At 60.1% G+C, this 115343-nt stretch carries 87 protein-coding genes, 1 tRNA gene and 1 other RNA gene (2 of these 89 only partly in view); 39 read left to right on the top strand and 50 right to left on the bottom strand.

Going from position 1 to position 115343, the window contains the following annotated elements; genetic code table 11:
* From FTO74_RS08080 to FTO74_RS08070, 3 genes are all read left to right on the top strand, one after another.
* Positions 1-647: the 3' portion of a substrate-binding domain-containing protein gene (locus tag FTO74_RS08080; RefSeq protein WP_345934178.1), read on the top strand. It extends 520 nt beyond the left edge of the window; the window shows 647 of its 1167 coding nt (coding positions 521-1167); its start codon lies off the left edge, out of view; its stop codon occupies positions 645-647.
* A 122-nt stretch (positions 648-769) separates the two neighbouring features.
* Complete coding sequence (locus FTO74_RS08075; protein ID WP_162537680.1) at positions 770-2971, top strand: bifunctional rhamnulose-1-phosphate aldolase/short-chain dehydrogenase; 2202 nt, start codon at positions 770-772, stop codon at positions 2969-2971.
* The gene (locus tag FTO74_RS08070) at positions 2968-4431 is read left to right on the top strand and encodes an FGGY-family carbohydrate kinase (protein ID WP_162537679.1); all 1464 of its coding nucleotides are present in this window, start codon (positions 2968-2970) and stop codon (positions 4429-4431) included. Before FTO74_RS08075 ends, FTO74_RS08070 begins: the two co-directional genes overlap by 4 nt.
* A gap of 295 nt (positions 4432-4726) precedes the next feature.
* On the opposite strand, the gene FTO74_RS08065 is transcribed toward FTO74_RS08070, so the two are convergent.
* From FTO74_RS08065 to FTO74_RS08050, 4 genes are read right to left on the bottom strand one after another with little or no spacing between them, the layout of a single operon-like run.
* Positions 4727-5992 carry a divalent metal cation transporter gene (locus tag FTO74_RS08065; RefSeq protein WP_162537678.1) on the bottom strand — a complete coding sequence of 422 codons (1266 nt, stop codon included), beginning with the start codon at positions 5990-5992 and terminating at the stop codon, positions 4727-4729.
* Positions 5993-6024: 32 nt separating this feature from the next.
* A complete protein-coding gene (locus FTO74_RS08060; RefSeq protein WP_162537677.1) occupies positions 6025-8433 on the bottom strand; it encodes a phosphoketolase family protein in 2409 nt (802 codons plus the stop codon).
* A gap of 59 nt (positions 8434-8492) precedes the next feature.
* Positions 8493-9677 carry an acetate/propionate family kinase gene (locus tag FTO74_RS08055; RefSeq protein WP_255462572.1) on the bottom strand — a complete coding sequence of 395 codons (1185 nt, stop codon included), beginning with the start codon at positions 9675-9677 and terminating at the stop codon, positions 8493-8495.
* A 42-nt stretch (positions 9678-9719) separates the two neighbouring features.
* Positions 9720-10928 (bottom strand): hypothetical protein, encoded by a 1209-nt coding sequence (locus FTO74_RS08050; protein ID WP_174242219.1) that lies wholly within the window; start codon positions 10926-10928, stop codon positions 9720-9722.
* Between the two features lie 281 nt (positions 10929-11209).
* Here FTO74_RS08050 and FTO74_RS08045 point away from each other — a divergent pair, with 281 nt between their 5' ends.
* Positions 11210-11677, top strand: coding sequence for a hypothetical protein (locus FTO74_RS08045; protein ID WP_162537676.1), 468 nt, complete (start codon positions 11210-11212; stop codon positions 11675-11677).
* Here FTO74_RS08045 and FTO74_RS08040 read toward each other — a convergent pair.
* A complete protein-coding gene (locus FTO74_RS08040) occupies positions 11672-12217 on the bottom strand; it encodes a hypothetical protein (RefSeq protein ID WP_162537675.1) in 546 nt (181 codons plus the stop codon). The two genes, FTO74_RS08045 and FTO74_RS08040, sit on opposite strands and share 6 nt — an antisense overlap.
* Positions 12218-12302: 85 nt before the next feature.
* Entirely contained in the window at positions 12303-13229 is a 927-nt protein-coding gene (locus FTO74_RS08035; RefSeq protein WP_220399106.1) for a hypothetical protein, read from the bottom strand.
* Between the two features lie 196 nt (positions 13230-13425).
* Here FTO74_RS08035 and FTO74_RS08030 point away from each other — a divergent pair, with 196 nt between their 5' ends.
* Complete coding sequence (locus FTO74_RS08030) at positions 13426-13881, top strand: SET domain-containing protein-lysine N-methyltransferase (RefSeq protein WP_255462571.1); 456 nt, start codon at positions 13426-13428, stop codon at positions 13879-13881.
* Positions 13882-13887: 6 nt separating this feature from the next.
* Here the strand turns inward: FTO74_RS08030 and FTO74_RS08025 are convergent, their stop codons facing one another.
* Positions 13888-15852 carry a CCA tRNA nucleotidyltransferase gene (locus FTO74_RS08025; RefSeq protein ID WP_162537672.1) on the bottom strand — a complete coding sequence of 655 codons (1965 nt, stop codon included), beginning with the start codon at positions 15850-15852 and terminating at the stop codon, positions 13888-13890.
* 252 nt (positions 15853-16104) lie between these two features.
* Between FTO74_RS08025 and FTO74_RS08020 the strand changes: the two genes are divergently transcribed.
* The 7 genes from FTO74_RS08020 (at position 16105) to FTO74_RS07995 (ending at position 21519) form a co-directional block, all read left to right on the top strand.
* Positions 16105-16620, top strand: coding sequence for a hypothetical protein (locus FTO74_RS08020; protein WP_162537671.1), 516 nt, complete (start codon positions 16105-16107; stop codon positions 16618-16620).
* Positions 16621-16721: 101 nt separating this feature from the next.
* Positions 16722-17051: an LpxD N-terminal domain-containing protein gene (locus FTO74_RS19960; RefSeq protein WP_345934175.1), complete on the top strand. Its 330-nt coding sequence runs from the start codon at positions 16722-16724 to the stop codon at positions 17049-17051.
* Positions 17021-17722 carry a UDP-3-O-(3-hydroxymyristoyl)glucosamine N-acyltransferase gene (lpxD, locus tag FTO74_RS08015; protein WP_345934174.1) on the top strand — a complete coding sequence of 234 codons (702 nt, stop codon included), beginning with the start codon at positions 17021-17023 and terminating at the stop codon, positions 17720-17722. The genes FTO74_RS19960 and lpxD overlap by 31 nt, the downstream gene beginning before the upstream one ends.
* 26 nt (positions 17723-17748) lie before the next feature.
* Entirely contained in the window at positions 17749-18099 is a 351-nt protein-coding gene (locus FTO74_RS08010; protein ID WP_162537670.1) for a hypothetical protein, read from the top strand.
* A 175-nt stretch (positions 18100-18274) separates the two neighbouring features.
* Complete coding sequence (tmk, locus tag FTO74_RS08005) at positions 18275-18940, top strand: dTMP kinase (RefSeq protein WP_162537669.1); 666 nt, start codon at positions 18275-18277, stop codon at positions 18938-18940.
* A 1-nt stretch (position 18941) separates the two neighbouring features.
* Positions 18942-20351: a cytochrome P450 gene (locus FTO74_RS08000; protein ID WP_162537668.1), complete on the top strand. Its 1410-nt coding sequence runs from the start codon at positions 18942-18944 to the stop codon at positions 20349-20351.
* Between the two features lie 43 nt (positions 20352-20394).
* Positions 20395-21519 (top strand): DNA polymerase III subunit delta', encoded by a 1125-nt coding sequence (locus FTO74_RS07995; protein ID WP_162537667.1) that lies wholly within the window; start codon positions 20395-20397, stop codon positions 21517-21519.
* A gap of 90 nt (positions 21520-21609) precedes the next feature.
* Here FTO74_RS07995 and FTO74_RS07990 read toward each other — a convergent pair whose 3' ends face one another.
* Positions 21610-22338: an SDR family oxidoreductase gene (locus tag FTO74_RS07990; RefSeq protein ID WP_162537666.1), complete on the bottom strand. Its 729-nt coding sequence runs from the start codon at positions 22336-22338 to the stop codon at positions 21610-21612.
* A gap of 73 nt (positions 22339-22411) precedes the next feature.
* Positions 22412-22915 (bottom strand): carboxypeptidase-like regulatory domain-containing protein, encoded by a 504-nt coding sequence (locus FTO74_RS07985; RefSeq protein WP_162537665.1) that lies wholly within the window; start codon positions 22913-22915, stop codon positions 22412-22414.
* Between the two features lie 198 nt (positions 22916-23113).
* On the opposite strand from FTO74_RS07985, the gene FTO74_RS07980 reads away from it, so the two are divergent.
* Together FTO74_RS07980 and groL are read left to right on the top strand one after the other, a co-directional pair.
* Positions 23114-23413, top strand: coding sequence for a co-chaperone GroES (locus FTO74_RS07980; RefSeq protein ID WP_162537664.1), 300 nt, complete (start codon positions 23114-23116; stop codon positions 23411-23413).
* A gap of 90 nt (positions 23414-23503) precedes the next feature.
* The gene (gene groL / locus FTO74_RS07975) at positions 23504-25177 is read left to right on the top strand and encodes a chaperonin GroEL (protein ID WP_220399124.1); all 1674 of its coding nucleotides are present in this window, start codon (positions 23504-23506) and stop codon (positions 25175-25177) included.
* 72 nt (positions 25178-25249) lie between these two features.
* Here groL and FTO74_RS07970 read toward each other — a convergent pair whose 3' ends face one another.
* From FTO74_RS07970 to FTO74_RS07960, 3 genes are all read right to left on the bottom strand, one after another.
* Positions 25250-25891: a YukJ family protein gene (locus FTO74_RS07970; protein ID WP_162537662.1), complete on the bottom strand. Its 642-nt coding sequence runs from the start codon at positions 25889-25891 to the stop codon at positions 25250-25252.
* Positions 25892-25977: 86 nt separating this feature from the next.
* Positions 25978-26673 carry a LamG domain-containing protein gene (locus tag FTO74_RS07965; protein ID WP_162537661.1) on the bottom strand — a complete coding sequence of 232 codons (696 nt, stop codon included), beginning with the start codon at positions 26671-26673 and terminating at the stop codon, positions 25978-25980.
* Between the two features lie 45 nt (positions 26674-26718).
* Positions 26719-27984, bottom strand: coding sequence for an MFS transporter (locus FTO74_RS07960; protein WP_162537660.1), 1266 nt, complete (start codon positions 27982-27984; stop codon positions 26719-26721).
* A 168-nt stretch (positions 27985-28152) separates the two neighbouring features.
* Here FTO74_RS07960 and FTO74_RS07955 point away from each other — a divergent pair, with 168 nt between their 5' ends.
* A complete protein-coding gene (locus FTO74_RS07955) occupies positions 28153-28734 on the top strand; it encodes a YceI family protein (RefSeq protein WP_174242218.1) in 582 nt (193 codons plus the stop codon).
* Positions 28735-28883: 149 nt separating this feature from the next.
* Here the strand turns inward: FTO74_RS07955 and FTO74_RS07950 are convergent, their stop codons facing one another.
* The 8 genes from FTO74_RS07950 to FTO74_RS07915 form a co-directional block, all read right to left on the bottom strand.
* Positions 28884-29678 carry a response regulator transcription factor gene (locus tag FTO74_RS07950; RefSeq protein ID WP_255462570.1) on the bottom strand — a complete coding sequence of 265 codons (795 nt, stop codon included), beginning with the start codon at positions 29676-29678 and terminating at the stop codon, positions 28884-28886.
* Between the two features lie 8 nt (positions 29679-29686).
* Positions 29687-30046, bottom strand: coding sequence for a PilZ domain-containing protein (locus tag FTO74_RS07945; protein WP_162537659.1), 360 nt, complete (start codon positions 30044-30046; stop codon positions 29687-29689).
* 76 nt (positions 30047-30122) lie between these two features.
* Complete coding sequence (locus tag FTO74_RS07940; protein ID WP_162537658.1) at positions 30123-31364, bottom strand: hypothetical protein; 1242 nt, start codon at positions 31362-31364, stop codon at positions 30123-30125.
* A gap of 138 nt (positions 31365-31502) precedes the next feature.
* Positions 31503-32453: an aldo/keto reductase gene (locus tag FTO74_RS07935; protein ID WP_162537657.1), complete on the bottom strand. Its 951-nt coding sequence runs from the start codon at positions 32451-32453 to the stop codon at positions 31503-31505.
* Positions 32454-32555: 102 nt separating this feature from the next.
* Positions 32556-33608 (bottom strand): aminopeptidase, encoded by a 1053-nt coding sequence (locus FTO74_RS07930; protein ID WP_162539769.1) that lies wholly within the window; start codon positions 33606-33608, stop codon positions 32556-32558.
* 330 nt (positions 33609-33938) lie between these two features.
* Positions 33939-36257, bottom strand: a complete 2319-nt coding sequence (locus FTO74_RS07925) for an MMPL family transporter (RefSeq protein ID WP_162537656.1) — start codon at positions 36255-36257, stop codon at positions 33939-33941.
* Positions 36258-36351: 94 nt separating this feature from the next.
* The gene (locus FTO74_RS07920; protein ID WP_255462627.1) at positions 36352-39033 is read right to left on the bottom strand and encodes a TonB-dependent receptor; all 2682 of its coding nucleotides are present in this window, start codon (positions 39031-39033) and stop codon (positions 36352-36354) included.
* Between the two features lie 84 nt (positions 39034-39117).
* Complete coding sequence (locus tag FTO74_RS07915; RefSeq protein WP_162537655.1) at positions 39118-39438, bottom strand: hypothetical protein; 321 nt, start codon at positions 39436-39438, stop codon at positions 39118-39120.
* Positions 39439-39641: 203 nt separating this feature from the next.
* Here FTO74_RS07915 and FTO74_RS07910 point away from each other — a divergent pair, with 203 nt between their 5' ends.
* From FTO74_RS07910 to FTO74_RS07890, 5 genes are all read left to right on the top strand, one after another.
* Positions 39642-40448: a ZIP family metal transporter gene (locus FTO74_RS07910; RefSeq protein WP_162537654.1), complete on the top strand. Its 807-nt coding sequence runs from the start codon at positions 39642-39644 to the stop codon at positions 40446-40448.
* Positions 40449-40466: 18 nt separating this feature from the next.
* Positions 40467-40844: a transcriptional repressor gene (locus FTO74_RS07905; protein ID WP_162537653.1), complete on the top strand. Its 378-nt coding sequence runs from the start codon at positions 40467-40469 to the stop codon at positions 40842-40844.
* A gap of 65 nt (positions 40845-40909) precedes the next feature.
* Positions 40910-42190 (top strand): ectonucleotide pyrophosphatase/phosphodiesterase, encoded by a 1281-nt coding sequence (locus FTO74_RS07900; protein ID WP_255462569.1) that lies wholly within the window; start codon positions 40910-40912, stop codon positions 42188-42190.
* A 493-nt stretch (positions 42191-42683) separates the two neighbouring features.
* Positions 42684-43739 carry a galactitol-1-phosphate 5-dehydrogenase gene (locus FTO74_RS07895; protein WP_162537652.1) on the top strand — a complete coding sequence of 352 codons (1056 nt, stop codon included), beginning with the start codon at positions 42684-42686 and terminating at the stop codon, positions 43737-43739.
* Positions 43739-44530 carry an SDR family oxidoreductase gene (locus tag FTO74_RS07890; protein WP_174242217.1) on the top strand — a complete coding sequence of 264 codons (792 nt, stop codon included), beginning with the start codon at positions 43739-43741 and terminating at the stop codon, positions 44528-44530. Before FTO74_RS07895 ends, FTO74_RS07890 begins: the two co-directional genes overlap by 1 nt.
* On the opposite strand, the gene FTO74_RS07885 is transcribed toward FTO74_RS07890, so the two are convergent.
* The 3 genes from FTO74_RS07885 to FTO74_RS07875 form a co-directional block, all read right to left on the bottom strand.
* Positions 44520-45836 (bottom strand): MFS transporter, encoded by a 1317-nt coding sequence (locus tag FTO74_RS07885; RefSeq protein ID WP_255462568.1) that lies wholly within the window; start codon positions 45834-45836, stop codon positions 44520-44522. The two genes, FTO74_RS07890 and FTO74_RS07885, sit on opposite strands and share 11 nt — an antisense overlap.
* A 62-nt stretch (positions 45837-45898) precedes the next feature.
* Positions 45899-47815 carry an alpha-L-arabinofuranosidase C-terminal domain-containing protein gene (locus FTO74_RS07880; RefSeq protein WP_162537651.1) on the bottom strand — a complete coding sequence of 639 codons (1917 nt, stop codon included), beginning with the start codon at positions 47813-47815 and terminating at the stop codon, positions 45899-45901.
* A gap of 78 nt (positions 47816-47893) precedes the next feature.
* Positions 47894-48718: a FadR/GntR family transcriptional regulator gene (locus FTO74_RS07875; protein ID WP_162537650.1), complete on the bottom strand. Its 825-nt coding sequence runs from the start codon at positions 48716-48718 to the stop codon at positions 47894-47896.
* Positions 48719-48914: 196 nt separating this feature from the next.
* Between FTO74_RS07875 and FTO74_RS07870 the strand changes: the two genes are divergently transcribed.
* Complete coding sequence (locus tag FTO74_RS07870; protein WP_162537649.1) at positions 48915-51629, top strand: hypothetical protein; 2715 nt, start codon at positions 48915-48917, stop codon at positions 51627-51629.
* Between the two features lie 77 nt (positions 51630-51706).
* Here the strand turns inward: FTO74_RS07870 and FTO74_RS07865 are convergent, their stop codons facing one another.
* A complete protein-coding gene (locus tag FTO74_RS07865) occupies positions 51707-55156 on the bottom strand; it encodes a TonB-dependent receptor (protein ID WP_162537648.1) in 3450 nt (1149 codons plus the stop codon).
* Positions 55157-55661: 505 nt separating this feature from the next.
* Here FTO74_RS07865 and FTO74_RS07860 point away from each other — a divergent pair.
* The gene (locus tag FTO74_RS07860; RefSeq protein ID WP_162537647.1) at positions 55662-58382 is read left to right on the top strand and encodes a hypothetical protein; all 2721 of its coding nucleotides are present in this window, start codon (positions 55662-55664) and stop codon (positions 58380-58382) included.
* 37 nt (positions 58383-58419) lie between these two features.
* Here FTO74_RS07860 and FTO74_RS07855 read toward each other — a convergent pair whose 3' ends face one another.
* The 5 genes from FTO74_RS07855 to larA all read right to left on the bottom strand — a co-directional run bounded on the left by FTO74_RS07855 (position 58420) and on the right by larA (position 64903).
* On the bottom strand, positions 58420-59445 hold the full coding sequence (locus tag FTO74_RS07855; RefSeq protein ID WP_162537646.1) for a peptidyl-alpha-hydroxyglycine alpha-amidating lyase family protein: 1026 nt from the start codon (positions 59443-59445) through the stop codon (positions 58420-58422).
* Positions 59445-60794: a heterodisulfide reductase-related iron-sulfur binding cluster gene (locus tag FTO74_RS07850; RefSeq protein ID WP_162537645.1), complete on the bottom strand. Its 1350-nt coding sequence runs from the start codon at positions 60792-60794 to the stop codon at positions 59445-59447. The genes FTO74_RS07855 and FTO74_RS07850 overlap by 1 nt, the downstream gene beginning before the upstream one ends.
* Before the next feature lies 1 nt (position 60795).
* On the bottom strand, positions 60796-62007 hold the full coding sequence (locus tag FTO74_RS07845) for an FAD-binding oxidoreductase (RefSeq protein ID WP_162539764.1): 1212 nt from the start codon (positions 62005-62007) through the stop codon (positions 60796-60798).
* Between the two features lie 47 nt (positions 62008-62054).
* The gene (locus FTO74_RS07840; protein ID WP_162537644.1) at positions 62055-63548 is read right to left on the bottom strand and encodes an FAD-linked oxidase C-terminal domain-containing protein; all 1494 of its coding nucleotides are present in this window, start codon (positions 63546-63548) and stop codon (positions 62055-62057) included.
* 80 nt (positions 63549-63628) lie between these two features.
* Positions 63629-64903 (bottom strand): nickel-dependent lactate racemase, encoded by a 1275-nt coding sequence (gene larA, locus FTO74_RS07835; RefSeq protein ID WP_162537643.1) that lies wholly within the window; start codon positions 64901-64903, stop codon positions 63629-63631.
* A gap of 238 nt (positions 64904-65141) precedes the next feature.
* On the opposite strand from larA, the gene FTO74_RS07830 reads away from it, so the two are divergent.
* Positions 65142-66839 carry an L-lactate permease gene (locus FTO74_RS07830; RefSeq protein WP_220399105.1) on the top strand — a complete coding sequence of 566 codons (1698 nt, stop codon included), beginning with the start codon at positions 65142-65144 and terminating at the stop codon, positions 66837-66839.
* 331 nt (positions 66840-67170) lie between these two features.
* Here the strand turns inward: FTO74_RS07830 and aceB are convergent, their stop codons facing one another.
* The 4 genes from aceB to FTO74_RS07810 all read right to left on the bottom strand — a co-directional run bounded on the left by aceB (position 67171) and on the right by FTO74_RS07810 (position 70910).
* Positions 67171-68778, bottom strand: coding sequence for a malate synthase A (gene aceB, locus FTO74_RS07825; RefSeq protein ID WP_162537642.1), 1608 nt, complete (start codon positions 68776-68778; stop codon positions 67171-67173).
* Between the two features lie 192 nt (positions 68779-68970).
* The gene (locus tag FTO74_RS07820) at positions 68971-69327 is read right to left on the bottom strand and encodes a copper resistance protein CopC (protein WP_162537641.1); all 357 of its coding nucleotides are present in this window, start codon (positions 69325-69327) and stop codon (positions 68971-68973) included.
* Between the two features lie 77 nt (positions 69328-69404).
* Positions 69405-70301 carry a hypothetical protein gene (locus tag FTO74_RS07815; protein WP_162537640.1) on the bottom strand — a complete coding sequence of 299 codons (897 nt, stop codon included), beginning with the start codon at positions 70299-70301 and terminating at the stop codon, positions 69405-69407.
* Positions 70302-70511: 210 nt separating this feature from the next.
* Entirely contained in the window at positions 70512-70910 is a 399-nt protein-coding gene (locus FTO74_RS07810; protein ID WP_162537639.1) for a hypothetical protein, read from the bottom strand.
* A gap of 176 nt (positions 70911-71086) precedes the next feature.
* On the opposite strand from FTO74_RS07810, the gene FTO74_RS07805 reads away from it, so the two are divergent.
* Both FTO74_RS07805 and FTO74_RS07800 read left to right on the top strand, forming a co-directional pair.
* Entirely contained in the window at positions 71087-71365 is a 279-nt protein-coding gene (locus tag FTO74_RS07805) for a hypothetical protein (RefSeq protein ID WP_162537638.1), read from the top strand.
* A gap of 93 nt (positions 71366-71458) precedes the next feature.
* On the top strand, positions 71459-72706 hold the full coding sequence (locus tag FTO74_RS07800; RefSeq protein ID WP_162537637.1) for a glycoside hydrolase family 18 protein: 1248 nt from the start codon (positions 71459-71461) through the stop codon (positions 72704-72706).
* Between the two features lie 45 nt (positions 72707-72751).
* On the opposite strand, the gene FTO74_RS07795 is transcribed toward FTO74_RS07800, so the two are convergent.
* Both FTO74_RS07795 and FTO74_RS07790 read right to left on the bottom strand, forming a co-directional pair.
* Complete coding sequence (locus tag FTO74_RS07795; protein WP_162537636.1) at positions 72752-73087, bottom strand: YegP family protein; 336 nt, start codon at positions 73085-73087, stop codon at positions 72752-72754.
* Between the two features lie 402 nt (positions 73088-73489).
* Positions 73490-73566 (bottom strand) — tRNA-Arg (locus FTO74_RS07790).
* 48 nt (positions 73567-73614) lie between these two features.
* Here FTO74_RS07790 and ispG point away from each other — a divergent pair.
* A complete protein-coding gene (ispG, locus tag FTO74_RS07785; RefSeq protein ID WP_162537635.1) occupies positions 73615-74886 on the top strand; it encodes a flavodoxin-dependent (E)-4-hydroxy-3-methylbut-2-enyl-diphosphate synthase in 1272 nt (423 codons plus the stop codon).
* Between the two features lie 210 nt (positions 74887-75096).
* Here the strand turns inward: ispG and tnpA are convergent, their stop codons facing one another.
* Positions 75097-75549 carry an IS200/IS605 family transposase gene (tnpA, locus tag FTO74_RS07780; RefSeq protein ID WP_162537634.1) on the bottom strand — a complete coding sequence of 151 codons (453 nt, stop codon included), beginning with the start codon at positions 75547-75549 and terminating at the stop codon, positions 75097-75099.
* 106 nt (positions 75550-75655) lie between these two features.
* Between tnpA and FTO74_RS07775 the strand changes: the two genes are divergently transcribed.
* Entirely contained in the window at positions 75656-77071 is a 1416-nt protein-coding gene (locus tag FTO74_RS07775) for an APC family permease (RefSeq protein ID WP_162537633.1), read from the top strand.
* Between the two features lie 53 nt (positions 77072-77124).
* On the opposite strand, the gene FTO74_RS07770 is transcribed toward FTO74_RS07775, so the two are convergent.
* From FTO74_RS07770 to FTO74_RS07745, 6 genes are all read right to left on the bottom strand, one after another.
* Entirely contained in the window at positions 77125-78411 is a 1287-nt protein-coding gene (locus FTO74_RS07770) for an MFS transporter (RefSeq protein ID WP_162537632.1), read from the bottom strand.
* Between the two features lie 128 nt (positions 78412-78539).
* Positions 78540-81455, bottom strand: coding sequence for a protease pro-enzyme activation domain-containing protein (locus tag FTO74_RS19910; protein WP_162537631.1), 2916 nt, complete (start codon positions 81453-81455; stop codon positions 78540-78542).
* 146 nt (positions 81456-81601) lie between these two features.
* Positions 81602-84787, bottom strand: a complete 3186-nt coding sequence (locus FTO74_RS19905) for an Ig-like domain repeat protein (protein ID WP_162537630.1) — start codon at positions 84785-84787, stop codon at positions 81602-81604.
* Positions 84788-85214: 427 nt separating this feature from the next.
* Positions 85215-86996 carry an acyl-CoA dehydrogenase family protein gene (locus FTO74_RS07755; RefSeq protein ID WP_162537629.1) on the bottom strand — a complete coding sequence of 594 codons (1782 nt, stop codon included), beginning with the start codon at positions 86994-86996 and terminating at the stop codon, positions 85215-85217.
* Positions 86997-87014: 18 nt separating this feature from the next.
* Entirely contained in the window at positions 87015-88196 is a 1182-nt protein-coding gene (locus FTO74_RS07750) for an acetyl-CoA C-acyltransferase (RefSeq protein ID WP_162537628.1), read from the bottom strand.
* 9 nt (positions 88197-88205) lie between these two features.
* The gene (locus tag FTO74_RS07745; protein ID WP_162537627.1) at positions 88206-90644 is read right to left on the bottom strand and encodes a 3-hydroxyacyl-CoA dehydrogenase/enoyl-CoA hydratase family protein; all 2439 of its coding nucleotides are present in this window, start codon (positions 90642-90644) and stop codon (positions 88206-88208) included.
* 129 nt (positions 90645-90773) lie between these two features.
* Here FTO74_RS07745 and FTO74_RS07740 point away from each other — a divergent pair, with 129 nt between their 5' ends.
* The 11 genes from FTO74_RS07740 (at position 90774) to FTO74_RS07690 (ending at position 103677) form a co-directional block, all read left to right on the top strand.
* On the top strand, positions 90774-91391 hold the full coding sequence (locus tag FTO74_RS07740; RefSeq protein WP_162537626.1) for a hypothetical protein: 618 nt from the start codon (positions 90774-90776) through the stop codon (positions 91389-91391).
* Between the two features lie 487 nt (positions 91392-91878).
* Positions 91879-93411 (top strand): pitrilysin family protein, encoded by a 1533-nt coding sequence (locus FTO74_RS07735; protein WP_255462566.1) that lies wholly within the window; start codon positions 91879-91881, stop codon positions 93409-93411.
* Positions 93408-94892 carry a pitrilysin family protein gene (locus tag FTO74_RS07730; RefSeq protein WP_255462565.1) on the top strand — a complete coding sequence of 495 codons (1485 nt, stop codon included), beginning with the start codon at positions 93408-93410 and terminating at the stop codon, positions 94890-94892. The genes FTO74_RS07735 and FTO74_RS07730 overlap by 4 nt, the downstream gene beginning before the upstream one ends.
* Before the next feature lie 157 nt (positions 94893-95049).
* On the top strand, positions 95050-96462 hold the full coding sequence (glmU, locus tag FTO74_RS07725) for a bifunctional UDP-N-acetylglucosamine diphosphorylase/glucosamine-1-phosphate N-acetyltransferase GlmU (protein ID WP_162537625.1): 1413 nt from the start codon (positions 95050-95052) through the stop codon (positions 96460-96462).
* Between the two features lie 126 nt (positions 96463-96588).
* The gene (locus tag FTO74_RS07720; RefSeq protein ID WP_162537624.1) at positions 96589-97689 is read left to right on the top strand and encodes an HD domain-containing phosphohydrolase; all 1101 of its coding nucleotides are present in this window, start codon (positions 96589-96591) and stop codon (positions 97687-97689) included.
* A 20-nt stretch (positions 97690-97709) separates the two neighbouring features.
* On the top strand, positions 97710-98003 hold the full coding sequence (locus tag FTO74_RS07715; protein ID WP_162537623.1) for a 4a-hydroxytetrahydrobiopterin dehydratase: 294 nt from the start codon (positions 97710-97712) through the stop codon (positions 98001-98003).
* 367 nt (positions 98004-98370) lie between these two features.
* On the top strand, positions 98371-98808 hold the full coding sequence (locus FTO74_RS07710) for a CYCXC family (seleno)protein (protein WP_162537622.1): 438 nt from the start codon (positions 98371-98373) through the stop codon (positions 98806-98808).
* A complete protein-coding gene (locus FTO74_RS07705) occupies positions 98808-99227 on the top strand; it encodes an EamA family transporter (RefSeq protein ID WP_162537621.1) in 420 nt (139 codons plus the stop codon). The genes FTO74_RS07710 and FTO74_RS07705 overlap by 1 nt, the downstream gene beginning before the upstream one ends.
* A gap of 64 nt (positions 99228-99291) precedes the next feature.
* Positions 99292-99644: a transfer-messenger RNA gene (ssrA, locus tag FTO74_RS07700) on the top strand.
* A gap of 444 nt (positions 99645-100088) precedes the next feature.
* Positions 100089-100895, top strand: a complete 807-nt coding sequence (gene lepB, locus FTO74_RS07695; RefSeq protein WP_255462564.1) for a signal peptidase I — start codon at positions 100089-100091, stop codon at positions 100893-100895.
* A gap of 412 nt (positions 100896-101307) precedes the next feature.
* On the top strand, positions 101308-103677 hold the full coding sequence (locus FTO74_RS07690; protein ID WP_162537619.1) for a ricin-type beta-trefoil lectin domain protein: 2370 nt from the start codon (positions 101308-101310) through the stop codon (positions 103675-103677).
* Positions 103678-103750: 73 nt separating this feature from the next.
* On the opposite strand, the gene FTO74_RS07685 is transcribed toward FTO74_RS07690, so the two are convergent.
* From FTO74_RS07685 to FTO74_RS07655, 8 genes are all read right to left on the bottom strand, one after another.
* A complete protein-coding gene (locus FTO74_RS07685; RefSeq protein ID WP_255462563.1) occupies positions 103751-105073 on the bottom strand; it encodes a sugar porter family MFS transporter in 1323 nt (440 codons plus the stop codon).
* 489 nt (positions 105074-105562) lie between these two features.
* Positions 105563-107455, bottom strand: coding sequence for an SMP-30/gluconolactonase/LRE family protein (locus tag FTO74_RS07680; RefSeq protein ID WP_162537618.1), 1893 nt, complete (start codon positions 107453-107455; stop codon positions 105563-105565).
* Positions 107452-109056, bottom strand: coding sequence for a PQQ-dependent dehydrogenase, methanol/ethanol family (locus FTO74_RS07675; protein ID WP_162537617.1), 1605 nt, complete (start codon positions 109054-109056; stop codon positions 107452-107454). Before FTO74_RS07675 ends, FTO74_RS07680 begins: the two co-directional genes overlap by 4 nt.
* Positions 109053-109862, bottom strand: a complete 810-nt coding sequence (locus FTO74_RS07670) for a c-type cytochrome (protein ID WP_162537616.1) — start codon at positions 109860-109862, stop codon at positions 109053-109055. The genes FTO74_RS07675 and FTO74_RS07670 overlap by 4 nt, the downstream gene beginning before the upstream one ends.
* A gap of 740 nt (positions 109863-110602) precedes the next feature.
* Complete coding sequence (locus FTO74_RS07665; protein ID WP_275938921.1) at positions 110603-112159, bottom strand: aldehyde dehydrogenase family protein; 1557 nt, start codon at positions 112157-112159, stop codon at positions 110603-110605.
* A gap of 388 nt (positions 112160-112547) precedes the next feature.
* On the bottom strand, positions 112548-112703 hold the full coding sequence (locus FTO74_RS19955) for a hypothetical protein (RefSeq protein WP_345934278.1): 156 nt from the start codon (positions 112701-112703) through the stop codon (positions 112548-112550).
* The gene (locus tag FTO74_RS19950) at positions 112657-112974 is read right to left on the bottom strand and encodes a cyclic nucleotide-binding domain-containing protein (protein WP_345934160.1); all 318 of its coding nucleotides are present in this window, start codon (positions 112972-112974) and stop codon (positions 112657-112659) included. The genes FTO74_RS19955 and FTO74_RS19950 overlap by 47 nt, the downstream gene beginning before the upstream one ends.
* A gap of 299 nt (positions 112975-113273) precedes the next feature.
* Positions 113274-114020 carry a FadR/GntR family transcriptional regulator gene (locus FTO74_RS07655; RefSeq protein ID WP_162537615.1) on the bottom strand — a complete coding sequence of 249 codons (747 nt, stop codon included), beginning with the start codon at positions 114018-114020 and terminating at the stop codon, positions 113274-113276.
* A gap of 412 nt (positions 114021-114432) precedes the next feature.
* Here FTO74_RS07655 and FTO74_RS07650 point away from each other — a divergent pair, with 412 nt between their 5' ends.
* Positions 114433-115343, top strand: the 5' end (the start) of a protein-coding gene (locus FTO74_RS07650; protein WP_162537614.1) for a TonB-dependent receptor. The gene runs 2476 nt beyond the window's last position; 911 of the gene's 3387 nt are visible here — the first part of the coding sequence; it begins with the start codon at positions 114433-114435; the stop codon falls past the right edge of the window.

The following is a 115343-nucleotide window of genomic DNA, read 5'->3' as shown; positions in this document are numbered from 1 at the left end:
CCACCTACTTCGGCGTGGACAACTACCGCGTGGGCTACGAAGCAGGCAGCCTGCTGGCCGAGTATGCCCTGAACCGCTGGGGCGGCAAGATGGACTGGATGCTGGGCCTCGATCTCGAAGAGGCTGGGCAACTGGTGCAGAGCCGCATCACCGGCGCATTCGAAGCCGTAAAGACCACCCTGCAAAACATCCCGCCGGAGTCCTTCGTCCGCGTCGATGGACGCGGCCTCAGCACCGCCAGCTACAAGGTCGTCTACGACTTCCTGAACCGTCATCCCAACGCCACGCGCATCCTCATCGCGGCCGCCAACGACACCAGCGCCCTCGGGGCCATCGCCGCTCTGCGCGAGCTGGGCCGCGAGCGTCACGCGGTAGTCGTCGGCCAGGACTTCGTCGACGAGATGGCGCTCGAGATGCGTCGCGCGGGCACCCCGGCCATCGGCTCGGTCTCGCACGAGGCCAGCCTCTACGGCCCCCGCCTCATCGAGCTGGGCCTATCCCTGCTGCGCGGCGACAAGGTCGCCCCCTACAACTTCATTGAGCACAAGGTAATCACCACGCCGCAGCTCAAGCGCCGGACTAAAGCCACTCCCACTCTCATCAAGACCAAGGCCGCAGCAACCGGCAAGCGGGCCGTCAAAGCATAGGAATGTCCGGCCAAATTCATCAATTCTTCTATAGGAATAATTGCTCTATTGGTTATGGATGTGCAAAAATTATCGTCGTCACGTAGTTCTCAAAAGCGTTTGAACTGAAGGAAAAGGACGTTATGGCCAACCCGAAGCTGCACTACCTCGAAGACCGCTGGGACGACGCAGTCGCCTCCAAACTGGATGCCCCTGAGTTGCTCCGCTACCGCTCCAACCTGCTCGGCTCCGATCTGCGCATCACCAACTTCGGCGGCGGCAACACCAGCTCCAAGTTCGACATCGTCGATCCGCTCGACGGCGAGACCAAGAAGGTTCTCTGGGTCAAAGGCTCCGGCGGCGACCTCGGCAGCATCAAGCGCTCCGGCTTCGCCACGCTCTACCTCGACAAGGTTCTGGCTCTCGAGAAGAGCTACCAGGGCGTCGAGCGTGAGGACGAGATCGTCGGCATGTATCCGCTCTGCACCTTCGGCAACAACCCCGTAGCGGCCTCGATCGACACTCCACTGCACGGCTTCCTGCCCTTCCCCCACGTCGACCACCTCCACCCCGACTGGGGCATCGCCCTCGCGGCCTCGGCCAACGGCCTCGAGAAGATGGAGGAGTTCAACCAACGTTTTGGTCATAAGATCGTGTGGTTACCTTGGCAGCGCCCCGGCTTCGAGCTGGCGATGATGCTCCGTGAGGCGGTCGAGAAGGTTCCCGGCTGCGACGGCGTTGTCCTCGGCGGCCACGGCCTCTTCACCTGGGGCAACACCCAGCGCGAGAGCTACCTGAACACCATCGCCATCATCGACCAGCTCGGCCAGTTCGTCCTCGAGCACGCCGCCAAGAAGGGCGCCAGCTTCGGCGGCCAGAAGCACCTGCCCCACGCCGACCGCCAGAAGGTCGCCCTCAAGCTGATGCCGTACCTGCGCGGCCGCATCTCGAAGAAGCAGCGCGTCATCGGCAGCTTCAGCGACTCCGCCGACGTGCTCAACTTCGTCAACTCGCACTCGGCCCAGCAGCTCGCCTACCTCGGCACAAGCTGCCCCGACCACTTCATCCGCACCAAGATCCGCCCGCTCTTCGTACCGTGGGATCCCGCGACCGACGTCAAGGAGATCGAGCCGCTCGTCGAGCAGGCCCTGACCACCTACCGCGCCGAGTACGCCGAGTACTACAAGGCGCACGCCCTGCCCGAGTCGCCCGCCATGCGCGACGCCAGCCCCACCGTCGTGCTCGTCCCCGGCGTCGGCATGTTCAGCTTCGGCAAGAACAAGGCCGAGTCCCGCATCACCGGCGAGTTCTACACCAACGCCATCCATGTGATGGAGGGCGCAGGCGCGATGGACGAGGACAAGTGCCCGCCCGTGCTTCCGCAGGCTGGCCCCGCAGCTCCCACCTCGGCCTTCAGCGTGCACCAGAACTACGTCGCGCTGCCCCCGAGCGAGGCCTTCCGCATCGAGTACTGGGCGCTTGAAGAAGCGAAGATCCGCCGCCAGCCGCCCGAGAAGGAGCTGAGCCGCCGCATCGTTCTGGTCGTCGGCGGAGCCAGCGGCATCGGCCGTGAGGTCGTCCTGCTCGCAGCCGAGCGCGGAGCCCACATCGTCGTCGCCGACCTCTCGCAGGAGGCCGCACAGAAGGTGGCCGACGAGGCCAAGGCCATCGGCGGCTCCGAGTGCGCCGTCGCCACCCGCATCGATATCCGCAAGCGCGACGTCATCCAGTCCGCACTCGACGCAACCGTCGCAGCCTACAGCGGCATCGACCTGCTCATCAACACCGCGGCCATGTTCCCCTCGTCTCCCGACGGCATCATCACCGATGCCCAGTGGGCGCTCACGCTCGAGGTCAACGTCACGGCGAACTACCTGCTGACCGACGAGGCCCAGCCGCTCTTCAAGGCGCAGGACCTGCCCTCGAGTGTCGTCCTCACCAGCTCGGCCAACGCTGTAGTGCCCAAGCGCGGCTCGGAGGCCTACGACGTCAGCAAGGCAGCGCTCAGCCACCTCGTCCGCGAGCTGGCCGTAGCCTACTCGCCGCTGCTGCGCGTCAACGGCATCAGCCCGGCTACGGTCGTCAAGGGTTCCACCATGTTCCCGCGCGATCGCGTCAAAGCCTCGCTGGCCAAGTACGGCATCCCGTTCGAGGAGTCGCAGAGCGACGATGAGCTGCGCAACGCGCTGGCCCACTTCTACGCCAAGCGCACGCTCACCCACGTCCCCATCGACCCCAAGGACTGCGCCGAAGCGATCCTCTTCGTCGGTGGGCCGAAGGCACCTGTCACCACCGGCCACCTTATCCCGGTCGATGGCGGCCTGACCGAGGCTTATCTCCGGTGATCCCTCGTACAACCGAAGACAACCTAACTCCGCACGACCTCCGCGCCCTTGTCGCTATCGACCTGGGCGCGGAGAGCTGTCGCGTCTCCCTTCTCCGCTGGCTCCCTGAAGGCCCCGAGATTCGCCTGGTCTATCGCTTCGCCAACGAAGCCGTGCCCACCAACGGCGAGCTGCACTGGCAGATGAGCCGCATCCTCACCGAGCTTCACTCCGGCCTCCGGCTCTGCGCCGAGCTTGCTCCCGAGGGCATCCGCTCCATCGCCGTCGATGGCTGGGCCGTCGACTACGTAAAACTCGACGACAACGGCAACGCCGTCGGCGAACCGTTCTCTTACCGCGACACCCGCACCCTCTCCGCCGAGACCGCGATGCACGAGCGCATCTCCGCCACGCAGATGCGCGAGATCACCGGCATCCAGATCAGCCGCATCAACACGGCCTACCAGCTCTTCGCCGACAAGCTGGCCGCGCCGGAGCTGGCTTGCAAGCACTGGCTCAACCTGCCCGAGTACGTCCTCTTTCGTCTCGGCGGTCGCCCCGTCTCCGAGCTGACCAACGCCACCCACACCCAGATGGTCGGGCTGGACGGCGAGTGGTCCCCCGAGATCTTCGAGGCGCTCGAGCTGGAGATCCGCTGCGCCCCGTCCATCGTGCCTCCCGGCACCGACATCGGGCACCTACGCGGCGAGCTTGCCGAGCTTCCCGCCTTCGCCGACACACGCCTCATCGCGCCCTGCTGCCACGACACCGCCTCGGCCATCGCTGCCATCCCCGACGCGGGCAAGGACTGGGCCTACATCAGCTCGGGCACCTGGTCGCTGGTGGGCACGCTGCTCGACGCGCCGGTCAACACCCCCGAGTCCTCCGAAGCCAACTACACCAACCTCGCCGGAGCCGACGGCCGCACCTGCTTCCACCGCAACGTCAACGGCCTCTGGCTGCTGCGTCAGTGCATGGAAGATTGGACCAAGGCCGGAGCGACCTTTACCATCGCCGAGCTGGTCCACGCCGCTGGCCAGGTGCCCACGCCGCACCATCTGATCGACGTAGACGACCCCGATCTGCTGCTACAGGGCGGCATGGCCGACCGCATCAACGCACAGCTTGCGCGTCGCCATTTGGCCCAGTACAGCACAGCTCACGAAGACGCTCCTCATCTGGCCTCGCTCATCTTCCACAGCCTGGCCGCGCGCTACGCCGACGTGCTCAAACACATCGAGCATATGACCAGCAAGCACTTCGAGCACCTCTACATCGTAGGCGGCGGCAGTCAGAACGCTCTGCTCACGCGCCTTACCTCCGAGGCCACGGGGCTACCCATCCGCGGCACCGAAACCGAAAGCTCCACACTCGGCAACTTCGCGGTGCAGTTGGCCACGCTCGAACGGCCCGAAGCCTCGAGCGAACTCACCACCAGCCTGTGGGCAAAGCGTCTCCGCTCCGCAAGCCGAGTCGTATAGCCTCCTCCTCACGCAAATCGTCCTCATGCATGGCTGCGGCATGAGGGCGATTTGCCGTTGCCTGTTTTCTTGGTTGTCATTCAGGAGCGAAGCGGAGGAATCTGCTTCTGTCTTTGCTGTTGCCGTCGTCTTTGCCGTTGGCCTTGCTGTTGCTTCTTTTCCTGCTGTTATTTTTGCTGTTGCTTCTGGGGTAGGTCCGGGCTTTAGCCCGGACATTAAAACCCACCACCAATGCGGGCTTTAGCCCTCGAGGTATGCTTTCTTCCCCGCTGGCGACCATGCTTCGAGTGTCTGCCTACAACACAAAGAAGGCCACGCTGGCCACGACCATCACCAGCGTGGCCAACCACCCCATCACCCGAATCGCTCCACGCAACTTAAGCTCCTGCATAATCTGCTCGTTCCCCGCGATCAACATAATGACCGCCATCACTGGAGCAGCCAGTACTCCATTCACCACCGCGCTCCAGTAGAGCGCCTTCACCGGGTCCAGCTTCGTAAAGTTCAGCGCCACTCCAACAAGCGTCGATACCGCAATCGCCCCATAGAACCACTTCGCTTTCTCGAGCTTCTGATCCAGCCCTTCCCTCCAGCGAAAGGTCTCGGCCAGCGCGTAAGCACTCGATCCCGCGAGCACCGGCACAGCCAGCAGTCCCGTCCCGATAATCCCCGTGGCAAAGATCACAAACGTCAACGGCCCGGCGATCGGCCGTAAAGCCTCCGCCGCTTGCGCCGAGGTCTGGATCGTCGTAATGCCCTTCGCATGCAGCGTCGCAGCCGTCGCATAGATGATGAAGACCGCGATCACATTCGAGATGCACATGCCGACCATGGTGTCGGTCCGAATCCGCTTCAACTGCGGCGCGGCAGTCTCCGGCGACAAGCAGCCCGGCTCAACACCACGCCGCATTCTCTCCTGCACCTCCAGCGACGATTGCCAGAAGAACAGGTAAGGGCTGATTGTAGTTCCCAACACCGCCACCAACGCCATCGCACCGGCGGAGTTCAGTGCAATGCGCGGCACAAACGTTGCGCTTAGAGCCTGCTGCCACGGCAGATGCACGCTGAAGACCACTGCCACATACGCAAACAGAACGACAGTCAACCACTTCAGCGTCCGCGCATAGTTCGCATAGCTGATGAAGACCTCAGCCAGCACGCATACTACCCCGAAGACCACCGTGTACAGCCGTTGATCGCCGCCTATCAGCAGCCGCATCGCCGCACCCATCGCGCCCAGGTCCGCGCCGATGTTGATGGTATTGGCCACCAGCAGCAATACCACGATCGTCCGCACCAGCCACGGCGAGTAATGCCGACGCAGGTTCTCGGCGATCCCCCGGCCCGTCACGCAGCCGATCCTGCCGCTGATCTCCTGAATCGCGATCATCAACGGCAGACTGAACAGCATCGTCCAGGTCAGCGCGTAGCCAAACTGCGCGCCGACCTGGCTATAGGTAGCGATGCCGCTCGGATCATCATCCGCCGCGCCGGTTACAAGCCCCGGTCCGAGCCGCTTCAGAAGACCGGCCTCCTCCGGCTCGGCCTCTACAGCTTTCATGGAGTCACCTTTAATATGTAACTCTCGAGGTGCTATTTAGCTCCCCACTTCCACTCGCGAATCTCCTGCCTGTCGATCCCGTTCTCGTGCGCGTAGCTGATGCTGTCGATGATCTGATCCTGCAGCCACTGCTTGGTATGAGCGGCCTTTGCCTGTAGCTTCGGCACACGGTCGATGACGTCGATCGAGATATTGAACCGATCCACCTGATTCAATATCGCCAGCTCCAGCGGCGTGTTGATGTTGCCCTTCTCCTTATACCCACGCACGTGGAAGTTGTCATGATTCGTATGCCTATACGTCAGTTTGTGAATCAACGAAGCATAGGCATGGAAGTTGAAGATCACCGGCTTATCCTTCGTGAACAGGCTGTCGAACTCGCGTTCGGAGAGCCCGTGCGGATGCTCATGCTCCGGCATCAACCGGAAGAGATCGACCACGTTGATGAAGCGTATCTTCAGATCGGGGCAGCGCTCGCGCAGAATCTCCACCGCGGCCAACGACTCCGAGGTCGGGATATCGCCCGCGCAAGCCATCACCACATCCGGCTCCTCGCCCGCGTCGTTGCTGGCGAAGTCCCATATGCCGATGCCCTTGGTGCAGTGCTTCACCGCCTGATCCATATCCAGATACTGCAGGTGCGGAGCCTTGTCCGCGACGATCACGTTGATGTAGTCCGTGCTGCGCAGGCAGTGGTCGGCCACGCTCAGCAGGCAGTTCGCATCGGGCGGCAGATACACCCGTGTAATCTCCGGGCTCTTGTTAGTCACCAGGTCAAGGAAGCCCGGGTCCTGATGGGTAAAGCCGTTATGATCCTGCCGCCATACCAACGAGGTAATCAGCAGGTTGATCGACGAGATCGGTGCCCTCCAGCGCAGCTCCAGCTTGCTCTTCTCGAGCCACTTGGCGTGCTGGTTGAACATCGAGTCGATGATATGGACGAAGGCCTCATAGCTCGAAAAGAACCCATGCCGCCCCGTCAGCACATAGCCCTCGAACCAGCCCTCGAGCGTATGCTCGCTCAGCATCTCCATCACGCGGCCATTAGTCGCAAGCCATCCGCCATCCGCATCCGAAGGCACCGTCTCCGCCATCCACGCCTTGCCGTGACTACCCGGATAGATCGCGTCCAGCTTGTTCGACGCAGTCTCATCCGGCCCGAAGACGCGGAAGTTGGTCATGTTCTTCCGCATCACATCGCACAGAAAATGCCCCAGCCTATCGGTTGACGAAAGCTCCTCATGACCAGGCGTTTCAATCTTCACGGCATACTCGCGGAAGTCCGGCATGTCGAGCGGCTTGCGCAGCGTTCCGCCATTGGCATGGGGATTACCGCTGATGCGCCGCGTCCCCACCGGGGGCAGCTCCTTCAGCTCCGGAACCAGCGAGCCCTGCTCATCGAACAGTTCCTCCGGCTTGTAGCTCTTCAGCCACTGCTCCACGATCTTCAGCCGCTCCGGGTTCGTCGAGGCATCGAGAACCGGCATCTGGTGTGCGCGCCACGAGCCTTCGAGCTTGTGCCCGTCCAGCTCCTTCGGGCACGTCCACCCCTTCGGCGTCTTCAAAATAATCATCGGCCAGCGCGGACGCGCCGGCGTGCTCCCAGCCGCTGCGCTGCGCGCCTTCTCCTGAATCGCGCGGATCTCCTCCACGCAGAACTCCAGCACGCCCGCCATCTTCTGGTGCATCAGCTCAGGATCATCGCCCTCCACTACATATGGCGTCCAGCCATATCCGTGGAAGAGGCTCTCCAGCTCTTCGGACGAAATACGCGCTAGAATCGTGGGGTTTGCGATCTTGTAACCGTTTAAGTGCAAAATAGGCAGCACCGCGCCATCGGTCACCGGATTGAGAAACTTGTTCGAGTGCCACGACGTAGCCAGCGGCCCGGTCTCGGCCTCGCCATCGCCCACCACCACCGTCACGATCAGGTCGGGGTTATCGAACGCCGCGCCAAACCCGTGCGAGATGCTGTAGCCCAGTTCGCCGCCCTCGTGGATAGAGCCGGGCGTCTCCGGCGTGCAGTGGCTCCCGATCCCGCCCGGGAACGAGAACTGCTTGAAGAACTTCTGCATCCCCTCCGCGTCTTCGCTCTTATCGGGATAGATCTCCGAGTACACACCCTCCAGGTAGCTGTTCGAGAGCGTCGCAGGAGCACCATGCCCGGGGCCGGAGAGGAAGATCAGGTTCAGGTCGTACTTCTTGATGAGCCGGTTCAGATGCACCCACGTAAAGCTCTGGCCCGGGTCCGATCCCCAGTGCCCCAGCAGTCTGCTCTTGATATGCTCCGGCTTCAGCGGCTCGCGCAACAGAGGATTGGCCCGCAGGTAAAGCATCCCGGCGCACAGATAGTTGCAGGCCCGCCAGTAGGCATTCATGCGCCGCAACTCGTCTGCGTTGAGCGGCGCCGGGTTCAATGAAACAGAGGTGTTGCGGTCCATGAAGTTACCTCATTGCATAAAATGTTGGAGCTGCCTGAAGTGAATCTAAACTCGGATATTTATCGTTGTATTGCGTCCATGCGGCTCACGTGCATGGCGATCATGCGGTCTTCCTGCGCCGGGACGACAAGGACTAACGTATGACTATCTGATGCACTAATGCTGTGCGCCCCATCACTCTTCGAATCATTTAGCGAAGAATTAATTGCAACTCCCTGGCTCTCCAGTCCCGCGAGCACCTCGGTCCTCGTCAGCGCATCATGCTCCCCGATGCCGCCCGCGAAGACAATCGCATCCAGCCCGCCCAGCGTCCAGCAGAAGCCCGCAATAGCCTTGGTCACGCTGCGGGTAAAGACCTTCACCGCCAACTGAGCCCGGACGTCCCCCGCAGCAGCGGCCTTGCGTACGGCCCGCATATCGTTCGCCATTCCGCTCAGAGCCACCATGCCGGAGTTGTGGTTCACCATTGCCTCCACAGCCGCGATGGCAGCGTCCTTATCCCCCTGCTGCCGCCGCAGCAGGTAGAGCATCAGCCCCGGATCGAGGTCACCCGGCCGCGTCCCCATCACCACTCCTCCGGTCGGCGTCAGCCCCATCGTCGTGTCCACCGAGCGGCCATCCACCACCGCCGTCACGCTACACCCGCTGCCCAGATGGGCAATCGCCATGCGCCTCGGCAGCGGTCCCGCCACCTGCATCTGGCGCACAATCGACTCGCAACTAAGCCCATGAAATCCATACCGATGCACGCCCTCGGCCCGCACGCTCTCGGGCAGCGCGTACGTCGTCGCCTCCTCGGGCATAGTGCGATGGAAGACTGTGTCGAAGCAAGCATAGTGCCCCACCTGCGGGAACCGCGCCAGCCCCTCGCGGATTACCTTCACCGCCTCTGGATCGTGCAATGGAGCAAACGCTGTAGCCGCTTCGAGAGCCTCCAGTACCTCCGGCGTAACCCGCTGATGATCCTCCAGATGCGGCCCCGGATGCACCACTCGATACCCCACCGCATCCACCGGCTCGGCCACCGTATCAAACACCAGCCGAATCGCCTCCACCTGGCTCCCGGCCTGCACCGTCGATCGCTTGCCCTCCACCTCAAGCTGCGCCTCGGCCCCGCCGATCCCGGTCAGCTCGCCTTCAAAGACGCACCTCAGCCCCGCATCTTCACTCGCCGCACCCGAGTCGAAGATCGAAAACTTGATCGAAGAAGAGCCGCTATTCACCACCAGAATCCGCATCGACATCCTCCCCGGACGCCCCACTCATCTACCCATCATTCGACGCCGTTACTTTCCCGTGTATGAACTCTTCATCAACTTTCTAGCAGCATCGCACTGCGACTGGTCGCCGCCCGGCGCGCAGACCGCCTGGTACTGCTTCATCGCGCCGCCGCGATCGTGCAGCAGATCGTACATCTCTCCCGCGTTCAGCAGCGCCCGCCGCCGCAGCCAGTCGCTGGCGTTGGGCTGGTTGGCCGCCTCCATATAGTGCCCTGCGGCCTCAACCACCTGGTTCTGCCCTCGCTCCGTATCGGCCAGTCCGAACCACGCCATCTGCAACCGCGGATCGACGAAGTACCCCGGCCTGCGCGCATCCGTCAGCACGGCCTTGTAGATCGCAATCGCCTCCGGCCCATGCCCGGCGTCCTTGGTCAGATTGGCCTCCTCCAACCGGAAGAGATAGTCGTGCGGATACTCCGTCGCCAGCCCATGCTGCACCACCAGCGCCTCCCCATAGCGTGCGTCGTGCCGCAGGAACAGCGATAGCGTAGTCCGCGACTCAACCCGCGTCACCACCCCATGCTCAGCCGAGTTGCGCAGCAGCGCCAATCCCTTCTCCTTGTTGCCGCCCACACCGACGATCCCCACCACGAGCCGCACCCAGCGCGGCAGGCTGGCCACGGCAAACTGCTGGATACCGATGGCCATATTGGCATCGGCATACCCCGGATCAATCTTGATCGCCTGCTCCGAGTCGTTCCGCGCCGCATACCCCTGCCGCGCCGCGGAGGCAAAGCTATGATCGACCAGCGTAATGAACGCCGCATGCATCCCTCGTGCAAACCCGCGCGCAAAGTAGGCGTTCGCGTCACTGGAGTTGGTCTTAATCCGCTCATCGCACAGCTTCATCGAGGTGTCAGTCAGGTACTCGATCCTCTGCCGGATCGCCTCCGGCACCTCCACATTGCGCTTGGTCGTCAGAAAGGAATCATGCGCGTAGTAGGTCGTATCCAGCAGATCCTGATGGTACAGCTCGCGGAAGATCGTCACCATCAGCAGGTAGTTATAGGCCATCGGGTTCTCGGGATTGGCCTTCAGCACCTGGTCGAACCGCGCCAGCGAGCCATCGTAGTCCAGGTTGTAGAAGCGTTGATACGCCTCCTGCACCGCCGGGGTCGTGTTCAGCGGATCGGTATGCTCCACCGCCCGCGCCTCCGCCGCACCCCACAGCACAGCCGCCACCAGCAGCAGCTTCACCAGCCGAAGACGGCTCATCACAACGGTTCCAAACTTGTACTGGGCCGAAAAACGTTCCGGAGAGCCTTCAAGTGCATTCGCCTGTCGTCTGCCGAGATTAGGTTGCCACTGCTTACTCTAAGATGCAGCATACCGGGGTTAGACCGCGCCGTGCAGGGTCCGATAGCAAACCTCTCTGCGGTTACGTTTGAGTGCTCCCGAAAGACGCGGCAGTACCCGTACACTATAGCTCCATACGAAAGCTCCACACGAACCCGGGATACCAAGTCGAGGTGAAGGTTGGAGGAGGCAAAGGTCGAATGACGCGTTTTGAGCTCCTATGGCTTCTTCTCAAGCAGGCAAAGACAAATGGATTCGAGTTCCGCAGGTGGTACGTCAGCCACCTGGGGCTGCCGTGGCAGAGCACCCGCCACGCCACGGAGATGCTCTCCGCCGAGCGCCGCTACTACGCGCTGCTCTTCTCCCACGAGTTCGCACGGCACTTCTGGAAGGCGGGCGAGAAGATGACCTTCCTCGTCGAAAAACAGACCTTCCAGCGGGTCAAGCCCGATGGCTCCATCGCCACGGTCCATCGCAAGGGATATACCCGCCGCAGCGGCCGCGAAGACGCCTGGCGCTACCACCTGAAGGAGATCGTCCTGGCCGAGGAGCCGCTGCGATACATGCGACGCTACCTGCGTATCGAAGAGGAGCTGGACGACGCCCCCATCGTTGCAGTCAAAGCGAAGAAGGCCGCATCCATCGTCGCAACCGGCCCCAGGCTATAGCCGGAGAGAACGATCAACACCCCTGCTGCTTTCGCAGCGCCAGAATCTGCCGGATATGATGCCGCCCGTGGACCAGATGAAACCCTCTCCAATGGTCCACCGACATCGGCCCCAGTACCCCATGGCTAATCGCCGCAACATCCCAAACAACGCCCGCGCCACCTCCGCCGCCTGGTTCAGCCGTGCCAGCTCTGCCTGCACGCAGTCGATCAGATCCTCGCCCCCGCGGCACTCCACCGGCTCTCCCGGCAATAGGCTCTCCGGAGCCAGCCGCCCCGATGGAAAAAATCCGAACCGGATCACGCACATCTGCCCCAGCCGCTGCCGTCGATTGGCCCTGGCGCGGGTCGGCCTCCCTCGCTCCACCCTCGTTTGAAACGCCTCGGCAGTCGACCGATACCCCAGCAGCAGATGCCCCACAATCTGCTGCACGCACCACTTCTCCGGATGCCCGCTCGGCCCACGCAACGTCTGCGCCGCCGTCAGTCCGGTCAGCGAGCCGCACAACTCCGCCTCGAGACACTTCAAAGTCGGGTGCATGAAGGTTCTCTCAATATGCCGAGAGCCAGTTGTACACCCACACGCGCTAAAAGTCTGCTGCGAAGAAACGAAAGAGAGTTACCACCTACTGCAACGCCGCGAGCGCCTTCTTCGCCGTCTGTGCCGCATCCCCGTCGGGCGCGAGCTTCAGATAGTTGGTATAGCCTGCGATCGCGTCCTCGCGCTTGGCCAGCTTTTGCGCGTTGATCGCCAGCGCCAACTGCGCCTCAGGGTCCTCGGGATCAATCTTCAGGGCATCCTTAGCTCTCAGGTACGCCGCCATATAGTTGCCCGTGGAGTGGTAGAACTTGGCCACCTTCAGATCCTCGGCCTCACGCTTGCCCATATCCTCAACCTTGGGCATCCGGCGGCGCTGCGAGGCTGTCGAACCCTCCGACCCCTCATCCTTCAAGTCCGGCAGAGGCTCCGCATCTGAAGAAGAGCTGGAAGACGAGCCGGAGTTGTCAGGAGGAGCCGCAGGCCGAGGCGTAGGCGGACCAGCCTTTCCCTCATTGGGATCGTAGACCTTCTCGTTTGGGTCCACCACCGGCAAGGGCACATTCTCCCCTGGAAAAGGAAACGCATCCTTAGCTCCCGAAGCCCCCGATTTGCCCCCCGCAGACGGCGCGGACGCCGCAGGTTGTGGAACAGCAGGAGCAGCAGGAGCAGCCGCCGCAGGCTGAGCTGGGGCCGGATCGGAGCCGGGAAAAGGAAACTGTTCAGCCGCAGGCTTGGGAGCCTCCGGGGAAGCAGGTGCAGGATCGCCGGGGAAAGGAAACGCCGTAGCCGGACTAGCAGGCGCACCAGCCCCATCCGTCGAGACCGACTGCCCCTGCTGCTGAGGCTCACTCCCCGGAGCCGCCTTGCACGGCGGCAGCTTAAAGGCCGGGTCGTCCGAACAGATCGGCAGGATCGGCCGCTGCGCCTCCGCCCGCGAGCCGCACAAAACCACCCCCATAGCCATACCAGCCAGCAGCAACCAGCAACGAACGAATTGGCGACTCACACACATGCTCGACCTAAGTATGCCTTGATTCTCCACTACCCGGCCAACTTTGCTATAGTCAGGCTCGAAGGTTCTTCCTTGCTATCGTCAGGCTCCTCGGAGCCTTTACTTTACATTTGGACGTCGCCCAGCGACGGTTGGTGACCTCGCGTAAAAAACCGCGAGTGGGGATGGTATGGCCAGACACAAACTTCCTAGACTCTTGATCCGCTCCTCGGCCATCCACGCCGCTGGCTGCTACACCCTCGACCCCGTCGCCAAGGGCCAACGCATCGTCGAGTACGACGGCCCGCGCATGGCCAAAGAGGTCGCCGACGCCCGCTACGCCAACCGCTTCGTCACCTACCTCTTCGGCGTCGGCGAAGACGACATGGTCATCGACGGCTTCGGCGCGGCCATGTTCATGAACCACTGCTGCAGCCCCAACTGCGAGACCGAAGAGGTCAACGACCGCATCTACGTAGTCGCCCTGCGCAACATCTCCGCCGGAGAGGAGCTGACCTACGAGTACAACCTCTACGACTCCGACGAGGCCACGCAGGACTGCTACTGCGGTGCGCCCAACTGCCGTGGCACCATGTTCGCCCAGGCCGAGGTCGAGCGCCGCAACGCCCTGGCCCGCAAGAAATCCGCCGCCAAACCGCCGCTCATAGCCTAGAGGCCGCTACCGCTTCTTCTTCACCGGAGCAGCGGCCTTCTTGGTCACGACCTTCTTCGCCGGAACAGCCTTCTTCACCACCGGCTTAGCCACAACCTTGGTCGCCGCCTTCGTCACGACAGCCTTCTTGACGACCTTCGCCGGGGCCGGAGCCGCCTTCTTCGCGGGCACAGCCTTCTTAGCCACCACAACCGGCTTCTTCACCGGTGCGGCCTTCTTCGGAGCTGCCTTCTTCGCCGCCACCGGAGCAGCCTTAGCAGGAGCCGCCTTCACAACAGGCTTGGCCTCCACCTTCTTCGCCACCACAGCCACCGTCTTCACCGGCGCAGCCGCCTTCTGGGGAGCCGCAGCAGGTTTCGCTGGAGCCACAGCCTTAGGCACCACAGCTACTACCGGCTTGGTCGCCGCAGCCTTGGCGGGAGCCGCTACCTTGGCAGGAGCGGGCTTCGCAGCCGCACGCGGCGGAGGCGGCACATCCACATCCTCCTCAGACTCCGTATCGGCCTCCAACTCGTCCTCATCCTGCACGTCGACGTCCGGCGCATCCGAGTCATCGAGATCGTCGTCCGGCTCGTCTTCGTTCTCATCCTCATCGTCCAGCAGGTCCACCGCAGCCTTCCGGCCCCGGCCCTTAGCCGTCTTGGCCTCTTTCTTCGCGGCAGCGCGCAGACGGCGCAGATTCACAGGCGGAGGCGGTGCAGGCGGCGAGTACGGCTCCAGAAACGCCTTCATCTCCTCCGTCGTCGCCAGGTTGCCATCCATCAGTTGGAAGAACAGCGTTTCGATCAGCTCATCGTAGCCCGGCAACTCGGGGACAATCCTCATCTCCTGCAACAGCGTGTAAGGAATCCTCTGCCGCGCCTGTCCCCACTCACCCAGGAAGCTCTTGAATTTGGCCTGCACGGCTCCGCTCTTGGTTGCATAAGCCGCCCAGAGCACCACATCCGGACGCGCCGCCACAATCATCTTCCAGGCCAGCGAGGGCGTCGCCGCAGCCTTCGACCCGAGCTGCGCGGCAAACTCCTTAGCCTCGCCCTCCAGGGCCTCGACCTCAGCCACAAACCCCTGCCGCACAAAGCTCTGCTTCAGGGCCTTCAGTTCGCTCGCCTGCAACTTCGCCGTCAGCAACGGGAAGTTCGCCGCCGCTGCATCCGGATAGATCCCCTGCATCTGCAACTGCGTCTGCAGCTCGCGCAGCTTCTCCAGCTCCGCCACGTTCACCTTGGCCGAGCTCCAGCTAGGCGACAGGTGCTTCATCCACCCCTCCGCCTCCAGCCGTCGCAGCACCCGTAGCGGGTCTTCCTCGTGGAAGATCTCTTCGGTCTCGTACCCGCGCGCAAACTCGCTCAGCACGGAGATGTAATCCTCCTGCTTGCCGGTCTCGTACCGTGCCGCAGTCTTCTCCTCCAACTGCCAGCCCAGCCGGGCCATCAGCCGCGCCGCCCGGATCATCCGCACCGGGTCCTCGATAAACCCGTAGTTGCTCACCAGCCGCAACTCGCGGTTTTCGATATCCGCCACGCCATTCAGCGGGTCCATCAGCAGCCCATAGGAGCCCACATTGAGCGAAAGAGCCATCGCATTTGCGGTAAAGTCACGCCGCCGCAGGTCTTCCTGGATCGTCGAGGGCTTGTACACGGGCTTACCCGGCTTGGGATAGCTGGCCGAGAGCGTGCTGCCAATCTCCATCCGAACGCTGCCCGGGAAGCGCACAAAGAGCGCCTGGCTGGCCTCCGACTCGCCGGAGATGACGCCGCCGACTTTCTCTATATCTTTCTTCAACTTGATGGCATTTCCCTGAACTGCCAGATCAAGGTCGCGCACCGGCGAGCCAGTGGTAAGGTCGCGTACCGCGCCCCCCACCAGAAACACGGTAAAGCCCTTTACCCGTGCGATCTCGCGTACCAGTTCAATCGCTGCCCGCTGCGCTAAGGAAAGACGATTTTCCAATAGGTAGATGTAATCGGCCATATCTTCGTGCCTAAACTCCCAAAAAATCGAGGTAACTGACCCTCTTAAGCTTCACAGAATCAGCATCTTAGAAAGAACAGTGCAGCTCGGCACAAGCGACGATGTTAGCACAGTGTTAGCACAAAGGCTACCCTTCCTGCACCTTTTTCACCGCGCCGTACACCGCTCATTACCGTCCTGTGCGACAATCCGCCAGACACCCCGGCGCTCGCGGACACCTCTCCCCGAGCGCCATCCCTAAAGGCCATCCGCATGTCGAGTTCGCGCAAAAAGGTCATCCTCCGCACCACCGCCGACGCCACCCTGTCCGGCTACCTCCCTCTCGCGGGCCTTATCGAGAACGACTCCGTCAGCCTCCTCGACCTCTCCGGCCGGGTCATCGCCATCCCTCTCGCCAGCGTCAAGACCATCTGTTACGTCCGCGACTTCAACCTGACCGACACCCTCAACCCCGAGCGCCTCACCCGCCGCACCTTCTTGGCCCGCCCGCGCACAGAGGGCCTATGGCTCCGCATCACCTTCGCCTCAGGCGACCAGCTCGAAGGGCTGGCCCCGCTCGACCTCTCGCTCCTCGACGCCCTCATCCACGACCGCGGCCTCTACCTGATCCCGCCCGACATCCGCTCCAACACCCAGCGCCTCTTCGTCCCCCACGCCGCTATGACCGGCCTACAGCTACTCGGCGTCATTACCAGCCCCTCCAAGGCCGCCCCAGCCCCCAAGCCAACCCGACCCGACCAGAACGACCTCTTCCCCCCGAACGACTGAGCAAAAGGGAGAAATTCTCGCTTCCGCCCATCGGGAGGCCCCATGCTGTCACTCTCTCCGACAGCCCAGAGGACGGTACGAAGTACTCTACAATCGTCGTTATGAAGCTCTCCGAACTGGCCGACCGTCTTGGAGCCACCCTGACCGGCGATCCTCACCTTGAGATCACCGGCGTCGCCGGGATCGAGCAGGCCCAGCCCGGCCAAGTGACCTTCGTCGCCAACCGCAAGTACGCCCCGCTGGCCCGCACCACCCAGGCCTCCGCCGTTCTGGTCGAACCAGCCTTCGCCGAGATCCCCACGGCCACGCTCCGCCTCGCCGATCCCTACCTGGCCTTCGCCCGGGCCATCGAGTTGTTCTACGCCCCGCCCGCCTACCCCACCGGTATCCACCCACCGCCGTGGTCGATCCCACAGCAAAGCTCGGGTTAAACATTCATATTGGTCCTTATGTCGTTGTAGATAAATATGTTGCAATCGGAGACGACGCCACCATCCTGGCCCACACTGTTATCTACCCCGGAGCCCGGATCGGCCATCGATTCTTCGCCCACGCCCACGCCGTCGTCCGCGAGCACTGCATCCTCGGCGACGACGTCATCCTCCAGAACGGGGCCATCGTGGGCGCGGATGGCTTCGGCTTCGCGAAAAAACCCGACGGCGACTGGCACAAGATCGTCCAGTCCGGCACCACCGTCCTCGAAGACGCCGTCGAGATCCAGGCCAACGCCTGCATCGACCGCGCCTCGGTCGGCGAGACCCGCATCCAGCGCGGAGCACGCGTCGACAACCTCGTCCAGGTCGGCCACGGCTCCAGCGTCGGCCCCAACACCCTGCTCTGTGCCCAGGTCGGCCTCGCCGGATCGACCCAGATCGGCCGCAACGTCATCCTGGCCGGACAGGTCGGCGTCGCCGGACACTGCACCATCGGCGACGGCGTCATCGCCACCGCGCAGAGCGGCATCCCCAACGACGTACCCGCAGGCAAGATGGTCAGCGGCTATCCCGCCATCGACAACCGTCAGTGGCTTCGCTCGGTGGCTCTCTTCAACCGCTTGCCCGAGCTGCTCCGCCGCCGCCGTTCGCCGGAGCCGGAAGAGTAGACCTCAGACTGCTATCCTTGAAGACTATGCGCCGACTTCCCTTTGCCGTCCTGTCCGCCGCCACCCTTCTTCTGGCGGGCTGCCGCTCGGCCTTCATCGACGCCACCGTCGCGAACCACAGCACCCAGCCCATCAGCCTGGTCGAGGTGGACTACCCCAGCGCCAGCTTCGGCACCCAGACGCTGGCTCCCGGCCAGGAGTACCACTACCGCTTCAAGGTGATCGGCTCCGGCCCGGTGAAGCTCATCTACACGGACGCGGCCAACACCGAACAGCACTCCACCGGCCCCTCGCTCAACGAGTCCGCCTCGGGCAAGCTCACCGTCATCGTCACGCCCACCGGCCCGCAGTGGGTGCCTCAATACACCAGCCACTAGCCTCTAAAACACGCGCAGCGTCGAGTACCGCACGAAGTGCCACCCGGCGCAAGGGCGCACTTGCCGTTGCTCTCTTCTAAAACAACAACAAAAGCGTCCTCACGCCGGACGGGCGGCACTTCGTGCGGTTTTGGACGCTTCGCGTAACCTCTCCTTCATGCGGTAAACTCCCCCTATGTCCCGGGGCACATTCATCACATTCGAGGGTCTCGACGGCTCCGGCAAAACCACCCAGCTCAACCGCCTAGCCGCCCACCTCCGCGCCCAGGGCCGAGACGTCGTCACCCTCCGCCAGCCCGGCGGAACCGCCCTTGGCGACCGCATCCGCGGCATCCTGCTCGACTCCCGCTCCGAAGCCTCCACCGGCGCCATCGCCCCCATCGCCGAGCTGGCCCTCATGTTCGCCGACCGCGCCCAGGCCATCGCTGAAGTAATCTCCCCGGCTCTCGAAACAAACAAGATCGTCCTCTGCGACCGCTTCACCGACTCCTCCGAGGCCTACCAGGGCGGCGGCCGCCAGCTCGGTAGCGAACAGGTCCTGGCCATCCACCAAGCCGTCTGCGGCGGTCTCCTGCCCGACCTGACGATCCTGCTCCTACCCGACCTCGCTGCCTCACTCGCCCGCGCCCGCCGCCGCAACCAGCGCCACGTCCAGCAGGCGGGCACCGACGAGAACCGCTTCGAGCGTGAGGGCGACGTCTTCTACCAGCGCGTCTACCATGCCTACGAGGAGATCGCCGCCCGCGAGCCTCACCGCGTCGAGGCCATCCGCGACGATGCCTCCATCGAGGCTATCGAAGCTCGTATACGCGGCATCGTCGAAGCCCGCATCGAGAACTGACATGGAATCCCGCCCACTCCCCGGCCTGCGCTTCTCTCTGCCCTTCTACAGCTTCAAGCCCTGGGTCAAGATGGGCGACCCCATCCGCCTCTTCGTCCACCTGAAGAAGACCTTCGGCAACGTCGCCCACTACAAGTTCATGGGCACGCCCATCGTCTTCATCAACGAGCCGGATTACATCCGCGAGATTCTCGTCACGCAGGCCTCCGCCTTCGTCAAGGAGCGGACGGTGCGCCGGATGAAGCTGCTCCTCGGCGAAGGCCTCATCACCTCCGACGACCCCATCCACATCCGCCAGCGCCGCATCGCCGCCCCAGCCTTCCACCGCCAACGCATCGCCGCCTACGCCGACCAGATCGTCGCCATCGCCGCCCACCAGCGCGACCGCTGGCAGCCCGGCGCGACCTTCGACATCGCCGCCTCCAGCATGGCGCTCTCGCTCGAGATCGTCGCCCGCACCCTCTTTGATACCGAGGTCGATGCCGACATCCGCAGCATCAACGACGAAGTCAACGCCATCATGGCGCTGTACAACTTCATCGTCGCCTTCCCGAAGATCGAGCAGTTCATGTTCCTGCCGGTCCCCGGCATCGTCAAGTTCCGCCGCTCGAAGAGGCGTCTGGACGCGGTCGTCGAACGCCTGATCCGAGAGCACCGCGAGTACTCCGCGCAGGCCACGGCCGAGGGCCGAGAACCCGACCGCGGCGACCTGCTCTCGATGCTCCTGAGCAGCCGCGACGAGCTGCTGGACGACAACGGCAACCCCACTGGCGAGTCCGTCGGGATGTCCGACAGCCAGGTGCGCGACGAGGTGCTGACGATCTTCCTCGCCGGGTACGAGACCGTCGCCAACGCGCTGACCTGGACATGGTACCTGCTTTCGCAGAACCCCGAAGCCGAGGCGAAGATGCACGCCGAGCTGGACGCCGTGCTGGGCACCGGCGACGCCCAGCGCCTGCCCACGCTGGCCGACTACCCTCAGCTCCGCTACACCGAGCAGGTCTTCGCCGAGTCCATGCGGCTCTACCCGCCAGCCTGGGCGATGGGCCGCATGTCCACCCGCGAGATCACGCTCGGCCCCTATACGATCCCCGCCGGGGCGCACGTCTTCTTCTCCCAGTACCTCATGGGCCGCGACCCCGACCACTTCCCCGATCCCGAGCGCTTCGACCCGGATCGCTTCACCCCCGAGGCCAAGGCCGCGCGGCACAAGTACGCGTACTTCCCCTTCGGCGGCGGCTCGCGCCAGTGCATCGGCGAATCCTTCGCCTGGATGGAGGGCACGCTCTCGCTGGCCGTCATCGCGCAACGCTGGCGGCTGCGCTTCGTCCCCACCTACCCGGTCGAGGTGCAGCCCAAGATTACCCTCCGCCCCAAGTATCCAATGATGATGCAAGCCACCCAACGCTGAGGCCACGGGCACGGTATTCTTAGACCAGAGATCCAGACCAGCGATGAGCCTGCCAGCCAACTTCAACGACTTCCTCGGGAACTCCTCCGCAGTCGAATCCCTGCGCACCGCCATCGCGGCCGGACGCCTGCCGCACTCGCTCATCCTGGCCGGGCCGCAGGGCGCGGGCAAGTACACGCTGGCTCTGATGCTGGCCATGGCGGTCGAGTGCGAACGCCAACCGCGCGAGATGTGGTCCACCGGCCAGACGCTGGCCAGCTACTGCGGCGTATGCAGCAACTGCACGCGCATCGCGTCCTCCGCGAACCTGCAGGAGCTGGTCGATACCGCCGTGGCCGCACGCGAGGAGATGCGCGAGACCGACAAGAAAGAGACACGCATCCTCATCCAGCAGCACCCCGACGTGCTGATCGTCCCGCCCGACCCGCCGCAGCTTCTCATCAAGCTGGGGCAGATCCGCTCGCTGATCCACAGCGCCAACTACCTGCCGTCGGAGGCTCCGCGCAAGATCTTCATCCTCACCGCCGCCAGCTTTATGAAGGAGGCGGCCAACTCGCTCCTGAAGGTGTTGGAGGAGCCGCCGGACTACGTCCACATCATCCTCTGCGCCGAGAATCCGGGCGAGCTGCTGCCGACCATCCGCAGCCGCTGCGCGCTGGTGCGGCTGGGTGCGCTGCCGGTGGAAGAACTCGAAACCCTGCTGGCCGACCGGCACCCTGACTGGTCCCCGAAGCATCGTACGCTGGTGGCGCGGCTCTCGCAGGGAGCAGCCGGACAGGCGCTGGGCTTCAACCTCGACGCCTACACGGCGGCACGGGCGGATGCCATGCTGCTGCTGCGCTCGGCCACGGCGGACACAGGACACACCGACCTCTTCAAGATGACAGAGGGCTACCGCGCCGGAGCCGAAGGCCAGGTGAAGGCCAACGGCCTGCTGAGAACGATGACCCTGATCCTCGAAGACCTACTGCTGCTGCACTCGAAGACGCCGGAGCTGGTGCGCAACGTCGATATCCGGGCCGAGTTGGAGCGGATGGCCGCGAGCGTATCGTTCGAGTGGATCGAAAACGCCAGCCACAAACTGGACCAGGTGCAGTCGGGAATGAGACGCAACCTGCTGCGGTCACTCTCACTCGACGCCTTCGCCGAGCAGCTCGCACCACGTTAGTCTCTATAGCCTTTCACGCGAAGCGTCCAAAACAGCACGAAGTGTCGCCCGTCCAGCGCGAGGACGCTTTTGCCGTTGTTGTGTGATTCTTTAAAGCCCCAAACCGCCATCGACGGCCAGCAGTTGCCCGGTAATAAAGTGCGGCCCGGTTGCAAAGAAGAGCACCGCCTTCGCCACATCCTCAGCCGTACCATTCCGCCTCATCGGAGTGCGATCCGCAAAGTGCTGATAGGCCGGACCCACCTCGTCCTGCACGATCATCCCCGGCGCGACACAGTTGACGCTGATCTCGGGCGCCCACGCCTTGGCCATCGTCTGCGAGAGCATGTGCAGCGCGGCCTTCGAGGTGCAGTAGTGACCGTGCGTGGCCCACGGATGAATCCCCCCCAGCGACCCGATGTTCACGATGCGCCCACCCGCAGCCTTCAGGTGCGGATGCGCGGCCTTCGCCACCAGAAACGGCCCGCGCGTGTTGGTCGCAAACATCGCGTCCCACTGGTCGACGGTGATCTCTTCGAGCGCCGCCGAGGCAAAGGCCCCGGCGTTATTGACGAGCAGGTCGAGACCGCCATGAGCCGCAACCGCATGGGCCACCGCCCCCTGAATCGAGGCCGGATCGCCAAGATCGCAGACGACCGCCGCAGCCCGAACACCCAGCGCCGCCAGCTCGCGCGCAGTAGCCTCAGCTTCAGCCGCCGAGCCGCGATACGTAATGGTGACGTCGGCTCCCGCCTTCGCCAGCGCCAGCGCAATCGTGCGGCCGATCCGCTTGGCCGCGCCGGTCACAATCGCCGATCTTCCTGCGAGCAACTTATCCATACCCTCAGATCCAGGCAACAACAGGCGGCAGCACAACACCTGAGGCTACCGCCATGACGCGCCGAGTTGGAAGTTAGAGCTGCGGAGGAGTAGAGACCGCCGGTTTGGCGGGCGTAACCTTCTCCTGCACACCAGCGGGCCGGTCGGCTACCTTGCCGCGGTTGTCCTCGTAAGCCGAGATCTGGGCCTGCGGACGCAGCATCTTGACCACAATGCTGCGCGAATCGGAGAGCACAAAATCCTCGGCGTGCGTGGCGAAGCCGTCCGCGATCACCTGCAGCGTCACCGTGCTGCCCTTAGGAATCACGTCGATGGTCGCCTTGCCATCGGGATCGGTCTTGACCTCAAGCGTGCCGATCTCCTTGCCGTCCAGAATCGGACGAAAGACGACGGCGGCGTTCACAATCGGCTTCTGATTGAAGCCCTTCAACACCAATACCTCAAGGTGCGAGGTCTCGGGCGGAGCCTTGTACTTACGGCCGCGGTAGTGGTTATCGTCCTGCGCGTGGACGGGCAACATCAGGGTCGGGGCCAGGGAGAAGGCGAGAGCGAGGCTAAGGATTCGACGATAGTGCATGTTGTGCATTCTACTGCTTTTCACACCATTCAAACCTGCGTCGCTTTCACTCATATTTCACAGAGCGTGGCTTGACAAGCCTATAGGCCGGGCATATCGTTAGCAATCGAAGGCACTGACTGCTAACGCGGGTGCTACGAGTGCGGTTGTGCACGTCCGCACTCGAGTTACACCAATCGAATTCAGGAGACGTAAAGCATGGCAACAACATCGTTTACACCGTTGCACGATCGCATTCTGGTCCGTCGGGTTGAAGAGGGCGAGACGGTTCGCGGCGGCATCATCATTCCGGATTCGGCTAAAGAGAAGCCGCAGCAGGGTGAGGTGGTCGCTGTCGGCAAGGGTAAGTCGAACGACGAGGGCAAGGTCTTCCCGCTCGACGTCAAGGCTGGCGACACGATCCTGTTCGGCAAGTACTCCGGCACCGAGATCAAGCTGGACGGCGAAGAGCTGCTCATCATGCGCGAGGAAGAAGTCCTCGGCATCGTCTCCAAGTAGTGCTTCGCACTGTTTTTGACCCGCTCTCGCGGGTGAAACCTTAAAGTACCGCTACACATTCCGCTGGCCCTGCCAGCATACGGAGTAAGCATTATGGCAAAACAGATTCTGCACGGAGAAGATTCGCGCCAGGCAATCCTGCGCGGCGTAAACATCCTGGCGAACGCCGTCAAGGTGACGCTCGGTCCCAAGGGCCGCAACGTCGTCATCGAGAAGAAGTTCGGCTCGCCGACCATCACCAAGGACGGCGTCACCGTCGCCAAGGAGATCGAGCTGCAGGATGCGCTCGAGAACATGGGCGCGCAGATGGTGCGCGAAGTCGCCTCGAAGACCTCGGACGTAGCCGGCGACGGCACCACGACCGCCACGGTTCTCGCACAGGCCATCTACCGCGAGGGCGTCAAGACTGTCGCCGCCGGTGCCAACCCGATGGCGCTCAAGCGCGGCATCGACAAGGCCGTCGAGGCCATCATCGGCAAGCGCGATGAGCACGGCGTCGTTGTGGGCGGAGCCCTCAGCACCTTCTCGAAGCCCGTCTCGGGCGACATGATCGCCCAGGTCGGCACCATCTCGGCCAACTCAGACTCGCAGATCGGCTCCATCATCGCCGCCGCCATGAACAAGGTCGGCAAGGATGGCGTCATCACCGTCGAAGAGTCGCGCACGATGGAGACGCAGCTTGAAGTGGTCGAGGGTATGCAGTTCGACCGCGGCTACCTGTCGCCCTACTTCGTCACCGACGCCGAGCGCATGGAAGCTTCGCTCGAGAACCCCTACATCCTCATCTACGAGAAGAAGATCTCGTCGATGAAGGACCTGCTCCCCCTGCTCGAGCAGATCGCCCGCACCGCCAAGCCCCTCGTCATCATTGCCGAGGACGTGGACGGTGAGGCTCTGGCGACCCTGGTCGTCAACAAGCTGCGCGGCACGCTGAACGTCGCTGCCGTCAAGGCTCCCGGCTTCGGTGATCGTCGCAAGGCGATGCTCGAGGATATCGCCACCCTGACCGGCGGCAAGGCCATCACCGAGGATCTCGGCATCAAGCTCGAGGGCGTCAAGATCGAGGATCTCGGCACCGCCAAGCGCGTCACCATCGACAAGGACAACACCACCATCGTCGACGGCGGCGGGCTGGACGAGAAGATCGCGGGCCGCGTGAAGGAGATTCGCGCCCAGGTCGAGAAGACCACCTCCGACTACGACCGTGAGAAGCTCCAGGAGCGTCTCGCCAAGCTGGTTGGCGGCGTTGCCGTCATCAAGGTCGGCGCGGCTACCGAGACCGAGATGAAGGAGAAGAAGGCTCGTGTCGAGGATGCGATGCACGCGACGCGCGCTGCGGTTGAGGAAGGCATCGTCCCCGGCGGCGGTGTGGCTCTCATTCGCTGCTCGGCTGCGGTCGATGCGCTCATCAAGACGCTTGAGGGCGACGAGAAGATCGGTGCGACCATCATCCGTCGCGCGATCGAGGAGCCGCTCCGCATGATCGTCTCGAACGCCGGCGAAGAGGGCGCGGTCGTCATCGGCAAGATCCACGACTCGAAGGAGGCCAACTACGGCTACAACGCCGGAACCGGCGCCTACGAGGACCTGGTTGCTGCCGGTGTCATCGACCCGACCAAGGTGACCCGCACTGCTCTGCAGAACGCGGCCTCCATCTCGGGCCTGATGCTGACCACCGAGGCCATGATCTCCGAGATTCCGGAGAAGAAGGAAGCTCCGGCTGGCGGACACAACCACGGCGGCGGCATGGACGGCATGTACTAAGCCCTCCGTCCCAACGCACCAACGACAAAGCCCCGGAGCAATCCGGGGCTTTTGTCGTCTGCGGAAGCAATGCTAGTTAACCGGATTGCCGTCATCATCCGTATCCCACGACTCGGTTTGGAACGCAATGAAGATAGCCGTCCAGCTCTGCGTGCTTGGCATATAGATGAAGACCGCGCCATCCTGCCAGACGCCGTTATCCTTGCCGAAGCTCTTCAGCGGATTGCCTTGGTTCATGTGGATGTCGTGGATGCCATCGACCTCGCCGTTGTCGGCGTATGAGCTACCGAAAGCGAAGATCGTTCCCTTCTCGGCGACGGCCTGATTGAGCAGCGTATCCACCGCATTCTCCAGCGGCGTCGCATGACTCCCCTTCTTCTCCTTGCTGATCGGCAGCAGCGCCATCTGACTCTGGGTAATCATGGGCTTGCCACCGATCTGCTCGCGCACGAAGTCGAGCGCAAGACCACCGGGCTGGCTGGCCAATGCGTGCATCCCTGATTCGAGCGCAAGCAGCGCCGCCGGATCGGGTGGCACAAAGTCATCGAGGATCGCGTACAGAACCTCGGAGCCATCGGTGGACTCGATATTCACGGCGACGGTGAAGGGACCGCCCGTGGCCTCGATGCTGATCTGGTAGTGAGTGCTGGAGCCGGTAACGACCTTCCCTGCTGTCGGGAGGCCCTGGAGGACACTGTAATTAGGAATCGGCATGGATCTTCCTGTCGGCGAGCGACTCTTAGGGGAGTAGGAACAGCTTGCGCGGATTCTACCTGAGCCGCCCCCAGACGAAGATGAATCTACCTGCCGGAGCCGGACGGCACCCGCATCAACTCCCCCTGAGCCAGCGGCCGCGCGGTGAAGCGGGAGGAAAAAATATCCCCCGTAAAGAAGTCCTTCTTGTTGTAACGAGTACCCAGCGAGGCTCCACCCTTGCCCAGCGGTTGCAGATTGGCCTGCGTCTCTCCCTGAAGAATACCGTTGACGTAATGACGCAGAACCTTCCCGTCATACACGGCCGCGACCGCATACCACTGGTCTAGCGGAAAGAGATGCTCGGCGTCGCACTTGAGCAGGATCGCCGTCTGCGGAGGATCGCCGCTGGGCGGGCTGGTCCCGGCGAAGCTGTCGAGACACCACTTCCCCTCCACGATTCGCAGCTCGAAGAGCCGCCGGTTCTCCGAGCCAGCCTCCTGCAAATGAAAGATGCGCTGCGCAGCTCCGCCCTTGGACGAGGGCCTAAAGATCATCTCCCACGTATAAGGCAGCGTGCCCACAAGGGGAATCGCATCGACGAAGAGTGCGTCGCCGACATCGCCCTTGCCCTCAAAGTGAACGGCCTTGCCCAATTCCGTATCGACAACCCGAGGCGAGCCAACAACAGTAACCGTAGCTCCACCAATACGGTTAAGACTATCGATCGACCAGACGACTGGCTGCTGCGCCGAAGCCAGCACCGGCAAAGATAGAGCACATGCGAGCAGCAGCAATTTCATAGGCCGCCAGCTTACAGGAAAAAACCCTCGAATGTCTGCCTGTGCTCAGGCTGGCTCATCGCTGGAGTTGAGTTGCGCTCCCTTGGCCTCTTTGCCGAACGAGGTGATCGCAGCCACCACAATCGCCACCACCAGCACGGTCGCGGCCATCACGGTACGAAGCCCACCGGCAAACCGCTGCGCCAGCACCGTCTGGAAGACGCCATTGCGCGAGGCCAGAAGGTTACCAAGCTGATAAGCAAAGCCCGGAAAGATCGCACGAACAGGTCCAGGAGATAGCTCGTTAAGATGAGCCGGAATAATCCCCCACGCTCCCTGCACCATGAACTGCATCAGGAAGCCGCCGACAGCAAGCCAGAGCACCGTGTGCGAGTACGTCCAGAGCGGGATCATCGGCAGTGCCAGCAGCGCGGCGACGATGATGGTGCGCTTGCGCCCGAAGCGCTCCGACAGCGCTCCACAGCAGATGCCGCCGAAGAGCGCGCCAAGGTTGGCGATGACGACGATCATCCCTACATACACCGGCGGAAGCGCGCTCTCCCGTTCAAGGAACGTGGGGTAGAGATCCTGCGTGCCGTGGCTGAAGGAGGCGAAGGCCGTCATCAGCAGCACTAGAAAGAGAAACGACGGCAGATAGCTGGCGAGCAGCGACCAGTTGGTTCCGGTCTTGGGAGCTGCGGCCTTGGCGGCTCGCGCAGCCAGCCAGGTGGGCGACTCCTCCACCTGAAAGCGCAGGTAGAAGGCCAGCACCGCGGGCAGCGCGCCGATCATAAAGAGCACGCGCCACGGCGTAAAGATCCCCGTGCCGTGCAGATGCGGAAAGAGCACGGCATAGAGAGCCGCAGCAAGCAGATTGCCGCAGACATACCCCTCCTGCAACAGCCCGGAGAAGACGCCGCGCCCCTTGGCCGGCAGCGTCTCAAACGCCAGCGCCGCGCCCACGCCCCACTCACCGCCCATGGCGATGCCGAAGAGTGCCCGGCTGACCAGGAAGAGCCCCAGCGACGGCGCAAAGGCGCTGGCCAGCTCGAAGACCGAAAAAGAGATAATGTTGACCATAAGCGTCGGACGACGTCCAAACCGCTCAGCCATCGCGCCAAAGAGGAACGCGCCCACAGGCCGCATGGCAAGCGTCCAGAAGAGCGCCTCGGCCACCTTCGGGATCGCTACGTGGAAGTCCGCCGCGACGGCCTTCAGGCAGAGTGTCAGAAGGAAGAAGTCAAAAGCATCAAGGGTCCAGCCGAGGAAGCAGGCAGTAAAAGTGGCGCGCTGAGTGCGGGTGAGCGCCTTGAAATCCGAACTGATTGACATGGGGTTGATCTTATAGGGATAGAGGCTAACTCCTCAAAGATAAAAGCAGCCTCCGCAAAAAAGCTGGAAACAATTTACAAGTTGCAACATCTAAGTAACGTCTGCTGGGATAACATAGGATTCGTTACGCGACCGGCAGTATCATGTCACCGAATTGAGAGGAGTTTTATGAAACTGAAATCCACACTGATCGTATTTGGCATGGCCCTTTTTGCCGGCGTTGCCGCGCAGGCCCAGACCTCCACCTGGACCATCGACCCGGCGCACTCGAGCGCCAGCTTCTCCATCCGCCACATGGGCGTCAGCACGGTTCACGGCTCGCTGACCGGCCTGAAGGGTGCAGTCACCCTGGATGAGAAGAACATCACCAAGTCGAAGGTCGCAGCCACCGCGGACACCACCACAGTCTCCACCGGCGTGGATAAGCGCGACGGGCATCTGAAGTCGCCCGACTTCTTCGACGTGGCCAAGTTCCCCACTATCTCGTTCAAGTCGACGATGGTAATGAACTCGGGCGGCAAGCTGCAGGTGATGGGCGACCTGACCCTGGATGGCGTGACCAAGAACGTGACGCTGGACCTCGACGGTCCCGCGCCCGCGCAGAAGGGACCGAACGGCACGACGATCAGCGGCTTCTCGGCCACGGGCATCATCAAGCGCAGCGACTTCGGCTTCGGCCCCAAGTTTGCTCCGCCGGTGCTTGGCGATGAGGTCAAGTTCACGATCGACATCGAGATGGACAAGCAGTAAGCTCTGCCACAAACGCCCCATCCTTGCCGCAAGCGGCGGGGATGGGGCGTTCTTCTTTTTAGAAGAAGGTCCTCGCTGCCGACCAGCGGGAGTCCCTAAGAAGGTCACTCGCCCACACCGCCCCGAGAACCGCACGCAGTGCCGAGGTGCTACGCCTTGGCGCGCATCTTGGTGACAGCCCCTTCACTCATCAGCACATCTTCCGGGTCCTGTAGATACTTCTTGAGCAGTTGATGGTGCAGGCAGTAAAGCGCAAGCTCCAGCCGGTCGGATACGCCGAGCTTGTCATAGATCTTGCGCAGGTAGTTCTTGATGACCTGCTCGGTCGTACCGATCTGGTAGGCAATCTCTTTATTCCGCATCCCGCGCGTGATACAGCCGATGATGGCCAGCTCCTTCTTCGAGAGCTTGGGCTGAGCACGCGGGCTGGTCAGCGTAACCGCCTGCGCCCTGTAGGCCTCAATCACCCAACTGATGGATTGATTGTCGATCCATGTCTCGCCCTCAGCGATCTTGCGCACGCACTTGATCAGCAGATCGGGCGCGATGGAGCGCGGCACCACCCCGCGAACGCCGCGCCGGTAAAGCTCCACGGTATTGGCCTGATCGCTCTCGACCACCTGCACGATGATCTTGGCATCCGGCGCGCGCCGCACCAGCTCAGGAATGGCATTGATGGTGCCCGCGATGAGCTGGCCCTCCAGGACGACAACATCCGTGGGAAAGCGGGCCAGTGCGGCATACAGATTGGTCAGCGTCTCTGCCTGGGCGACAACGCGTATGTCATCTTCCAGGGCAAAGACCTTGCGCATTCCGACCCGGTAGATGGCCTGCGAATCGGCCAGGATGACCCGGATGCCGGGCGCGCCTCCCTGTTCTTCGTGGGTCTCTTGATCGCCACGCTCTTCGTCGTGTAGCCCCGTTGTATCGAACTCGTTCGTCATGAAATGCGCTAGGCCCTTAGAAGATACTCGTCGATGATAGCTGCCGCCTTCTGGTTCTCCCCCTCCACCTGGTGGCGGACGACGCGGCCCACGCAGTGGATCGAGACATCCTCCGGCGTACCCATCACGGTAGCAGGCATAAAGATGGTGAACTCGATGCGGCTGTTGATCTGCGGTAGCGGGTCGCAGCGGAAGAGCACCCCGTTAGCCGAGATATTCTCCGTAATGGCATCCACATCGCCCGCAGGCGTCTTAAGCTGCACCTGCACCTGGATGGGAAAGCGCACGGCGGTTCGAACGGGGTCCGTGTTACCCAGCCGACTCCATGTAGTCACGGGCGGTTCGCCCGCTAGACCAATTACACTCATTGTTCCCTTCCTTCCTGCCGGTACTGCCGAGAAGTCTATCCTAAGACTTACCTTCTGAAATTGGATTCTGAAATACCTATCTGCTTATCGGCGAAGAAACATTTTGGAATAGGGCGGCAGAGGCTCCAATCCACTCCTGATTCCTATTATGGTCCACGCCCATCATAAGTCCACGTCCCAGCCGCACCAGGGTAATGGCCGCGGTCATCTCCGGATCGCCGTCCGGCCACAGATACATGATGCGGATCTCGGCCTGAGTAGCGCCGTGCGGGGTGGCGATGACCGGCTCAAAATGGACTCTCTCCTGCAATAGGTAAAGGTTTCTGTCGGCGGGCGGGATAGCGTTCAGGTCGGCGTCCGTGGGCGCGAACTGAATACCTTTGCCCGCAAAGGAGTAGAGCGGCTTGAGCAGAATCCGGCTGCGATCCTCGGGTATCCTCCGCTCTCCCCGTCCGGCGAACCAGTCGTCGAGGAAGACCGCGGCAGGAACCGAAGGATGATTCAGATATGGAATGGAGAACTTGCTGATGCGGAAGTAACCATTGGGATGCCCCGCCCACTCGACGTCCAGCTCGTCTCGGTAGTCGAAGGCTGGCGTCACCCGCTTGCGCTCCAGCTCGTCGACGATGGCGCGATTGAAGATCCGATGGATCGGCACCTCCCGTCCCTGCCGCGTGTAGTAGAGCCTTCTCCCCTGCTTCCGAACCTTCGCGATATCGACCGTGGCAATGCCAAGGCGGTCCTCGTAGACATGAAAGTCAGGCAGCGTCTTCTGGCTCTCCGGCTCAATCTCAAGCAGAACGACGTTCTCGGGGTCGTGGTCGGCGACGATGGTACGGCGAAGCATCTGCCAGTACTCGGCCTCGGTACGGCCGCCAAAGTGCGAGGTGAGGCCAGGGTCGAGATCGTAAGCATCGACATAAGCCTGGGCCAGCACGTCCTGATACCCGAAGACCGAAGGAAAGGCCTGTAACTCGACCAGCTTTGGCATAAGCGAGCCGTCCTCTCCGCAAACGAGGCCGAAATCAATCGTCATGAAGTGAGGATGGGCAGGGTTCTCGTTCGGGACTCGATATCGCTCTGGAATAGCTGCCTCAGAGCGGTGCAGATACTCCGGGCTGTCGATAAGCTGATGCGTAAGAACACGGCCAGTCTCGGCAATCCCGTCGAGCAGCTCGATCGGGAAAAAACAAGGCGTCTCAGCGACACGAAACTCCACATGGCTCCGGGTGACCTGGTCGAGCCGGGCCAGCAGCCGCGCATACCGCTCGGCGGAGAACTGCTCGCGGTTGAATCGCTCGCGAAGTGCAGGGATCATGGATTGAGTGTAGTGCGATCCTGCCCGCATCGGTAAAAATCGCGAGGGGCCTATGTCTCATTTCTGAGACATAGGCCCCTCGCGATATTACGCCGGAAGGGCGGCACTTCATGCAGTTCTCGACGCTTCGCGTAACGGCTACGGATGCGCCGCCAGAAAATCATTGATCTGCTGGAACTCCGACTCCGAGAGCCGGAACGTAGCCGCAGGCATCAACTCCTCCACCTGCTTCCCGCTACGCCCACCCACAATAGCCGCCGTAACCGCCGAGTGGTGCAGCGTCCAAGCCACAGCCACCACACCGGGATTGACCTGGTGCGAACTCCCAATCGAACGCAGCAGCTCCACCAGCTCCAGATTCCGCGTAAGCAGCGGCTCCTTGAACTGCGGCCGCGTCTTGCGGAAGTCATCCTCCGGCATATTGTCGATGCGCTCGCGCGTCATAGCCCCCGTCAGCAGACCCGACTGCATCGGCGAGTAATTAATCACCCCAATATTGTTCTTCTCGCAGAAGGGCAGAATCTCCGGCTCAACCGTGCGGTTGAGCATCGAGTAAGGCGGCTGCAACGAGGTAATCGGAGCGATCTTCAGCGCCCGCTCCATCTGGCTCACATTGAAGTTCGAGACGCCGATATACCGAACCTTTCCCTGCTTCTGCAGTTCGGCCATCGCGGCCCATCCCTCTTCGATCTCCTCATCCGGCACCGGCCAGTGAATCTGGTACAGGTCGATCGTCTCGACGCCGAGCCGGAGCAGGCTGGCTTCGCACTCCTCCTGAATCTTCTTCATCGTCTGGACGATCTTGCGGTCCTCACCCCACGTCATCGTGGACTTGGTAAAGACATAAGGCTTATGCGAAGACGTCTTGAGCGCCTTGGCCACGACCTCCTCGGAGTGCCCGAGTCCGTAGACGGCGGCGGTATCGATCCAGTTGATCCCGAGATCGAGCGAGCGGTGGATGGCTTCGATGGAGTCCGAATCTTCCTGGTGGCCCCAGGCGAACTGCCAGTTGCCGCCGCCGATGGCCCATGCGCCAAAGCCGATAGGAGTGAGTGCGAGATCCGAGTTGCCGAGTGGTTTGGTTGTCATACCGGCATTGTAGCCGGGTTGAATCAAACAGTGGTTCAAACGCACACGGCCCATGCCTCAAAAGATCGAAACACGGGCCGCGTACAAACCGAGAACCAGCAGCTAAGCGGAGATCAAAAACTCCCCATCCTGCATAATCTGTTCTTCCTCACCAGCAGCATTCCCCAGCCAGATGCTGAACTTCAGCCCCACGACGTCGATGTGCGTACTGGACTTCCAGGGCGCTCCGGTATGCGCCCCATAGGGATCACCGAAAGCGATATGAATGCCCGGAAACTTCTCATCCTGAAGAATATTCCCGATAACCCGCTCGACTCCGATGTTGGTCCCGATAGCGAACTCACCCACACGATCCGAGTTCTCGTCAGTGTGCGTATAAGCCCAGAAATCCCGCTCCAGATCCTTGTTCTCGCAGCTCGCCCGCACCAGCCGGTTGTTCTCAATCGAGAGCGTAAGCGGAGTCTTCTCCAGCAGGCCATACTGCTTGCAAAGAAAATCCCCGACGACCCCATCGACCACGAAAATACCGTTGACCTCGGCGGGAGCAGTAAAGCACTCGCCACCCGGCAGGTTGCCCCACTTCTCCGTGCTGATGATGCCGGAGGTCTTGAACCAGCGATAATCCGGGTTCAGTTGCGCGTAAATATCGGTGCCCGCAGGCGTTGTAGCCCGCACATACGTAGAGGCCCGCACCCGGTCCAGCACCGCCTGCGAGAGCCGGTCGACCTCCTGAAAGTCGGCTCGCATCCCCTGAGTCATAATCTCGGGCGTGATGTTGACCATGTGAGCGTGCCGCATCCGCCGCCGGTTGACCACGTCGGTCATCTGCATCCGGCTCAGCAGCTCGTTCTTCTGCACCTCCACGGCGAAGATGCTCACCTGTGACGACTCCATATCCTCCAGCACAAGCTGAGGCATCCCGGTCAGCGGACGCGGCGCGATCTCCTCCAGCACAAAGCCGTTCCACTCGCAGCCCAGCTCGTCGAGCTGGTCGGCGAGCGAGGCGGCAATGGCAATACAGCTCCGGTCGGTGATAAGGGTAACTTTCTCTTCGGGCTGAATCCGCAGACAGGTGACGACGGCGTTGCGCGCGCCGGGTAGAAACTCAATTGGAAACGGGTGGTGGAGCAGCTCTTCGTTCTGCGGGCCAAGCACGGCCGGAGCCGCCGGGGTGGGGGTGATAGCCTTCGCCAAGGTGCCCTGGATGCCGCCCTGGAGATTCTCTCGGTCAACTGCGAGTACTTCGGTCTGCTGAGTCTTCACGTTTTGCCCCCATCGTCGATCGTTTAGCCCGTTCAGCCGGTTAAGTTCGATTGCCGATCTGCTGCATTCTGATCGTCATGTAACGACTGCGTCAACATGCTGTAAGAATACCGTGTATTTTGCGAAAAGGCGGGTATTTACGGGGGTTTTTAATGACACTTCCGTGGTGCAGGCAAGACCCTCCGGCCCCGGATCGAGGCTCAACGGTGGAAAACAAGGACGTTATTGCGTCACAGCCGGAACAACAGGCTCGGACTTCTTCTGCGCGACGGTGGCTCCGCGCAGTCCGAAGGGCCACCAGTTCCAGTCTCCCGCCAACTGCAACAGAGCCGGACCGACAATCATCCGGACGACGGTAGCGTCGATCAGAACGGCCACAGCCAGGGTAAAGCCGAGCGTCTTGATGACCAGAAAGCTGCCCAGCGTGAAGGCCGAGAAGACCGCGATCATAATCGCCGCCGCACTGGTAATAAGCCCAGCCGTGCAAGCCAGCGCCTCGACGACGGCCTCCCGCTCGGCAAGCCCGCGACGGCGCTCCTCCAGCACACGCGCCACCAGAAAGACCTCATAGTCCATGCTGAGACCAAAGACCAGCGCAAAGGACAGGATGGGAACGATAGGAAAGACGCTTCCGGTAGCATTGGCGGCCCCGAAGAGACCGGCCCCATGACCATCCTGGAAGACCAGAACCAGCACTCCAAAGGACGCCCCCACCGAGAGCAGGTTCAGCAAAACCGCCTTGAGGGCCGCAAAGATAGAGCCGCGCAACCCGATGAGCAGCGCCACCAGGCTACCAAGAACCACCAGCCGCATCACCCTGGGGAGCCACTCCTTGACGACCGCATCGTAGTCGGCATCCTGCGCGGAAACCCCGCCGACGCGGATCTTAGCGCCTGGGATGCCGGTCAGTTGGGCCGCATCTGCGGCGCGCAACTCCCTCACCCAACGCACGCTCTCGTTGGGCTGGACGCGCGTGGCGGGGATCACCTCGAGCAGCGTGGCGTGGCTATCGGTAGAGATCAGGCTCTTCCACGAGGCCGCCGGAGCCAGCCGCAGCAGCCCCGGCGTTGGGGCCATGCCGATGACGGACGGTAGCGAGATGACCTCAAGTGTACGGGGATCGGCCGCGAGTGACCGGGTCAGGCGGCTGAGCCCGGCCCACCCAGCGGCAGAGAGTGGCGGCGCATCGGCAGGCAGGTCGAGAACGACGCGCAGTGAAGGAACGATGCCGCCACGGTCCATATCGTTGAGGGTGTCGATGGCCCGGACAGAGCTGGCCGAGGTGGGGAGCCAGTCCCCCGACGGCAGACCAGGAGAGATGCGGCGGGCCTGCCAGGAGAGGACAAGGAGCGGTGCTCCGGCGAGCAGCAGGAAAAGCCACGGACGGCCCGTGACGATGCAGCCCCAGCGGTGCCAGGCCAGACTGCGGGAGCACTGAACGTCGAGCAAGCCGCCCGGCCCACCCCACCGTCCGCCCCATTTAGCCGGAAAACGAATAAGCCCCGCGTTGATGCGATGACCGAGCATTCCCAGTATCCACGGCAGCACGCAGGTGCAGAGCAGCACGCTCATGGCCGCAACCAGCAGGCCTGCGACTCCCAGCGAGCGCAGTTCGGAGATGGGAACAGTCAGCAGCGCCGCGAAGCCGATAACCACGGTAGAGGCGGAGATGAGCAGCGTGTGACCGGCCTGGCAGGCGGCCAGGTCGGCGGCGACTCCGGCAGAGTGGCCCTCGTTGAGCGCCTCGCGGAAGCGGCCGACCATAAGGAGCGCGTAATCAATGCCAAGCCCCAGCCCCAGCATTGTGGCCAGGTTCTGCATCAGGATCGACAGATGGAAAAAATGAGCCAGCAACGCGGCTGCACCCATAGTCATCGAGATGGCCAGAATGCCGATACCAAGAGGCAGAAGAGCAGCGACGACGCTTCCAAATGCAAGCAGCAGCAGAATAAGGGTGATGGGCAGGGCACGTGACTCAGCGCGATGCACGTCGTCGGAGCTGACCTGCCGCAGATCGTAGTTGAGCGGGGTATCACCCGTAATCTGAAGCTTCAGATTTGGAGACTCAACTCGTAGCTGAGATTGAAGTTCTGCAACCTTAGCCTGAAGGCCGGGGATGAGATTCTCGACCGAACGTTCGTGCGGAGAGAGCCCGATGAGGATGAAGGTGCCTCCCCCCTTGCCGAGAAAGAGCTTGTCCTTCCAGTCGAGGCGGGAGAGAACTCCAGAGACACCGGGACTGGCTTTGAGACCACGGGCAAGGGTGCCAAGCACCTCAATCCCCTTCGGCGAGTCCGGATCGGGCAAGCCCTCCACCACCAGGACGACACGGTTGACGAAGGCCGACTGAAAGCGGTTGGCCAGCTCGTTATCGACGATCTCGGCCTCCCCTTTTTCAATATGGACGGCAGTCTCAAGCTTGCTCTCGACCTGAGCGGAGAACGGCACAAAGAAGATCGCCAGGGCGAGCCCAACCAGTGCCAGCCAGAGACGGCGGCGATAAGCTCCAGTTCTCGCGGTATCGAGTGAGACGGTTGCCACGGCTACTCCCAAGGGCGATGACCTTACTTCTCTTAGGATGCAGAAAATCGGCTGGGTTGGCTAGGTGTTTGTAAACACCCATAGCAGCAACGACTTAGAAGTGGTAGCCAACCTCCGCCGTCAGAGCCCGTGGAGTCAGGTAGTGCGTACCGCTGAAGGTCGAAAGGAAGTTGTAGAGAGCATACTTATTGGTCAGGTTGATGACCGTGAGACTGGCCGAAAAGGTGCCGTGCCCCGGACCGCGGTGCAGCAGATCATCCTCTCCCACGGCTAGATCGAAGACATTCCGGGGCCGGATACGCGGCGGGTTGTGGTCGTCGTTCTCGGTTCCCGGCGCGGGAATGGAGAGCAGCGTCGATCCAAACTGGCCGGGCGCGCAGGTGGTCAGAGCGTTGGTCAGGCTGGCCTTGTCATTGCCACAAAAGAGCCCCGCCTGCTGCTGTTCGTCGGCGCTCAAGCCAGTCAGGTCGACGGGCGTGGTCGCGCTGGTGGCAAAAGGCACCGCCCCGGCCACCTGTCCCGAGTCATAACGCCAGTTGTAACTTATATATGGACCTTTTTTCTTGAACTGATACTCGAGATGAGTCGTCTGGTTGAACTTCTCATCATGGTCGATCCGGAAGGGCTGGCCGCTGGTATTGGTCGCGCCCAAACCACCAATCTGCGCCGGGAAGAACCGCGCACTGACGCTGGACATGACCACAAACGCCGAAAATCCGTGCGTCTGCGGCACAGTGGCCCGAATAGCAAAGCCCGAGATCTTCGAGTTATGCCACGCAATCGGAAAGGTAATCGGTGTCGCGCCGAGGACGGAGAAGTCATAGGCGTTGTGCGTGTACTTCCAGATGTAGTCGCCGGTAACAACGAAGTGCTTGCCCGCCGACTGCTCGAAGCCAGCGTGAAACTCATTGCGGAAGCCCGGCGTAAGCGTGGCCGGGATGCACGGAACAAGCGCGGCGATGACGGGCGACTCGCACCCCTTCGAGCTAAGAACGAGATTTTCGTTGAAAGGAGTCTCTAACGTACGGGCATACGACGCCCGTACGACGGTGCCGGACTGCTTGACGTTATACGAAAGACCCACCCGCGGCTCGGCCTGCCGCTCGCTGCTGAGACCATTGTAAAGGTCGCCACGAATCCCCACGTTGAAGGAGAAGTTGCCCTTGGTGATGGAGTCTTCCCCATAAAACGAGAGCAGCTTGATGTCGGCGTGGCCCACGAACTGAAAGGAGGTAGAAGTGCCGTTGACGCAGGCGCTGCTGGGCGCGGCGCTGGGGCGAGTCAGGTCGAAGCAGGCCAGCACCGGGTTATAGGGAGTAGCCGCCAGCGGATTGGCGATAGTATTCGGGAAGAGTCCCGAGGCCGCGCAGTCTGCGGGGCTGGTAAATCCAGAGACAGGCTGGCCGCTGGCATTAAGGCAAGGCGAGTTCAACGTCGGATCAACAATTCCCAGCCCAAACTGCTCGTTCAGGAAGGTGGACTGGTAGGTGCCGCCGAGCTTGATATTGTGAATCCCAGCGACATAGTTGATATCGGCACGCACACCTGCGTTCATCAGCGAGCGCGTCTGCGAGACGGTCTCCTGCTGGAGCGGCTGGAAGTCGGCCAGCGGATTCTTGCTGGGGTAGTAGTTGAAGTCGTCACGCCGTACCCAGCCCCCGAAGGTCAGGATCGTCTGCGGATTGACGACATGGGTCATCGATGGCGCGATATTGAAGGTGCCGATCTTGGCACGCTGGTCCGTGTCGCCGACAACGTTGCCGAACTGGTCCTGAACATTCAGGTTGTCGTACGAGTTCGGCGTCTGGAACCAGGAGCGAGTGTACTCCAGGTTCAGATGCAGCGAGTCGGCCTTGGTAGGGGCGAAGTCGATGCGGTCGAAGAGGTTGGTGACGTTGCCCTTATCGTGGAAGACGGCGAACTCGGAGGGATCGAGAAAGCGGCCGGTCTGGAGAAAGTCGACAGCGGAAAAGTTGCCGAGGGTCTGAGTGCCTTCAGCCAAGTCGGTAGAGATAGAGCTGGAGCCAAAGGTGCCATAGGAGCCGACGACTTCACCGCGAGGCTTGCCGGTCCCCTGCCCGGAGCGGGTGACGATATTGGCAACCAGCGAGGTCTTCTCGCCGTACTCGGCGGGCGGCGCGCCCGAGATTACCTCGAGCGACTGGATGGACGAGATGGGCAATTGGTTAGAGAAGACCTTGCTCTGCTGATCGGTGATGGGCTGGCCATCGACGTAAAAAGCATTCTCCGCATGGTCACCGAGCCCGTGGAAGAGGCCGTTGGAATCCGCACTTACCCCTGGCGACGCCAGTGTAATCAGCGAGCTGACCGACGAGGACTTGCTCTCAAGCGGCAGCTTGGTAAACAGCTCGCGGTCGATATCGGAGTGGAAGGTAGAGCTGTTCTCAACCAGATCGCCGCCAGCCTCAACAGTAACCACAGCATCGGAGTTGGCGATCTTGAGGTTGTTGGTCAGAACAATGGGGACCGAGGAGCGGACGGAGACACGGAGATCGAGCACCCCAAAGCCCTTGGCCACAACCGAGAGTCGATAAGGATTGAAGGCAATATTGGTGAACTGGTACTCGCCCGAAGCGTCAGTGGTCACGGTCTTGTTCACACCGGAGAGGTCGTTCTGGAGCACGACGGTGGCTCCGGGAATGGCCGCTCCGGAGGGGTCGAGAACCGTACCCGAGATAGTGCCGGAGCTGCCGCCGGACTGGGCGCGGAGGACCGCTGCGGCGAAGAAAACAACCGCTAGAAAAACAGGAAACAGACGATGAAGATGGGTACGAATGGAGAACCTCCTGGGGCAGGGACCACGGGCGACTGACTGTCGGCGAGCCGAATTACAACGGTTCTAGCGATGAGCAGTCAAGCTGGGAGGAGGCCGTACGTAGAGCGAAAAATGGAGGCGGCCGGCGCGTGGAATAGCCTCCGGCTGCGGAGGAAGAAAGAAGACAGCGGCGGCAACGGCCGGGGTCTCGGCCTGCGCGACGGGCAGCGGAGAGAGATGAGCGATGCCACAGAAGGTGCAGCGGGTATCGGTCGGCGCGCCGCTGCTGTGGGTATGCAGCGCGGCGGCGCTGACGGCCATCAGAACCGCGACCAGGCACAACAGAACGAGAAGATTCCGCAGAATCTTCGAGCGTTCGAGATGGCACTGGCTGAGCAGGTTCATCGGCTTATCGGGCAGAGCTTATTGGGAGTCGAGCTTCAGTTAGCTCAGATGATCTTATCGCATCAGTCACGAAGCTCTTACACAATAAGAATGCCCGCTGCCGACCAACGGGAGGCCCTCAGAAGATCATCTCACTCCTACCGCCCCGAGAACGCTGCGAAGCGCCTTGTAGCTATCGTGTTCTCATTATGATAAAAAGGTAATTGGAGTTTTTTGTGATATTTGATGCTGTAGTGGGGGTTGTCGCCGTCCAGGCCGGAGCGGTGCTGGCGGCTTGGACCCTGGGGACGCGAGAGCGGCTTTTGCGGCGTTACCTCGGATTGTTTATCAGCGCAGCAGTAGGTGTTCTGCTGGCGACGGCGCTCCTGCACCTGCTTCCCGAGGCCATCACGCAACTGGGAAACCGGCAGGCGGTCTGGATGCTGGTGGGCGGCACGATGCTGGCGCTCTTCTGTGCCGAGCGGATCTTCCGGGCCGTGACAGGCACAGCCTCCGAACCGGAGGTCGAGGCGCTGGGCGACTGCCACGAAGACCATCAACACCACCACTCCGGCCACCACGGCGCGCGCCCGGAGAACATCGTTTTGGCCAGCATGTTGCACAGCTTCGTGGACGGAGCCGCGGTCACGGCTGCCTTCGCTGCGGGCAACCGGATCGGCTGGCTGACGGCCTTCGCCATCGCCCTGCACGAGATCCCCCACCGCATGGGCGACTTCACCCTCTTCATCCACCTGAAGGTCCCCCTGCCGCGCGCCCTGCGGCTGGCCGTGATCGCCGGAGCACCGTCGCTCCTGGGTGTCCTGTTCGTAGCCCTGCTCGGCCTTCGCCACGCCGAGCGCATCGCCTGGCTGCTGCCTGTCAGCGCGGCCAGCTTTCTCTACATCGCAAGCGTGAACCTGATCCCCGAACTGCGGCAGGAACTGCTGCCGAAGGCGCTCTTCCTGCAGATCGCCAGCCTCTGCTGCGGCGTGCTGCTGGTAGTCGCCGCAGCCGGACTTCTTCCCTTTTAGCCCTATCTGGAGCGAACCATGACGATACAAACCCGCAACACCAAGCAGAAGGAAGCGATCCGCGCAGCGTTCCAGGCTGCGGACCGCCCGCTCTCGCCCGAGGAGACGCTCTCCTTAGCCCAGGAGAAGGTGGAGGGCCTGAGCATTGCGACCGTCTACCGCAACATCAACCAACTGACCGAGGAGAAGTGGCTGACGCCGGTGGAGGTACCCGGCGACTCGACCCGCTACGAGGTCGCAGGCAAGGCGCATCACCATCACTTCCAGTGCAACACCTGCGGACGCCTCTTCGAGCTAGAGGGCTGCGGTCTGGAGATCAAGCCCAAGCTGCCTCGCGGCTTCCGCAGCACCGGCCACGAGCTGTTCCTCTACGGCCTGTGCGCAGGCTGCGTCTGAGCCTCTCCCTCACAGCCTGTTCATGTAAGAGCCTTAGCTTGAGTCTGTAGGTTCAGGAGGAGCTTGTGTCACTGAAGAAAGTCGCACTTACAGGCTGTATCTTCGCCGGTCTTTTACTGCCCATCGCACTGCCCGCACAGAGCAGCACAGCGCCGGACGCGGGCGGCCTCAACGTCATCCACACAGACGGCGCTCCCGACACTCGTGCGCAGCAGAAGAAGCACTACGTCGTTCTGGTCTCGCTCGACGGCTTCCGCTACGACTACATACAGAAGTGGGGAGCGACGCACCTCGCCGAGCTGGGCCGGACCGGCGCGACCTCCCCCGACGGCATGTTGCCCTCCTATCCCTCGATCACCTTCCCCAACCACTTCTCCATCGTGACGGGGCTTTATCCCGAGCATCACGGCCTGGTGGGCAATAGCTTCTACGATCCCGCGCGCGGAGCCACCTACTCCTACCGCAACGTGAAGACCGGCGATGACGGCAGTTGGTACGGCGGTACGCCCCTGTGGACGTTGGCCGAGCAACAAGGAATGAGAGCCGCCTCCTTTTTCTGGCCCGGCTCGAGCGCCGAGATCGCGGGCAAGCGCCCTTACGAGTATCTCGAGTTCGACGACCGCGTGGACGAGCACAAGCGGGTCGACGAGGTCATCACCTGGCTGAACTTGCCGCCCGCTCAGCGCCCGCACTTCATCACCCTCTACTACAGCAACACCGACCACGCCGGACACCTCTACGGTCCCGATTCGCAGCAGGTAGGCGAGCAGGTTCGCCACGTCGATGAGCTGATCGGCGAACTGAAGCAGAAGCTCGACGCCACTCACCTCCCCGTGGACATGATCGTGCTGGCCGATCACGGCATGGTGAAGATCGAGGGCGACTGGATCGTACTCGACCACTTCGCCGACCTCTCCCACTTCAAGACCGAGGGTTCCCTGCTCTACGCGCAGAGCGAGGCCGACGCGCAACAGGCCTACGAGAGCTTCCGCGCCCACCCCGACCCGCGCTTCACGGCCTACCGGCGAGCCGATGTGCCCGAGCATCTGCACTTCAACAGCAACCCTCGCGAGGGCGATCCGGTGATCGTGCCGAATGGCCCGTACGTCTTTACCGCCCACGCTCCCACGCGAGCCGTACCGACGGGCGACCACGGCTACGACGTAACCCGTATGCCGGAGATGAAGGCTCTCTTTATAGCCAACGGCCCGGATATCCGCCCCGGCACGCAACTACCCAGCTTCCCCAACATCGACGTGTACGACTTCATCGCCAAGCTGCTGGGATTAAAACCCGCACCGAACGACGGCACTCTAACTCCATTGCGGCCAGCCTTGAAGCGGTAATCGTCTTCACGCGCAGCGCCGAAAACCGCACGAAGTGCCGCCCGCCCGGCGCAAGGGCGCTGTTGCCGTTGCCTGTTTCTTTGTTGTCATTCAGGAGCGAAGCGGAGGAATCTGCTGTTGCCTTGCCGTTGTTCCTAAGGTAGGTCCGGGCTTTAGCCCGGACATTAAACCCCGCCACCGATGCGGGCTTTAGCCCCCGAGGTATGCTTTCTTCCACCTAACCCAGAACATTAAGGGCACGGCTTCAGCCGTGCCCTTCCAGCACGCCGATAAATCGGCTTTAGCCGCTGAGGAGCTTTTTCTCAAACTCACCCTTCAACCTAGAAACGACAAAAGCGCCCTCACACCGGGCAGGCGGCACTTCGTGCGGTTCTCGACGCTTCGCATAAAGATACAACTTGGTCTGACAACCGAACTTTACCTAACCCCTCCGAGTTCAATATGATGATCCCGCCGAATCTATCGCCCTCCAAGAAAGTCGAGAGTCCCAGCCATGAAGGCGATGCTTCTCTCCGAGTACAACCACCTGGAACTGACCGACCTACCCAAACCCGCGCCCGCTGCGGATGAGCTTCTCATCGAGGTAGCCGCCTGCGGCATATGCGGCAGCGACGTCCACGGCTACGACGGCTCCACGGGCCGCCGCATTCCGCCGATCGTCATGGGCCACGAGGCCGCCGGAGTAGTCGCCGCACTCGGTTCTGAAGTAAGCGGCTTTGCAGTAGGCGACCGCGTCACCTTCGACTCGACAGTCTTCTGCGGCCACTGCGAGTACTGCCTGCGCGGCCAGATCAACCTCTGCAACAACCGCCAGGTCCTGGGCGTCTCCTGCGGCGAGTACCGCCGCTACGGCGCATTCGCCGAGTACCTCACCGTTCCCGCCCGCATCTCGTGTCACCTGCCGGATAACTTCTCCTTCCCCGAGGCCGCCATGCTCGAGGCCGTCTCGGTCGCTCTGCACGGAGTAGCCGTGTCCGAGATGATCGGCGAAGAGTCCGTACTGGTCATCGGCGCAGGCATGATCGGCCTGCTGCTGTTGCAGTCCGCACGAGCAGCAGGCGCTGCGAAGGTATACATAGCCGACGTAGATCCCACCCGCCTGAAGCTGGCCACCGACCTCGGAACCGATGAAGCAATCGAAGCCTCTGGAGCAGCGTTGACGGAGAAAATCCTCTCTCTGACAAACGGCCGCGGCGTAGATATTGTGCTCGAAGCAGTAGGGGTTGACGCCACAATCAGCACGGCAGTCGACTGCGTGCGCAAAGGCGGAACAGTAACTCTGGTGGGCAACGTCTCACCAACCGTAACTCTGCCTCTACAAAAGGTAGTGTCGCGACAGATAAGGATGCAAGGCTCATGCGCGTCATCGGGCGAGTACGGCCAGGCAATCGACCTCATCGCAAACGGCAAGATCAAAGTAGCACCGCTGATTACAGCAGTGGCTCCTCTGAACGACGGCCCCTCATGGTTCGACCGCCTCCACGCACGCGAGCCGAACCTGATGAAGATCGTGCTCGATCCGCGCCCCCATGCGGAGGTGCAGCAATAATGTCCACACTCTTCGATCTAACAGGGCAGGTAGCTCTGGTGACAGGCGCAAGCCGTGGCCTCGGCCAGTACTTCGGACGAGCCCTGGCTAAGGCCGGAGCCGACCTCATCCTTACAAGCCGCCACAAAGAAGACCTGCTGCCTTTCGTCGCCGAGATCGAGTCCCTTGGTCGCAAAGCCACTCCACTGGCGCTCGACGTGCGCGACCAGGCAAGCATCACAGCGATGGCCGAGGCAGCCGAGGCCACAGTGGGACAGGTCCACATTCTGGTCAACAACGCCGGTTGCAACGTGCGCAAGCCCGCCTTCGAGGTAACCTGGGACGACTGGAACCTGATCCTTGAGACCAACCTGCGCGGCAGCTTCTTCGTCGCCCAGCAGATCGCCAAGCGCATGGCCACACGCGGCTACGGCCGCATCATCAACATCGGCTCGGTAACGAGCGTAGCCGGATACGCAGGCCTCGCCCCCTATGGCGCGAGCCGAGGCGGCATCCGCCAGTTGACGATGAGTCTGGCCGCAGACTGGGGCAAGCACGGTATCACGGTCAACTGCCTGGCCCCAGGCTGGTTCCAGACCGCGCAGAACCGCGTCATGTACGAGAGGCAGGGCTGGGTAGATTACCTGATCGAGCGCATCCCGCTGAACCGCCCCGGCGCGCCGAACGACCTCGACGGCGCAGTGGTCTTTCTGGCCTCCGAGTCCAGCCGCTACATGACCGGCCAGACACTGCTGATCGACGGCGGCATCTCCACCGGCTCCCTCCGCGCGACATTGAATCCTACGCAGTAGCCAGCTTAGGATCAGGCGGGACAGCCTCAATCTCTTGCAGCAAAAAGATGTAACTGGCAATGCCGATCAGCAGGTAGATAGCCGCCACGGCAAACGCCCAGTAATAAGACTGCGTGATAGACACGACATACCCGGTAATAATCGGCGCACAGATTCCCGAGAGTTGATTGGACAGGTTCAAAATACCGCCAACCGTCCCCACACTTCCCCGGGGAGCGATCAACGAAGGCACCGACCAACCCACCGGAGCCGCAGCCGAAAGCCCACCAATCGAGATGCTGATCCAGATAAGCGCGCGCGTGGCAGTATGAGCGTCCGCCGCGCCGACGATCCCTAACCCGCAGACCATCCCAAAGATCATGATGGCCTTGCGCACCTTACTCGCGTCCCACCCGCGCTGGATAAGGATATCGGCGGCGCCACCACCCACAATATCCATCACAGTAGCAAAGAGCCACGGAACGCCGGTATAGAGAAAGGAATGAAGTAAGTCGATGTGCAGTTCCGAGGACAAGTAACTCGGCAGCCACGTGAGCAGCAGATAGAAGACGTAGTTATAAGCCCCAAAACCAAGGGCCAGCCCAATCACCTTCTTCTGACGAATGAGATATCCCAGCGAAGAAGACCGCGTAGTCTCGGGCTCCTCCGCGAGCGTGGCACTCTCAACTCCATCCGCAATATGCAGACGCTCCACATCAGTAAGGAGCGGATCGTCATCGGGGTCGTGATACATCTTCCAGAAGAGGAAGAAGTAGGCGAGGCTGATGGCACCCGTTAGCGCAAAGCTCCACCGCCAACCAACCTTCAGCAGAATCACCCCAAGCACCGGCACCCCAAGCGCCGAGGAGAACTTAGCCGCTGCATCAAAAATTGCGGTCGCGGTACCGCGCTCATTCGGCGGAAACCACCTGCCAACGGCCTTGGCGCTGGCGGGAAAGGTAGGAGCCTCGCCGATCCCAAGTAAAAACCGCGCCCCAAAGAGCGCGCCAATGCTGGTCGAAATCGCCGCGCCAAAAGACGCGATGCTCCAGAGAAACGAGCTGATGCGTCCGACCTTCTGCACGCCATGACGATCGAGCACCACTCCAATAGGCAACTGGCACATCGCATAGGTCCAGTTATAGGCCCCCGAGAGATAGCCAAACGTAACATTCGAGATGCCGAATGCGGTATAAAGCGCAGCGTGCGAGACCGAGAGATTGACGCGGTCGAAGTAGTTGACCAGCACCCCGACCCCAAGCAGCCACGCAATGCGCCAGCGGCGGCGCGGCACCCGTACATCGCTCGAGATGGCGTTCTCAATCAACGGCTGGCTTCGGCTCCGCGCGCAATTCGACGCGTCGAACAAACCTTATCACCCCGACGCAGCTACTGTCTCGGAATCTCCACCACCTGGATCGAGTAAGCCGGAACCGTATGGGTAAAGGTCGCGCCAACGTTCGAGAGCGTGCCCGCAACGGGAACGATTCTCTCCGGATCGGTAAGCGTGTTGGTATCGGTCGTATCCTTCGCGGTCAAGGTCAAGAGCGAAGCCGTGGACGCAAGCTTCCCTGCTCCGGCGATCTTGATGTTAAGCGGCTGAGGAATCGTGGAGGCGTTGACCAGCTTGAGATAAACCTTCCCCGCGTCGCTGGTGACCGAGTAGAAGAAGCGCGGATTTTCCACCCCACTGATACTGTTGGTCGGCACCTCGCTACCCAGATGGTTCCCGAAAAGTACCTGCGCATAGTAGCTGGGAGAGCCGTAGCTGCTCATAGCGTCATAGCCGATCAGGTCCGACTCCCACTGCATCCCGCCCGGGTTCACGTTGACCAGCAGAGGTGCATAGGCTGACATGATGATGAGGTCGCTATTGCGTTCCATGCTTGTCATCCAGGCCGCATCCCCAAGGGCCGCGCCAAAGTTCGGCGTAGGCGAGCCCTCGCGCGTGGCCCACTCGCCGACAAAGATCTTCGGCCCATTGCGGTCGGCCTTGTCGTAGTGCAGCGACTCCTTGAAGATATCGGTGGCCCGCTCATAGTAGTGGTCGTCGATCACATCCGGCTTCACGCCGTTGACCGCCGTCGTAGCCACAGTCTGGAGCTGCGGATACCGTGCCTTGATAGCCTTGTTGAACTGGGCAAAACGCCCGTCGTAGCTCCCCGACTTATCGAACCAGTCCTCATTGCCAATCTCGACATACGTAAGAGGAAACGGCTTGGGATGGCCATTCTTTGCACGAACCGCACCCCACTTCGTATTGGTCGGGCCAATCACATACTCGATCTCATCGAGCGCATCTTCAACGTAGGGATCGAGGTTTGGACCAGGGTTGATGAACTGCGGCGGGTGCATCGAATAACCGGCATAGACCGCAAGCACAGGCTCGATTCCAAGATCCTCGCACCACTCCAGAAACTCCAGCAGGCCCATCCCATCGGAGGAGCGATAGCGCCAGGGGCTGGGATGCGTAGGCCGATCGACCAGCGGCCCGATCGTGGTCTTGAACTCGTACCGCTGCCATATCTCATCGCCTTCAAGGTAGTTGCCGCCCGGCAGGCGCAGAAAGCGCGGCTTCATAGCGGCCATCTTCTCCATCAAGTCAGGACGGTTGCCGTTATCGCGGTTCTTATACGTCGGAGGAAAGAGAGAAACAAGGCAGAGCCATACAGTGCCGGGATGAGCAAAGGTGATAGCCAGATGATAGTCGGAGCCAGCCTGCAATTGCCCCGTCTTCATGGTGTAGCTGTACTGCTTCCAGCCCGTGCTGAGCGCAGGAACCGTAGCCGAGGCGACCGCCGCCCCACTCTTATTGCTGATGAGCGAGACCGTCACCGGCCCAGCCATCGTCGCATCCGGCCTGGCATAGAAGGAGCCCGTGTAAGTCGTCTCGGGACGCACCGCCATCCCCCAGTAGCCCTCGTTCAAAACACCAGCCTGATTGGCGGAGTCCGCGTGGGCAACGGTCACCTTCAGGCTCTGGTGCAGAGCCGCGCTGGGCCCGGTGGTCGGGTCGACCTCCATGGCCGCGCTGGAGAAGCCTCCCTGTGTGATAAACCAGCGAGCAGGATAGCGGTGGTCGTTCTCCTGAAAGGTGCGGTTGCGCACCATCTCCGCATACAGGCCGCCGTCGTAGGAGTAGTTGATCTCCTCGGTCATCAGCCCGTAGAGCATCGGGCTGACCTTGTGCAGCGGCGTGCCTAGATCAATATCGAGTGTGCCGCTGGCCGGAGCCTGGGCATGGAGAAAACTGCTTGCAAACAGAAGGGCAGACGATAGCCGTACAGTGTACGAGGCAAAGCGCATGAGCAGAAGTCTCCATACAACATGAATAGCGGAGCCACACAAGGCACAACCGCCGACCGCCGCATCTTAGTCAGACCTTCAGACCACTGTCAATGTAGATTCCCGTCGTGTGCTCTTCGCGCGCTTCACCACAGGCAATACCGCACTCGGCAGCGGCGGGTGGTCCTTCTTCAGAGCGCTCTGGTAACGCTTCAGGTGGGCCTTCAGGTGAGCCTGCATACTCTCGCTCGCCGCCACCGGATCGCGCTTGCGAATCGCGTTGACGATCGCGGTGTGCTCCTTCAGCGTATTGGGCAGCGCATGGGGAGCCACCAGCACCGTCGCCAGCGCTCTCTCGAGCTGGCCACGAATCATCGAGACAAGATCATAGATGAGAAAGTTCTCCGATGCCGCCGCCAGGCTAACGTGGAACTCCAGGTCGAGCTGCGCAAACCGCTTCTGGTCGTTGACCACGGTCTCCATCTTCGCCAGCAGCTTCTCGAGCTTCGCCAGGTGCTCTTCGTTCCCCAGCCGTGCGACGTTGGCCGCCGTGATGCTCTCGAGCGCGGTACGCACCTCCATCAGGTTCTCGATGTCGTGCTTCTCCGTGATGATGCGCCACTCGACGATCTTCCCCAGGAACTTCGCGCCATCGAGAGCCACCGACGTACCTTCGCCGACGCGCGCCGTGAGCACACCCACGATACACAGGCAGCGCAACGCCTCGCGCAGCGAAGACCGGCCCGCGCCGAAGTCTTTGCACAGCTCGCGCTCTGAGGGGAGCTGCTGACCGGGCTTCAGGTCGCCGCTCGCGATCAACGACATGATCTGATCTACGATCTCATCGCTGATCGAGGTTTTAGCGACGCGACGAATCTTTGATTTCAGGGGTTTAGCTCGGGAGCTCAGGACCTTTTTCTGCATGATTATATGTTGGCCACTCTAACAGATTGCACCACGATACACGAAGAGCAATTTTTCACCAGAATTTCAGGTTGACTATGGTCTGACGGTCTGACTATGATGCGGCTGCATCCGGGGACCTTTTCTCTTTCAAATCAATTCCCTGCCTATCACCGCCATTCACTGCTCCTCAGACCAACAGCAGACAAGGACACACATGCCCCCTACCCAAAAGGATTGGACTCGTCGGCGCTTCCTGCAGACGGCCGCATCGTTGAGCGCCCTCGCTGGCGCGCAGACCGGCACCGTTGCCGCGGCAACCACTCGAGGAGTCTCCCTGGTCATCGACCCGGCCGATCCGATCGCCAGCTCCCCTGAAGTAAAGTGGGCGGCAGAAGAGCTGAGCCATGCCTTAATCAGCCACGGCATCAAGGTACTACGCTGCGACCGGATCAACCAAGCCAACGCCGCTGATCTCTGTATCACAGCCACTAGCGCTCACTCCCCCATCGCGACCGAGGTTCTGACATCGACGAAGCTGATGCCGCCCTCTACCCCCGAGGCTTTAGCAGTAGCCACCGGCACGGCCAGCGGCAGAGCTGTACTTCTGGCCTGCGGCTTCGATGCCCGCGCCCTGGTCTACGCCCTGCTCGATCTCGCCGACCGCGTCAATAACGCAAACGATCCCATCGTCGCGCTCACCCGAGTCACCTCCCTCGCCGAGCAGCCCGCCAACGAGGTCCGCAGCATCACCCGCCTCTTCACCAGCAACGTCGAAGACCTCCCCTGGTTCAACGATCGGGATATGTGGCCCCAGTACCTCACCATGCTGGCCACGCAGCGTTTCAACCGCTTCAATCTTGCCTTCGGCATCGGCTACGACTTCATCAAAAAAGTAACCGACGCCTACTTTCTCTTCACCTACCCATTCCTGCTCTCGGTTCCCGGCTACGACGTACACGTCCCGCAACTCCCCGACGCCGAGCGAGACCGCAACCTGGCCATGCTCAAGTACATCAGCGAGCAGACTGTCGCCCGCGGCATGGAGTTCCACGTCGGCCTCTGGATGCACGGCTACGAGTGGATCGACAGCCCCGAAGCCAACTACACCACCGTCGGCATCAACAAGCAGAACCACGGCCCCTACTGCCGCGACGCTGTGCGTATGCTCCTCAAGGAGTGCCCCGCTATCAGCGGCGTCACCTTCCGCATCCACGGCGAAAGCGGCGTCAACGAGGGCAGCTACGAGTTCTGGAAGACCGTCTTCGACGGTGTCGCCACCTGCGGGCGCACGGTAAAGCTCGACATGCACACCAAGGGCATGGACGAATCCATGACCAAAATCGCGCTCGATACCAAACAGCCGGTCAACATGTCCCCCAAGTTCTGGGGCGAGCACATGGGGATGTCCTACCATCAGGCCGAAATCCGCGAGGTGGAACGGCCCAAGCCCGGCGACGAAAACAAGACCGGCCTGATGAAGCTCAGCGCCGGCACCCGCAGCTTTCTGCGCTACGGCTACGGCGACCTGCTCCGCGAAGACCGGCCGTGGACTGTCGTTCACAGAATATGGCCGGGCACCCAGCGCGTCCTACTCTGGGGCGATCCTGTCACAGCAGCAGGTTACTCCCGTTGCTTCAGCTTCTGCGGCAGCAATGGAGTCGAGATCATGGAGCCACTCTCCTTCAAAGGACGCCGCGGATCAGGCATCGCAGGCGGCCGCTGCGCCTATCAGGATGCAACCCTGAAGCCGCGCTGGGATTGGCAAAAGTACGAGTACAGTTTCCGCGTCTGGGGACGTCTGCTCTATAACCCGAACGCCGAGCCCGACACTTGGCAGCGTCTCTTACATCGCCAGTTCGGCAGCGGAGCCTCCGTCATTGAAGCGGCACTGGCTAACTCGAGCCGCATCTTGCCCATCATCACAACTGCCCATGCACCATCGGCGGGCAATAACACCTACTGGCCAGAGCTCTACTGGAACCAGTCCCTTATTGATGGCGATCATCCAGGCCCTTACGGCGACAGTATGCCCCCCAAGGTCTTCTCACACGCCAGCCCATTCGACCCACAACTATTCTCTCTGATGGATGAGTTTGCCAATGAGTTATTGGGCGGCCAAAAGAGCGGCAAGTACTCACCAATCCAGGTCTCCCAGTGGATTGAAGGTTACGCTGAAGAAGCCCAGCGTTATCTGAAGCAGGCCGATGCCACCGCCAGCAAGAAAGACAGCCCCGAGTATCGAAGATTGACCATCGACGTTGCAATCCAGATCGGACTAGGAAAGTTCTTCGCGGCCAAGTTCCGCAGCGGCGTCCTTTATGCGATCTACGAGAAGACCCAGGACAGGAGCGCGCTCGAAGCATCGCTGATGATGTACCACAAGGCACGCACCGCGTGGGTACAGGTAGTAGATGCCTCAAAAAATATTTATATGAGCGATATCACCATCGGCGAAGAGCCACAACAGCGCGGTCACTGGGCCGACCGCCTGCCTGCAATCGACAAAGACATCGCCGAGGTTTCAAAGAAGCTGGAGGCAGCCCCCGCAGGACAGCCAAAGCCCGAAGTAAAGGCTGCTATCCAGGAGGCACTAGGTCATCCGCACAATATTCTTCCAGCCATCAACCATACCGCCCCTCAGAAGTTCCGCGCCGGCGAACCGCTTGCACTCACACTTATGTCTGCGACAAAGTACTCAGCTATCCATCTTTACTACCGGCACGTCAATCAGGCCGAACGCTATCAGACGGCTACGATGGAGCCAAGCGGCGATAGTTTCCGCGCCACCATTCCCGCCGACTACACCAGGACAGCCTACCCACTGGAATACTACTTTGACATCCAGCAGGATGGGCAGGGATCTTCACTTTATCCGGGCTTTAACGATAAGCTAACAAACCAACCATACTTCGTCGTACGGCAAGCCTGATCCAAATCTCTAATAAGTTCATACGACAAGAAACGCCGCCATCGCTCTTCAGCGATGGCGGCGTTCTTGTCGTTGTTTTAGAAGCTTATCTTGATAGCTCCCTGCAAAATACGTGGATCGTTAGCTGTCTTGATCGAGCCAAAAGTACTGGCCGCCAAGCTGCCGTTGAAAGAGCCGGACGCCGGGTTGAAGAAGTTAGGATGGTTGAAGATGTTGAACCCTTCCACACGGAGCTGAAGCCCATAACGCTCTCGTACATGGAACGAGCGAACCACAGCCAGGTCAACATCGACATACTTCGGAGGGCGAATGCTATTGTGCCGCACCGTACCGAAGGTTCCCGGAGCATTGTTTGTAAAGGCCGCCCGGTTCAGGTACTGCAAGCCAGCCGCTTTCGTATGGGTCGGATTCCTCGTATAGACCGGCTGTCCAGGAACCACGTCAGGACGATCCAGCAGAATCCCGCTACCCGAGTTATCCACGCCCGAGGTAAGGTTGACCGGAAGACCACTCGTAATACGGATCAGAGGAGCCACCTGCCAGTCCTTCAGCAGAAAGGAAGTAATTCCACCGCCATGCCAGGTGCTGTTCGCAACAACGGAAAGGTTGAAGATGTTAGGAGCGTCAATCGTGCAATAACCATAATCGCCCTTGATATTGTAAGGATTTGAGACTACACCTTCCACGCCCAGCGTAGTAAGCGGCCCAATCTGAAGGCACTTCGACCAGGTATAGTTTGCGAGCACCGTGTAGTTATGTTCAAAGCGATGCTCCAGCGAAGTAAGCATACCGTTATAGTTGGAGTTGGCCCCATCATTCGCGATCACCTGTGTTGAGTAACCGGCTCCATTCGTCGGATTCGCCAGGCTAAGAACGCGCCGGTTCTGGGTAGAAGCAGACTCACAAGCACTCCCGGCAGCAGGCAACCCTACGACAAGCGCCCCGCAGGATCCCACTAAACCAGTGGAATTCCCCGGAATATAAACTCCAGGATTAATCTCATTCCCAATCCAGGAGTGGTTCATCTCATTTCCAAGGTAGGTCAGAGAGAAGATCCAGTCGCGTCCAAACTGATGCTGAAAGCTGAGATTCCACTGGTAGACGATGGGAGAATGAATGTTTCTTGGAGTAAGTACCTGCGACGCAGCGGCAGGAAAGCTAGTCGTCTTGGAAGGCTGCGACGGCAGCGGAAAGGGATTAGCGGCAGCGCCTCCCCACGGGTTACTCAATTTGTAGCCATTCTTAGAGCCCTGCTCAATGATCGTCGCACCATAAGGCAGGTTATTGGCAATGACACGATAGTTCATGAAGGTGCCGGGTGAGTCATACATCATCGCTGCACCGATACGGAAGGTGCTCTTACCCTGGCCATCCGGGTTATAGACCAGTCCCAGACGAGGAGAGAAGTTAGTCCAACGGTCATCACTAAATGATGGAGTTACTCCAGGGTCGCCATAGAAGGAAGACCCCGCAGGCGCATTGACAAATACGCTGCTCTTCTTTCCAGCATCAAAGTCAGCCCGCGAGAAGGTGCTGCCACGATGGAAGTAGTCATAGGGATACTTCATCGGCTCCCACCGAAGACCAGCATTGATCACCAGTTTGGGGGTAACATGCCAGGTATCCTGAACATAAGCCCCTATCACAGTCTGACGAATGGCATTCTGCTGCGGCATCGTCTGCTCATAGTGGTTCATATTGCCTTCAAGAAAATCGAGCAGCGAATCACCGGCCGTCGTCTTATCTCCCGTATGGACAGGCTGCCCGCTAATCGAACCGTTGAAGATAAAAGAACCATTATCTTCATAGTGATTATTCTGATTATCCTGAGTACGAATAATATCGACGCCGAGTGCAATCGAGTGCTTTCCCTTCAGAATATCGACGTCGTCAGCTTCCTGATACGAAGTAATGTTGAACGTCCCAAGGGCTCCCGAACCACTGCCAACCGCAAAACCTCCATTTTGCACGGTCAACTGTAGATAGTTTGGGGTGCCCTGGTAGATATTCTGCACACCGATCGTCTGGGCATTGATCCCAACTCCATCGGCAGGCCCGCGATCGTCGCGCCGGCGGCTAAAGGTAAAGTGCAGAGAGTTCACAATCGTCGGAGTAATCATGTAACTATCGCCAAAGGTCAAAGTCTGAGCTTTTTCATAGTTACCCGAGATACCGGTCACAAGGATATTAGTCGGATTGAAAAACGCCGCCAGCTTATACATATCAATAAAGTAGCGTCCATAGAGGCTCTGCTTTGGACTAATCGTCCAATCTCCGCGAGCGACATACTCCTGCTCGTTTGAATGTACGGGATACCCATACTGCACCAGTCCACACGAGTTAGCCGAACCGACCGGAAGATACTTCGCAAGCGCCACCGCTGCAGGATCAAACTTCGAGGGATCCACATGATAAGGATTGGGCAACGCGCTGAGTGGAGTCCCATTAGGATAGGCAGCCGATGTAGTAGATATATCGACAGTGTTCGGACGAGCAGCCCCGCAGGCTCCGCCGTCGAGCGCGGTAAAATCTCCCAGCAGTGCCGCAGCCGTGGGAATAGTCGCATTAAGACTCGAGGGATCCTGGCGAATATTCGACTGCTGAAAGCCGAAGAAGAAAAACAACTTGTCCGTAATAATCTTTCCGCCTACTGTACCGCCAAACTGATTGCGCTTGAGGCTGTCATTTTTCGTCGCAAAGTAATTTTGCGCGTTCACGTCGCCATTTCGAACAAACTCAAAGAAGTTTCCGTGCCACTGATTGGTGCCGGATTTAGTGACGGCATTCACCAGACCACCAGGGTGGAGTCCGTTCCGCGCGGGAAGAGAACTCGTCTCGACGCTGAACTCAGCCAATGCATCCGGAAACGGAAACGGCAAGTTTACGTTGGTAAAACTATCGTTGTTATCACCGCCATCCAACAGGTAATTTGTCTGGTTACCTAAACCCCCAGCGATGGATATGGACTGCGAGCTATAAAAGCTCTTCGAGCCGGTGTTAGTTCCATCACTGTGGTTAACCGCGGCGCCCGAGATAGTAATAAGCTGAGTCGGGTCACGTCCATTGAGCGGCATCTCCGCGATGCGGCGACCATCAATCACCTGAGAAATGGTGTTCTGTTGAGTCTGCACCATCGAGATATTGGCCTGCACCTCGACGCGCTCGTTCACTTCACCAACTGTCAGAGTCGCATCCAGCTCAACATTGTCATTGACTCGCAAAACGATGCCACTCTGCACATAGGTCTGGAACCCGGGAGCACTCACCTCTAATTTGTAAGGTCCTACCGGCAAATTCACGATGGTATAGAGACCATCCTGATTAGTGGTTGTCTGGTGAAGCGATCCCGTATCGGTCGCGGTCAGTTTCACACTCGCATTGGGAACGACTGCGCCGAGCGGATCCACAAGGCGTCCGTTCACCGTCGCGATGGCAACCGCCTGGGCATGAAGCATAGGAATCGTGGCTGTGAGCAGCATCAGTAGCAGCCCACATGAAGCGATGATTCTAGAAGTACGTTGTGTCATGGCCTTTATCACTCCTGAATTGATCGCAGTGAGATGAACTCCTGGCGACGAAAAATCTTTTTCTGGCCGTTTCGATGACTATCGAAGCTCTATTTATCTGTCTGAGTAGCAGGCCCCATTTTTATCTCGAACTTTGAACCCGCCGATTTTCTGCTTCAAAGGAAAGACTGGCAAATCGTTTGATCTTATTTCGGTGATCGTCAAGAGCTATCACACAAGCCCAATAGGCACCGTTTACTTACGGCAAGACACAATAGCCCCTCCCCTCCAGATATTGCAAGCTAAAAATGTCACATGGTCACACCAATACAAGGGGGAGTCCAGCCTCTCATTCCCTGTGCGACTACAAGCTTTTATTCAGACAACAGGATGCTTGCATAGAGTGCAGGTCGTGAACTAGAGTAAGCAGGCAAATCGCAGCCGGAATATTGTATTCCGTCAAAAGCTACGAGCATGTATGTAGATAACCCTTGATCCAGTTGACCTATAAGGAGAGTGCACCCCCATGGCATCCGACCCGCGCACCACAATGCAACGCCGTGAATTTCTAAAACTGGCAGGTGCCGCCGCGGCAGCGGGAGTCAGTAAGAGCGCACTCGCTGCCCCGTCAAAGAACATCATCGTTCTAGTCGACTCAACCGACACCACTGCAACATCGGCCCCTGTCAAGTGGGCTGTATCCAAGTTTCAACAGGCACTCAGTTCCAAGGGAGCCACCTGCTCCATTGCTTCGGATATCGCTGCCGTGCCAGGCTCCGCGTCCTTAGTGGTCGTGGTGGCGGGCGATCAATCATCAGCCGTGAAGTCATTTCCAACTTCCGCCGCTCCGCTCAATGCCCCGGAGAGCCTGCGTCTGACCCCAGGAAAGATTGGCAGCACGCCGGCCATCTGGATCTCGGCTATCGACGCAAGAGGATTCATCTACGGCGTACTCGAGCTGGCCGAGCGAGTACAGTTCAGCCAAGACGAGACTCTCGGCTTGAACCTGACCACACCAATCGTCGAGACAACAGCAAACAAAGTCCGCTGCATTGCGCGTGCCTTCTGCAGCGATATCGAAGACAAGTCCTGGTACTACAGCAAAGAGTTTTGGCGCAGCTACCTGGATGTCGTGGCAACCAGTCGTTTCAACCGTTTTGCTTTCGTCTTCGGTTTTGGCTATGACTTCCCCAAGGGAGTTACCGGCGACTACTTCCACTTCCCTTACCCCTACCTGGTGGATGTTCCCGGTTACAAAGTAAGTGTCACTCCTCTTGAAGCTGGAGAACGTGAGAAAAATCTTGAGATACTTCAGTTCATCGCGGCAGAGACCGCAGCGCGAGGACTAGAGTTTCAGTTGGGTATCTGGACCCATGCGTATGAGTGGACCGATAGCCCCAAGGCTGACCACCATGTTATTGGTCTGACAGCAGAAAATCATGCGGCCTACTGCCGCGATGCTCTGGCGATGGTTCTAAAGGCCTGCCCCGAGATCACCGGACTTACCATGCGAGTACACGGCGAGAGCGGCGTCCCCGAAGGCAGCTACCCCTTCTGGAAGACACTCTTTGAAGCCATCTCCGGCAGCGGCCGCAAGATCGAAATCGACATGCACGCCAAGGGCATCAATCAGATCATGATCGACATGGCCTCCGACACCGGAATGCCGGTGAAGGTAAGCGCCAAGTCATGGGCTGAGCACATGGGCCTGGGCTACCATCAGGCCGACATACGCGAGCTCGAAATCCCCACCCCCGCACGCATGGAGTCCGGCATCTTCAACGTGAGCAACGGCGAGCGTCGCTTCACTCGCTATGGCTACGCCGATCTCTATCAGGAGGGCCGCAAGTACGATGTCCTCTATCGTCTGTGGCCAGGCACCCAACGCCACCTGCTATGGGGAGATCCGGAGATGGCCGCGGCCTACGGACGCACAGCCAACTTCTGCGGAGCCGCTGGCATTGAGATCTGCGAGCCACTCACCTTCAAGGGCCGCGAAGGCTCTGGCCACCCCGGCGGCCGCTGCGCCTACGTAGATGCCTCCATGAATCCGAAGCTCGGCGACTGGCAAAAGTTCGAGTACACCTATCGCCTGTGGGGACGTATGCTCTACAACCCGGATACCAAACCCGAGGTATGGCGTCGCTACCTGACGAAGGACTTCGGCCCAGCCTACGACTCCGTCGAGCGAGCACTCGCCAACGCGAGCCGCGTCCTTCCCCTCGTCACGACAGCGCATCTTCCCTCAGCGTCGAACCACTCCTTCTGGCCGGAGATGTACGAGAATATGCCCATCGTTCCTGGGCAAAAATCTCCATACAACGACACCCCCGACCCCAAGCTCTTCGGCACAGTCAGCCCGCTCGATCCGCAGCTCTTCTCCACCATCGTCGAGCATATTCACGGCCTCTTGGGCGGAGACGCCAGCGCCAAGTACTCCCCCGCCGAGGTCGCGCAGTGGCTCGAAGACTACACCAACGTTGCAAGTCAATCTTTGGAGCTTGCTCGAAAGCAAGCCAGGTCGCGCACTAGCCCCGAGTTCCGCAGGATGGAAGAAGACGTCCTCATCCAGATCGGCCTTGGACAATTCTTTGCCGCAAAACTACGTAGCGCAATGCTCTTCGAGATCTATCTACAGACTGGCAATGAAGAAGCAGGAAAGCTCGCGCTCACTGCGTATCAAAAGGCCCGCACAGCCTGGTTCACGATGGCGGAGCGAGCCAAAGGCGTCTACGTTGCGGACGTAAGCTACGGCAACATCCCCATGCGGCGCGGCCACTGGATGGATCGTATTCCCGACATCGACAAGGATGTCGCAGCGATGCAGGCCAAGCTCAGAGACGGCTCCATCAAGCCATCCGACGCGTCTCATGCCACAACGGCGATTCATGCAGTAACGATGAAGCCGCACCGCGCCTCCTCAGGATGCAGCCACACGGCCGCAACCAGCTTCCACCCCGGCCAACCGCTCCCACTCTCGCTCCACCTCACGGGCAGCGGAGACGCACCCTCCGCAGTCAAACTGTACTATCGCCACGTAAACCAGGGCGAACGCTGGAAGACTGTTTCGATGGAAAAGAAGCAGCAGATGTACACAGCAGAGATTCCAGGCGACTACACCAACTCCCTCTATCCCTTGCAGTACTACTTCGAGCTGACAAAGGACACGAGCGCGGCATGGTTCTACCCAGCCTTCAACACGACTCTATCGAATCAGCCGTACTATGCGCTGTACCAGAGAACCTAAGATGAAGCAGTAACTGAAGCTATCCGGCACCTGCTAACTAAGGGTGCCGGATGCTCCAGCCACTGCTTTTAATCTGCTCGTTGAAGACCCTCTTCGTGGGAACATAGGGCGACATCTTGCCCGTTGGCGCAGTGCCGGTCGGCACGAAAACATCGACTCGCCAGTTCAGCACATCGGCGACATAGATCTTACGATCTGGTCCGACAGCCAAAAAGTGAGGCCATACAAACTGGCCCAGTCCATGCCCCGGCTCGCCTACAGCGCCAACAATCCTGCCCTCGGGATCAAACTCAACGACACGATCAAGGCCCCCATCCGACATCCAGATATGCTGGTCGGGGGTAATAAACAATCCATAGGGATAGCCTATGCCATCCCACTCTTTCAAAAACTTTCCGTCGTAGTCGAATATCTGGATGCGCCCACCTTCGCGATCCGCGACATAGATACGCCACTGCTTATCGATCACAATCGAGTGCGGGAGCTGGAACTGCCCCGGCTGCTCACCAAAGCTTCCCCACTGCTTCAGGAACTTGCCATTGCGGTCGAACTTCATAATGCGCGAGTTACCATAGCCATCTGCGACAAAGAACTCGCCATTTTTACCAAAGGCAACATCCGCGGGCTTATTAAAAAGCCAGTCCCCTTCAGCTCCTACATTCTTGCGTCCCAGAACCATCAACACACGCCCGTCATGATCGAGCTTGAGCACGATATGGCTGCCGGTATCAGTGACCCAGATATTATCGTCAGCATCGAAGCGCAGTCCATGCGGAACAGTAAATAGACCTTCGCCGATACTGCGAAGATACTTACCCGCCTCGTCATACTCCAACAGATCCGGCTTACCGCGCTGGAAGACGAAGATATGTCCCTTAGAGTTGAGGCTCACCGCCGAGACCTCACCTGCGACCACCGAGAGCGGCGTCTGAAAGAAATTCGCAGTAGCTCGATACGGCAGCTCCGGCACCGGCTCGAAGGCTGGCCCCTTGCCCGCCGAGGTCTGCGCCAGCGCCACACCACAACACACCATCACCAGGATGAAGCAGCGAAGACCCTTCATTACACCCTCGATCTCAAAAGCTCTTCCGGAGGAACATTGCGAATCGAAGCATCAAGCAGCTCGACCATATGGAAGGTGGGCATCGTATCCAGACCCCGTCTTCGCAACCCGCTCATAATCTGCAACAGGCAGCCCGGATTAGCGGAGATAAGCGCCGTAGCCTTAGTCGCGAGAAGGTTCTCTACCTTGCGATCTCCAAGCTCATTTGCAGGCTCGGGATGCAGCAGGTTATAGACACCAGCGGAGCCACAGCAGAGATTCGCCTCTTCCACTTCAACCACATCAAGACCGGGAATCGTGCCCAGCAGTTGACGCGGCTGCTCAAAGACCGACTGCGCATGACGCAGGTGACAGGCATCGTGATACGCCACCCGCATCGGCAGCGCATGACGCGGCGACTGCGCCGGAAGGCTGACCAGAATCTCCGAGATATCCTTACACTTCGCGCTGAAGGCAGCCGCCCGTGCAGCCCACTTGGGATCATCACGCAACAGGTGGCCATACTCCTTCATGGTCGAGCCACAACCGGCCGCATTGATCACAATGGTATCGACATCGGCAGCCTCAAATGCCGCGATCATCGCCCGTGCCATCTCCGAGGCCTGCTCTTCGAGACCCGAGTGGACCATCAATGCGCCGCAGCATCCCTGCACCTGCGGAATCACAACCTCACAGCCTTCAGCCGCCAGCACACGGGCCGTAGCCTCGTTAACATGCTGAAAGAAGACCTGCTGCACACACCCCAGCAGCATCCCCACCCTGCGCCGTTGCGACGACGTAGCACTCACCTTCGCAGGCAGACGACGGAAGAGGTTGTTCGGAACCCAAGGCAGCAGCGCCTCCATGGCTGAGAGCCGCTCCGGCAGCGCCTTCAGGATGCCCGTGCTCCGAACCAGCTTCTGCAAACCGGTCCGCTGATACACCATCATCGGCAGCGCCATCATACGCAGCCTGCCCGAGTACGGAAACGTCGCGAACAGCATCTTGCGGAAGAGCGAATCGCTGGTCTCACGCGGAATATTCCGTTCCACCTGAGCCCGCGCATCTTCAATCAGCTTGCTGTACTGAACCCCCGAAGGGCAGGCCGTCATGCAGGCCATGCAGCCCAGACAGTTATCCATATGTAACTGAAAATGTTCGTCGAGCGGAGCCTCCCCCTTCGACGACTTTTTCATCATGTAGATACGCCCGCGCGGCGAATCCATCTCCTCCCCCCAAAGCACATAGGTGGGGCAAGCAGGCAGACAGAATCCGCAGTGTACGCAGTCGTCGATCAGCTTGGTCTCTGGCGGATGATGCGCGTCGAAGTTAGAAGGCTTGGCTGGTTCCAGTTGCGTCAGATGTGCCATGTCAGATTCCACCAAGGTAGCGGCCGGGGTTGAGAATATGTTGAGGGTCGAAACGCTGCTTGATGGCACGCATCAGAGGCATCGTGTCCGGCAGCGTGCCCCACGGCTCTATCACCGCCTCATCAGGCTGTCGCAGAATCGTCAACGATCCGCGCTTCGCCTCCAACTGCTGTCGCAGATGCACCACCTGATCGGTCGCCGAGACTGGCACACTCAGCGTCATCACCCCAACTGCCTGGGTCACGCAATCGCCGCCCAACTCCCTAACAGCCGCGCTGAAGTGCGCAATATCAGAGGGCATCATCGTGGCCTTCGCAAGCACGCCATCCGCCCGATCAAAGAGCGCCTGCCTCGCATCCCACTCTGCAGAAGAAGCCTCAGAAGCAACGAGCCCCAGCTTCTCGGCCATAGCCGTCACTGCATTGGTCTGGTCGAGCAACACATCAGGCATAGCCACCAGCCCCAGATCCAGGAAAAATCCATCGCCCCCACCACGCACCTGCAACCTCTCGGTGCTCAAATGAGAGTCGAGAATCTGCAACAACAGCGTTCCCAGCAGCCCCACATCCAGCGAGCGCACCACAACACTGCAAGTATGCCGAGGAATGGAGTGCAGCCGAAAGGCAACGTCGGTGATGACCCCAAGCGTACCCATCGCGCCGGTCATCAACTTATGCAGATCATAGCCAGCAACATTCTTGACCACCTTGCCGCCGGTCTTCGCCACCGTGCCGTCCGCGAGCACAATCGTCATCCCGATCACGAGATCGCGCAAGCTGCCATAACGATGGCGCAGGCTACCCGAATCATTCGTCGCCACAATCCCGCCAATCGTCGCCCGATCAGACCACAGCGGATCGAGCGCAACAAACTGACCATGCTGCAAGAGCGCCTCCTGCAGCTTCGACCAGCTACAACCGGCCTCAACGATGCAAGTCATATCCTGCCATGTATGCTCTCGAACCGCAGTAAGACGATCCGTATGCAGGATCAACGCCGCCTTACGTGCACCTCCCCAACCCTGTTTGCTGCCGCTACCCCAGGCCGTCACCGCCATGCCGTATGAGTTAGCCGCGCGCAGCACCGCCGCGACCTCCTCCGTACTGGCAGGCGAGACACTGGTCATCTCGCCCTCAACGCGGACAAACTCCCTGCCGCAGATAGTCATCAAAGCGTCAGTCAGGGATTGCACATTCGTGGAATCAGCCGTCATCTACAGGTCACTCATAGTTGAAGTTGCAATACGTAACAATTAGTGTGTCAAAAGTATTCCGCGATGCCGGCAACCTCAAGCGGATGTGGCGTGTAGTGCCCCGTCTTCTCCCCGCACAGCCGCGGACGCGGAAAAAGCTTATCCGGATTCGAGATATTCTCAGGATCGAACGCACACCGCACTAGTTGCATCGTGTCCAGGTCCGGCTCCGAGTACATATACCCCAGCGCCTGCTGCTTCTCCCTACCCACGCCATGCTCCCCCGTAATCGATCCACCATGATCGACACAAAGGTGCAGAATACGCGTCGATAAATCGACAGCCAGTTCTTCCTGCCCAGGAATAGAAGCGTTATACAACACGATGGGATGCAGATTGCCATCGCCCGCATGAAAGACGTTGGTCACACGCAGCCCAGCCTCAGCCGATATCTCCGCAATCTGCTCAAGAATAATCGGCAGCTTCGTCCGCGGAATCACCCCATCCTGCACGATGTAATCCGGAGCCAGCCGACCCGCCGCAGCAAACGCAGCCTTACGCCCCTTCCACACCAGGAACCTCTCGTTCGCGCTCTGCGCCAACCGATCCTCCCACGCTCCATTCGCGCGGCACAGCTCCCTCACCTGCTTCATCTGCAGATCGACCTCGGCAGCCGGACCGTCCAACTCGATTAACAGCAGCGCCTCGCACTCCGGATAGTTCGGATGCACCGAAGCCTCCGCCGCCTCAATCGACAGCCTATCCATAATCTCCATCGCCGCCGGAAGAATCGCCGCCGCGATGATATCCGAAACAGTCTGCCCCGCCTGCGCGATCGTGTCATAAGCAGCCAGCAACACCTGTACGGTCTCGGGCTTCTTCACGATACGTAGCGTCACCGCCGTCACCACCCCCAGCGTCCCCTCCGACCCCACAAAGACACCGGCCAAGTCGTACCCCGGAGCATCCACCGTCGACGCCCCAAAGTGCATTGCCTCGCCCGTCGGCAGCACCACATCAAGCCCCAGCACATGCGTCGTCGTAAAGCCGTACTTCAGGCAGTGCGCTCCCCCCGCGTTCTCAGCCACGTTGCCGCCAATCGTACAGACACTCTGCGAAGACGGGTCGGGCGCATAGAAGTACCCCGCAGCCGAAACCTTCTGCGTCACATGCGCGTTGATGACTCCCGGCTGAACCGTGATCCTCTGGTTCTCGAGATCCACATCAAGAATCCTGTTCATGCGCGCAAAACCGATCACGATGCCATGCGCATCTGGCATCGCACCACCCGAGAGTCCCGTCCCCGCACCCCGCGCGACGAATGGAATCTTATGCTTCGCACAGATCTTGACGACCGCCTGCACCTCTGCAGCCGAGCGCGGCAGCACCACAGCACAAGGAAGCGTCCGCAACGCAGCCAGCCCATCGCACTCATACGTCTGCAACTGGTTAGCCTCGACGATCAGGCCATCCTTACCCACAGCCTCTACAATCTCGGCGAGCACAGCACCGGAGAGAGATGATCCACTCGACTTAGCCGCCTCTAGAGTTGCTGTCGCCATCCTACCCTCACCTTCGCACTACATCATCCAAGCCGCAGATAGTTCAATTGGTAAACAATCTACTCAGAGAATTACTTTCTCTATTCCACCAGACGTGCATAAACATACGGCCCTTCAGGAATTAGTGCAACCCTTGCATTCTCCGGAAGACCTTCGAGCACCGTCGACACCGCATCGCTCAGAGAATCAAACGTATTTGTACCCAGGCTTCCGAGGTCCGTCTTCTCCACCCCGGGAGTATAGAAGAACACTTCATTCTTCGTCCCAATCAGAGCCAGCTTCTCCAACTGCCACTGATCCGCCACCACCGGCGTCTCGCGAATCTCTTCGAGATACCCTTCAAAACTCACCAGACTCCGCAGCTTCTCCGCGAACTCCGGCGAGCCGATCCCCTCCGAGCACTCGCCCAGCGTCAGTATCCTCCCACCCGGCTTCACGACATGCTGCGCGGCAGTAACACCCTTGATCGTCTGATAGAAAGTAAGATCCAGCGGATGCCCCGCGGCACTGGTAATCACCACATCTGCCAGCCCCGTCAACTTCTCCAGCGAGGTCCGCCGCAAAAACTCCACGCCAGCCGCGTGCGCCGCCACCGGCTCACCAGCAAAGACGCCCGATATCTGACGATCGTGGGTCAAGGTCACATCCAGCATAAAGTCATGCCGAGCCATTCCCGCCAGCTCGATCAACTCAGCATGCAGCGGATTACCCGCAGTCGAACCCTCCGTAGCCATCGGCTCCCGCATAAACTTCGGCGAATGAATCACCTTGATCGTCTGCTGCCCAGCCACACCCGGCGTCACCAGCTTCCGCCCGCCGGAGAACCCAGCCATCAGGTGCGGCTCAATAAATCCCAGGGTCAGGTGCAGGTCCGCAGCCATAAAGCGCTCGTCGATATAGACCGGCGTGCCACTCCTGCTGTTACCAAGAAACCGATGCTCCTCCCCCGCCTTCGCATCATGGTTCACTACGCGATAGCTCGACGCAATCTCCGGACCGACGATGCTGCGAATCTCATCCTCAGTAGCGCCCCGATGCAGCCCCGTCGCAATCAGGATCGTAATTCCATCTACCGGAATTCCTCCCTCATGCAGTCGCCGCAGCAACGGCGGCAGCGTCAACCGATTAGGAGCAGGCCGAGTAATATCGCAGACCGAGATAGCAGCCGTATTCTTGCCCCGCGCCATTTCCAGCAGCGGCGGCCCCGCCACCGGATGATCCAGCGCAGCCTCCAGCGCAGCCGCCACATCGGGCACTGCCGCGGCCGTACGGCTCTCGATCACCTCATACCTGGGGCCATCGGGCAAGGCCACCGCGATGCCCTGCTTTCCGAATGCGAAGCGAACCTCTGTCATCTCAAGCCCTCAATATGCGCCACGCCATGCGGCAAATTGTTTCCAGTTCGAAGATCAAACCAACCGCCACAACTGTCAGATTGTCTGACAACGAATCATCATACTTCGGAAACCCATTCACATTGAAGTTTTTTCCATATTCGCAAGCCGGTCCGATGGTCTGATGAAGCGGGGGGTTTACAGTAGTCTCATTCACACCCGATAATAAGCGGGCTTCCACCACACCTACAGGTTACCTATGCTCATGATCCCTGCGACGACGCTCTCTCCTTTCGCACTTTGCGCAGCGCTCCCGCTGCAGTGGCAACAGAGCTACGACCCGACCCATCACTGGTGGCTATCCACCTTGTTTGCCGCACTGCCTCTGCTCGCGCTCCTCATCGCGCTGCTAGGCCTGCGCATGAAGGCCCACCTCTCGGCTCTGGTGGCCCTTGCCGTCGCCATCATTGTAGCCCTCGGCCTCTTCCACATGCCCGTCGGCCTGGCCTCGCTTGCCACGCTCTACGGAGCCGCCTACGGCCTCTTCCCTGTTTTCTGGATCATCTTCCCCGTCATCTTCCTCTACCAGCTCACCATCCGCGCCGGCCGCTTCCAGCTCCTGCAGGACTGCCTCGTCGGCGTCACCGAGGACAGCCGCCTGCAGCTCCTCCTCATCGCCTTCGCCTTCGGAGCCTTCTTCGAGGGAGCCTCCGGCTTCGGCACCCCTGTAGCCGTCTGCGGAACCATCCTCATCGGCCTTGGCTTCGCCCCACTCGAAGCCGCCGGTCTCGCGCTCCTCGCCAATACAGCCCCCGTAGCCTTCGGAGCCCTCGGCACCCCCGTCATCGCGCTCGGCGGAGTCACCGGACTCAACACACTTCTCCTCACCCGCGTCATCGCCGCGCTGCTCACTCCCTTCTGCGTCATCGTTCCCTTCTGGCTCATCTGGGCCTATGCGGGCTTCAAGCGCATGATCGAGATATGGCCCGCCATCCTGCTCACCGGCGTCACCTTCGCCCTCACGCAACTCCTTATGGCCACCTTCCACGGTCCCTGGCTGGTCGACATCACCGCCTCCGTCGTCACCATCGCCGTGCTGGTACTCTTCCTCCGCTTCTGGCGTCCGAAGACCATCCTCACCACCGCCCGCGAGACCGTCGCCCACCGCACTGACAACTCCGCCCGCCAGGCTGGCCACGTCATCCGCCGCGCCGCGCTCCCCTGGGTTATCCTGGCTGTCTTCGTCACCATCTGGGGCTCGCCCAGCATCGAGCGCGCCATCTCTGCCGCGACCACCCTCCTCATCCCCGTCCCCGGCCTCAACAAGGTAGTCTTCCGTATGCCGCCCGCCGTTCCCACCATGACCGCCGAGGCCGCAGTCTTCAACTTCAACTGGCTCTCGGCCACCGGCACCGGCATCCTCATCGCCGCCATCATCGCGGCCCTCCTGATGAAGCTAAAGCCCAAGGACATCGTCGAAGTCTTCGGCAAGGCAGCCTACAGCACCCGCTTCACCATGATCACCATCGCCTCCCTCATGGGCCTGGGCTTCCTCACCCGCTTCTGCGGCCTCGACGCGACACTAGGACTAGCCTTCGCTCGCACCGGCGTCCTCTACCCCTTCTTCGGCACCATGATTGGCTGGCTCGGCACCGCCTCCACCGGCTCCGACACCTCCTCCAACGTCCTCTTCGGCAGCCTGCAAAAACTAACCGCTCAACAACTCAATATCTCCCCCTACCTGATGACCGGCGCCAACTCCGGCGGCGGCGTCATGGGTAAGATGGTCGCGCCACAAAGCGTAGTCGTAGCCAGCACAGCCACCGGCTGCTACGGCAAAGAGGGCAGCATCATCCGCTTCGTCATACTGCACAGCCTCGCACTCACCTGCCTCATGGGCCTGTTGGTCTCGCTGGTCGTCTACTCCCCTACCCTCACCAAGCTGCTACTTCAATAGGAGAGCATCCACTTCTGTCGTTACCATCGCTGTTGTCATTGTCATTGCTGTTGCTTGTTTTCTTGGTTGTCATTCAGGAGCGAAGCGGAGGAATCTGCTTCTGCCTTTGTCGTTGCTGTTGTTTTTGCCGTTGCCGTTGCCTCTGTTCTTGCCGTTGCTTCTGGGGTAGGTCCGGGCTTTAGCCCGGACATTTAAAACCCGCACCGATGCGGGCTTTAGCCCCCGAGGTATGCTTTCTTCAACGCCACCCAGAACATCGAGGGACATCTAAAAAGCGCGGGCCGTCTCTCCTCAGGAGAGACGGCCCGCGCTTGCTATTACTGTAAAAAGCCTAAGCAGCCGCATGCTCCTCTGCCAACACCCGCTGATAAGCCGGAACCGTAAGGAAGTCGATAAACTTATCTCCCCGGATCAGCTCCCGCATCATCGCCGCCGCGTTCACATAAGCCTTGTACCGCTCCCCATCGACGGTAGCCTTAGCCTTCTCCAGTTCCTCATCGATCATCGTGTCGCAAAGCTCCGCCGTCACCTCACGACCATCGACGAGCTTCGCATGATGATGCACCCACTGCCAAAGCTGCGCCCGGCTGATCTCCGCCGTAGCCGCGTCCTCCATCAGGTTGAAGAGCGGCACGCACCCGATTCCGCGCAGCCACGCCTCCACATAACCCAACCCGACGGCGATATTCTGCCGCAGCCCAGCCTCCGTGCACGTACCCACAGGAACCTGCAACAGATCCGCCGCGGTCACATGATAATCCGGCAGTTGCTTATCGATCTGGTTCGGCTGCGGCATCACGCGGTTGAAGACCTCGAGCGCAATCGGCACCAACCCTGGATGCGCCACCCACGTCCCATCATGCCCATCGGTAGCCTCGCGCTCCTTATCCGCGCGCACGCCCGCAATCGCCTTCTCATTGGCCTCAGGATCGTTCTTGATCGGAATCAGCGCGCTCATCCCGCCCATCGCGCTCACGTTGCGATGATGACAAGTCTTAATAGCCAGCTTCGAGTAACTGCGCATAAAGTGCGTCGTCATCGTCACCTGTCCGCGATCCGGCAGCACCATGCTGGTATCCCCCGCAAACTTCTTGATGTACGAGAAGATGTAGTCCCAACGCCCGCAGTTCAGCCCAGCCGAGTGGTCCTTCAGCTCATAAAGAATCTCATCCATCTCGAAGGTCGCAAGAATCGTCTCGATCAGGACCGTAGCCTTGATCGAACCCGGCTTCACGCCCAGCTTGCTCTCAGCCTCGACAAAGATGTCGTTCCACAGCCGAGCCTCCAGATGGCTCTCCATCTTCGGCAGGTAGAAGTAAGGTCCGGACCCACGCGCCAGCAACTCCTTGGCGTTATGGAAGAAGTAAAGCGCAAAGTCGAAGATACCGCCGCTCATCGGCTCGCCATCGACCACCACATGCGCCTCATCCAGATGCCACCCGCGCACGCGCACAAAGAGCACCGCCGGATTCTCGATCAGCTTATAGTTCTTCCCGGTCTTCTCATCGGTAAACGTAATCGTCCGCCGCACAGCGTCGTACAGATTGACCTGCCCGTCGATCACGTTATGCCAGGTCGGCGTGGTCGAGTCCTCAAAGTCCGCCATGAAGACCTTCGAGCCCGAGTTCAGCGCATTGATAATCATCTTCCGATCCACCGGCCCGGTGATCTCGACGCGCCGATCGAGCAGGTCCGCCGGCAGCGGAGCAACGCTCCACTCCGCCGCGCGAATCTCCGCCGTCTCGGGCAGAAAGTCGGGCTTCACCCCGGCATCGAGAAGCGCCTGGCGCTCAACACGCTTGGCCATCAGCTCCTTGCGCCGTCCGTTGAACTTGCGCTGCAGCTCCACGGCAAACGCTACCGCCTCCGGAGTCAAAATCTCCGCGTACTTCTCCGTAATCGCACCTAAAATCTCAACGCCGTTCCCGAAATCGCTCATCGCAGATTCACCTTTGCTCAGAATATACATCTGAATGTCAGACCAATATAGTACAAAACCACATCACCCGCGTAGTCTCCCAGCAGTGTACTCCCACTACCCCCCTCTTGGCATCCCCGCCCGTTTTTCTACCGAAAAAAGCGACAAGGCCAGCCGAATCGGCTGGCCCATCGAAAATCGAATCAACGATTTCTACTTCACGGTAAAGGGATACTCCCCCTCCATCCGGTGGCTATCGGGAGCGACCGCGATCCAGTGCACATAGTACGTGCCCGGAGCCAGCGTCGGCAGCGGCAGCGTCATATGCTTTGCATCCGCCGGGTCGAGCACCGAGTGCTCCTTGCTGAGCACCGCGCCCTTCTCATCGGTCAGCGAGAGCGAGCTGAACTTGCCTTCCAGCGGTTCGGTAAACACCACCGAAACCTGCGTCGGCGCGCTTACGGTGGAGTTCTTATCCGGCGACATCTCCTTCGGCCGCGAGTGCGCGAAGGCCGGAATAGCCGACAGAAGAAGCGTCAATACGGCGGCGGAGCGAATACGCTGCATCATGGGTAGATCTCCTTGAAAAAATAATGGACTGAATACCTCGTAGAAAGAGACGGAGAAAAAGCTATGCCCTTACCGACTCAGAGGGCGGTAATGGTGAACTCAGCGACATAGAGCTGCGTGCCGCCATGAAACTGAAGCCACAGCTTATAAGTGCCCGGCTCGCGCAGCGCCAGGTGCAGCATCATGTCCGAGGGCGAAGGTCCATTCTCCGGCATCGGCGGCGGGTCCTTGCTCATGTCCATCATCATCTGGTCCGACGCCATCGGATGCGCATGAACATACGATAGATCCTTCGTATTCAAAAACACCGCATGAGCCGGAGACCCCAGATAAGGATGCAGGTCGGTAGCAGGCTTCCCGTCCTTCAGAATATTGATGTCCACCATGCTCATCGCACCCGAGCGCAGCCTTACGCTGCTCAGATCGACCTCATACGGTCCCACCTGCACGCCCATCCCCGTAGGCGGCAGCGTGCGCACATCCGAGCTGGTCCCGCCCACGTTCAGAGCAAACCGAAACACCTGATGATTGAGCTGATTCGGCAACCCGTCCGTATAGACGAGATAAGTCCCCTTCGCCGGAAACACCTGCGTCAACACCAGATGCCCATCCGGCCCCAGAGTCGGATGCAGATGCATAAAGGTCTTGAAGTCATTGCTGACCACGACCACATGCATCTTCTTCGTCATCTCGGTCTGGTAGCTCTTGATCGGCGCAGCCCGGTTCGGCTCCGTCATCCAGAAGTCCAGCTTCTGCTTCAGTGGATTGCCGGGCGCGGGCGTAGCCTTCAGGTGCGCCTCGGTCTGCGCGGTCTGGCCCTGCAGCGCAAACACTCCCTGCAAGACCTGCTGCGCCTGCACCGCAACAGCATTAACGCCAAAGAGCGCCAGCAAGGCAGCACTCCGAACCACCCCACTCCAGTTGGAGCGATATTGTCTTACCCCGATACACACATCAGAACTGACTTGATTCATATGTGGCCTCCGTAATGAACTTATGTCTGAAACATCGTTGCCACTCTGCAAATGGGAGGGGAGTCTGCGGAGCGAAAAGCTATCCATCAAAAGCCAACAGATGCTACAAAAAACAGGCCCGAATAGAGAGGAATGCCTTGTGCTGTTTGACCAGCGCCTGGAGGGGGTTAGGAGAAGCGAAGGAAGGAGAAAAGAGGGTAAAGAAAAGTACTAAGCAAGAAAACCATGCGACGGCGGCCCGCGTTTACGCCGCGAGCGATCCAGCGCAATGCGCGCCCGAGCCTCTGCCTGCGTCTGCATGGCCGCATGAGTGACGGCCCCTGCAAAGAACATCTCAACACGATCGAGCGTGAGATCCAGATGATCGGAGGGGCTGACCGCATTGAAAAGGGCCACCGAGCAACGCGAATCAGCCACAAGCCGAACCGGCTGATTCGACATCTCATCCTGAGCCATTACAGCCTTCATCGCCGTCACGCACCGATGAGCCCCGCTCCTGCGGCAACAGGCATGAACACCAGGCTGGGTCTCCGGGCTCAGCGCAAACAGGGGCGTAATCAGCGGAAGGCCGAAGAGGACCACCAAAGATAGAGCGAGGAGACGCCGCACGGCCTGAGTCTACCGCATGATCGCGCAAAAGCAATTCGGCATTTACAAAAAAAAATCACGTAGATTTCATCTACTACCCGCCCGTTTGCCACTCCTGCAACGCCCTCATCGCAAAATGAACGTGGAAGAGGTCGCTTCTGCTTTGCCGTTGCTCTTGCCGTTGCCTGTTTTCTTGGTTGTCATTCAGGAGCGAAGCGGAGGAATCTGCTTCTGTTTTTGCCGTTGCGGTTATTCTTGCTGTTGCTTTTGTTCTTGCCGTTGCTCTTGCCGCTGCTCTTGCTTTTGCCGTTGCTCTTGCCGCTGCTCTTGCTTTTGCCGTTGCTGTTGCTGTTGCCTCTGGGCGACTGGAGGGCATCCATCACGCCGAGCGTGTTGCTCTTGCCGTTGCTGTTGCTTCTGGGGTAGGTCCGAGCTTTAGCCCGGACATCCAAACCCACCACCAACGCGGGCTTTAGCCCCGAGGCACGCTTTCCTCTCCCCCCTCAAAGAACATCCCCACCCATTGAAGCCGCGGCTCCCCTTAAAACGTCCAATCCACAGAGGCCCCCATGCACCTTCTCCCCCGCATCCTGCGTTACGCCGCCGCCCTCGCCCTGACCACCACCCCCCTCCTCGCCCAATCCCCTCTCCTCACCGGCTACTTCCCCCAGTGGGGCCTCTACGACCAGCCCCAGTACCTGGTCAAAGACCTCGTCACCGCCCACGGCGCGTCCATGCTCGACCAGGTCAACTACGCCCAGGGCTTCGTCACCAACGGCCGCTGCTCCATCGCCGACCCCAACGCCGACCTCAACTACACCTTCACCGCCCAACAGAGCGTCGACGGCGTAGCCGACACCCCCACCCAGCCTCTCCGCGGCCACTTGAACCAGTTCGTCAAGCTAAAACGCCTCTACCCGCACTTAAAGCTGGTCCTCTCCCTCGAAGGCCGCGCCTCCGACTTCGCCGCCGACGCCCAGCCCGAGAACCGCGCCGCCTTCGTCTCCTCCTGTGTCGACCTCTTCCTCAAGGGCAACCTAGCCCCCGGCGTCCACGTCCCCGGCCTCTTCGACGGCATCGACATCGACTGGGAGTTCCCCCGCGACGAGGACACCGCCAACTTCATAGCCCTCCTAGCCGAGTTCCGCCGCCAGTTCGACGCCCTCCGCCCCGGCCTGCTGTTAAACATCGCCGTAGGCCACAGTCCCCGCATGGCTGGAGCTACCGACGGCAACATGTCCGCCATCAGCGCCCTAGTCGATCAGGTCGGCCTCATGACCTACGACTACACCGGCGGCTGGAGCCAGACCACCGGCTTCCTCGCCCCCTTCTCCACCTCACCCGACCGCCCCTACGGCACCGTCCAGCGCAGCATCCAGGCCTACCTCGCCGCCGGAGTCCCCGCCTCCAAACTCATGGTCGGCGTACCCTTCTACGGCTACGGCTGGCGTCTGGTCCCCGAAGAGAACAACGGCCTCTTCCAGGAGGGCGAGCCCATCCGCGGCGACCGCCCCTACCGATATATCGAGACCCTCATCCCCCACTCCCGCGTCTTCCGCGAGCCTGACTCCCAAAACCCCTGGCTCTTCGACGGCGACGCCTTCTGGACCTACGACGACCCCGCCTCAGTCCGGCACAAGGCCGACTACGCCACCCAGCAGCACCTCGGCGGCCTCATGATCTGGGAGCTAGGCGAAGACAACGCCACCGCCACCCTCCTCGAATCCGCCTACCAGGGCCTCCATTCCACCTCCACCGCCTCAGCCGAACCCCACCAGCACCCCGCCGCCACTGCCCCAGCCACCACTATCCGTTAAACGACGATGGCCGCCACCCGCAGGCAACGGCCATCGCCAACCCTATTAAACCGTCTCATCATCAATCACGCCATCGGGCGCATTCTTCTTCACCGACTCAATCCCATTATCCCGCGCCGTCTCCGAGCTATAGCTCTCGCTCGAACCGATAATCTCGCCATTAGCGGCCTTCAGGTTGAAGCGCGGATGCCCGCTCTTGTCGACCTTCTTCTCATAGCGCGCATCGATTGGCGCGTTCTTCTTCACCGATTCGATCCCGTTCAGCGCAGACGCCTTCGCCTTGTACAACTCGCTGCTAAGAATGATCTCCCCGTTCCCGGCCTTCAGGCTGAAGTGGAACTGACCGTCGGAGGACTTCTTGATTACGAATTTACCCGCCATCTTGTACCTCATTCTTATCCAAGGGTTAAGTTACATTGCGCACTTAGGATGAACCGCCCAGGCGGAGAAAGTCCATCATTTAAATCGACAATTGCAGAAAGATTCGTTATCCACCCCACCCTCAACCGGGAAGCACACAACTCCCCTGCCACGATAACCGTTGCCTCTTTTCTTGGTCGTCATTCAGGAGCGAAGCGGAGGAATCTGCTTCTGTTGTTGTCGTTGCTTCTGAGGTAGGTCCGGGCTTTAGCCCGGACATCAAAATCCTCCACCGATGCGGGCTTTAGCCCCCGAGGTATGCTTTCTTCAACCTGGCCACAACTCCGGGAACCCCGTGTCTCGCTTCTAAGACATGAGTTCCCACGAATCTGACGGATACCGCACTTCAATCAGGAGTAAAGATGGTGACCCAGGCAGGAGTCCAACCTGCGACCTTCGCGTTAGGAGTGCGCTGCTCTATGCAACTGAGCTACTGGGCCACTTTGCCTAGTGTAGCGCATAGCCGGTGGTAAACTAGAGCTACTATTATGGCCGCGATTGACCGTAGAAAATCCGTAAGTGTGATGGTGGGCGGGGTCCGCATCGGCTCCGATGCGCCCGTAGTCGTCCAGTCGATGACCAACACCGACACCGCCGACGTCGAGAGCACCGTCCAGCAGATCGCCGCGCTCGCCCGCGCCGGTTCCGAGATGGTCCGCATCACCGTCAACAACGACGAGGCCGCCAAAGCCGTTCCCTACATCGTCGAAGGCATCGCCGCCAAGGGCTGGAACACGCCCATCATCGGCGACTTCCACTACAACGGCCACCTCCTTCTCCGTAAATATCCCGACTGCGCCCGCGCCCTCGCCAAGTACCGCATCAACCCCGGCAACGTCTCCATCGGCCGCAAGGACGACGACAACTTCCGCACCATGGTCGAAGCCGCTGTCGAGTACCAGAAGCCCGTCCGCATCGGCGTCAACTGGGGCTCGCTCGACCAGGCCTTGTTGACCAAGATGATGAACGAGAACTCCCTCCTGGCCGAGCCGCTCGACGCGCGCGACGTCATGATGGAGGCGATGGTCGTCTCCGCACTCGACAACGCCGCCGCCGCCGAACGTTACGGCCTGCGTCGCGACCAGATCATCCTCTCGGCCAAGGTCTCCGGCGTCCGCGACCTCGTAGACGTCTACACCGAGCTGGCCAGCCGCTGCGACTACTCCCTTCACCTCGGCCTCACCGAGGCGGGCATGGGTATGAAGGGCATCGTCGCCTCCACCGCCGGTCTCAGCCCGCTGCTCCTCTCCGGTATCGGCGACACCATCCGCGTCAGCCTCACCCCCACCCCCGGCGGCGACCGCTCCGAAGAGGTCCGTTGCGGCCAGCAGATCCTGCAATCGCTCGGCATCCGCAGCTTCATGCCGCAGGTCACAAGCTGCCCCGGCTGCGGCCGCACGACGTCCACCTACTTCCAGAAGCTGGCCGAAGACATCCAGGGCTACCTGGTCGAGTCGATGCCCGAGTGGAAGAAGTCTTACCCCGGCGTAGAAGAGCTAAAGCTGGCAGTGATGGGCTGCATCGTCAACGGCCCCGGCGAGAGCAAGCACGCCAACATCGGCATCTCCCTCCCCGGCACGTTTGAAGACCCCAAGGCCCCGGTCTACGTAGACGGCAAGCTCTTCACCACTCTCAAGGGAGACCATATCGTCGAAGAGTTCCAGGTCATCCTGGACGAGTACGTGCAGAAGCGTTACGGCAACGGCCAACCCCTCACCACCCCTTCCGCCGAAGCCCCTATCTTCGCCGTCCTCCCCTAATCAAACCTCAGCCCCTTCAATACGCCCATGCCTCCCCCAAGGCATGGGCTGATCTATTCCTCGCGACCTATCTGCTATCCGTCTGACCACCGCTGCCGACCTGCTGCCGACACAAAGCGCCAACGGCGCGCCCTATACCAGCCTAGGGCGAAGCCCTAGGTAATCGTCGCGGGCGGAACATGAGGGCTGAAGGCCCGGCCTATCCTTACCTCAATCCCACATGTACCGCTCATCGAACTCCACACCATACCGTTTCAAAAACGCTCGGAACTCATCCTGAAACGTCTGCTTTCGGTGGTGAACTTTCTGACCGTCGATATACCCGATCAACGCATTCAAATCCGCTGGGCCAACAGAAAACACGCCATACCCACGCTGCCAGGCAAACTTCGCCAGACGCGGTGACTGCGTCTTACCCCACTTGGACGAAGACACCTTCAACTGTTCCACAATCTCCGCGACGGTCGCCGTGCGCGGCATACGCAGAGCCAGATGAACGTGGTCCGCAACTCCACCCACGCGGAAACACTCGCACTCGGCATTACGAGCAACTGTAGCCAGGTAGGCGTAGAGATTGGGACGTAGATCATCGTTGAGGACAGGCATACGATCCTTCGTACTAAAGATCACATGGACGAGCAGAAACGCGAGCGATTGAGCCATCGCGGTGATTATAGATCGAGCCTTCAGCCATCATGTTCCCAGCCCTACTTACCTCTCCCCAAACAAAATTCCCACCCCACCCCGCACTATGCGACGATACGGGCAGATGCCCCACGCCCCCGAGCCCGAGAGCCACCAACTCTCCCGCCAACTCGCCCTACGCGACCTCGTCCTAACCCAGATCCTGACCGTAGTAGGCAGCTCCTGGGTAGGCGTAGCCGCCGGACTAGGCCGCGCCCAGGCCCTGGTCTGGATCGCCGCCATGACCCTCTTCTACCTGCCGATGGCGGTCTCGGTCTACTTCCTCAACCGCGAGATGCCGCTGGAAGGAGGTCTCTACGTCTGGGCCCGCACCGCCTTCGGTGACGCCGGAGGCTTCATGACCGCCTGGAACATCTGGGCCTACGGCCTCGCAACGATGGCCGCGATCCTCTTCCAGATTCCCAGCGAAGCCGCCTACATGCTCGGCCCCTGGGCCTCTTCCCTACCGGAAAACCACCTCTTCGTCTTCACCCTCCTGGCCCTCCTCCTCGCCGGACTAGCCCTCTCGGCGGTCCGTGGCCTAGCCCTCGGCAAATGGATCCACAACATCAGCGGAGCCGCGATGCTGACCGTCTTCGCCCTCCTCATCGGCACCCCGCTCTGGGCCATCGCGCACCGCCAGCCGATCCACTACGCAGCCCTGGCCATGCACCTTCCCCACCCCGACCTCGTCTCGCTCGCCCTGATGGGCCAGATGTTCGGAGCCATGTCGGGCCTCGAGTACGTAGCCATCCTGGCAGGCGAGACCAACTCCCCTAGCCGCGACATAGGCCGCTCCGTGGTCATCGCATCGCCCATCATCTGCGCCATGTTCATCTTCGGCACCGGCTCGGTCGTGGCCTTCCACGAGCTGCACCCCAACATCGCCATCAACTACATCGCCCCCATCCCCCAGACCCTGCGCCAGGCCCTCGGCGATCGAGGCCTCTCCAGCTTCATAGCAGGCGTGGCAATCCTGCTCCTGCAAATCCGCATCCTCGGCGCAGCGAGCTTCCTCTTCACCGGCGTCACCCGCCTCCCCATGACAGCGGGCTGGGATGACCTGATCCCGGAGTGGTTCTCACGCCTGCACCCCACCTACCGCACCCCCACCAACTCGATATGGTTAGGAACCGCAATCGTAGCGGGATTACTGCTCTTCGCCAGCGCGGGCGTCAAGGCGGCAGAGGCCTTTCAAGTCCTCAACAACGCAGCTTCAGAGCTTTACTCGCTGGCCTATCTCGCCATGTTCGCGATCCCCATCGTCGGCGCAAAGCTCTTGCGTAAGCGCCTGCCCGGCTGGGTTAAAGTAACCTCGGCGGCAGGCTTCTTAACCACCTCGTTCACTTTCCTGCTGACCGCCTATCCCTTCGTCGATGTGGTCGACGCCAGAACCTACGCGGTCAAGATTCTGGGGACGACGGCGATCGCCAATGGGATCGGGTTCATCTTTTATCGGGTCCGTCGAAGTAAAACCGGCACTCTCAATGGCGCACGTTAAGGGCCAAATCCACACCGTTCCAACACCGTGTTTTACCGTCACAAAACCGCGTTCTATCCATCGTTTTCGACACGGTGGTGCAACGGTGCGACACGGGCTCCAAGGAAGAGCAGAACCGCCGCAACCAGCAGCGTAATCAACGTAACTCCAAGCCCCGTAGCCAGCGTGCTGCGATCCGAGACCATGCCGATGATCTTGGGCGAGGGCGTATCTCCCAGAGCATGAATCAGGAATAACTCCAGCGCAATCGCAGTCGAACGAACCCCTGCAGGCACAGCATTGATGATGGCCGCGTTCAACGGCCCTGTCCCCAGAAAAATCAGGAACATAGCCACCGCCAGCGCCGGAAGCATCGTCGCACGAGGCCCAAAGAAACAAAGCAGCGCCGGAGGCACGGCCAGGGCCGCCGACCACGCCGAGACCAGGTAAAGCGCGCTGTGGTTGCGGCGCAGCCACAACTGAGCCAGCCAACCGCCGACTGCTGTTCCCCCGAGTCCACCGCCAGCCGTGATAGCTCCGAGCGTGATGCCTACTGAGCTGGACGAGAAGCCGCTGCGTTCGAGGAAGGACGGCATCCAGGCCGAGATGCCGCCGAGCGAGAAAGTGACCATCGCCATGCCCAGCGTGGCATAGAGATATGGGGCATTGGAGGCAAGGTCGAGAGCGCTCAAGAATGCGCGTTTTACGGGGTTTTTCTCGTTGCTATGAGCTTCGACCGCGGCTTCCTCGTCGCTGGCTCCGCGGGCTGGCTCCTTCATCAGCAGCAGGATAAGAAACGCTATAAGAATGCCGGGGACGGCTGAGACATAAAACGGCATCCTCCAGCCGTAGCGGCTGCCGACCAGCTCGCCGATCAGGTAGCCGAGCGCCGCTCCTACGGGGATGGCGGTGTAGAAGATGGTGAGGACGCGGTTGCGCTGGTCTTCGGGGTAGAAGTCAGCCAGAAGGGCAGGGGCGAAGATGCCGAGGGACGCCTCGCCGATACCTAAAATGGCGTGGCGGAAGATCAACGAGTCGAAGGTGTGAACGGTGCCGGTGAGGATGTTGATGGCGCTGATGAGCAGCGCGCAGGCGACGATGAGGGGCTTGCGCGGCAGGTGGTCTCCCAGCCAGCCGGTGGCTGGGGCCGCGAGCATGTAGGTGAGGAAGAACCAGAAGGTCAGCGAGCCGATGTGCGAGTCGGAGACCTGGAACTCGCGCTTGACCAGCTCCTGCACGCCGGGCAGGATGTAGCGGTCGATGTAGTTAACGAAGTTCAGACAGGTGAGCAGGACCAGGGCAAGGGTGGCCCCGGCGATCGCACGTGTGGGGTTGGAGGCTGGTTTGGAGGTGGCGGCCATCTGTGGGGAAGGATAGCAGGTGAGGGGTACAGGATGGTTAGCGGCATGCCGGAATGGGCGAAGCCCCACTCATCGCGATCAGGCTGCGATGGATGGGGCTTCCGAGGTGATGAAGCTCAGTGGATCGGTTAGTTGACCGTGAGCGTCAAGGTTGCGGATGCGGTAATTGCGGCATTCGCTGAGTCCGTGCCGGTCACGGTCACGGGATAGGTCCCTGCGGCAATATTCGTCGATGTCGTCGTCGATGTGGAGACGGGGGTGGAAGATCCGCAACCTGAGAGCGACAGTGCCAGCACGCCCAGCAGGCAGATGGTCAGCAGAGACCATCCGGTGCGGGAGCTGCGGCGACGCAGGAAGCCGAATGCGAGTAGTCCGGCCAGGGCGACACCCAACGGGGCCGACTTGTACGGAGAGCTGCCAGGAACATCGGCAGGAGATTGCAGGCTGCCGGTCAGCAGTACGCGCTTCACCTTTCCCGTCGATCCGACCGCCGATGCGCTCGCGCAGGTGGCGCTGGTCGAGAGGGTAAGAGCCGCCGTAACCTGAGCGGTTCCGGTTACGGAGACGCTGTTGATCGCAGCGCAGGCATTGGCGAGCGCGGTGCTGGAGGTGGATACCTGCCAGTTGACCGTACCCGTGTAACCGCCGCTCGGAGTGACAGTTACGGTAGAAGTTCCAGTGCCGCCGGACGTGACAGTAACGTTGGTGGCCGCCAGGCTGAAAGATGCTCCCACAATGAGATCGATCGTAGAAGTCGATCCGGCGTAGATGCTGTCGCCCGAGTAGGTTGCGGCGATGACGTGTGACCCGGCAGTCGTCGAGGAGAAGGTGTAGGTCGCAGTGCCGTTCGAAAGCGTCGGAGAAGAGCTTGCAGCTGTGCCGTCGACGGTGATCGAGACAGTTCCGGTTGGGACGGTGGCCTGAGTGCTGGAGCCGGGAGCGACGGTGATGGTGATGGTATCGCTGGCACCGGAAGCGGGCGTGGTCGTCGCGGCCGAGAGCGTGGTGGTCGAAGCTGCGAGCGTCGAAGCGCTCGATGTGGGCCATGCCGTGAGCAGGTTGTAGAGGTCGATGGAGCCCAGCCCCGAAGCCTCGTCGTAGCCGGTCCCGGCAGAGTAGCCGGCAGATCCGGCGGCGGTGCAGGTCAGGGTGCTGGCGGGAGTGGTGGGAAGGTCGTAGGTGGCTCCCGGAGCGCATGCATTGCTTCCGCTGGTGATGTCGTGAAAGGCCGTGGCGTAGGTGCTGGAGCTTGCAGCCAGGGTGTAGAGCGTGGGGTTGATGAGACCCTGGCCGCTGGAGTTCTTGCTTTGGTTGATGATGGCGAGCATACCCGCGAAGATGGGGGCGTCGAAGCTGGTTCCGCCCGCTACGGTGAGGCTGGTGTTCGAGGAGTCGCGGAAGCCGTTCGAGCAGCTACCAGTGACGCCGGTGGCGTTCGTATCGCTGCTGCAATAGAGGTAGCCGGCGTTCGCGGGGGAGGCGTCGAGGGAGATATCCGGCACCAGGCGAGCGGTTCCCGAGGGGATGCCTGCGATCCCGGCCTGCCAGCTCGGTCGCGATGTTAAGGTGCTCACGCCTCCTCCGCCGGAGCTGAGGCCATTGCCGGTGCTGGTGGCATTCGCTGGGGAGCTATCGTTCCAGACCTGCTCGGGGATGTACTTGAGCGCGGAGCTGATGGTGTCGGAACTGCCTTGGGCGCTGAAGTAGGTGTTATTAGTGGTGGCGACGGCGGAGGCGGGAAACTCGGTACCGCCCATGCCAGTGACATACTGGCTGCTCGCTGGGAAGTCGACTGCCAGGGCGGTGCGCTGGGCCGTGGTGAGATTGGTGTTTTCGGCGCAGTCGGCGGAGCCGTCGTCGCCGGCGGCGGAGATGATGGTCTGGCCCTGGGCGGTGGCCTGCGCAAAGACGCTGTTGAGCGAGTTGTAGTCACTGGAGCCCAGGTCCGTCTCGCAGTCGCCGTAGCTGATGCTGAGGATGGGAGCGATCTTATTGTCGATGGCATACCCAAGGGCATCGAAGACACCAGCGTTCCCGCTGTTGCCGGTGTAGACGAAATAGATGTTGGCTCCCGTGGCGATGGAACTGGCGTACTCGAGGTCGAGATCTGACTCGACTTCGTCGCCGCTGCTTACGGCGGAGGCGCCGGTACCGGGCATCAGGACCAGGGTAGGGGCCTTCGGCGTGAGGCCGGCGGCGGACTGGAAGTTGGTGATGTCCGAGGTCTCGACGAAGGATTGGCCTACGATGGCGATGGATTGGCCCGCGCCGGTGAATCCGGCGTGATAGGCGGCGTTGATGTCGTAGATGGTGGCGACGTCTTTGGGAGTGAGGTAGTAGTTGCCGCTCTGGCTGGAGGTGAAGCGGGGCTGGACCTGCGGCTGGCGGATCTTGACGTGGGGTTTGGGGCGGAAGTCCGAGAGGTTGGTGACCGTCTGGACCGTGCCTGCCAGAGCTGCCGGGACGCTGACATCGGACGCCGGGGCAAAGTGAGTCTCGGTGCCGGACTTGTAGTAATGCAGCTCGGTCCCGAAGGCCGCTTCGACCTGGGCGACGCTGCCAGAGAAGCTGATGCGGTTGCGGCTGCGGGAGACGCGATCGACCGCGAAGCCCTGCTGCTGGAGCCAGCTCTGCACCTTGGCGATGTCAGCGTCGGCCATGCCGAAGCGGGCGGCGAATTGATCGGGCGTCAGCCACTTGTGGTAGAGCGGCGAGGAGGGGTTCTGCTGGGCAGCGATCAGGGCCTGGAGATCGGCCTCCTGCGCGGCGGAGCGGCTGAAGACGATGCTCACGCCCTGAAGCTTGGCGGAGCTGGTCATCCGGCCGCCTTCATTCTCGGACCGGGCGGCGTTGGGGTGCGAGCCGGGGATGGTGGCGCGGCTGGTGGTGTCGATGGAGGAGGTGATGCGCGGCCGCGGCTGTTGGGCCGGGGAGGAGGCAGTGCAGAGCATCCCTGCGGCGGCCAGGGCTACTGCTTGGGCAATCTTGGAGGCCGACGAGAAGAGTGTGCCGAGGGGGCTGCCCGTAAGCAGAGGCTTGCGCATGTCTGGGATCCTAACCGTTGATCTTAAATTGATGATTTGAAGATTGAGCCGTGTGCACCCGGCTGTCTAATTAGACCTCTTCTGATGGCAAAAGTTGCAGCTACAACCTGGTACGGATTCGATCTCTCCCAAAATGGGAGGAGAGTTTACTGGACGGTGACCTGGTAGGTGTAGGTGTGGCGGATGGTCGCAGTGCCGACTGTGCCTGTGGCCGTGATGTTGAGGACGCTGGTGCCGAAGGGGGTGCCGCCGGTGGAGAGGCCGTTCGAGGAGGTGGAATCCGAGCCGCAGCCTAAGTTGGAGGTGATCCCCAGGGCCAGCAGAAGGAGCAGGAGCGTTGGGAGCAGGCGGCGGCGACGGCGTGAGGGGAACAGGAGGGAGAGGAGGGTGGCAAGGGCCGCGGTGCCTCCGGCCAGGGTGCGCAGGGAGGATGTCTGGGCGGGGGTGGTAGCGATGTTGAGCGTGGTGGTGCCGGAGCCGGTGAGGGTCGCGGGCGAGAACGAGCAGGTGATGCCGGAGTTGGCCGGGGCCGTGCAGGTGAAGATAACAGTGCCGGTGAATCCGCTGACCGGCGAGAGCGAGAACGTGGCCTGGCCGCTGCCGCCCTGAGTGAGGGTCATGGTGGGCGGGGCGAAGGCGGCGGTGTAATCGGAGATGGTGACGGTGAGCGGAGGGGCGGACTGGGCGGTGGCGAAGGTGGAGTCTCCGGCGTAGACCGCGTAGAGGTTGTGCGTGCCGGTGGCGAGGGTGAGTGTGGCGTAGGAGGCGGTAGCGGCTCCGGCACCCGAGGGAGTAAGGGAGACGGCGGCCAGTTGGGTGGCGGTGCCGTTGAAGGTGTCGAAGAAGGTGACGAGGCCGGTGGGAGCTCCGGTGCCCGTGGTGGGGCTGGTGACTCGGGCCGTGAGGACGATGCTGTTGCCTACAAGGGTGGAGGTGACGTTGGAGGTGAGGGAGATGGCGGGGGCGGCGAGCGAAGGCGTGAGTGCGACGGGGGCTGAGGTGCTGGCGGCATAGGTGACGTCGCCGGAGTAGGTGGCGGTGATGCTATGGGCGGCGCTGGCCGAGAGCGTGCTGATGGGGAGGACCGCTGTGCCTGAGGAGAGGGAGATGGAGCCGAGGGCGGTGGCTCCGTCGAAGAAAGTGACTGAGCCGGTGGGCGTGGTGGTGCTGGCCGTGGCTGGGGTGACCTTGGCGGTGAGGGTGATGGGCTGGTCTGCGATGACAGTGGTGGCGCTGGAGGTGAGGGTGGTGGCAGTCGCGGCAGTGCCGATGGTGGTGCCGGGGGTGGAGGAGGTGACCGCGAAGTAGTTGGCGTCGCCGTCGTAGGCGGCGGTGATGACGTGTGTGGCAGCAGTGGTGACGGTGCCGTGAGCAGTGGTTGCGCCGTTGGTGAGGGTGCCCGCGTTGAGCAGGGTGGCGTTGTCGAGAAAGCGAACGTTACCGGTGGGCGCGGGGGCGGTGCCGATGGCGGCGAGGGAGGCGGTGAAGGCTACTGAGCTGCCGGAGATGACTGGGTTGGGCGAGAAGGTGTAGTTGAGGACCGGGGTGGCCTTGCCGACCGTTACCGTGGTCGTGAGGGCGGTGTAGCAGGTGTAGTTCGCGTTGGTGATGCAGTTGCTCGAGAGCGTGGAGCTGCCGACGGTGTCGGGGCTGGCCGGGATGGTGATGGCGACCGCCGATGACGTTGGCGTGACGGGGGCGAGCGTGCCGGTGTAGCTGCGGCCAAGCAGGCTGACGGTAATGACGCCGGTGGGTTGGCCGAGGGTGACGGTCTCGGTGACCGTGATGGTGAAGGTGCCGCCGACGATGTTGCCGGTGGTGACGGTGGCGGTGAGTTGGGCGGGCTCGGGCAGCACGGAGAGGGTGGAGGCGGTGGAGTTGGCGGCGGCATAAGTGGCATCGCCGCTGTACTGGGCCGTGACCGAAACGGAACCGCCGGGGAGCGCGTTCGTCGTGAGGCTGGCTGCTCCGGCGGCGTTCAGGGGGACGGTGCCAAGGGTGGTACCGGTGGAGGTGACGAAGGCGACCGTGCCGGTGGGGATACCGCCGCCGGAGCCGGAGGTAATCGTCGCGGTGAGGGTGGTGTTCTGGCCGTGGGTGGGGGCGTAGTTCGAGACAGCAAGCGAGACGAAGCTGGCGCTGGTGCCACGGGGGAAGGCTTTGATGAGCTGCTTCAGGTTGACGGTGCCGAGGCCGGTGGGGGGCTCCCAATTCCCGGAAGTGGTGCCGGGGGTGGCGGGGGCGTCGGGCTGGGTGTAGAGGCCGGGGAGCGGGGCTAGTTTGTAGAGGGTGGCGTTGAGGTTGCCCTCGCGGAGGGTGGCGGTGCTTGATGTTGGGGATTGCAGGATGGTGGCGATGGTCTGGGTAAAGGCGTCGAGGCTGGGGGTGGTGAGGTCCGGCTCGACGCGGAGGCTGTTGGCGGGAAGGCCGGGGGCGCTCTGCCAGGAGGGGCGGAGGGTGGTGGGATCGGTGTCGTCCGCCGTGCCGGTGAGGGTGATGGCGGTGACCTCGGGCAATGACGCCGGGAAGCTGCCGGAGACGCCGCAGCCGCTGGTGGCGAGGACGCTGATTCCCTGCGCGGCGGCCTGGCGGAAGAGGATGCGGTATTGATCGGTCTGGCTGGGGGTGTAGGTGCTCGCGCAGACCGTGGAGGTGATGGCGAGGATTGGGGCCGTGTTGCTGTCGATGGCGGTAGTGGCCTGGGTGAAGGCGTCTTCAGTGCTGGGGACGGCGGTGCCGGAGCTTTGGATGGAGACCGCTGTGAAGGCGCTGGGGAGGTCGTCCAGACCGGCGATTGCTGTGACCGCGGGGGCGATGGCCAAGGGGAGCAAGGGCTGGTCGGGCGTGGCGAAGTGGGCCTTGCCGGAGATTTGGTAGGCGTGCAGTCCGATGGCGAAGGCGGACTGGACCTGGGCGGCGGTGCCGGTGAGGGCGAGGCGGGTGCCTCCGGCCGATAGCGCGCCGATGGTGAAGCCCTGGCTCTGCGCCCAGGTGGTGATGGCCGCGAGCTGATCGGCGGTGACCCCGTAGGTGGAGGCGAAGGCTTGTGGGGTCATCCACTGGTGGTAGCTGGGGGAGGTGGGGTCGGCGAGGTCGGTCAGGAACTGGTCGAGGGCGGCGGCGCGGTCCGGCGTGGGAGTAAGGGTAAGGGTCAGTTGCAGGGGCTGTGAGGATGGCAGTGGACCGGCGTCAACGGCCGATGCAAGGAACTTTGCGGAGTGAGAGAGGATAGTTACGCGGCTGGCTTGGGTGTCGAAGCTGGGGCTTTGAGCGGGGGCAAAAGAACAAAGGACTGCAAGAGCGACTACGAAGGCGAATAGCCGTGATGGCAAGCGGAACAAGGCAAGCAAAGACGTATACATATTGGTATGGGTGATGGTTGCAGAGGGTATGGGAATTAGCAAGCACTTCGTACTGTCTTAGGGGCGTCAGGGAAAGTTATCTTCGATGGGCCTCTCGAAGTGGCTGCTCCACGCGTAAACGAGCCCGTACGGCAAGGCATATTTCATCTTTTACAAAAAAGAACTCCTGAGTGGTTAAAGCCGGTCTTCTGGTGTGCATGGGAGGGCACGGCTGAAGCCGTGCCTTTACTGTTCTGGGTCAGGTTGAAGAAAGCATACCTCGGGGGCTAAAGCCCGGACCTACCTCAGAAGCAACAACGAGGGCAAAGACAACAACAAAAATAGTAGCAACTACAAGGACTATGTGAGGAGCAGATTTCTCTGCTCCGCTTCTGAATGACAACAACGGAACAGGCGGCTACAGCGCGTACTTCCCTACCTTGATGAGGTGCTGGGCTATCTGGCGACGGAGAGCTATGGTGTCGATGGTGTCGTGTTTAGCGAGGCGGCGGAGGATGGCGAACTGGGTGCGGGCCATGTCCCCCTCGGCTGCGGCGGCTACGACCTTGCGGGCACGGAGTTCGATGGTCGAAAAAGCCTTGTCGGCGTAGAGGCGAGCCATGGCTATGGGGGTAGAGGTTTCGTTCTTGCTCCAACCCTTATCAGCGCGCAGGATGGCGGACTCCATCGCGTATAGCTCGAGGATCATGTCGGCGAGCGCACCCATCACCTCTTGTTCATCGGCCATCTTTTGCATGTAACGCTGGGTCGCGGCTCCGGCGGTGAAGAGGATGATTTTCTTGGCGCTGGCGAGGAGATCGTACTCGGCTGCCAAGGGGCCTTCGCGGTCTTCCTTTGCGACGGGGCCGCTCATCACTTCGTCCATGATCGACTGGATAGCGGGCATCAGGGCCAGTTTGCCGGACATGGCGGACTTCATCAGCCAGCCCGTGATGATGAGGCGGTTGATCTCGTTGGTGCCCTCGAAGATGCGGTTGACGCGGGAATCGCGGTAGGCGCGCTCGGCGGGGTAGTCCTCGACGAAGCCGTAGCCGCCGAAGATCTGGAGGTTCTCGTCGACGACCATGTCGAGCATCTCGCTGGCGTGAACTTTGACGATGGAGCACTCGACAGCGTACTCCTCGATGCGGCGCTGGATCTCGCGGGTGTCGTTTTTTTCTACTTCGGCGAGGGCGCGGTCGATGAGGCCGACGGTGCGGTAGCAGAGGGCTTCGGTGGCGAAGAGGGCCGTGGCCATGTCGGCGAGTTTTTCCTGGATGAGGCCGAACTCGGAGATGGACTTGCCGAAGGCTTTGCGCTCCTTGGCGTAGCGGAGACCGCTGTTGAAGGCCGTTTTAGCGCCGCCGATGGCTGCGTTACCTAATTTGTAACGGCCGACGTTCAGGATATTGAAGGCGATGTGGTGGCCCTTGCCGACCTCGCCGAGGAGGTTGGTGGCAGGAACCTTGCAGTCGGTGAGGATGAGCGGGCAGGTAGAGCTGCCGCGAATGCCTAGCTTGTGCTCCTCTTTGCCGGGGGTGAAGCCGGGGGTTCCCTTTTCGATGAGGAAGGCGGTTAGGCGCTCTTTGCCTGCGTCTTTACCTTCGGGGACCAGACACTTGGCGAAGACGGTAAAGATGTCTGCGAAGCCGCCGTTGGTGATCCACATCTTTTCGCCGTTGAGGGTGTAGGTCTGGCCGTCGGTGGAGAGGACGGCGCGGGTGTTGGCGTTGACGGCGTCGGAGCCGGAGGAGGATTCAGAGAGGGCGTAGGCTCCGATATAGGTGCCGTCGGCTAGCTTGGGGAGATACTTTTGTTTCTGCTCGGGCGTGCCGTACCAGACGATGGGGAGCGTGCCGATGCCGGTGTTGGCGGAAAATGCAACCGAAAATGATCCTTGTCGCGAGATGTTCTCGGCGACGATGGCGGAGGCGGCCTTGTCCATCTCGAGGCCGCCGTACTCTTCAGGGATGTCGATGGCGGTGAGGCCGAGGGCGGCGGCTTCATGAATGAGGCGGCGGGTGACGGCGAAGTCTTTGGCCTCGATGGCATCGGAGGCGGGCAATATCTCGTTGGTCGCGAAGTCGGCCGTGGTCTGGGCGATCTGCTTGTGCTCGGCGGTGAAGTCTTCGGGGAAGAAACAGTCTTCAGGCTTGATGGTGGAGATGAGGAAGGAGCCGCCGGGGATGAGGGTGGGCATTTGTTACCTCGTGAGGCTTTAGGTGATGGACTCGAAGATGCCTGCTGCGCCCATGCCCCCGCCTACGCACATGGTGACCATGCCGTAGCGGGCCTGGCGGCGGGGCATCTCGCGCAGGAGGGTGGCGGTGAGCTTGGCTCCGGTGCAGCCTAGAGGGTGGCCGAGGGCGATGGCTCCGCCGTTGACGTTGACCTTGGCGGGGTCGATGCCGAGGACTTTGAGGACCGCTAAGGATTGGGCGGCGAAGGCTTCGTTTAATTCGAAGAGGTCGATGTCTTCGAGGGAGAGACCGGCTAATTTGAGGACTTTGGGGATGGCGTGAACGGGGCCGATGCCCATCTCTTCGGGGTCGCAACCCGCGTAGGCGAAGGCGACGAAGCGGGCCAGGGGGCGGATGCCCAGTTCGGCGGCGCGGTGGGCGGACATGACCACTGCGGCGGCAGCTCCGTCGGAGGTCTGGGAGGAGTTCCCTGCTGTGACCGTACCCTTGGCGTGGAAGACGGGTTTTAGTTTGGCCAGGGCTTCTAAGGAGGTGTCGGCGCGGGGGCCTTCATCTTTGCTGAAGGTATTTGTAACTGTTTTTGTCTTTGAGTTTTTGTCGGGGGTGGCGGTTGTGACATCGATGGGTACGATCTCGTCGTCGAAGCGGCCTGTGGCCTGTGCTGACAGGGCTTTTTGGTGGGAGTGGTAAGAGAACTCGTCCATCGCCTCACGGGTAATGCCGTAGTGGGTAGCTACGCGCTCGGCGGTGAGGCCCATCGACATGTAACTGCCGGGGTAGTTTTCTACCAGCCAAGGGTTGACCGATATTTTGTTGCCGCCAAAGGGGACGTAGGACATGGACTCGGTGCCGCCCGCCAGGATGACGTCGGCGCTACCGCCTCGGATGCGGTCGGCGGCAAGGGCGATGGACTGGAGGCCCGAGGCGCAGTAGCGGTTGATCGTCATGGCCGAGGTGGTGATGGGCAGGCCCGCGCGGAAAGATGCTACGCGGGCTACGTTCATGCCCTGCTCGGCCTCGGGCATGGCGCAGCCGAGGATCACGTCGTCGATCTCGGACTGGTCGAGCTGGGGGATGCGAGACAAGGCTCCGGTGATGGCGTAGGCGGCGAGGTCGTCGGGCCGCGTGGTGCGGAGCGTGCCGCGCGGGGCCTTGCCGATGGCGGTGCGGACTGCGGAGGCGATGATGACTTCATTCATAAGTTTGGGCTAATTGCGGAGGGGCTTGCCAGTTTTTAAGGTGAAGGCTATGCGGTCCTGGGTTTTCTTTTCGCCGCAGAGGCTTAGGAAGGCTTCGCGTTCGAGGTCGAGCAGGTACTGCTCGGAGATGGGGGTGCCGGGGGTGATGTTGCCGCCGCAGAGGATGTGGGCGGCCCAGTTGGCTACCTTGGCGTCGTGGGCGGAGATGTACTGGCCTTCGCGCATTGTCCAGACTGCCAGTTTCAGGGTTGCCAGGGCGTTCTCGCCGGGGGCCGGAATGGAGGTCTGGGGGATGGGAGCGGTGTAGCCTGCGGCGGCTATCGTGGAGGCGCGTTCGGCTGCGTCGGTTAGGAGGCGATCGCGGTTGGGGGTGATGGTGTCGGATGGGCGGAGGAAGCTAAGGGCGCGGGCCTCGGCGGCGCTAGTGGAGACGGTGGCCTTGGCGATGGTCTCGAAGTTTTTCTTGAGGGCTTCGAAGATCTCGACGCCCTCGCCTCGGGCGTCGGGGCGGATGGAGGAGCCGGATTCGATGGCGCGGAGGAGCATCTCCTTGGAGCCGCCGCCGCCGGGGATAAGGCCTACTCCGGCTTCTACGAGGCCCATGTATAGCTCGGCGTGAGGCTGGCGGGCGGCGGCGTGGAGGGAGATTTCGACGCCGCCGCCGAGGCACATGCCGTAGGGCGCGACGACGACTGGACGGGGGCAGAACTTGATCGCCTGGGTCATGTTCTGGAACTGGCGGACTACGAGGTCTACCTCGTCCCACTCCTCGTCTTGTATGGCCAGAAGGAGCTGCATGAGGTTGGCGCCGACCGAGAAGTTGACCGAGTCACCAGTAATGACGAAGGCTTCGAAGTTGGCGACGGGGTCGCTGGTGGGCTTAAGGGTCTGGGTGATGAGGGTGATGATGTCGCCGCCGAGGGCGTTCATCTTGGAGTGCAGCTCGATGGCCGCGACGTTGTTGCCGAGGTCGAGGAGAGAGGCTCCGGGGTTCTTTTTGATGACGCCGTTGGCCTTTTTGTACATGGCCAGGGTGCGGGTGCCGGGAGCGATTGCGACGGGTTTGTAAGTGCTTGTGAGGGGGTCGAAGAACTGGCGGCCGCTGGGGGTGGTGGGGTGATCTTTGTACCACGTTGGGTCGGGGGAGGAGGCAAGGAGTTTTTCGATGTTGGGGCTGATGGGGGAGCCTGCGGCGCGCATTTTTTCGACGGTGGCGCGGGGGCCTGCGGCGTCCATCATCTCGAAGGGGCCTAGCTCCCAGTTGAAGCCGGACTTCATGGCCTGGTCGATGGCTACTATGTCTTCGGCGGGTTCGCTGCCGTCGGCGGAGATGCGGTTGGCGGCGTAGGTGAAGAGCTCGGTGAGGAAGGGCCAGTAGAAGCGGGCTGCCTTGTCGTTTGTGGGGTCGGCGTGGAGGAGTTGGGCGACGCGGGTGGCGGTCTGCTCGATGGGCTTGGCCAACTCGAGCGCGGGGAGTTTGGGGCGGGTGGAGGGGTGGTAGTCGAGGGTCTGCCAGTCGAGTACGTGGCGGAGGTCGCGGCCCTGATCGTCCTTCCCTGCTTTCTTGTAGAAGCCCTGGCTGGTCTTGTCTCCTAGCCACTTGTTCTCGATCATGCGGGAGATGAAGGGGGCCAGGGTGATGTCGGGGCGCTCGTCGTGGATTTGAGAGGCCTGAGCGGAAAAGTTGAGGGTGACGTGGGCGAGGACATCGACGCCGACCATGTCGCCGAGGCGGAAGGTGCCGGTGCGGGGCCAGCCGATGGGGGTGCCGGTGAGGGCGTCTACCTCTTCGATGGTGAGGCCCTGGGCCTGCATGAGTAGGATGGCGTTGCCCATTGCGAAGGTGCCGATGCGGTTGGCGATGAAGTTGGGCGTGTCGTGCGAACGGACGATGGTCTTGCCGAGGCGCTGGTCGCAGAAGTGGGCGATGGCCGCGACAACGGCGGGGTCGGAGTCGGGGGTGGGGATGATCTCGACAAGGCGCATGTAGCGCGGAGGGTTGAAGAAGTGGGTGCCGAACCAGTGGCGGCGGAGGTCTTCGGGGAGGTCGGCGACGATCTGCGTGAGGGGCAGGCCGGAGGTGTTGCTGGTGGTGATGGCGCCGGGGCGGCGGTGCTGCTGGACTCGTTCTAATAGGGCTCGCTTGATCTCTAGATTTTCGGCTACGGCTTCGATGATCCAGTCGCAGTCGGCGATGAGGGGGAGGTCGTCGTCGAAGTTGCCGGGGGTGATGAGGCGGGCGGAGGCGGGGTCGTAGAAGGCGGCGGGCTTGGTTTTCTTGAGGGATTCGAGGGCGGTCAGGGCGAGCTTATTGCGCTCGTTGCCAGGGGGGACGATGTCGAGCAGGACGACAGGAACGCCAGCGTTGGCGATGTGCGCGGCGATACGCGAACCCATCGTGCCCGCGCCCAGGACGGCGACCTTGCGGATCTGGCGGTGACTCGACATGCGGCAGGGCTCCGGGGCGGCGCGAGTTTTGCCGACGGGAGGAGGTTACTGAATGGTCATTCATATCGTCAAGGCTGGCTGTGAATAGAGGTTGAAATTCCACGGCGCGGTGATAGGCTGAGGGCCGACATGGCGACATATTTAGAGCAATCGCTGGCGAAGTTGAAGGAGTTTGAGGGGTCGGTCCCGTGGATGTATCGGGACACCGTGGGCAAGGTGACGGTGGGGGTCGGGCTGATGCTGCCGGATGCGGCAGCGGCCTGTGCGCTGCCGTTTCGGAGTGGTGCGGGAGCGGCGACTAAAGAGGAAATTGCGGCGGAGTTTGCCCGGGTGGAGGCTTTGGCCGCGGGGCGGGCGGCAGGGTTTTATCGGGGTGGGTTGGAGCTGGCGGCGGCTGAGATTGATGTGAAGCTGATGGGGGTGCTGACGGGGTTTGATGGGGAGCTGCGGGCGCATCTGCCGGGGTTTGACGGGATGCCGGACGGGGTGAAGCTCGCGTTGCTCGATATGATTTATAACCTGGGGCCGGAGGGGCTGTTTCAAGGGTATCCGCACCTGATGCGGGATGTGGCGAGCGGGGCGTGGGCGGCGGCGGCGGCGGCTTGTTTGCGGCATGGGCCTAGTGCGGCGAGGAATGAGTGGACGCGGGAGCAGTTTCTTTCGGCGGTGGTGGGAAGCATCAAGGCCGAGGTTGAGGGGTGGTGGGAGAGGTTGAAGAGCGTCGTTCGGGGAGTGATGGGGAGGTAAAGGGTCTTCAGGGTTTGTCGGGTGGCCGGGGTAGGTTGCTTTTCCTCCAGGAGATGTGGCTGGGGAAGGAAAGCATACCTCGGGGGCTAAAGCCCGCGTTTGTGGCGAGTTTGAATGTCCGGGCTAAAGCCCGGACCTACCCTAGGAACAACGGCAACGGCAGAAGCAAAGGCAAAGACAGAAGCAGATTCCTCCGCTTCGCTCCTGAATGACAACCAAGAAAACAGGCAACGACAAAGACAGGAACAGGCAAAGGCAAAGGCATAGGCTGGTCGGGGATGGGGATTGTGTGCTTCCCCACCCGAATCTGCTGGCTGCCGACCAGCGGGTGGCCCCTTGCTGCTAATTTCCCCATACAGCCCCGAGAACAGTACGAAGTACCGAACGTACTAGACTATTCTGGAGCTTCGGATGGATGGCTGTGTGACCTGTGCGAGCCACGAGAGTCTTATGTCTCATCGACGGATGCGGTTTTGGAGGATTCTGAGTGCGTAAGTTTTGCGTGACTGCCTGCACGTTGCTGCTGGCCTTGGGGATGGGGTCGACTGCGGCTCGGGCGCAGGACCTGAAGAGCTTTGAGAAGCGGACCACCGTGAAGGTGCTGCCGAATGGGCTGACGCTGGTGATCTGCGAGCGGCATGAGGCTCCGGTGTTCAGCTTCTACCGGATCGTCGATGCGGGCTCGGCGAATGATCCGGCGGGCGCGAGCGGACTGGCGCATATGTTCGAGCACATGGCCTTCAAGGGGACGCCGGAGATCGGCACGACTAACTATCCGGCGGAGAAGGTGGCGCTGGCTAAGGTAGAGACGGCTTATGCGGCCTACGACGAGGAGTATCGTCGGCCTGTGGGGCGGGATGAGGCCAAGCTGGCTCAGTTGAAGAAGGCCTTTGAGGATTCTCAGGCAGAGGCGGAGAAGTTTGTGGTGCCGAATGCCTTTCCGCAGATTGCGGAGGAGAACGGCGCACAGGGGTTGAACGCCTCGACCAGCGAGGACTCGACCGATTACCTGTGGAGTATGCCCTCGAACCGGCTGGAGCTTTGGGCTTACATGGAGAGCAACCGCATTGGGCGGCCGGTGGAGCGCGAGTTCTATAAAGAGCGCGATGTGGTGCAGGAAGAGCGGCGGATGAGGATCGACTCCTCGCCCTCGGGGCGGCTGGTGGAGCAGTTGCTGGCTACCGCTTATGTGGCGCACCCCTATGGGCGCAGCGGCGTGGGTTGGGAGAGCGAGATCAGCCAGGTAACTGCGACCGAGGCTGCTGCTTTTCACAAGAAGTACTATGTGCCTGCGAATATCGTGATTGCGGTGGTGGGGGATGTTGATACCGTCTCGGCGATGCCGATGCTGGAGAGGTACTTTGGGGCGATTCCGGCGGGACCGAAGCCGGAGCCGATGACCACCGTGGAGCCGGTGCAGACGGCGGAAAAATCGGTGGTGATTCGAGAGGCTACGCAGCCGTTTTATGTCGAGGGGTACCATCGGCCGGACTACCGCGACAAGGACGATGCGGTATATGACGCGATCACCGATATCTTCTCGAATGGACGGACGGCGCGGCTGTACAAGAGCCTGGTGAGGGATCAGAAGATCGCCGCAGTGGCTCAGGGGTTCAGCGGGTTTCCGGGGGATAAGTATCCGGGACTGTTTGCGGTGTATGCGGCTCCGTTGCCGGGGCACACGCCGGACGAGATGCGCGATGCGATCCATAAGGAGATCGACCGTTTGAAGAAAGAAGATGTGACGGACGCGGAGTTGGAGAAGTTCAAGACGCGGGCGAAGGCAGACAAGCTGCGCGGGCTGGCGGATAACGATGGGCTGGCCTCGCAACTGGCTGAGTACCAGACGCGGTTTGGGGATTGGCGAGAGATGTTTCGGGATCTCGACAAGGTGGATGCGGTGACCAAGGCGGATATTCGCCGGGTTGCGAATCAGATCTTTATCGAGAGCAACCGGACGAGTGCGCGGATCGAGTTTACGCCACCGACTGCTGCGGCGGCACAAGGCGGTGCGCGATGAACGGGATCGCACGGATGTTGGGTTGGGTATTAGTGCCTGCGTTGCTGGCTGGGAGCGGGATCGCACAGGAGAAGCCGGTGGCCAAGCAGGCGGCGACACAGCCGGTGGAGCCCTGGAAGAAGATTCCGATTCCTCCGCTGCATGACTTCAAGCCGCAGCAGCCAAAGCGGATTGAGCTGGCGAATGGGCTGGTGATCTTTCTACAGGAAGATCATGAGTTGCCGTTTATTGATGGCACGGTTCTGATTCGTGGGGGCAGCCGCGATGAGCCTGCGGCTAAGGTTGGGTTGGTGAGTTTGTATGGGCAGAGCTGGCGTACCAGTGGGACTGCCGGTGCGGACGGCGATGCGCTCGATGAGACGCTTGCGGCGAAGGCGGCAAGGGTGGAGACCAGCGGCAGTATTGCGTCTACTTCCCTGCACTGGTCGAGCTTGAAGCAGGATGAGGACCAGGTCTTTGGGATCGCGCTCGATGTGCTGCTGCATCCGGCGTTCAAGGCCGATAAGCTGCAACTGGCGAAGCGGCAGATGTCGGCCAGTATCGCGCGGCGGAATGATGATGCCTCCGGGATCGCGGGGCGGCAGGCCAGGATGCTGGGCTATGGCAAGGACAGCCCATATGGCCGTCAGGTGGAGTATGCGACGATCGACGCGGTGACGCTGGCGGACCTGGAGGCGTGGCATAAGAAGACGGTCGCTCCGAACAATATGATCGTCGCGGTGTCGGGTGACTTTGACCCGGCGGCGATGGAGGCTCGGCTGCGCAAGGCGTTCGAGGGGCTGCCTCGGGGGGCGGTGATTGCTCCCCTGGGAGGGACGTTTACGCCGCCGAAGCCGGGGGTTTACTTCGCGGATAAGAACGATGTGAACCAGTCGAATGTGTACCTGGTGGGGTTGGGCACGGAGGAGAGCAACCCGGATTTCTATGCTCTGAGCGTGATGAACGAGATCTTCTCGGGCGGGTTTGGGTCGCGGGTGTTCCAGAGCGTGAGGACGCGGCTGGGGCTGGCGTATAGCGTCGGCGGCAGCTTTGGCGCGGCATACGATCATCCCGGCTTATTTACCGTGGGGGCTGCGACCAAGAGCAGCAGCACGGTGGCGGCGACACAGGCGATGCTCGAGGAGATTGGGAGGTTGAAGACCGATCCTCCTACTCCTGCTGAGCTGAAGAGCGCGAAGGAGCAGGTGCTGAACTCGTTCATCTTCAACTATGACTCGCCGGATAAGATCCTCTCCGAGCAGGTATCGCTGGCGTTTTATGGGTATCCTGCGAACTTTTTGGAGAAGTATAAGACCGAGGTCGAGAAGGTGACCGCGGCCGATGTGTCGCGGGTCGCGAACAAGTATGTGGATGGATCGAAGTTGGCGATTGTGATCGTGGGCAACGGCAGCGAGTTTGGGACGCCGCTCTCGAAGCTGGGGACGGTGACGAATCTCGATATTACGATTCCGCCTGCTCCTGCGGTGGCGGATAAGGAGTAGGTACTTCGTACCGTTCTCGGGGTGGTATGGGCGAGTGAAAGAGCATGGGGCCTTCCGCTGGTCGGCAGCGAGTATCGTTTGATTGACGACCAATAGGAAACCCTATGTGATCTTCTGAGCCATGCCTCAGGAGCGGCACGAAGTACCATAGAGGTGTATGGATAACGCACGGTTTGCGATTGCTATTATGGCCGCGGGTAAGGGGACGCGGCTCAAGTCGAAGCGGCCCAAGGTGCTGCATGAGATTGGTGGGCGGGCGTTACTGCTGCACGTCATCGCTGCGGCGAAGACCGTGGTTGCGGCGGAAGATATTTACTGCATTGTTGGGCATGAGGCGGAGCGGGTGCGGGCTGCGGCTGCGCCGACTGGAGTGCGGTTTGTCTTGCAGGCTGAACAGCGTGGGACCGGTCATGCGCTGCAGCAGTTGAAGACTCACTTTGTTGCGACGGGCGAGGCGGTTCCTGAGAATCTGCTGGTGTTGAGCGGCGATGTGCCGCTGATACGGCCGGAGACGATTCGGGCGCTCTGCGAAGGGCATCTGCGGGAGCGGGCGGCGATGACGATTCTTACGGCGGTGCCGCCTGATCCCACGGGGTATGGGAGGGTGCTGCGGGCAGTGCCGGGTGGGGCCGAGGTGACAGCCATCGTCGAGCAGAAGGCGCTGAAGCCGGAGCAGATGGGGGCGCCGGAGATTAATTCAGGCATCTACTGCTTTCGGACGGCGGCGCTCTTCGAGAAGCTGGATCTGCTCTCGACCGATAATGCGCATGGCGAGTACTACCTGACCGATGTGGCTGCTTTGCTGGTGGCTGATGGTCAGCGCGTGGTGGCTGTGCAGGGCGATAGCGTCGATGAGGTGCTGGGGGCGAATACGATTGCCGAGATGATGCATCTCGATGCGGCGATGCGGTTGGCTACGGCGCGGCGGCTGATGAGTGAGGGGGTCACCATCTTCAGGCCGGAGACTTGTGTGATCGATGCCGAGGTGGAGGTAGCGGCAGATACGATTATCGAGCCTTATGTGCAGTTGCTGGGGGCTACGCGGATTGGGCCGGATTGCCGGATTCGGTCGTACTCGGTGATTCAGAGTTCGACGCTGGGTAGTGGGGTGCTGGTTCGGAATGGGTGCGTGATGGACTCGGCCGAGATCGCCGATGGTGCGGTGATCGGGCCTTATGCGCATCTGCGGCCGGAGAGCCGGATCGGCGAAGGGGCGCATGTGGGGAACTTTGTCGAGACCAAGAAGGTGACGCTGGGTAAGGGGTCAAAGGCGAACCATCTTAACTATCTCGGCGATGCGACCATCGGTGATGGCGTCAATATTGGGGCAGGGGCGATTACCTGCAACTATGACGGGGTGAGTAAGCACCAGACCACGATTGGGGATGGGGTGTTTGTGGGGTCGGACTCGACGCTGGTGGCTCCAGTGACGGTGCATGATGGGGCGTATATTGCGGCGGGGTCTTGTATTACCGAGGAGGTGCCGGCGGGGGCGTTGGCGCTGGGGCGGAGTCGGCAGGTGATTAAGGAAGGGTGGGCGGCGGCGAAGAAGGCGGCTCGTAAGAGTTAGGGCACGATAATCCTGTCCATACTGCCTTGAGAACTATCCGAAGTACCTCGTGCGATACGATCCTTGGCCGATAAATCCCAATAGGGCCGCGGATTGCAACGGTACAGGCGCGGAGAAGGGTGAGCCTTGGCAGGCGAACGTATCCTGGTTGTGGACGATGAGGCAGCGGTGCGAGACGTGGTGGCGGCTCTGCTCGAACGCAGCGGATTTCAGCCCGTAACCGCTACGGGTGGGCTCGATGCGCTACGCATCATGCAGGGAGATCCGGCGTATGACCTGGTGTTGTCGGACATTATGATGCCGGGGATGGATGGGCTGGAGCTGCTCGACCAGATCGGCATCAACCACCCGGGGACGCCGGTGGTCGTGTGCAGCGCGGTGCATGATATTCATGGGGCGACCAACGCCTTTCGCCGGGGCGCGATCGACTACCTTCTGAAGCCCTTTGAGCGAGCGCAGTTGATGAAGGTGGTCGCGAGGGGGCTTGAGCATAGCCGGTATCTGCGGCAGAATGCCTCTTACCGGGAGAATCTGGAGGAGATGGTCTCTCGCCGGACCGAAAAGCTGCGGACGATTATGCAGGACCTGGAGCGTAGCTACGACATTACGCTGGAGGCGATGGGCGATGCGCTGGACCTGCGCGATGCCGAGACTGAGGGCCACTCGCGGCGGGTAACCGCATATACCGTCGCGCTGGCGCGGGAGATGGGGATAAGCTCGGCCGAGTTGAGGATCATCGCGCGTGGCGCGTTTCTGCATGACATCGGGAAGATTGCCACGCCGGACCGCATTCTGCTGAAGCCGGGGAAGCTGGACCAGGCCGAGATGGCCATTATGCGGGAGCACTGCGCGAGGGGGTACGACATGGTGCGCAAGATTCCCTTTTTGCGTGAGGCCAGCGAGATCGTCTACTCGCACCAGGAGCGGTTCGACGGGCATGGGTATCCACGGGGGCTGCGGGGAGATGAGATTCCGCTGGGAGCAAGGATCTTTGCGCTGGCCGATACGCTGGATGCTATTACTTCGGATCGGCCGTACCGCAAGGGAGATAGTTTTGAATCGGCCTGTGCGGAGATTGCCAAGTGCAGTGGGAAGCAGTTCGACCCCGCAGTGGTGGAGGTCTTTCTCCGGATACCGATTGCTCGATGGAATGAGCTGCGGGTCGAGACGAGCAGGCTTTCGGCCGAAGGGTTATCCTCGTCGCTGTTTCGCCCGGATGGGATTTGAAAGCTGATAGGATCGCGAGCATGACGAGTTTATCCGCTTTATCGGAACAAGAAGTGAAGGCCGTACTGGCGGTGGAGCCGGAGTGGCGACTGGGGGACGGGAAGCTGCTTCGGGAGTGGGTGTTCCCGGATTTTGTTGCGGCAATGGCCTTTGTGCAGCGGGTTGCGGAGCTGGCTGAGGCCGCCGGACACCATCCGGATATTGATATTCGCTACAACCGGGTGGGGCTGGGGCTGGTTACACACGATGCGGATGGGATCACGCAACGCGATGTGGAGATGGCTCGAAAGCTCTCTGCGGCGTTCCCTTCCTGAAAAACATACTTCAACGCAGAAAAATATATCGAATAGTGAACTTTTTTCTCTTTCCGAAATTATTGAATATCTCCTTTATTTTCATCGAAAACATGTTGAACGGCCGGGGAAATCCTCCAAAAGAGTAGATCGACCCAGAAAAAGATATGAATAGCAGTAGACTTCTACGGAAACCGATGCTAATCTCTGTTCATGGACAGCGATGCTGTTCAGAAAGTTTTCAGCCCGCGCAGGAAGCAAGCGCCGCTGATATAAGTTGCGTCACTGGCCTCCCGGCATGAACAAAATACCGTTCATGCCGCCTTTTTTTTGTGCGCCAGGATGCGACTCTCCCGCGTCCGCGAGTTTGGCCGGTATCATATTTGGTATGAAGAAGCTTCTCGGTTGCCTTGCTCTTGCCTTGGTTACGATCGCCGCTTCGGCGCAATGGACCAATCCTGCAGATGATATTCCGGCCTATAACGCCGCTCCACCGAGCAAGCCGCTGCCCTCGGTGCTGAAGGGCGCGCAGTTGACGGGGCCTTACTTCTCTCACCCTTATCAGGTGACGGCGTATCAGATGGCGGCCAAGATCCCCGGGGTGCTGCACCAGCAGCCCTGCTACTGCCGCTGCGACCGCGAGATGGGCCACAATAGCCTGCATAGCTGTTTCGAGGGAACGCATGGGGCGGCCTGCTCGACCTGCATGAAAGAAGCGGTCTACGCCTACCAGCAGACGAAGAAAGGCCGGACGCCGTTGCAGATTCGCGGCGGCATCGAGCGGGGCGAGTGGATGAACGTCGATCTCGAGAAGGCCGCGCTTTAGTGGGATGGCTGGGCTGGGCGCTGCTCTCGGCCGTCTTTGCGGCGGCGACGGCGCTGCTGGCCAAGGTGGGGATCACGGGGATTGATTCGAATCTGGCGACTGCGATTCGGACTACCGTGATCCTTTTCTTTACGTGGGCTATTGCGATTGGGCTGGATAAGCACCACGGACTGACGGAGATTGGGCGGAGAAGCTGGGTATTTCTTGTTCTTTCGGGAGTGGCTACGGGGCTTTCGTGGCTGTGCTACTTCCGAGCGCTGCAACTGGGACCAGCTTCGAGTGTTGCTCCTATCGACAAGCTGAGTGTGGTGCTGGTGATCGTCTGCGCATGGCTGTTTCTGGGCGAGAGGCTGACGCTGTTGAAGGCAGCCGGTGGCGGGTTGATTGCGCTGGGGGCGCTGCTGCTGGCCTGGGCCTGAAGCGCGCTATACTGATAGAAGTTCTTTGAGTGCCAATGCAATGTTGGTGCCAGCTTCCCAAAGTGGGGGCGTCACGGCTTCGACGGGATTGCTAGCGGCAGAGAGGCATGTCGGGGTGTGGACACCCGTAATCGCTCACAAAACTATAAGTGCCGAACCTCAGTTCGCTCTTGCTGCTTAATAATTAAGTAGCCGATCGCTCAAGCTTCGCCTACGGGCCTGTACCGATCGTCGCACAGTAGGCTGGTCTTCCCTGCTCCGTCTGAGCGGGTCGGATGAGATCAATCAGACTGGTCGTTGTCGCGTCTTCGCCCGTTCTAAGCGCCAATGACGAGACAAAGATGAACGAGGAAAAGCATGAACGCTCTCTGTTGAAGGTAGTTTCGGACGCGGGTTCGACTCCCGCCGCCTCCACCATTTATAACTCCTTTTTTTTTAAGGAGTTATAAGATCGGATCAAAAGTAAGAGGACAACTGTGCAGAGACTGTGCAGTCGCCGTCCGTTCTTTGATCGAGTTCCGCAAATCGAGCACAATCCCCTGAAGTCAGGAGTGCTCATTCGGCTTGTCACAAGTGAATGGTCGCTGACGAGATCGGCGTTTGTCGGGACTGATCTTGAAAATGACGCCGATATGTTTACTCCTATATAACTTCCGGATCGTCCACTAACCGCTCGCACGCCGAATCATCCGGAGGATTCTACGCGGCACAGGGATTTGATAGACTCTGGTCAAGACGCGAACCGACGACGGTCGAACATACATGAAATCATCGCTTTTGAAGTGACCGCTACGAACGCCCTGGGGCTCGCCAGCCTCCCTGAGGAGCCTTTGGATGAGTTCAGCGAGGAAGAGATCTCCTGTGTCAACGAAGCCCGCGGCTTCCGCCATCATCAATCGGGAAGAGACTCCTTTCGAGGCGCTGGCCGGCATCTGCTCAGTTCTAGTAGTGGGTCTGTTCATTCTGACCTTCTTAGGTCAGAACTACGTCATTCCGTCAGGCTCGATGGAGAACACGCTGCTTGTGGGCGATCACCTGGTCGTCGACCAGATCACGCTATCGCCGCCCGCTTCGTGGATGCCGCTCATCAGGTATCGCGAGCCGAGGCGCGGCGATATCGTGGTCTTCCACAAGCCCGTCAATCAGCCTGGTATTGATGCCACTGACGCAGATGGAACACCGCAGTACACTCCTCTGGTGAAGAGATTGATTGGCGTACCGGGCGATCATATTCATCTTCGCAACGGCATCGTGATCGTTAATGGCGTCGCGCAGCCTGTTGGATTTGCGCAGCCGACGACGACGGATAACTTCAACGAATTCCTCGATGATTTTCCAGCAGTATCCCCGGCGGAGGCGGCTGGGGCCTCAGAGGCGTGGGCTGTGAACTTCTCAAATTATGTGCACGACGGCGACCTGGTGGTTCCACCCGGCATGTACTTCATGATGGGCGACAACCGGCACAACAGCCTGGACTCGCGCTACTGGGGCTTCGTGCCGCGCGCCAACATAATTGGCCGTCCGCTGTTCAACTATTGGTCGTTCAAGGCCACTGATGGACAACTTGAACAAACAGGAATCGGTCACAAGCTGGCGTGGATTGGCCACGTTCTGGTGCATTTCTTCCCAGACACGCGCTGGAGGCGGACTTTCCACGTTGTTCGTTGAACCGAAATTGTAAGATCCCGATTTGATCTTGGTGCGCTCCGGTCGATATGACCGCCTATTCGGCAATTAATGCTTGTACACTACCCGACACGCCAGCCGCAGTTCTTGCCTGGATTACTCCCCAGATGTCGGCTTGTCGTTACTGCTTTCTGTGGCCGAATACAGTTTGGCAAGTCCCACAGTGGCCGCGATCTCCCCTGCACCTCCCCAGGGGAGTGCTTGCGCTACGATGCTAGAATCACAGGCAACAGTTCAAAAAATCCCCAGCCTTGCACTCTTGCCATAGAGAAATGCCTTTGTCCCCGGTCTGATTGGTTGAATCATTCTTCTAAGGGTGACAATGATGGCAATCTCCGTGAAAGAGACCCAGCTTGAGGCTGCGTCTAGAACTAGCCCCAATTCCACTTCACAATTGACCTGGACAGGATCGTATTTCGTTTGGAGTGCCTTGAACGGCTACTCGGGAGATACATCCTACGGGTTGAACGTCCAAGGCGCAGTCGCCTCCGCCGGAACACCCATCATTCTTTACCCCTGGGGCGGCGGCCAACCCAACGAGCTATGGCAGTACACCAACAACCAATTTGTCTCCAACCTGGCCAGCAACCTGGTGATCGGCTTCGGAACACCCCTACCCGACAGTCCCGGAAACTACAACCTGGCGCTTGTTGAGCAGAACTTAAACGATCCGAGCCAGATGTGGAACGTGGATGCAGCCACCGGTTTGATCACCAATGTTCAGTATCCCGACTTATATATGAATGTCTCCGGGGACGAGCTGACGGCAAACGCCGCGATTATTACCTACTCACTGCAAGAGGGAAATTCTAATGAAATCTGGACCCTTGTTCCAGCGTGGGCAGCACCGCCTGCAGGAGCTGCATCGACACCGATGCCGACATGGTGTTACATCCAAAGCGGACTCAGCCCTTATGAGAACGACGATATTATTCCTTATCTTTTGACGATTCAGGGCTCAACACCTGTTCAGGGCAATCAGGTGATTCTGGAAACGTTCAGCAGTAATAGTGCGCCCATGCAAATGTGGCAATTCGCCAGCGATCAGCGCATATTGTGCCTTCAGGGACCCGCGAACGCTTTGACTTTGGGGGCGAGCAGCTCGGATGGCGGGTGGGAAGTGACCGTCAATTCGCAGAAGAGTCCGGTTTCCGACGGTCAGCGTTGGAACCTGGGTGGAGAAGCCGCTAACCAGATCGAGAATGTGCAGGTGAGTCAATCTCTCGTTGTTGCGGGTGGATCTTCCGAGCCTGTATCGCCTGTGGGCGAGCCGCTGGTAGAGGTTGTGGCGGGGACTGCAAATCTAAGCTACGACTGGTATGCCATACCCTCCAACCCGCTGGATGCAATACTTGCTCAAGCTCCAGTACCGTTTCCGGCCTTTACTGGCGATCAGCTTATTGCTTACCAATATATTAATCAGCGGCTAGGGTTGGGTACGGGAGATACACCCGACCTCAGAGGTCAGTATCTAAATAGCACTAACTACATGTTGTTTGGTATTTGGTGGAGTGACATTTTAAGTTACGACCCTCCTACTGGAGTTTCAGAGGAGGACTGGGATGTAGTCGTCAATCAACTGGGCGCCGAGATCACAGACGTCAGCGCCGTTCAAACTGTTTTCAGTAACTACGTGGCGTGGCATAATGCCCAGTTCGCGGACAATGGGACGGTACTGAATGGGCTTATAGACAGGGCACAGATGGAGCAATCCGCCAGTACTTCCGGTATTGGGCTGGCTCTTGCTCAAGGTGCTCTGTATACCGTTCTGGAAGCCATTCCAGTAGTGGGCAATGTACTTGGGAATGTCGTCAATACGGTAATCACTGCGGCTTTGGCTGCTCAAACAGTGTCACCAACTCCTTTCCAGGTGGCAGTTTCAGAGCTTTGGAGCGAATTGAGCCAGACTTTCCTGGCTCTCTTTGGCCAGGCCGCGCTTGTGGAGACGATCATCCTCTCGGACTGGGGCAAACTGCAGGCTACCTATCCTCTTACACAACTGGCGCAGGGTGCTCCTGGTTCGCTCTCGGCAGACGCCCTCAGCAACGCCAATCTGCTGTCCACATCGACCACGGGCTACACCATTGCCGCAATGCAAATTCTTCTTCCCGCGCAATTTCAAATCTACGTTTATCAGGATGACAACGATGATCCAGTCGATGACATTCCTGCGTTTGCGCAAATGATTCTGCCTGCGGGCAACAATCTGTGGACTAAATATTGGATTGCCAATTCCACGGACTGGGACCTGTATCCTGCTAAAAATTCTCTGCAGAACGACGTATGGGACAACGGCGTGGCGACGTGGGATTTCTTCACTGGAGCTAACGGTTGGGGATTCGCGATCTGCTACGTGTATGACTTCGTTGTCGAAGGCTATGATGCCGTGGTGGTGAACGTCACAAATCAAACTGGAAATCTGCTTACTGCCCAGGTGAGTATAACCGGAGGCGTCATCAAACAAGCGCCCGGGACTATCAGCCCGTATATGAGCTCCAGCTTTGCTGCAAATGCGGACGGCACTCTGAATCCGACACTGAATTTCGAGATATTTGACCCAAATATCTCCACGGAAACTGCGGTTGCTTCTTTTACTGCGGTTCAACCCTTGGCCGGTTCCACAGGCGGGTGGCCGACTGTGAGTAACCAAAGCACGAACAACGGATACTCTTTCTCAAACCCAATATGCAACCAGGCTGCGATACAAGGCATCTTCAAGGACGGCTATCCGGGTGCCGTTCAGATCAGTCTTTATCGCTCGTAATAGCCACTATTCCAATTTGAGACGTCTTCAATCCAGGCCTTTGGGTTCATCACCCAAAGGCCTTCTACCAGGTTTACTGAATGCCAAGCTGTGCTTGAATCGCCTCGAGAGAGCTGCCCTTGGTTTCCGGATAGACGAATAGCACGATGAAGAACTGCAGCAGCATCATGGCTGCGAAGAAGGCAAATGGCAATGCCTGCGATTTCGCAGCAATCAAGGGGAATGTGCCAGCGATTAGTGCGTTCATAATCCAGTGCGATGAAGAACCGATACTCTGCCCCTTCGAGCGGACTCGCGAGGGAAAGACCTCCGCGATGTACACCCAGATCACCGATCCCTGGGAGATCGCGAAGAAGACGATGAACAGAACAAGTAACCAGACCAGCAGGTTTTGATGTGTCTGGGTATGAAAGATCGCGGCGACGCCCGCCAGAGCCAGAGTCATTCCGGTGGCGCCAATCAGCAGGAGCGTTCTGCGGCCCAGCTTGTCGATGAGAGTCATGCCAAGGAAGGTGGCGAGCAGGTTGACAAGACCTACGCCCACGGTCTGGAGAGCCGCAGAGTTTGCGCTGAAGCCTGCCGAAGCGAAGATGTAGTTTGAGTAGTACAGAATCGCGTTGATGCCTGAGAGCTGGTTGAAAAGACCGACCGAGACGGCAAGAAAGATGGGCTTGTTGTAGCGGCCATTGAAGAGCGGCTCCTCTTTGAGGCCGTGTTCCAGATGGATCGAGTCCACGATCTCTTGCAGCTCGGCGGCGGAGTCGGGAGACCCCATTAGCTCCAGTACCTCGCGGGCTTCGCCGGTCTGGTTGGTGGTGACGAGCCAGCGCGAGCTGCGCGGGATGCCGTAGAGCAGGGTAAGAAAAAGAAGCGATGGCACGATGGCTACGCCGAACTCCCAACGCCATTGCAGAAGGCCGAGGTTGCAGGTGGTGATGATGTAGTTGGAGAGATAGGCGAGCAGGATGCCGATGACGACGTTGATCTGGAAGAGGCCCACCATGCGACCGCGAAGCCTGGCAGGAGCCAACTCGGCGATATAGACGGGGCCTAGCACCGATGAGCCGCCGATGCCGAGGCCGCCGATCAGGCGAGCGATCATCAGCACATTCCAGCTCCAGGCGAAGGCGCAGCCAAGGGCGGAGATCGTATAGAGGATCGCCATGATGCGCAGCGCTTCGCGGCCACCAATCTTCTGCCCCAGAACACCGGAGCCCATCGCCCCGATCACAGTGCCGACCAGCCCGATGAAGACCGTGAGGCCAAGCGTAAAAGGCGTGAGGTGAAATACCTCTGTGAGCTGTTGCGTTGTACCGGCGATGACTGCCGTATCGAAGCCGAAGAGCAGGCCGCCTAACGCTCCGACCGCAGTAGCCTTTACAAGATAGCGATTCAAGATGCTCTCCAATCAGGTGGTAAGGAAGTGGGAGAGATGGGGCAATCTCCCAGCCCTTCAAAGTGATATTGCATGGTTTTGTAACCGCGAACTTCATCGTCGTCGCATCGAACTGGCCGGAGAGCCAAAAACTTTGCCTGACGTCGAGTAGATGAGTGCGTGGCCACCGCCGAGCGCGAGGAGCCCGGGGCACTCTCTCATCTCGCCGTCGATGCAGGGGTTTGCTTTCAGTTTGTCGCTTCACCTGCCACGAGTCAGTCCGTGCAGATACATCCGGTGGTGCATGTCCTGCGAACGGTAGAGTAACACGCAGTCACCGACCTTCGCGATGCCGGAGCCAACGGTCATGTAATATCACTCACCCTGCTTCTATGTGGAGGGATCGAGGAAGCGTTCAATTCCCTGCTCTAGATCGAGAAAAATAAAAACAGATACTTTCACACCAGAACGTCTAACTCTGTTCAGCGATGGCTTCGGGATAAGCAGCCGTTAGTACTGGAACGAACCTTTGTCTGGAACGTGCAGACGATAGACAGATGTCTGTGCTGTAACGTAGAGGGTTTGAAGATCAGGTCCACCGAAGGCACAGTTCACGGGAGTTTCGGGAAACTCAATCATCTTGATCAACTTGCCGGCCGGGGTATAGATTGCGATGCCTTTGCAAGCGACGTAGAGATTGCCGTTGGCGGCAACACGCAGACCATCGGGAGTCCCTTCAATTCCCGAGATGAGAGTGCGCTCATGCGAAGCATTGCCGTCCTTGTCGAGATCGTAGGCATGGATTGTCTTCTCGGTCGAGTCGGCTACATAGAGTGTGCGGCCATCTTCCGTCAGAGCGACACCGTTGGGGCGCGGCATCTTGGCTATCAGCGTTACTTTGCCACGAGGGTCGACGTGGTAGAGGCCATTGAAGGAGAGCTCTCGAGGCTCTAGGAGAGCCGCCGAAGCTGGGTCGGAGAAATATACCTGTCCATCGCGGCGGACAACGACATCGTTAGGCGAATTGAGGCGTTTTCCTTCATAGGCCGATGCGACGATTGTCTCGCTGCCATCTTTCTCCTGACGCGATACCCGATGGCCGTCGCGCTCCGCGGTATAGAGTCGCCCCTGAACGTCCATAGAATTGCCGTTTCCGGCCCTTGTGTAGCGGCGGTATACCTCAGGCTGGTTCGGAGTCGCGATCTTGATGGTGCGGGAGTTATAGATATCGCTGAAGAGCAGGTAGCCTCCTCCGTCCTTTACCCATACGGGCCCCTCGACGAATGAGAAACCGGTTCCGACACGTTCGAGTCCAGAGTTCGCCGATGGTGCCGGCACGGGTGGGGGCTCAATCTGTAGATCCAGCCGCCAAGTCCACGACTCGTTTGCCTTCAGCTTTATGAGACCGACGCCTGTGTTCAACGAGTTCTGCACGCCGAACCAGGGTTCGGGGCAGAAGTAGCCGACCGCCGGGCCACCGAAGGCATTGGTACGGATGAGCGGTTCGGGCAAGGTAGAGCTCGCCGTTTGCGTCAGGCGAAGGACCATACCTTGCGGATCAATGAGACGCGAGAACGGCTGGCTCTTATATCCCGTGAGAGGCATTGCGACGTGCGCGTCGAAACTTCCCAACTCCTCCGGTTGATAGAACGAACGAGGCTTCTGTTGGCCGTTGAGTACACCGACCGTATTGCGGAGCAGTTGCCCCGTGCTCTGAGTCTCGAAGAGCATCTTCGCTGGGTCAGTGCCAGGAAGAAACGGCAATTTGAAACCGATGTGGTTACCAATGGAGAACGGCATGGGCTCGGTGTTGGCCGCGTCGGACTTGACGACATAGTCGATCGTCAGATGACCATTCATCAGTTCGAAGTTCGCATCGAGGTGAAAAGAAAATGGGTAATACTTCCGAGTCGCGTCGGAGTCGGTCAGTTCTACAGTGACACGCGCGCTATGGTTATCGGCAGCCCGACTAACCTCCTTCCACGGGACCAGGCGAGCAAAGCCGTGGCATGGCATAGGATAGCTCTTGCCAGTTACTTTATAAGTGCCTGTGCCGCAGCTCTCCTTGGGAACCGTGTCCGTTGGGTACTGTGCTCCGACAGCCGGCCAAAGAAGTGGCCCCTTGCCTTGGAAGCCGGTCTTATCATCGTAGTTGCGAGCGTGATAGAGCATCTCGATGGACTGCCCTTTGTAAGTCACCTTGTAACTGGAAAGCTCTCCACCTTCTGAAGGAGCTATCGCGGCCTCCTGGCCTGCAACATGATCGTGCAGTACGACGACGCGTGGTGAGTTAGGACCGGTTGCAGGTTCATCCGTGATGGTGTAGCGAGCCTGGCTGAAGCCCCACTGAGAGAGGAGGCAAAGAGAAGAAATCAGGACGATGCGGGCTGAAAGGCTTTTCATTTGGCTGTCACCTTTTGGGGTTCAAAGAGAGCAAAGCTGAAGACTGTCGTGTTGGTTGCAATGGCGACATACTGTTTGCCATCGACCATATACGTCATCGGTTGCGCGTTGATGCCTTCACCCGTGTTGTAGTGCCAGACAGGCTTTCCGGTTCTGGCATTAAGCGCGACAAACTCGCCATCCAGTTCGCCGGAGAAGAGAATACCGCCGTTGGTCGACAACACACCACCCCCCAGCGCCGAGTTTCCGATGCGTTCCTGCTCCCATACCTGGCGGCCAGTCAGAAGATCGAGTGCGCGAACGTAAACCTTCCAATCGGCGTCATGCAGGAGCACATCACCACCTGCGCGATACTGAAATCCACCCGGGCGAAAGGTCTCCGTGTTCTTGGTGGCAAGCCCGCACCCTTCGAGAGCGACGACATAGAAAAGGTTGGTTTGGGGACTATAAGCGGGCGACATCCAGTTGGTCGCGCCGATAGACGATGGACAGACCTTCGTCCCCTTTAGACTCGGCTCAACCCCAGGGATGCGAATAGGACGCCCCGATGCTGCAAGGCCCGAGGCCCAGTTCATCTTCTGGACGAATGGTACACCGTGAAGAAACTTTCCCGTCTCACGATCCAGCACATAATAGAAACCATTCCGGTCGGCATGAACCATAAGCTTGCGCATCTTGCCTTCATACTTGGCATCGACGAGTACTGGCATCTCCGCCCCGTCCCAGTCCATCATGTCGTGGGGTGTGAACTGGAAGTACCACTTCAGCTTGCCGTTATCCAGATCGAGCGCAACCATACATTCGCTGTAAAGATTGTCCCCCTTGCGAACGTCTCCATTGAAATCCGGTGAGGGATTGCCCATGCCGAGATAGTAGAGGTTGAGTTCCGGATCATAACTCCCACTCATCCATGCGGCTGCGCCCGCATGCTTCCAGGAATCTCCGGCCCATGTTTCATTGCCAGGTTCACCAGGCCCTGGAATCGCGGCCCAATGCCATAAACGCTTTCCTGTCTCTGCATCATAGGCTTCAATCCACCCATTCAGCCCGCGGTCTCCTGGGGCCACTCCCACGATGATCTTCCCGTTGGCGATGAATGGGGCGGGAGGGGCAGAGTAACCCTCTTTCGTCTCCGCAATCTTGATCTGATACACAACGCTTCCGGTCGAGGCATCCAGGGCTATCAGATAATCATCGGTGGTCAGATAGTAGACCCGATCCTTATAGACTGCCGCTCCTCTTTGCGGACCTTCGCGATCTTTAACCGTCGTTAGCTGATGATGATGATCCCAGATCAGGCGCCCGCTACGACCATCAATCGCGTAGAGCGCATTGGGCTGCGTAAAGTACAGCACACCATGGACTGCGATCGGCACGCTCTGCATGGATGCACCGCCACTGACATGAAAAGCCCACTGAGAAACAAGAGAACTTACATTCGCTAGCTTGATCTGGTCCAGCGTACTGTTGCGCTGACTGTCATAGCTTCCGTTATAAGTCAGCCAGTCCTTGCCAGGAGGCTGTCGAAGTTGCTCATCCGTCACTTGCGCGGAGAGTGATACAACCAAACTAAACATGAGGATCAGAACTATTTTTTTCATCGTCCGACCGCTCCATCTCCCTCAACTTCGCGTGTCTTGTGTTGCACCATGATCACCTGTCGAGCGAGCATGGCTAGCATATCGTTGTATTCGTCAACGGTTAAGACCTTGTCATAGTTATGTGGCATAAGGGAAGCCTTCGATTTTTCAACCGACTTCAATTCGCTGCGATCGAGCAGATGGAGATGATTCTGACGGTCCAGCAGTTGAATCGAAAAGTCATCTTCGTTCTTAGCGATCCCATCAATCACCTCACCTTTCCGCGTAACCACCTTCATGGGCTGATAACCGGCGGGAATCGGCCCATCCATGGTGAGAGTCTCTTTTAGGCGTTTCAACGTAATCGTAGCCCCCACATTGGATAGATCTGGCCCGATCCTTCCACCTTTCTCCCCCAGAGTGTGGCATTGCAAGCATCCTCCCTTGCCGACGAAGATCTCTTTGCCGTGCTCCACATTGCCGGGAACATCAGCCTCCGATGCCGAACTGCGTATGGCGCGAATAAAGGCAACTACTTTCCAGATATTGTCGTCAGGAATCGTGAACGCGGGCATGGGAGTGCCGGGGATTCCGTGCTTGATCGTGTCGTAGAGCGAGCCTTCGGTAACGCGAAAGAAACGACGATCTCCCACAAGAGCCGGGGCCAACTCACCTTCTTGTCCATCCATTCCATGACATGCGGTACAGGTCTGGTTGTAGATCGTATGTCCCTCGGCAACGACCTTTGGCCCCGCACCGATAGGGCTCTTGATAATAGGCTCTTGGGCTGCCGAGGCATAGACCACCGCTGCCACTAAAGACAGCATCAGGATGGTACTCCGTATTTGCATGCTTAGATGGCTCCCTCTAGCACAAGGTGAATGATGCTTGAATCGTTCACAGCTTTTCCGTAAAGCTTTCACCATCACGAGCCCCATGTTGCTGCGGTCTGCTTCGAGATCAAAGTAAGACAGCCTGAGTTGAGCAGGCAAGAGGCGGTCCGCGCCATACTCAGCACAGACTGCTTACGCGAATAGGAGAAGAGTTTCTTACTCACGCTCCACCTCAAAAGAGGAGCTTCAGATCGAGTTGAATAATGCGTGGATCATTAGCTGCCTGTATCTGGCCGAAGCCTGCAGCAGTGACCGTTTGAATTGGGCTCTTTGCTCGGGAGCCAGTGTCATCCGCGTGAAAGTTCGGATGATTGAACGCGTTGAAAAGCTCTCCACGAAATTGCATGGAGATACTATCAACCATGCGACAAAGTAATTTGCTTGACCGCAAGCTCGGACGTCTTCGGATGTGCCTACCCCAGGAGCTTGACTGGCATAACAGCGACCGCTCCCAAGGCTGCGGCCTGCGAAACTGTCGGCGGCTCAAGAACAAGTCAGGAATTATTTGCCTCATTGCATCACTGCCTTAGTGTGTTTGATCGCGCCGGAACCCAGCCACTTGGACGCGTTACAGCATAGGTTGCATCTTCTATTTGCGCAGCCCCTATAAGGGCACCGAATCTCTAATACTTCCCGCTCCGAATCGATAACGATACTGAGAGATTTCGACTTTCTTAAAGCTTCACGGTGACGGCCTTGACTTCGGTGTAGTTGTTGAGAACTTCAGCTCCCATCTCGCGGCCCCAGCCGGACTGTTTGTATCCGCCGAATGGAAGAGCTGCGTCAAAGACGTTGTGACAGTTGACCCAGACGGTGCCTGCTTTAATACGACGAGCCATCTTATGAGCGATCGAGATATCCCGAGTCCATACACTCGCGGCTAAACCAAAAACCGTATCGTTCGCCTGGGCAGCAAGTTTCTCGAGGTCGGCATCCGATGAAAATTTCTGAGCGACGACAACAGGGCCAAAGATCTCTTCGGCGACTACTTTCATATCCGGCCTCACATCGTGGAAGACAGTGGGCTGTATGAAGTAGCCGCGATCGGAATAACGTCCTCCACCCGAGCCGATCTTCGCCCCTTCCTCTCTCCCGCTGGACAGATAAGCGGACACCTTTTCGAACTGTTCCTCGGAGACAAGAGGACCAAGCTCCGTGGCAGGATCAAGGCCATGGCCGATCTTGATCTTGCCGGCGATCTCGCTAACTCCGCTGATAACCTGATCAAAGACAGCCTCGTGCGCGAAGAGACGAGAGCCGGCACAGCAACATTGGCCCTGATTGAAAAAGATCGCAGAGGCCGCCCCGGCGATGGCTGTGTCCATATCAGCATCAGGGAAGATGATTGCGGGAGACTTGCCACCGAGTTCGAGAGTGACCTTCTTTAGGTTGCCGGTTGCCGCCTTCGCTATAAGCTTGCCGACCTCAGTTGATCCGGTGAAGGCTACCTTGTCGACAAGATTATGCGCGGCAAGCGGGGCTCCGCATGGCTCGCCAAACCCCGTAAGAACATTGACAACGCCCGGAGGGAATCCAGCTTCAACTATCAACTGAGCGAGCCGAAGCCCTGTCAACGGCGTCTGCTCCGCAAGCTTGAGTACGACTGTACATCCAGTTGCGAGTGCAGGCCCCAGCTTCCAGGCAGCCATCAGCAGAGGAAAGTTCCAGGGAATGATCTGGGCCACGACACCGATGGGTTCGCGGACGGTGTAAGAGAGAAAATCTTGGCCGGCAGAGAGAGGAATTGTAGAACCAAGATTCTTCGTGGTCCAACCGGCCATATAGCGAAAGAGATCGACAGCCAACGGAACGTCCGCAATGCGCGCTACCGAGACCGGTTTGCCGTTATCGAGAGACTCCAGTTCCGCAAACTCTTCAGTATGGGATTCAAGCAGGTCGGCCAGCTTCCATAACAGTTGACCGCGCTGAGAGGGACTGACACGGGACCAGGGGCCTGAGTCGAAGGCGCGACGTGCGGCCACGACCGCTTTGTCGACATCGTTATGATCGGCCTCCGGCACATGGCAGATCACCTCGCCTGTAGCCGGGTTGTAAACGGGGAATGTTTTGCCTGACGATGCGGGGACGAAGTTACCATCGATCAGCATTCTATGGTGTGTGCGTACAAACTCCGCGGCTTGGAAGCCGAGGCGGGAGTCCAGCTCAACTTCTGACGACGGTGCAAAGGTGGCCATGATCTTGTCCTCGATTTGAAAATCTTCGGCCGACACATCAATCAGGCTTCGTTCTATGGCCGCTCAATTTTGAGGCGGAAAATATAGCACCACCAATGGATTCTTGTCGAAGAGAGAATAAGTCGAATGTTGGACTAATAGTCAGACCAAAAATAGTTGCGTATCGGCCTAGCTTGGCAAATAAGTAAAGCAGGCTCGATCCGGAGGTAAAACTTGCCCGTTGCGTATACTGCTCACACCTTCGATTGCCCGATCTAATAATTGCTATGGAGTCTCGCACGTCGTGATTCGGCGTTCCTCATCCACATCCACGTGGCGTATCCTGAGTAATCGGTGGAATCAGCATCTCGGGCTCGCCGGGTTTGCCGAACTCCGCCATCAGCAAAAGAATTCGCGCCAGTCTTTTTTCGCTTGAATTGAATAGCTAATCGACAAGGTCAGCCTGAATTCTCATGCTGCGCTCGAGCAGAAACTTCACAAACACATCGGAGAAAGCGTGCTCCACATGCATTACGCGAACCATCTCCTTCCTCTCAATCCTCAGCGCCGTGCAGGCAGTGATGGCGGTCACCGTTGCCATATGAACTCCCACCCATGCTTGCAAGCGACTCCTCGCCAATGAAGTTCCCAGAGGAAAGAAGGGCAACGGTCACTTCTTTTCCATTGCTTGAGACTACAGTGAGCTTTGCACGACCCTTCTGCAAATAAAAGATGGCGGTGGCGAGGTGGCCTTGGGAGAAGAAAGCCTGCTTCAGCTTGAACTGTATGATTCTTCGTCCAAGACCGGCATTTGCTAAGAGATCTACAGAATCGAAAGTCGTACTTTTGAGATCAAGTATCCGGGCAGGCACTTTCCGAATACTGCCTCGTCAATGGACAATTTAGAGAGAGCGATAAGCGCGACCGATTTGCTATCAACAAACAGAATCGTTGAAACATTGTAGATAACTTTGGGCGATGAGAGACCATCAGCATCGCTGGAGTAGGCACGAAGCACGCAGTATCAGCTTGAGTACGGAAAGACTGTGAGTCTTCCTTCATTTTTTGCAGTAGACGCTGCAATCCCAGTCATTAAGCCTCAATTATGCCCGCACACAGAAGGAAGATCTAATGCCATCAGTGAGACGACGGAGAACTCGATGAGCGAATATCAAACATAAGGAGACGGCTCACGAGAGCCACCGTGTTTTTTAACCACTTGAATGACCAGTTGTTGTGTCTCTTCCAGATGTTTCCGCATTGCGCGCCGCGCCGCGCTCGGCCTGCGTGAGGCGATCGCTCGATAGATTGCTTCATGTCGACTTAAGACAGATGCCGCGACATTCGGCATCTGCACCTTGTATTTCAGCCATTGGCGCGTAATGTTGCGTAACAACTGCACGGCGTTGCGCAACACGTCGTTGTGGGCAGCGGCAGCGACTGCCAAGTGGAAGTTCATATCAGCTTCCAAAATAGATGTTCCGGCTGAGATAGCATTGCTCATCTGAGTAATCGCCTCTTTGATCCGAGCGATCTCCTCTTCAGACGCTCGTTCCGCCGCCAACCCGGCCAAGTTCTCTTCCACCAGCGCGCGGGCTTCCATGATCTCCGCAAGCTCTTCGTGATCGGTACCAGTGAAAGCCCAGAGTAACGGTCGCGACAGAAACTCCGATCTCGGGCAAACAAATGTTCCGTCGCCCACGCGGCTATCGAGCATCCCCACGAGCTCCATCGCCTTCAGTGCCTCTCGCAATGACGTGCGGGCGATGCCGAACTGTTGGCACAGCTCACGCTCCGGCGGAAGACGGTCTCCGGCCTTCCATGTCCCTTTAACCACGTACGCGATCAGTTGCTCGAAGGCGGCCTCCGTGAGCGTTGTACGCGGTAAAGCACTCACGGGTTTAAGCGATCGGGGCATTGTGACGTATCCTCCTCCAATGCTCCTGGGCAGCTAGCCTCAGGAGGTGGGCACCTGATCTTTACGACGGTCGCAATTAGGGTTGCCCAGTGCAGTGTGCAAAGTCGAGAGTACCACGCGTCGGATATCAAGCCGAACCGCTCCGAGAAACTACCCCAAAAGCCTTGGGCCGGAAGGCTTCGTAGCGCAAAGCCAAAGGCAACAGGGAACATCAGCCAGGGCGACCGGACGAGGCAGATCACCCGGAGCTTTCATTTTTTTCATCCACTAACGAAAACTCACTTGACAGAAGGAGTTCACTATCCGTATTGTCTCGGTGCTCCGGTAAAGGTCAGTCCAATGTACCTTTACGGTCCAGCACTGCCGCCGGCTTGCCGCATTCACGACTCCTGGCGGTCAAAGGAGATTTCCAATGGTCTCTCGCGCCACGAAGCTTCTGCTTCTCCTGTCCTTTACGGTCTGCTCCTGCTTTCTTTCCGCACAAACCACCACTGGTACGATCGTCGGTCAGGTGCAGGACGATACCGGCGCAGTGCTGGCAAACGCCTCTGTCAAGCTGACGCTGGTCGCAAACGGCACCACGCGTGACACCAAGACAAACGGCTCCGGGGCCTTCAGCGCACCCGTCATGCCACCAGGTATTTACTCGGTCATGGTCTCCGCTCCGGGCTTCGCCGATAAGACACTGAATGGCATTACTCTGCTCGTCGACCAGACGTTGAACCTGACGATCAGTATGCAGCCGGGCACGATTGGCCAGTCGATTGAGGTAGAAGCTTCAGCTCCTCTGGTCGATTCGGTAACGTCCTCGCTGGGGCAAGTTGTCGAGGAGAAGCAGATTCTCAACATGCCGCTGAACGGTCGCAATCCCTTCGCCCTGGGGCTGCTCGTGGGCAATACGACACAACTCTTCGGCGTGGGATCGAACCTCCCGTTTATCGCGGGAGGCGGACGTTTCACCGCAGTCGACGTATCGCTGGACGGCGTGGATAACAATACGGTTACCAACGCAGGGGCCATTGGGCGCACCGGTATTGCGATCGTCCCTTCGGTCGATGCAGTGCAGGAGTTCAAGGTCGAGACCAACAACTTCCCTGCCGAGTTCGGCCACGCCGCAGGTTCAGTGGTCAACACTACGCTCAAGAATGGCTCCAATGCTTTCCATGGTGTCTTTTTTGAGTTCCTGCGCAACAACGACTTCGACGCAAATAACTACATCACGAAGCTTGCCGGGCTTCCTCGGGCTCCCTTTCATCAGAATCAGTTTGGAGCCACATTGGGCGGACCGATTCTAAAGAAGAAGTTGTTCTTCTTCGTCGATTA

The sequence above is a fragment of the Granulicella sp. WH15 genome, assembly GCF_009914315.1.
Classification (GTDB): Bacteria; Acidobacteriota; Terriglobia; order Terriglobales; family Acidobacteriaceae; genus Edaphobacter.
This window is presented reverse-complemented; position numbering and strand designations above follow the sequence as displayed.

What these genes read in the sequence shown, in the direction of transcription:
- FTO74_RS08075 (WP_162537680.1), top strand. Translation starts at nt 770, where the DNA reads ATGGCCAACCCGAAGCTGCACTACCTCGAAGACCGCTGGGACGACGCA.
- FTO74_RS08065 (WP_162537678.1), bottom strand. Translation starts at nt 5,992, where the DNA reads ATGAAAGCTGTAGAGGCCGAGCCGGAGGAGGCCGGTCTTCTGAAGCGG.
- FTO74_RS08060 (WP_162537677.1), bottom strand. Translation starts at nt 8,433, where the DNA reads ATGGACCGCAACACCTCTGTTTCATTGAACCCGGCGCCGCTCAACGCA.
- FTO74_RS08055 (WP_255462572.1), bottom strand. Translation starts at nt 9,677, where the DNA reads ATGTCGATGCGGATTCTGGTGGTGAATAGCGGCTCTTCTTCGATCAAG.
- FTO74_RS08050 (WP_174242219.1), bottom strand. Translation starts at nt 10,928, where the DNA reads ATGAGCCGTCTTCGGCTGGTGAAGCTGCTGCTGGTGGCGGCTGTGCTG.
- FTO74_RS08045 (WP_162537676.1), top strand. Translation starts at nt 11,210, where the DNA reads ATGACGCGTTTTGAGCTCCTATGGCTTCTTCTCAAGCAGGCAAAGACA.
- FTO74_RS08040 (WP_162537675.1), bottom strand. Translation starts at nt 12,217, where the DNA reads ATGCACCCGACTTTGAAGTGTCTCGAGGCGGAGTTGTGCGGCTCGCTG.
- FTO74_RS08035 (WP_220399106.1), bottom strand. Translation starts at nt 13,229, where the DNA reads ATGTGTGTGAGTCGCCAATTCGTTCGTTGCTGGTTGCTGCTGGCTGGT.
- FTO74_RS08025 (WP_162537672.1), bottom strand. Translation starts at nt 15,852, where the DNA reads ATGGCCGATTACATCTACCTATTGGAAAATCGTCTTTCCTTAGCGCAG.
- FTO74_RS08020 (WP_162537671.1), top strand. Translation starts at nt 16,105, where the DNA reads ATGTCGAGTTCGCGCAAAAAGGTCATCCTCCGCACCACCGCCGACGCC.
- FTO74_RS19960 (WP_345934175.1), top strand. Translation starts at nt 16,722, where the DNA reads ATGAAGCTCTCCGAACTGGCCGACCGTCTTGGAGCCACCCTGACCGGC.
- FTO74_RS08010 (WP_162537670.1), top strand. Translation starts at nt 17,749, where the DNA reads ATGCGCCGACTTCCCTTTGCCGTCCTGTCCGCCGCCACCCTTCTTCTG.
- tmk (WP_162537669.1), top strand. Translation starts at nt 18,275, where the DNA reads ATGTCCCGGGGCACATTCATCACATTCGAGGGTCTCGACGGCTCCGGC.
- FTO74_RS08000 (WP_162537668.1), top strand. Translation starts at nt 18,942, where the DNA reads ATGGAATCCCGCCCACTCCCCGGCCTGCGCTTCTCTCTGCCCTTCTAC.
- FTO74_RS07995 (WP_162537667.1), top strand. Translation starts at nt 20,395, where the DNA reads ATGAGCCTGCCAGCCAACTTCAACGACTTCCTCGGGAACTCCTCCGCA.
- FTO74_RS07990 (WP_162537666.1), bottom strand. Translation starts at nt 22,338, where the DNA reads ATGGATAAGTTGCTCGCAGGAAGATCGGCGATTGTGACCGGCGCGGCC.
- FTO74_RS07985 (WP_162537665.1), bottom strand. Translation starts at nt 22,915, where the DNA reads ATGCACTATCGTCGAATCCTTAGCCTCGCTCTCGCCTTCTCCCTGGCC.
- FTO74_RS07980 (WP_162537664.1), top strand. Translation starts at nt 23,114, where the DNA reads ATGGCAACAACATCGTTTACACCGTTGCACGATCGCATTCTGGTCCGT.
- FTO74_RS07970 (WP_162537662.1), bottom strand. Translation starts at nt 25,891, where the DNA reads ATGCCGATTCCTAATTACAGTGTCCTCCAGGGCCTCCCGACAGCAGGG.
- FTO74_RS07965 (WP_162537661.1), bottom strand. Translation starts at nt 26,673, where the DNA reads ATGAAATTGCTGCTGCTCGCATGTGCTCTATCTTTGCCGGTGCTGGCT.
- FTO74_RS07960 (WP_162537660.1), bottom strand. Translation starts at nt 27,984, where the DNA reads ATGTCAATCAGTTCGGATTTCAAGGCGCTCACCCGCACTCAGCGCGCC.
- FTO74_RS07955 (WP_174242218.1), top strand. Translation starts at nt 28,153, where the DNA reads ATGAAACTGAAATCCACACTGATCGTATTTGGCATGGCCCTTTTTGCC.
- FTO74_RS07950 (WP_255462570.1), bottom strand. Translation starts at nt 29,678, where the DNA reads ATGACGAACGAGTTCGATACAACGGGGCTACACGACGAAGAGCGTGGC.
- FTO74_RS07945 (WP_162537659.1), bottom strand. Translation starts at nt 30,046, where the DNA reads ATGAGTGTAATTGGTCTAGCGGGCGAACCGCCCGTGACTACATGGAGT.
- FTO74_RS07940 (WP_162537658.1), bottom strand. Translation starts at nt 31,364, where the DNA reads ATGATCCCTGCACTTCGCGAGCGATTCAACCGCGAGCAGTTCTCCGCC.
- FTO74_RS07935 (WP_162537657.1), bottom strand. Translation starts at nt 32,453, where the DNA reads ATGACAACCAAACCACTCGGCAACTCGGATCTCGCACTCACTCCTATC.
- FTO74_RS07915 (WP_162537655.1), bottom strand. Translation starts at nt 39,438, where the DNA reads ATGAACCTGCTCAGCCAGTGCCATCTCGAACGCTCGAAGATTCTGCGG.
- FTO74_RS07905 (WP_162537653.1), top strand. Translation starts at nt 40,467, where the DNA reads ATGACGATACAAACCCGCAACACCAAGCAGAAGGAAGCGATCCGCGCA.
- FTO74_RS07895 (WP_162537652.1), top strand. Translation starts at nt 42,684, where the DNA reads ATGAAGGCGATGCTTCTCTCCGAGTACAACCACCTGGAACTGACCGAC.
- FTO74_RS07890 (WP_174242217.1), top strand. Translation starts at nt 43,739, where the DNA reads ATGTCCACACTCTTCGATCTAACAGGGCAGGTAGCTCTGGTGACAGGC.
- FTO74_RS07880 (WP_162537651.1), bottom strand. Translation starts at nt 47,815, where the DNA reads ATGCGCTTTGCCTCGTACACTGTACGGCTATCGTCTGCCCTTCTGTTT.
- FTO74_RS07875 (WP_162537650.1), bottom strand. Translation starts at nt 48,718, where the DNA reads ATGCAGAAAAAGGTCCTGAGCTCCCGAGCTAAACCCCTGAAATCAAAG.
- FTO74_RS07870 (WP_162537649.1), top strand. Translation starts at nt 48,915, where the DNA reads ATGCCCCCTACCCAAAAGGATTGGACTCGTCGGCGCTTCCTGCAGACG.
- FTO74_RS07865 (WP_162537648.1), bottom strand. Translation starts at nt 55,156, where the DNA reads ATGACACAACGTACTTCTAGAATCATCGCTTCATGTGGGCTGCTACTG.
- FTO74_RS07860 (WP_162537647.1), top strand. Translation starts at nt 55,662, where the DNA reads ATGGCATCCGACCCGCGCACCACAATGCAACGCCGTGAATTTCTAAAA.
- FTO74_RS07855 (WP_162537646.1), bottom strand. Translation starts at nt 59,445, where the DNA reads ATGAAGGGTCTTCGCTGCTTCATCCTGGTGATGGTGTGTTGTGGTGTG.
- FTO74_RS07850 (WP_162537645.1), bottom strand. Translation starts at nt 60,794, where the DNA reads ATGGCACATCTGACGCAACTGGAACCAGCCAAGCCTTCTAACTTCGAC.
- FTO74_RS07845 (WP_162539764.1), bottom strand. Translation starts at nt 62,007, where the DNA reads ATGACGGCTGATTCCACGAATGTGCAATCCCTGACTGACGCTTTGATG.
- FTO74_RS07840 (WP_162537644.1), bottom strand. Translation starts at nt 63,548, where the DNA reads ATGGCGACAGCAACTCTAGAGGCGGCTAAGTCGAGTGGATCATCTCTC.
- larA (WP_162537643.1), bottom strand. Translation starts at nt 64,903, where the DNA reads ATGACAGAGGTTCGCTTCGCATTCGGAAAGCAGGGCATCGCGGTGGCC.
- FTO74_RS07830 (WP_220399105.1), top strand. Translation starts at nt 65,142, where the DNA reads ATGCTCATGATCCCTGCGACGACGCTCTCTCCTTTCGCACTTTGCGCA.
- aceB (WP_162537642.1), bottom strand. Translation starts at nt 68,778, where the DNA reads ATGAGCGATTTCGGGAACGGCGTTGAGATTTTAGGTGCGATTACGGAG.
- FTO74_RS07820 (WP_162537641.1), bottom strand. Translation starts at nt 69,327, where the DNA reads ATGATGCAGCGTATTCGCTCCGCCGCCGTATTGACGCTTCTTCTGTCG.
- FTO74_RS07815 (WP_162537640.1), bottom strand. Translation starts at nt 70,301, where the DNA reads ATGAATCAAGTCAGTTCTGATGTGTGTATCGGGGTAAGACAATATCGC.
- FTO74_RS07800 (WP_162537637.1), top strand. Translation starts at nt 71,459, where the DNA reads ATGCACCTTCTCCCCCGCATCCTGCGTTACGCCGCCGCCCTCGCCCTG.
- FTO74_RS07795 (WP_162537636.1), bottom strand. Translation starts at nt 73,087, where the DNA reads ATGGCGGGTAAATTCGTAATCAAGAAGTCCTCCGACGGTCAGTTCCAC.
- ispG (WP_162537635.1), top strand. Translation starts at nt 73,615, where the DNA reads ATGGCCGCGATTGACCGTAGAAAATCCGTAAGTGTGATGGTGGGCGGG.
- tnpA (WP_162537634.1), bottom strand. Translation starts at nt 75,549, where the DNA reads ATGGCTCAATCGCTCGCGTTTCTGCTCGTCCATGTGATCTTTAGTACG.
- FTO74_RS07775 (WP_162537633.1), top strand. Translation starts at nt 75,656, where the DNA reads ATGCCCCACGCCCCCGAGCCCGAGAGCCACCAACTCTCCCGCCAACTC.
- FTO74_RS07770 (WP_162537632.1), bottom strand. Translation starts at nt 78,411, where the DNA reads ATGGCCGCCACCTCCAAACCAGCCTCCAACCCCACACGTGCGATCGCC.
- FTO74_RS19910 (WP_162537631.1), bottom strand. Translation starts at nt 81,455, where the DNA reads ATGCGCAAGCCTCTGCTTACGGGCAGCCCCCTCGGCACACTCTTCTCG.
- FTO74_RS07755 (WP_162537629.1), bottom strand. Translation starts at nt 86,996, where the DNA reads ATGCCCACCCTCATCCCCGGCGGCTCCTTCCTCATCTCCACCATCAAG.
- FTO74_RS07750 (WP_162537628.1), bottom strand. Translation starts at nt 88,196, where the DNA reads ATGAATGAAGTCATCATCGCCTCCGCAGTCCGCACCGCCATCGGCAAG.
- FTO74_RS07745 (WP_162537627.1), bottom strand. Translation starts at nt 90,644, where the DNA reads ATGTCGAGTCACCGCCAGATCCGCAAGGTCGCCGTCCTGGGCGCGGGC.
- FTO74_RS07740 (WP_162537626.1), top strand. Translation starts at nt 90,774, where the DNA reads ATGGCGACATATTTAGAGCAATCGCTGGCGAAGTTGAAGGAGTTTGAG.
- FTO74_RS07730 (WP_255462565.1), top strand. Translation starts at nt 93,408, where the DNA reads ATGAACGGGATCGCACGGATGTTGGGTTGGGTATTAGTGCCTGCGTTG.
- glmU (WP_162537625.1), top strand. Translation starts at nt 95,050, where the DNA reads ATGGATAACGCACGGTTTGCGATTGCTATTATGGCCGCGGGTAAGGGG.
- FTO74_RS07715 (WP_162537623.1), top strand. Translation starts at nt 97,710, where the DNA reads ATGACGAGTTTATCCGCTTTATCGGAACAAGAAGTGAAGGCCGTACTG.
- FTO74_RS07710 (WP_162537622.1), top strand. Translation starts at nt 98,371, where the DNA reads ATGAAGAAGCTTCTCGGTTGCCTTGCTCTTGCCTTGGTTACGATCGCC.
- FTO74_RS07680 (WP_162537618.1), bottom strand. Translation starts at nt 107,455, where the DNA reads ATGAAAAGCCTTTCAGCCCGCATCGTCCTGATTTCTTCTCTTTGCCTC.
- FTO74_RS07675 (WP_162537617.1), bottom strand. Translation starts at nt 109,056, where the DNA reads ATGAAAAAAATAGTTCTGATCCTCATGTTTAGTTTGGTTGTATCACTC.
- FTO74_RS07670 (WP_162537616.1), bottom strand. Translation starts at nt 109,862, where the DNA reads ATGCTGTCTTTAGTGGCAGCGGTGGTCTATGCCTCGGCAGCCCAAGAG.
- FTO74_RS19955 (WP_345934278.1), bottom strand. Translation starts at nt 112,703, where the DNA reads ATGGCAACGGTGACCGCCATCACTGCCTGCACGGCGCTGAGGATTGAG.
- FTO74_RS07655 (WP_162537615.1), bottom strand. Translation starts at nt 114,020, where the DNA reads ATGCCCCGATCGCTTAAACCCGTGAGTGCTTTACCGCGTACAACGCTC.